We start from the raw sequence: 92437 nt of genomic DNA on the forward strand, positions 1-92437 counted from the left end.
CGGCCGCCGCCCGGGAGTCGGTCTGTGGGGGGGGGGCCGCCGCCGCGGGAGGACAGAAGCAGGGCCGCCCGGGGGGGGGGGGGGGCCGCGTGGCTGGGGGGCCCCCCCGGGCCGCCCGCGCCTATCTGCGGGGCCCGGCGGGCCCCCGGGGGGGGGGGGGCGCGGGGTGCGGGGGGTGGGCGGGGGGCGCGGGCGGGGCCGCCGCGGCGGCCGGGAGGGGGGCGGCCGGGGCCGCGAGGAGCGCGGCGAGTGCCAGCGCGGCGGCTGTTCTTCGGCGCGGGGAGCCGGTCACGGGTGTCTGCCTTTCGGGGGCGGGACATCGGACGTGCGGGGGCGGGACGTCGGGCTTTCGCGGCGCGACGTCGGAGGCGGTGGAGTGGGGCGGGGTGCGCTGCGGATCCGTGCGGTGCGGGAGGAGGGCTCAGCCGCGCCAGGCGTCGTCGAGCGCGACCTTGCCGCCCGCCGGGACGGTGGCGGTGCGGTTGGCCCCGCTCTCCCAGGTGACCGCGCCGGCGCCGTCCTTGCGCAGGTACTTGTAGGCGAACGTCGTTCCGGCGGGGAGCGTGACCTCGCGCTTCCAGACGGGGTAGGCCGCGGGGTCGAGCCTGAGCGCGGCGGCGGGGTTCCAGTCGCCCAGCTCGGCGCGGTCACCGGTGACGTAGACGTCCTGGCCGGGCACGGTGGTGGCGCGGACGGCGAAGGACGCCCCGGCGGCGGTGCTCGTACCGCAGTCGCGGGCCCCGGCGTGCACGGCGAGGGCCGTGTTCGCGGCGAGCGTGGCGGTCAGCTGTCCCGAGCCGTCGACGGTGACCGGGCGTCCGCTCTGCACGTCGCAGTACGTACCGCCGGGCAGGCCCGTGCGGAAGGTGCGGGTGAGCGGCGCGCCCTCGTGGTTGACGGCGACGAACGCCTTGTCGCCCCGGCCGAAGGCGATCGCGTTGGCGCCGTTGTCCCACCAGTCGGTGACGGGCTGTCCGTGGGCGGTGTTGCGCCAGGCGACCATGGAGGCGATCTCGGGCCAGGCGTGCTGGCACTTCCACCCGTCGCCGTAACAGGCGTTCACCTTGCCGTCGTTGGGCGGTCCCGCGTCCTGGTCGGTGAACTCGTAGCCGGAGTGCACGTCGGGCGCGCCGTAGGGCCAGGCGAGCATGAAGACGTGCGCCAGGGTGTAGTTCGCGCCGTCGCGGTAGGTGAGGGTGCCGCCCAGGCCGCGCTCGGTGTCGTGGTTGGTGACGAAGACGCCCGCCTTGGCGCTGGGCAGGTACCCCCAGCCCTCGCCGAAGTTCTTCAGGTAGGCGAGCTTCTCGGAGGTGAAGACCCGCTTGAGGTCGCGGGCGTAGGTGAACTCCTGGACGTCACCGGTGCCGTAGTACTGGCCCGGCTGCACGGCCTCGCCGGGCGAGCCGATCGTCTCCTGCTTCCAGTACGCGTCCGGCCGGGTGAGCCGCGCCTTGATGTTCGCGAGGTCGGCCGGGTCGATGTGCTTGGCGGCGTCGATGCGGAAGCCGTCGACGCCGAGGGAGAGCAGGTCGTCGAGGTAGCCGGCGACGCGGCCGCGCACGTACTCCTCGCCGGTGTCCAGGTCGGGCAGCCGGACGAGTTCGCAGTGCTGGACGTCCCAGGCGTTGCGGTAGTCGCTGATGGTGCTGCGGCAGTCGTCCATGTCGGCGCCCGAGTACAGGCCCGGGTAGTCGTACTTCGCGTAGGTGCTGCCCCCGGTGCCGGTGCCGGAGCCGTTGGCCATGTGGTTGACCACCGCGTCGGCGACGACCTTGACGCCCGCCGCGTGGCAGGTGTCGACCATGTCCTTGAAGGCGGCCCGGTCACCGAGCCTGCTGGCGATCTTGTAGCTGACGGGCTGGTAGGCGGTCCACCAGGTGGGCCCCTGGATGCGCTCCTGGGGCGGGGACACCTGGACGTACCCGTATCCGGCGGGCCCCAGGGTGCGGGCGCACTCCCGGGCGACGGAGGAGAACTGCCACTCGAACATCACCGCGGTGACGTCCTTGGTGCCGGGCGGCCCGGCCTGGGCGGCGGGCGCGGCGAGGAACTGCGTGCCGGTCGCGGCGGCGAGGGCGAGCGCCGCCACCAGGGGCCTTCTGCGTCGTTGCGTACGGCCTTGCACGGGGGCCTCCAGCGTGGGAGAGGGGGGCGGGTGCGGGGCGCCGTGCCGCGGGGAGGCTGCGCGGCGCCCCGCACCCGTGGGGACGTCAGGCCGTCCACCACACGGTGGTGTCGGCGGGCAGCAGGTCGGGGTCGGTGAGCGGAGCACTGGACAGCAGTACGGTGCCGGGCGCGGGCAGCCGCACCGGCGCCCCGGTCGTGTTCGCGGCGCACACGAAGCCGCCGCGCCGGAAGGCCAGGACGCCCTCGGGCGCCGCCAGCCACTCGACGGCGTCACCCGCCCCGAGCCACGGGCTGTCCCGGCGCACCGCCAGGGCGCCGCGGTACAGCTCCAGGGTGGAGGCGGGGTCGCCGGTCTGCGCCTCGACGCTCAGCCCCGCCCACTCGGCGGGCTGCGGGAGCCAGCTGCCGCCGGACCCGAACCCGTACGAACTGCCGTTCCTGGTCCAGGGGATGGGGACCCGGCAGCCGTCGCGCAGCCCGTCCTGGCCGTCGCCGCGGAAGAACGCCGGGTCCTGGCGGACCTCGTCGGGCAGCCCGGTGACCTCGGGCAGTCCGAGCTCCTCGCCCTGGTAGACGTAGACCGAACCGGGCAGGGCCAGCATCAGGAGCGCGGCGGCGCGGGCCCGGGCGAGCGAGCCGAAGCGGGTGCGGTGGCGCACCACGTCGTGGTTGGACAGCACCCAGGTGGTGGGCGCGCCGACCGGGCGCATCGCGTCGAGGGAGTCGTCGATCGCGGCGCGCAGCGCGCCGGCGTCCCAGCCGGTGCCCAGGTAGTGGAAGTTGAACGCCTGGTGCAGCTCGTCGGGGCGCAGGTACAGGGCGGTGCGCTCGGCGCTGGGGGTCCAGGCCTCGGCGACGCCGATGCGCTCGCCCGCGTACTCGTCGAGGATGGCGCGCCAGGAGCGGTAGATCTCGTGGACGCCGTCCTGGTCGAAGAACGGCAGGACCTGGTTGCCGAGCAGCTTCAGCTGCTCGCTGTGGCCGAGGTCGGGCAGGCCGTCGGCCTTGACCAGGCCGTGCGCGACGTCGATGCGGAAGCCGTCGACGCCCAGGTCGAGCCAGAAGCGCAGGATGGAGCGGAACTCGTCGTGGACGGCGGGGTGTTCCCAGTTGAAGTCGGGCTGCTGGGGCGCGAAGAGGTGCAGGTACCACTCGCCGTCGGGGACGCGGGTCCAGGCGGGGCCGCCGAAGACCGACTCCCAGTCGTTGGGCGGCAGTTCGCCGTCCGTGCCGCGCCCGGGGCGGAAGTGGAAGCGGGCGCGCAGCGGGCTGCCGGGGCCCTCGCGCAGCGCCTGGCGGAACCAGTCGTGCTGGTCTGAGCAGTGGTTGGGGACCACGTCGGTGATGACCCGCAGGCCCAGCGCGTGCGCGTCGCGGATCAGGGCGTCGGCGTCGTGCAGGGTGCCGAACATCGGGTCGATGGTGCGGTAGTCGGCGACGTCGTACCCGGCGTCGGCCTGCGGCGAGGCGTAGAACGGCGAGAGCCAGACGGCGTCGACGCCGAGGTCGCGCAGGTGCGGCAGGCGGGCCCGGACGCCTTCGAGGTCGCCCATGCCGTCGCCGTCGGCGTCGGCGAAGCTGCGCGGATAGACCTGGTAGATCACCGCGTCGCGCCACCATCCGGTGCGGCCGGCCGGTCCTTCGGCGGCGGCGTCGTGGGTGGCCGGGTCGGCGAGGTGCTGAGTCATGTCTCCCCTGGCGGGTCATGGGCCTGGCGGGTCGTGGGCCTGGCCGGTCATGGGGTGGGGACGGGTCCCGGTCGTGCCGGGACCCGCCTGCGTCACGCGGTGCGGATGCGGGGGCCGTACGAGCGGCGGGGCGGCCCGGTCCTCAGGACTTGGTGGCGCCCGCGGTCAGGCCGGACACCAGGTGGCGCTGGACGAACGCGAAGACGACGGCGGCGGGCGCGGCGATGAGCACGGCGGCCGCGGTCAGCGAACCCCAGTCGCTGGTGTACTGGTTGACGAAGGTCTGGAGGCCGCCCGCGAGGGTGAGGTTCTCCTCGCCCGTCATGAAGGCGGAGGCGTACGCGACCTCGGCCCAGCCGGTGATGAAGCTGTAGAACGCGGTGACCGCGAGGCCGGGCTTGGCGAGCGGCAGGACGAGCCGCCAGAAGGTGCCGAAGGGGTTGAGCCCGTCGACGCGGCCCGCCTCGTCGATCTCGACGGGGATGCCGTCGAAGTAGCCCTTCATCATCCAGGCGCAGAACGGCACCGAGACGGTCAGGTAGGTGAGGACCAGGCCGAGCGGCTGGTTGAGCAGGCCCAGGGTCGCCAGCAGGTTGTACAGCGGGACGATGAGCACCGCGACCGGGAACATCTGGGTGATCAGCAGCAGCCACATCAGCGGCCGCATCCCGGGGAACCGGAAGCGGCTCACCGCGTAGCCGGTGGTCGCCGAGACGAGCACGCCGATCACGGTGGTGAGGCACACCACCAGCAGGGAGTTGCCCAGCCAGGAGAGGAACGCGGTGTCGTTGAGGACGTGCCCGTAGTTGCCCAGGGTGAACCGCTCCACCAGGGAGGTGGTGAACGCCTCGGTCTTCGGCTTGAACGACGTCACCAGCAGCCACAGCGGCGGGAACACCGCCACCACCACGGCCAGGAGCAGCGTGGCGTGCAGGGCGACGGACGCGCCGGGCGAGCGCTCGCCGCGGGCGCGGACCTTGCGGGGCCGGCCCGGTCCGCGGGACGCCTCGCGGGACGTGTCGGGGGTCGCGTCGGTCACCAGACGTCTCCCTGCTTGCGGAGGGCGCGGCGGTAGACCACCGCGAAGGCGGACAGGAGCAGCAGGATCAGCACGCCCCAGGCGGCGGAGCCCGCGAAGTCGCGGGGGCTGACGACGAAGGACAGCTTGTACGCGTACGTCACCAGGATCTCGGTGGCGTCGCCGGGTCCGCCCCGGGTCAGCAGGAAGATCACCGGGAACATGTTGAACGTCCAGATGGCGCTGAGCAGGACGACGGTGGAGCTGACGCCGCGCAGGCCGGGCAGGGTGATGTGGCGGAACCGCTGCCAGGGGGTGGCGCCGTCCATCTCCGCGGCCTCGTACAGCTCCCCGGCGATCGACTGGAGCCCGCCGAGCAGGGCGACCATCATGAACGGCACGCCCAGCCACACGTTGACGGCGATCACCGAGACCTTCGCCCAGGTCGGGTCGTTCAGCCAGGCGACCGAGTCGAAACCGCCCCCGGCAAGGAGCTTGTTGAACAGCCCGGAGCGCTCGTTGAACAGCAGCCGCCAGGTGAAGACGGAGACGAAGGCGGGCACCGCCCAGGGCAGGATCAGCGCCATCCGGTAGAAGCCCCGGCCGCGGACCTTCCGGTTGAGCAGGGTGGCAAGGGCCAGGCCCAGGACGAAGGAGAGGGCGACGCAGGAGACGGTCCACACCACGGTCCAGCCGAGCCGGTCCCAGAAGACGGTGTCCTTCAGGATCGCGGTGTAGTTGTCGAGGCCGACGAAGTCGTAGGTCGCGGGGATGTGGTTGACGCCGATGGTGCGCTCGACGTTCGCCTCGTTGGCGTCGGTGAGCGACAGGTACAGGCCGCGCGCCAGCGGGTAGCCGATGATCACCCCGATCACGGCGACCACCGGAGCGACCATGCTCCAGGCGTACCAGTGGGTGGTCAGCGAGCGGCGCAGTGCGCCGGTCCGCTTCCCGGTGCCCCGGCCCCGGCCGCGGGCGCTCCTCGCGCTCGCGGCCGCCACCGACGACCGGCCGGTCTCGACAGCCATGGGTCGGTCAGCCCCTTCCGTCACGTACTGGGTGTGTTGCGTACTGCCGCTGGTGCGGCTGGTGCGGGTGGTCCTGCCGCGCGGCTACTTGTAGTCCTTGAGCAGCTTGCGGTAGCCGTCGGCGGTCGCGGAGGCGGCCTTGTCCGGGGCGGTCTTGCCGGTCAGGACGTTGGCCATCTGCAGCCGGATCGGCTCGAAGAGGGAGTTGCCCTGGGGGATCCAGGGGCGCTCGACGGCCTTGTCGACGGCGGGCTTGAAGAACTTCACCATCTCGTTGCCCGCCACCGACGGCACCGCGTAGACGGAGGTGCGGGTGGGCAGCAGGCTGAGCTTCTCGGTGGTCTGCTGCTGCACCTGCGCGGAGCTCATGTACTTGGCGAACTCGTAGGAGGCGTTGAGGTTCTTGGACCCGGCGTACACGGAGAGGTTCCAGCCGCCCTGCGGGGAGCCCTGCTTGACGCTGCCGGCCGGGACGGGCGCGATGCCCAGGTTGGCGGGGTCCTTGAACTCGGCTCCGGCGCGGGAGTCCGCGATGGCCCAGGGGCCGTTGAGCATCATGGCGACCTTGCCGGACTTGAACGCGTTCTGCATGTTGTTCCAGCCGTCGGCCGCGTCGGTGATCGCCGCCTTGGAGTCCACCAGGTCCTTGATGACGGAGTACGCCTTGACGCCCGCCTGGTCGCCGACGGTGATCTTCTTGTCCTTGGCGTCGACCATGTCGCCGCCCTCGCCGTACAGGAAGGACAGGAACCAGTACGGATCGTCGCCGCGCAGGTAGAGCCCGGTCTTCCCGGGGTCCTTGGCGCTGATCTTCGCCGAGGCGGCCTTCAGCTCGGTGATGCTCCTGGGCGGCTCGACGCCGGCGTCCTTGAGCATCTTCTTGTTGTAGAAGAGCGCCATGGTGTCGATGACCTGCGGGGTGGCGTAGGTCTTGCCGTCGTACTTGGTGCTGGCGGCGGCCTGCGGCAGCCAGTCCTTCTCGTTGTCGACGGCGCGGGTGCCGTCCAGCGGGGCGAGGTAGCCGAGGCTGGCGAAGTCGGCGACCCAGGCGACCTCGGTGCGCATCACGTCGGGGGCCCCGGAGTTGCCGCCCGCGGCGTTCTTGAACTTGGCGTTGGCCTCGCCGAAGGGCACGTTGACGTACGTGACCTTCACCTTCGGGTGGAGCTTGGTGAAGCCCTCGGCGAGCGCCTGGTAGGTGCCCTTCTCCGCCTCGTTGGAGGTGTCCCAGTAGGTGACGGTCCCCGACAGCTCCTTCGAGCCCTGGTCGTTGCCCGCCGTGCCGCCGTCGTCGCCGCCGCACGCCGCCGTTGTCATCGCCAGGGCCGCAACGAGAGCGGTGGCCGCTATGCCACGCCGCATGTGAACTCCTTCGAAGATGCCCGGGAGGCAGGGGCGTGTCGCCGAGGCCCCCGGGAGAGGACTCGGGGAGGGGCCGCCTGCCGGTCCGCTCCCTCGCGGCGCCGGGTTCGGGCAGGAACGTAACAGGGTTGAAATCTCGCCGAAAGACCTTGCGGCAAATTTCTGCAAGCTGACGGGATCGTTACCTCCGCGTATCCCGAGGATGGCCGATCCGCGGCCCGGTGGCACCTGGTGAATCGGCCATCTCTGGGGGCCTGCTGGGACCGCAAGGGACGGCAAGGGCTTTCGCAAGGACTTGCACGGCTGTTACCTTCGGGACGGCGGTTCGCCCGGACGGCCGCGCTCCCGCTTCCTCGTGATGGGCCCTCAGATGCGACCGGTACAGCCCCAGCCCACGACCGCGCGGCTCGCGGACATCGCCGCGCAGGCGGGGGTCAGCGAAGCGACGGTGAGCCGCGTCCTCAACGGGAAGCCCGGCGTCGCCGGCACGACCCGCGAGTCCGTGCTCGCCGCCCTCGACGTGCTCGGCTACGAGCGCCCGGTACGGCTGCGGCGGCGCGACAGCGCCGGCCTGGTGGGCCTGATCACCCCGGAGCTGGAGAACCCGATCTTCCCGGCGCTGGCCCAGGTCATCGGCCAGGCACTCACGCGCCAGGGCTACACCCCGGTCCTCGCCACCCAGACCCCCGGCGGCTCCACCGAGGACGAGCTCACCGAGATGCTGGTGGACCGCGGGGTGGCCGGGATCATCTTCGTGTCGGGCCTGCACGCGGACACCTCCGCCGACATGGGCCGCTACGAGCGGCTGGGCGCCCGGGGCGTCCCGTACGTCCTGGTCAACGGCTTCTCCCCGAAGGTGCGCGCGCCGTTCGTCTCCCCCGACGACCGGGCCGCGATGCGGCTCGCGGTCACGCACCTCACCGCGCTGGGCCACACCCGGATCGGCCTCGCGGTGGGCCCCAGGCGCTTCGTGCCGGTGCTGCGCAAGATCGAGGGCTTCCAGGTGGCGGTGCGCGAGAGCCTGGGGCTGACGGCGGCGGAGTCGGAGGAGCTGGTCCAGCACTCCCTCTACACCCTGGAGGGCGGGCAGGCCGCGGCGGGCGCCCTGGTCGACCGGGGCTGCACGGCCGTGGTGTGCGCGAGCGACATGATGGCGCTGGGCGCGATCCGGGCCGTGCGCCAGCGGGAGCTGGAGGTCCCCCGCGACGTGTCGGTGGTGGGCTTCGACGACTCGACGCTGATCGCCTTCACGGACCCGCCCCTGACCACCATCCGCCAGCCCGTCCAGGCCATGGGCCAGGCCGCGGTCCGCGCGCTCCTCGAGGAGGTCGGCGGGACCCCGGCGCCCCCGAGCGAGTTCGTGTTCATGCCGGAGCTGGTGGTCCGGGGGTCGACGGCCGCGGGTCCGGGGGTACGGGGCTGAAGACCGGCCCGGACGTACGGGGGTACGGGGCTGAGGACCCGGGGGTACGGGGGTACGGGGCAGGACCCGGCTTCTACGCCCCCAGCGCCCGCCTGCCCTCCGCCGCCTGCGCGTCCGCCCGGTGGCGGGACGCGGCCGCCTGCGCCGCCTCGCCCAGCGCGTCCGCGAGGCGGGCCCTGGCCAGCCAGTTGTACGGGCAGTTGGGACGCAGGGCGATCCGCTCGCTGAGCAGGGTGCGGGCCAGGTCGGTGCGCGGGGTCCGCAGCGCCGCCTCCACCAGGGTCTTCTGCACGGCGTCGCGCTGGGCGTGGCTGCCGCCGAAGAACGCGAGGCGGTGACGGACGGGCAGCAGCAGGTCCACCACGTCCTCGTACCGCCCGGTCCCGTACGCGATCAGTGCCCGGCACACCGGCAGCCCGACCTCGGCCGTCATCGCGCGGTTGGAAGCCGCCGGGTCGGCCCCGTCCTCCAGCCAGCGGCTCCGCGCCGCCACCAGCCGCTCCGCCTCCGCGATCCGCCCCGCGCCCACGTACGCCATCACCGCGTGCGCGTCGTTGAACGCGTAGTGCGGCCCGTCCGCCCGCTCCGCCCACTCCCCCGCGAGCCGCTCCCAGCGCGCCGCCAGCCCGGTGTCCGCCCGCCCCGCGAGCAGCAGGCGCCACAACAGCGCCGAGGCGTCGAGGAGTTGCATGGCGAGACCGGGCGCGCCCGCCGGGTGGACCGCCGCGTCGTACACGTCCAGGACCCGGGCGGTGTCGCCCGCCTCCAGGGCGAACAGCGCGTAGTGCCACCAGTTGTGCACGGTCAGGAAGTTGCCGCTCGCCCAGTCGCCGGTGCGGGCGTCCAGGAAGCGCACCCCCTCGGCGAACCGGCCGCGCATCTCGTGGCTGTGGGCCACCGCGTGCACGCCCCACACGTCGCGCGGGTTGCGCGCGAGCGCGTCCAGGCCCGCCTCCTCGGCCTGCTCGTAGTGCCCGGACTCCTCCAGGCCGAAGGCGTACATGCCGCGCAGCGCGCCGTACTGGGGGTCGGCCGGGTCCCAGGCGTCCAGGGCGCCGCCCACCCGGTCGCGCAGCCGGGCCGCGTCGCCGGTCAGGAAGTCGATCTGGTGCCCGGCGGCCAGGGCGAGCACGTCACGGGGCCAGGCCACGGTGAGCTCGCCGAGGAGCCGCCCGGCACCGAACAGGTCGCCTTCCAGGCCCGCTTGAGCGGCCGTCAGGTGGGCGCGCTCACGGGCCGTGAAGCCGCTCTCGTCGAGACCGGCGCGGTACGCGGCGAAGGACTCCCGCGCCGCCGCCGTGTCCTTCTCCTCCGTGGCCAGGACCGCCAGGTGGGCGGCGAGGCAGTGGGCGAGGGGCGAGGCCGGTGCGGCGGCGAGCGCATCGGCGGCCCGGTCGGCCACCGCGGGCCGGAAGAACAGCAGGTCGTCCAGGGCCTGTTCGTAGTGGGCCGCGGCCTCCGGGCCGGTGTCGCTCATGCGGTGCTGGTGCCGGTCCACGGTCATCGTCGCTCCCCAACGGCCAAGTTCACTGCGGCGCCCTGGTCAACGACCATACGAGGAACGGGAAGCGGGTGTCAGGCCCGCACCCCGGCCGCCCTCGTGAGCGCCAGGTCCGCGAGCGCGCGCGGCGCCCCCGCCTGGCCCCTGATGCCCGGGAACGCGTTGACGTCGACGACGAGCGGGGCGCCGTCGGCGGTGGCGATGACGTCGACCCCGTACACCTCCAGGGCGAACACCTCGCCCACCCGCAGCAGCAGTGCGGACCAGCCGGGCGGGAGGTCCTCGGTGGCGAGCGGGACGTCCTCCCCCTTGCCGCCGGGGGCGAGTTCGGAGCGGCGGCGGGCGGCGAAGACCCGGCCCGCGACGACCCACAGCTTGTGGTCCCAGCCGTCGTTGGGGGCGAACTCCTGCACCACGACCGGTTCGTCCGGCCACCGGGCCGCCGACCCGGCCAGCGCCGCGCCGTCCTCGGCCAGGGCGACCAGGTCGCCGCGGCGGCTGTACCGGCTCTTGAGGACCAGCGGACGCCCGCCCCAGGGCCGCCGCGCAAGCCGGGCGGGCGTGGTGACGGCGAGCGTGGGCGCGTACGGGATGCCGGCGCCGCGCGCCAGGTCGGCCAGGGCCACCCGGTCCTGGCAGCGGGCGGTGGCGGAGGCGGAGTTGACGACGGGCGCGCCGCGCCGCTCCAGCTCCCGGGCGAGCGCGAGCCCGCGCGGCGTACGGGACTTGAGGAGGTACACGTCGCAGGTGCGGGCGGGCGCGGGCGCGTCCGGCCGCAGCCAGCGCACCTCGTGCCCGGCCCCCGTCAGCAGCCGGGCGGTGTCGGCGAGCAGCGGGTGGTCCGGGTCGGGGGTCACCACGCCGACCACGGCCGCTCCCGGGTGGGTGCCGCTCACACCGCCTCCGCCCGGACCATGCCGCTGTCGTGGCGGGCCAGTTCGAGGACGGCGGCGGCGACCCGGGCGGGCGCGTCGGGGACCTGGCGGAAGCTGGGGAAGTCGTTGACGTCCACCACGACCGGCCCGTCCGGGCCGAGCAGCACGTCGAACCCGTACAGGTCCAGGCCGTAGACGGTGCCGACCTGGGCGGCGAGCGCGGCGACCTCGGCGGGGAGCGGGACGCGGCGCTCGGTGACGGCGTGGCCGGGGTGGAGCGGGGAGCCGCGCTCGGTGGCGTAGTAGTCGCCCGCCACGCAGTAGACCTTGAGGTCGACGCCGGAGTTGGGGACGTACGGCTGGGCGATGAGGAGGCCCTCTCCGGCCAGCAGGGGCGTCATCGCGGCGAGCCGGTCCGGGGACGGCACCAGGTGCACGGCGCGTCCCGCGCTGCCGTCGGCGGGCTTGACGACCAGCGGGTAGTCGGACTCCGGTACCGCGGCGAGGAGTTCGGGGCGGGCCGCCGCGTAGGTCGGGGGCACGGGCAGGCCGCGGGTGCGCCCGATGGCGGCGGCGAGGGCCTTGTCGCGCACGCCGCGTATGGAGCGCGCGTCGTTGACGGTGCGCAGGCCGACGGCCGCGGCGGCTTCGAGGAGGGTGAGGCCGGGCCCGCCGGAGACGGTCTTGAGGACCCAGGCGTCGTGGCTGCCGGTGCGGACCGCCTCGTCGACGCGGAGCAGGGCGGCGCCGGGGCGCAGCACGTCGACGCGGTGGCCCCACTCGGTCAGCTTGCGGATCACCTCGACCGGCATGCCGTCGTTGCGGTAGCGCTCTTCCAGCAGGAAGCAGAGCCTCATCGGTTGTCCCCGTAACCCCCGGACGTCCGCCGTTCCCGTCCGGCGAGCTGTGATGTCACAGCATGTCACGAACTCTGCCGGGGACCGCTTCCCGCCCCCGCGCGACGACCGGCGACGGCACCGGCGCGACGGCCCGCTCCGCGAGCGGGTCGGTCTCCCGGGCGCGGTAGCGGGGCGGGACGAGGACCTGGGCCCACAGCGGGACGCGCGGGCGGTAGCGCGGCATCAGGAGCAGCGCGAGCCCCAGGGCACTGCACAGCGCGATCGACGAGAGCAGCCACACGGACGTGGAGTTGACCGAGTAGGCGAGCGTGCCGAAGCCGAGCAGGGCGGACCAGAAGTACATGATCAGGACGGCGCGGCTGTGGGTGTGGCCGATGTCCAGGAGCCGGTGGTGCAGGTGGCCGCGGTCGGCGGCGAAGGGCGACTGGCCGCGCCAGGTGCGCCGGGCGACGGCCATGACGAGGTCGGCGACGGGCAGGGCGAGCGCGGCGAGGGGCAGCAGCAGCGGGATGTAGACGGGCACCATGGCGTGCACGGCGTCGCGTTCGGTGCCGAACAGCTTGAGCGCGTCGGGGTCGACCTGGCCGGTCACCGAGATCGCTCCGGCGGCCATGACCAGGCCGAGCAGCAGGGCCCCGGAGTCGCCCATGAAGATCCGCGCGGGGTGCAGGTTGTGCGGCAGGAAGCCGGCGCACATGCCGATCAGGAGCGCGGCGAACAGGGTGGCGGGGGCGGCGTCCTCCAGGCCGTGGCCGACCCACATGCGGTAGGCGTGCAGGAAGAACGCGGCGGCGGCGATGGCGGTGGTGCCCGCGGCGAGTCCGTCCAGGCCGTCGACGAAGTTGACGGCGTTGATCGTGGTGACGACCACGACGACGGTGAGCAGGGTGCCGGCCCACTCGGGGAGGGTGACGGTGCCGACGCCGGGCACGGGCAGCCACAGGACGCGCAGCCCCAGGTAGACCATGGCGCCCGCGGCGATCATCTGCCCGCCGAGCTTGACGAACGCGTCGAGTTCGAACTTGTCGTCCAGGACTCCGATCAGCCAGATCAGCGCGGCGCCCACGAGCAGGGCGCGGGGCTGCTCGCCCGCGAAGACCACGCGCAGGTTGGCGAGGTGGCCGGCGACCAGCAGCCCGGCGCACAGCCCGAGGAACATGGCCATGCCGCCGAGCCGCGGCGTCGGCTCGCGGTGGACGTCACGGGCGCGGATCTGCGGCATGGCGCCGACGGCGATGGCGAACTTGCGCACCGGTCCGGTGGTCAGGAAGGTGACCGCGGCCGTGACGATCAGCGTGAGCAGGAAGTCCCGCACGGCAGGCGCCTACTGGGCGGTGAGGGTCGTCTCGTGGCGGGCCAGGTAGTCGTCGCCGTCGGCCGCGTCGGGGCCGTACAGCGAGACCTTGACCTCGGCGGTGTCGCCGGGGTGGAAGGGCTCGAAGCCGGGCGGGAACTCGGTGACCCTCAACTCGGCGGTCTGCTCGGTGCCGTCGCAGACGGGCGGGGCGTCGTGCACGCCGAGGGTCTGCTGGGCGACGTGGCCGTGGCCGACGGCGACGGCCCAGATCTCGGTGGCGGTGCCGGGGGCGCAGCTGTAGGCGATCCGGAAGGTGTTGGCGGGCTGGGCGAGGAACGCGTCCGTACGGATCGACGGGGCGTCGGACGCCTTGCCGGCCGGGGCGCCGGCCGCGAGGGCCGGGGTGGCGGTGGCCGCGCAGGCGGCGGTGAGGAGGAGGGCTGCGGTGGAGCGGCGTATCCGGATCATGTCCGGACCCTACACAACGCGCCCTGGCGGTGGACATGTTCGCGTATACGGAACGGCCGTTCTGCACGGCTTGAAAAAAGCTTTGCCGTTGGCCGGATCCATGCGTGCGGCGGCGCCCCGCACTCCGTGCGCACCGCGCGGAACGGCACCTTCATGGTTGCCTCGGGCAATGGAATCACCAAGTCGCGGCCGGATTCATGTAGGCACCACTGATCACCCCGTTAACGCCCCGTTGACCCGCCCCGCCTCCGTGTCACACGCTCGTCATATAGATGCCGTGTACAACCTTTTTGGAGGGCGTGTATGTGCGGAATCACCGGATGGGTCTCCTACGACCGCGATCTGAGGGGATCGGCCGAGGCCCTGGACGCGATGACCGAGACGATGGCCTGCCGCGGCCCCGACGACCGCGGCACCTGGATCGGGGGCCCGGCCGCGCTCGGCCACCGCAGGCTCGCCATCATCGACCTGCCCGGCGGCCGCCAGCCGATGACCGCCGACACCCCCGAGGGCCCGGTGGTGATCGTCTACTCCGGTGAGACGTACAACTTCACCGAACTGCGCCGCGAACTGACCGGCCGCGGCCACCGGTTCACCACCGAGTCCGACACCGAGGTCGTGCTGCGCGGCTACCTGGAGTGGGGCGAGGCGCTGCCCGAGCGCCTCAACGGCATGTACGCCTTCGCCGTCTGGGACGGCCGCCAGGACAAGCTCGTCATGGTCCGCGACCGGATGGGCATCAAGCCGTTCTACTACTACGAGACGCCCGACGGCGTGCTGTTCGGCTCCGAGCCCAAGGCGATCCTCGCCAACCCGCTGGCCCGCACCCGCGTCACCCTCGACGGGCTGCGCGAGCTGTTCACCATGGTGAAGACCCCCGGGCACGCCTTCTGGGACGGGATGAACGAGGTCGAGCCCAGCACGGTCGTCACGCTGACCCGCAACGGCCTGCGCACCCGCGCCTACTGGACCCTGGAGACCCGCCCGCACACCGACGACCGCGACACCACCATCGCCCGCGTCCGCGAACTGCTCGACGACATCGTGCGGCGCCAGCTCGTCTCCGACGTCCCGCGCTGCACCCTCCTCTCCGGCGGCCTGGACTCCTCCGCCATGACCGCCATCGCCGCCCGCCAGCTCGGCGAACGCGGTGAGCGGGTGCGCAGCTTCGCCGTCGACTTCGCCGGCCAGGCCGAGAACTTCGTCGCCGACGAACTGCGCGGCACCCCCGACACCCCCTTCGTCCACGACGTCGCGGAGCTCGCGGGCACCGACCACCGCGACATCGTCCTCGACTCCCAGGCCCTCGCCGACCCCGAGGTGCGCGCCCGGGTCATCCGCGCCCGCGACATACCCGCCGGCTTCGGCGACATGGACGCCTCGCTCTACCTGCTCTTCCGCGCCATCCGCGAACACTCCACCGTCGCCCTGTCCGGCGAGTCCGCCGACGAGGTGTTCGGCGGCTACCTGCAGTTCTTCGACGAGGAGGCGCGCCGGGCCGAGATGTTCCCCTGGCTGGTGCGGATGGCCTCGCACTTCGGCGACGACACGGACGTGCTGCGCGCCGACGTGCGAGCCGACCTGAACCTCGACGCGTACGTGCGCGACGGTTACGCGCAGGCCGTCAAGGGCGTGCACCGGCTGGACGGCGAGAGCGACTTCGAGTACCGCATGCGCACCATCTCCCACCTGCACCTCACCCGCTTCGTGCGCATCCTGCTCGACCGCAAGGACCGCGCCAGCATGGCCGTCGGCCTGGAGGTCCGCGTGCCGTTCTGCGACCACCGCCTGGTGGAGTACGTCTACAACGCGCCCTGGGCGCTGAAGTCCTTCGACGGCCGCGAGAAGAGCCTGCTGCGCGAGGCCACCCGGGACGTCCTGCCGCGCTCCGTCTACGACCGGGTCAAGAGCCCCTACCCGTCCACGCAGGACCCCGGCTACGCGCTCGCCCTCCAGGAGAACGTCAAGGACCTGCTCGCCCGGCCCTCGCACCGCGTCTTCGACCTCCTGGACCGCGACCGCGTCAAGCGCGCGGCCCACCGCGACGCCCAGATCACCCAGGCGTCCCGGCGCGGCCTGGAGCGCACCCTGGACCTCGCCCTGTGGCTGGACCTGTACGACCCGGAGATCGTCCTCGGCTGACCCGGGCCCGTCCGGGCATAGGCTCGCGCCGACAGTCGCGAACCGAGGAGGAACCGATGTCCCAGGACGACACCGGCGTCGTGGTCAGCCCCACCGACTGGGTCGCGCGGCAGGCGCGCACCTACGAGGAGTCCGGCGGCACCGAGGGCACCACCATCAACGGCGTGCCCTGCCTGCTGCTCGACTACCGGGGCCGGCGCACCGGCCAGTGGCGCCGCACCGTGCTGATCTACGGGCGCGACGGCGACGACTACCTGATCGTCGCCTCCAAGGGCGGCTCCGACACCCACCCGCTGTGGTACCTCAACCTGGAAGACGACCCGCAGGTGCGGCTGCGCGTGGAGACGGAGCGCTTCGAGGCGCGCGCCGAGACGCTCTCCGCCGAGGACAAGGCCCGGGTGTGGCCGGGCCTGGTGGAGCTGTTCCCGCAGTACGCGGAGTACCAGGGCAAGACCGAGCGGGACATCCCGGTGGTGCGGCTGGTGCGCACGAAGGGGTGAGTACGGGCGTACGGCAGGCGAAGTGAGGCGGCGGGTCCCCGGCGGGGGCCCGCCGCCTTCCGCCGTCACCGGCTTCCGTGTGTGCACCGTTTCGCTGCGGGGTTTCGCTGCGCGAACGATGCAAGTTGTACGGACCCGAGGTCCCCACCCAGCCTGGACCGATCCTTTCCGTACGAGGAGCAGCGCACATGAAGAAGACCGCGATCGCCCTGTTCACCGGGGACCTGCGGCTGCACGACCACCCTCCGCTGCGGGCCGCGATCGCGGCGGGCGACCGGGTGGTGCCCCTCTTCGTCGACGACGACCGGGTACGGGCCGCGGGCTTCGACGCCCCCAACCGGCGGGCCTTCCTCGCGGACTGCCTCGCCGACCTGGACGCGGGGCTGCGCGCGCGGGGCGGCCGGCTGGTGCTGCGGCGCGGCGACCTGGTGGAGCAGGTGTGCCGGGTGGCCGCCGAGGCCGAGGCGGCCGAGGTTCACCTGGCGGCCGGCCCGACCGCGTTCGCGCACGCCCGCGAGGACCGGCTGCGCCGGGCCCTGGAGGCGGACGGGCGGCGGCTCGTGGTGCACGACGCGGTGGTGACGGCCGTGCCGCCGGGAGCGGTGACCCCGGCGGGCTCGGACCACTTCGCGGTGTTCACGCCGTACCACCGCCGCTGGGCCGATCACCCGCTGCGCGAGGTCCTCGCGGCGCCGCGCTCGGTGCGCGTGCCGGAGGGCGTGGAGTCGGCGGACCTGCCGCGCCGCGCGGACGTCGGCGGCACCTCGGAGGGGCTCGCGAAGGGCGGCGAGGAGGAGGGCCGCAAGCGGTTCACGGCGTGGCTGCGCGGGGGCATCGCCGACTACGAGGCGCTGCACGACGACATGGCGGGCGACGCCACCTCCCGGCTCTCCCCGCACCTGCACTTCGGGACGCTCTCCCCCACCGAGCTGATCCACCGCGCGACCCGCACCGGCGGGCCGGGCGAGGAGGCGTTCGTACGGCAGCTGTGCTGGCGGGAGTTCCACCAGCAGGTGCTGGCGGCGCGGCCGGGCGCCGCGAGCGCCGACTACCGTACGAAGAACGACCGCTGGCGCTCCGAGCGTTCGGCGAAGGACGACGTCGAGGCCTGGCGGGAGGGACGCACGGGCTACCCGGTCGTCGACGCGGGGATGCGCCAGCTCCGGCACGAGGGCTGGATGCACAACAGGGCCCGCCTGCTCACGGCGAGCTTCCTGGCCAAGACGCTGTACGTGGACTGGCGCGTGGGGGCCCGCCACTTCCTGGACCTGCTGGTGGACGGGGACGTGGCCAACAACCAGCTGAACTGGCAGTGGATGGCGGGCACGGGCACCGACAGCCGCCCGAACCGGGTGCTGAACCCGGTGACACAGGCGAAGCGGTACGACCCGGAGGGCGCGTACGTCAGGCGCTGGGTGCCGGAACTGGCGGACGTGGAGGCGAAGTTCGTCCACGAACCGTGGAAGCTGAAGGACCGGGACCGGTCGGGCATCGACTACCCGGACCCATTGATCGACCTGCCGGACGGGCTGGCGCGCTTCAAGGCGGCGAGGGGCGCGGCTTAGGGACGTCCTCGGAGCAGTTCCTCCATCACGGAGACGGAGAGCGCGGGGTTGGCGGAGGCGGCTTCCGCGACTTCGGGGTCGGGGTCGTTGAGCAGCTGTTCCAGGATTTCGCGCGGGAGGCCGGGACGGCCGGCCACCACGGCGCGGGCCCGCTCGTCGCCGCCTTCGACGCAGCGCCACAGGGTCGCGGCGGTGGCACGGGGGTGCCGCGCGATCTCGCGGAGGGCCTTGCGCACGGGGGGCTGCTGGCGGGCCAGCTCGTCGAGGAGGGCCGGGGGCGCGTGGAGGTTGGCGGCGACGCGGGCGACGACGTGCACCCCGAACCGCCGCACCATGGCGTGCAGTTGGGATGGACTCAGGCCCGGGTGCGAGGCGATGGACTTGACGACCTTGGCGTCGGGGTCGGCAGCGAGGACGTCGCGTACGCCGGGGGGCAGGTCGCGCCGCAGGGCGACGAGCATCCGGGCGCCGGGCTCCGCCGCCCGCGCCAGCTCCTCGACCTCGGCCGGGGAAGCGGTCGCGACCCTGGGCAGCGGCCCGGTGGGGCCGATCCTGACGGACCCGGCGAGGCGGACGAACAGATCAAACGGGACGCGGGGGTTGTGGGCCAGCCTGCGCCGCACGTCGTGCCCATCGTCGTCGGCGAGGACGCACATCACGGCTTCGCCGATCGCGGGGTTCTCGGCGAGGTCGCCCCGGACGCCGGGGACGGGGTCGCGGGCGAGGCGTTCGTACGCCTCGGGGGGCAGGTCGGTGCGGGGGGCGAGGGCCCAGCGGAGCAATATCGAGGGATGGTCCACGAACGGCAGGAGGGCGTCTGCGGGGGTGGCCGGGTTGTCGAGGGCGGCCCGCTGGATGTCGTGGACGGTGGACTCGTGGGTGCCGTCGCAGGAGTCGCCCGGGCGCAGGACGCAGTCGGTGCGCGCATGGTAGGGACCGTGTACGAAGGGGACCTCCTCCTGGTCGCAGACCCGACAGCGGAGGGCCGGGGGCAGCCCGTCACCGCTGAGGAGGGCGGCGAGGAGGTGCGGGGGCGTGACCCGGTTACCGGCGACCGCGCTGCGGACCCCGGCGTGCGGATGGGCGGCGAGGCGGCCGAGGAGCGCGGGATCGCTGGTCCAGGTCGCGAGCTCGGCGACGACCTGGGGATCGGCGTCGGTGGCAAGGGCCTCCACCACGTCACCCGGCAGCCCCGCACAGGCGGCGAGCCGCTCCCAACACCGACGACGCGCCAGCAGCAGCCGCGCCCACGCGGGCGGCCCGGGGCGCTCACTGAGCCAGGCGAGGGCGACGTCGGGCTGGGCGCGGGGGTCGATGTCGTCGCGGTCCAGCTTCCCTTCGTACGCGAGCCGTACGGCGCTGCCCTCGTCACGGGCGGCCAGGGCGCGGACCTGCGCAGGGCGCAGGTCGCCGCGCCCGGCGAGGGCGTGGGCGATGTCCTGGTCGGCGACCGAGATGAGCCGGTCGATGAGCGCGGCGGGCAGGGAGGGATTGGCGGCGAGCCCGAGCAGGAGGTGGTCCACGAAGGGAATGGTGCCTGTTGGGGGGCCAGATGGCGCGCGATTTTCGGCGTCAGCAGGCGCGCGACTGGCACTGCGCGAGGGCTGGCGGCTCTCGCGCGCCCGCCTTACGGTCAGCCGTGGACGCCGCGCGGGTGTGGGGAGTCGATGAAGAGATGTTGTGGCCCCGGACGGTGAAGGACCGGATCAAGTCCGGTGACGACAGGGAACTCGTCCACAGCTACCCCTACCGCTCCGCCTGTCCCTCGACCGTCTGGACCGGGCTCGTCGAGTCGGCGGGCGCCGAGATCTACCTCGGCGGCTACACGAACTACTTCTTCTGGACCCAGGTCCCCCGCTTCGCGGACACGATCCGCCGCAAGGCCGAGGCGGGGTGCCGCGTGCGGTTCCTGGTGGGTGATCCCGACGGCGAAGTCACCCGGCAGCGCGAGGTCGTCGAGGACGTCGCCCTGACCGTCTCCACGCGCATCCGCATCACGCTGGAGCACCTCGAACGGCTGGGGGCGGTCGACGGCGTCGAGACGCGCGTCTCCGATCCTTCGGACGCCGCCAGTCACGTCGGCCTGTCCGTGTTCCGGTTCGACGACGACGCCCTCGTCACCCCGCACCTGGCCCGGCTCGTCGGGCACGATTCGCCGCTGCTGCACCTGCGGCGCCACGGCGTCGGCGGCATGTTCGACCGGTTCGCCGCGCACGGCGAGGAGTTGTGGGGGCGGGCCGCCGTCCGGCTCGGGTGACACACCCCGGCGCGGCTGCCTTCCCGCTCTGCTGACGCACCCCGCGCCAAGTGGCGCACCAGAACCGTGCGCAAGTGGCCCAGCAACCGGCCGCCTTCGCTCCCTACGCTCGGTCCATGGCGACGAACGAGCAGACCACAGCGGGCAACGACCCAGCACACACCGACGAGTTGACCGTGTTGCAGACCGCCACCCCGCCCGACATCCCCGACGGCGTCGACGTCACCACCGTCCTCCTCCAGTTCCCTCCCGGTCACCCCGGCAACCCCCCGCACCGCCACCCCGGCCCCGTCTTCGGCTACATGCTGGAGGGCGAGATGCTGTTCGAGGTCGAAGGGCAGGCCCCGTACGTCGTCCGGGCCGGGGACGCGTTCTGGGAGCCCGGCAGGGACGTCATCCACTACCAGGCCCTCAACGTCTCCCCCGACTCCTGGTGCCGCTTCGTCGTCACCATGGTCTGTCCGCCCGGTGCGCCCCTGCTCACGCCCGTGGACGACGACGAGCTCGCCCGGCGGCGGCACCTGCGCGTCCCCGGGGACGCCTCGATCTGACGGAGCAGATGGGCAGACGGGGCGGGGTCACAGCTCCCCGAACGACCCGTGCCTCCCCGCCCCCGCCGCGAACCGCGCCGCGCCCTCCAGACTCTCCGACAAAACCGCCTGGCCGTAGGCCAGTTCAGCGGACATCGCCGCCTCCTCCGACAGGCCCGCCTGGGCGCGTACCGACGCCCGGTCACCCCGGAGGCACGCCTGCGGGAAGCGGGCGATCTCCGCCGCCAGGGCCTCCGCCTCCGCCCGCGCGCGGCCCGGCGGGACCAGGCGGTTCGCCAGGCCCATCTCGTACGCCTCCCGGGCTGGCACCGGGCGGCCCGTCAGGATCAGGTCCATGGCCCGGCTCTCCCCGATCAGGCGGGGCAGCCGCACCGTCCCGCCGTCGATCAGCGGCACCCCCCAGCGGCGGCAGAACACGCCGAACACCGCGTCCTCCTCCGCCACCCGCAGGTCGCACCAGAGCGCCAGTTCCAGGCCGCCCGCCACCGCGTGCCCCGCGACCGCCGCGATCACCGGCTTGCTGAGCGCGAGCCGCGTCGGGCCCATCGGGCCGTCCCCGTCCGGGGCGACCCGGTTGCCGCGCTCCGTACCCACCGCCTTCAGGTCGGCGCCCGCGCAGAACGTGCCGCCCTCGCCCCACAGCACCGCCACCCGCGCCTCGTCGTCCTCCTCGAACCTGCGGAAGGCCAGGGCCAGTTCAGCGGCCGTGGGGCCGTCCACCGCGTTGCGCGCCTCCGGGCGCGACAGGACGACCGTGGTGACGTGGCCCTCGCGCTCGACCCGTACGGACACGGCGGCTCCCTCCTGCTGTCGGCCTGCTGTCAGCCCAGCTCCAGGCTGGTGACGCCGAAGATACCCGCCAGTTCGACCTGCGGCGCGGGTCCCGTGTACATCCGGGCCGCCTCGAAGACCGGCTTCAGGCCGAGCGCACCGGCCAGTTCCGGTGCGGCCGGGTTGGCGTCCGGGGCGTCGAAGGCCACCGGCGTGCCCGGCGCCCGCGCGGCCAGGGCCCGCACCAGCAGGGCCGCCGTGGCCGGGTCCTCGGCGTAGAGCGGCCCGATCCGGGACGCGCCGCTGCACAGCCGGATCACCCCGAGGCCGACCACCCGCCCGTCCCGCAGCGCCGCGAGCGCGGGGCGCCCGGGCAGTCCGGTCCAGGCCGCGAGGAAGGCGTCGCGGTCCTCGGGGAAGAACCGCCGGTCGTAGGCGGCGACCTCCTCGAAGGGCAGCGACCCCGCGTCCACCACGTCCACGCCGTCGACCACGGCGGGGCCCGCCGTCGGCACCCCCTCGAAGCGGACGTTGTTCCAGGCCCGCCGGAACCCGGACCTGCGGTAGTTGTCCTGCTGCTCCACGACCCCGTCCAGGCCGACCAGACGGCCCTCCAGGTGCTCCATGGCGCGCCGCCAGAGCCGGATCCCGTACCCCTTGCCCCGGTGCTCGGGCCGGACGAGGTAGAAGCCGAGGAAGCCGAAGGACGCGCCGTAGCGGATCGCGGAGACGCAGCCGACGCTCTCGCCGTCGAGGCGGCCCACGAAGAAGCCGCGCGGGTCGGCGACGGCGAACGCCCGCACGTCGCTCTCCCCCGGGTTCCAGCCCTCCTCGTCGGACCAGGTCCGGAAGAGGCGCATGTCGTGCGCCCCCGCGTTGACGATCTCGAACTCTGCCATGGGACGGCGGTTCCCTTCCTCGCGCGTGCGGTACGTCCCGGATCGTGCCCACGCCGCCGCCGTGGGCAACCTCCCGTCCGGCCCCGGCGACGGGCTTGCCCGGCGCCACCGCGCCCGGTAGGAAAGATCGCATGACCGGTCTCGGTGTGGTGTTCCGTCCCCAACTCCCTCCCGAGCGGCTGCGGGAGGTCGCCCGCGCCGCCGACGGCGCGGGCCTCGACCAGCTGTGGCTGTGGGAGGACTGCTTCCTGGAGAGCGGCGTCGCGACCGCCTCCGCCGCCCTCGCCTGGACCGAGCGGCTGCGCGTCGGCGTCGGACTGCTCCCGGTCCCGCTGCGCAACGTGGCGCTGACCGCGATGGAGGCGGCCACGCTGCACCGGCTGTTCCCCGGACGGGTCCTGCTCGGCGTCGGGCACGGGGTGCAGGACTGGATGGGCCAGGTCGGCGCGCGCGTGGAGTCCCCGCTCACGCTGCTGCGCGAACACCTGGACGCCCTGCGGCAGTTGCTGGCCGGGGAACGCGTCAGCACGCGGGGGCGGTACGTGCACCTGGACGGCGTCGCGCTCGACTGGCCGCCGACCGCGCCCGCTCCGGTGTACGCCGGTGCGGTCGGGCCGCGTTCGCTGCGGCTGACCGGCGAGGCGGCGGACGGGACGATCTTCGACGCGCGCCTGTCACCCCGACTACTGCGCGAGGGGGTCGCCTTGGTACGGGAAGGACGCGCGGCCGCCGGACGGGGCGGCCCGCACGAGGTGATCGCCTACCTGGCCGCGGCGACCGGCCCCGACGCGGCGGGACGGCTGCGCGCCGAGCTGGAGTCGTCGGGCCTCGCGGACGTCCCGGGCCTGGGCGTGGCGGGCGACGCGAAGGCGGTCGCCGAGGGCGTGCGACGCCTTGCGGAGGCGGGCGCGGACACGGTGGTGCTCCAGCCGACGGCGGACGACCCGGACCCGGAGGGGTTCGTACGCTTCGCGGCGGAGGAGGTGCGGGGGCTACTCGCTTAGGGGCGTTCACCCACCAGATGCCCATCATCTGGTTCCCGCACGCCGCCGGGCCCTCAGCCTCACCGCCACACCGGCGGCGCACCCACCCCGCCATGACTTGCACAGAAAACCATTGACTCCGACCACGAACAGCGAATTAAGGAGAACTTCACCCAGTTCTCGCTGTAGAGGTATGGATGTCGACCATTGAAAGGCTGCACTCTTTCGCCCGGCGCGCCACCGGGGCGCGCCGAGACCCAGCTGGCGAGGGCGGGCGATGACACCGATCAGTCGTAGAGGGTTCGTGGCGCTGGGCGCGGGCGTGGCGGCGGGCGCCGTGCTGCCGGCCGGCGCGGTGGCAGCGCCGTCGGCGGCGGGCCGCGCCGCCGCGGTCGCGACCGGCACGATCAAGGACGTCAAGCACGTCGTGGTCCTGATGCAGGAGAACCGCAGCTTCGACCACTACTTCGGCCGCCTCAAGGGCGTCCGCGGCTTCGCCGACCGCAGCGGCATCCAGCTGTCGGGCGGGCAGCCGGTGTTCAACCAGCCGAGCGGGACCGGCCGGCAGTACCCCTGGCGGCTCTCCGACACCCCGGCCGCCGGGGGCGTCGACGGGGAGACCATCGCCCAGTGCAACGGCGACCTGCCGCACAGCTGGTCCTCGCAGCACTCGGCGTGGAACAAGGGCCGGATGGACCACTGGGTGTCCGGCGTCGGCAACGTCCGCACGCTCGGCTACCTGGACCGTGCCTCCATCCCGTTCCACTACGCGCTCGCCGACAACTACACGATCTGCGACGCCTACTTCTGCTCCACGCTCAGCGCCACCGGACCCAACCGCACCTTCCTGTGGAGCGGCAAGATCGACGGCTCCAGCTACGACGGCGGTGACGAGTCCGGGCTCACCTGGGAGACGTACGCCGAGGCCCTGCAGCGCGCCGGGGTGAGCTGGCGGGTCTACCAGAACGCCCAGGACAACTACGGCGACAACGGCCTGGCGTACTTCAAGAAGTTCACCGACGCCAAGCCGGGCAACCCGCTGTACGACCGGGGCATGGCGTCGGTGCCGAGGGCCACCGGGTCCACGCCCGACGACATCGCCGCCGCGATCCGGGCGGACGTGCTGGCGGGGACGCTGCCCCAGGTGTCGTGGGTGGTGGCCAACCAGGCGTTCTCCGAGCACCCGTACGCCCCGCCCGGCGACGGCGCGCACTTCGTGGACCTGGTGTACCGGGCGCTGGCCGCCGACCCCGACGTCTTCGACTCGACGGTGCTGTTCCTCAACTACGACGAGAACGACGGCTTCTTCGACCACGTGCCGCCTCCCGCGCCGCCCGCGGGCACGGCGGGCGAGTTCCTGAACGGGGCGCCGGTCGGGCTCGGCTTCCGGGTGCCGATGCTGGTCATGTCTCCCTGGACGCGGGGAGGTTGGGTCTCTTCCGAGGTCTTCGACCACACCTCCGTACTGCGCTTCCTGGAGACCTGGACCGCCGCCCTGGGCACCCCCGCCGCGTGTCCGAACATCAGCGCCTGGCGGCGCAGGGTGACCGGCGACCTGACGGGCGTCTTCGACTTCGCCCGCCCGGTGTACGGGGTGCCGGCCGGGCTGCCCGCCACCAAGGTCATCGGCTACTCCACCTGCGGCCCGCTGCCCAACCCCGCCCCGCAGAACAACGCGCTGCCCGCCCAGGAGCCCGGCACCCGCCCCGCGCGCGCCCTGCCCTACCAGCCCAACGGCAACCTGGACCGGCTGGAGTTCGGGGCCGCCGGGAAGGTCCTGGCCTGGTTCTCGATGGCCAACCAGGGGGCGCCGGCCACCAGCGCCGCGCACTTCTCCCTGCACCCCAATGCCTACCGGGCCACCGAGCCGTGGCAGTACACGGTCGACCCGGGCGGCACGGCGACGGACTTCTTCAACATCGGCACCGGCAACGGCGCGGGGAAGTACGACTTCACCATGACCGGCCCCAACCGCTTCCTGCGCCGCTTCGCCGGCGACGCGACCAAGGCGGGCCGGTACGCGGAGGTCGCGGCGCGCTACGCGACGGCCGCCGACACCGGGAAGCAGGCCCTGTTCCTGAAGTTCACCAACACCTCCACGGCCGCCGTCACCTTCACGGTCCGTTCCGCCAACTACCGCACCGACGGCCCCTGGACGTACACGGTCGACCCGGGCGGCTCCGCCGAGGACCACTTCAACGTGGTGGCGTACACCGACGGCTGGTACGACTTCACGGTGACGGTGGGCTCCGACACCACCTGGTCGCGCCGCTACACCGGCCACGTCGAGACCGGGGCCCCCTCGGTCAGCGGCTGACCCGGCCGCCGTACCGACCCGTCCGCCGTGAGGCCCGTCACCCGTCCGCCGTAAAACCCGTTGCGCCCCGCGTCGGCGGGTTGCTGTACTCGGAGCGCAACGGGTAGTCCACGCGAGGAGAAGCAATGCGAGCTGCGTCCATGTCCACTTCGCAGGCCATGACCATCCAGTCATCGAAGGACATGACGTACCTTGGGCACGACTTCCCCCGCGCGGGCGCCGCGCGTACTGAACCTGGGCATCCTGGCGCACATCGACGCCGGTAAGACCAGCCTGACCGAGCGGCTGCTGTACGCGGCCGGTGTCATCGACGAGATCGGCAGCGTCGACGACGGCAGCACCCGCACCGACTCCCTGGAGCTGGAGCGCCGGCGCGGGATCACCATCAAGTCCGCGGTCGTGTCGTTCCCGCTGGGCGGCACCACCGTCAACCTCATCGACACCCCCGGCCACCCCGACTTCATCGCCGAGGTGGAGCGGGTCCTCGGCGTGCTCGACGGCGCCGTCCTGGTGGTCTCGGCGGTGGAGGGCGTACAGGCGCAGACCCGCGTCCTGATGCGCACCCTGCGCCGTCTCGCCATCCCGACGCTGCTGTTCGTCAACAAGGTGGACCGCCGGGGCGCCGACCCCCGGCGGGTCCTCGCGGAGATCCGCGCCCGGCTGACGCCCGATGCGGTCGCCCTGGGCGCGGTGCGCGGGGCCGGGACGCCCGGCGCCGCCGTCACGGCGTACGGCGCGGACGACCCGGGCTTCACCGACGGGCTGGCGCAGGTGCTGGCCGAGCACGACGAGGAGGTCCTGGCGGCGTACGTGGAGGGCGCGGCCCCGCCCGCGTACCCCCTGCTGCGCGCGCGGCTGGCCGCCCTGACGGGACGGAGCCGGGTGCACCCGGTGCTCTTCGGCTCGGCGATCACGGGTGCGGGCCTCGCCGAACTGGGCGCGGGCATCGAGGAGTTGCTGCCCGCCGCGACCGGTGACCCGGACGGCGCGGTGTCGGGGACCGTGTTCAAGGTGGAGCGCGGGCCGGCCGGGGAGAAGGTCGCGTACGTGCGGCTGTTCTCCGGCACCGTGGCCACCCGTGACGTCGTGGCGCTGCGGGACGGCGCGGAGGGCAAGGTCACGGGCCTGTCGGTCTTCGAGGACGGCGCCTCGGTGCGCCGCCCGAGCGTGGAGGCGGGGCGCATCGCCCGGGTGTGGGGCCTCGGTGACGTACGGATCGGCGATCCGGTGGGCGAGCGCGCCCTGGTGACGGAACGTCATCACTTCGCGCCGCCGACACTGGAGACCGTCGTCGAGCCGGAGCGGCCCGGGGACCGCGCCGCCCTGCACCTGGCCCTCACCCAACTGGCCGAGCAGGACCCGCTGATCGGGCTGCGGCACGACCCGGTGCGCGGCGAGGTCTCTGTGTCGCTGTACGGCGAGGTGCAGAAGGAGGTCGTCCAGGCCACGCTGGCCGAGGAGTTCGGCGTCGAGGTGACCTTTCGGGAGACCACCACGATCTGCGTGGAGCAGGTCACCGGGTCCGGTGAAGCGGTGGAGTTCATCGACAAGGACCCCAATCCGTTCCTCGCGACGGTCGGCCTGCGGGTGGAGCCCGCGCCGGACGGCGCGGGCGTGGACTTCCGGCTCGGCGTCGAACTGGGCGCCATGCCGTACGCGTTCTTCCGCGCGGTGGAGGAGACGGTCCGCGAGACGCTGGGGCAGGGCCTGCGCGGCTGGCGGGTGCCGGACTGCGTGGTGACGATGACGCACAGCGGGTACTGGCCGCGCCAGAGCCACGCGCACGCGGTGTTCGACAAGTCGATGTCGAGCACGGCGGGCGACTTCCGGCTGCTCACCCCGCTGGTGCTGACCGAGGCGCTGCGCCGGGCGGGCACCCGGGTCCTGGAGCCGGTGCACCGCTTCCGCCTGGAGCTGCCGCCGGACGCCCTGAGCCCGGTGCTCTCCGCGCTGGCCCGGCTGCGTGCGGTGCCGGAGGCGCCGGAGCAGCGCGGTGGGGCGTACGTCCTGGAGGGCGAGGTCCCGGCGGCGCGGGTGCACGAGCTGACGCAGGTCCTGCCGGGCCTGACGCGCGGCGAGGGCGTGGTGGAGTCGCGGTTCGCCCGGTACGGGCCGGTGGCGGGAGCGCCGCCGAGCCGCTCGCGCACCGACGACGACCCGCTGCACCGCAAGGAGTACCTGCTGCGGGTGGTGCGCCGGGTCTGAGGCGCCCTGCCGGTCCGCGATTGGCCCACTGGACCGGCGTACGAATGGCCTATGGTCCCGGGCCACGGCGTCCCTAGGTTGAGGGGGTGAACAAGACCTCCGCGCTCCTGCCGCCGTCCGGTCCGCCCCGGGTCCTCGCCGTCGCCCAGTTCGTCAACTCCCTGGGCGACGGGGCCTATTACGCCACGTCCGCGCTCTACTTCACGACCGTCGTCGGCCTCGCCCCGGCCCGGGTCGGGCTCGCCCTCACCCTGGCCTGGGCCGTCGGCTCGGTCGCCGGGGTGCCGCTCGGGCGGGCCGCCGACCGGCGCGGGCCGCGCGGCACGGCCGTGCTGCTCGCCCTGGCCACGGCCTCGGCGGTCGCCGCGTTCCTGGTGGTGCGCGGCTTCTGGCCGTTCCTGGCCGCCGCCTGCGCGTACGCCACCGCCCAGTCGGGGCTCTCGGCCGCGCGCCGGGCGCTGCTGGCCGGCCTGGTGCCGCCGGCCGCGCGCACCGGGCTGCTCGCGCACCTGCAGTCCACGCTGAACGCGGGCCTCGCCCTGGGCGCGGGGGCGGGCGGCCTGGCGCTGTACGCGGGCAGCCGCGCGGGGTTCCTGGCGGTGTTCGCCCTGGACGCGGTGGCGTTCCTGGTGTGCGCGCTGATCCTCGCGGCGCTGCCGCGGGTGGTTCCCCCGGCGGCGCCGGCCGGTCCGCGGCGGCGGGCTGCGGTGCTGCGCGACCGGCCATACGTGGCGGTGACCCTGCTCAACGCGGTGCTGCTGCTGCGCCTGCCGCTGCTCAGCCTGGGCGTGCCGCTGTGGATCGCCGAGCGGACCGAGGCGCCGCAGTGGCTGGCCTCGGCGCTGTTCGTGCTCAACACCGTGGGCGTCACCGCGTTCCAGGTGCGGGCGGCGCGGGGCGTGCGGTCGCTGGGGACGGCGGCCCGCGCGGTGCGCCGCTCGGGGGTCGTGCTGTTCGCCTCGTGCGCGGTCAGCGCGCTGTCGGCGGTGGCCGGTTCGCCGTGGTGGGCGGCGGGCGCCCTGGTGGCGGGCGGGGTGCTGTTCGTGGCGGGCGAGATGCTGCACTCGGCCGGGTCCTGGCAGATCGGCTTCGACCTGGCCCCGGCCGGGCGCACCGGCGAGTACCAGGGCTTCTTCGGCACGGGGGTGGCGGTGGCGCGCACGCTGGGGCCGCTGCTGCTCACGGCGCTGCTGGTCGGCTGGGGCGTGCCGGGGTGGCTGCTGCTCGGCGCGCTGTTCGTCGCGGCGTCGTGGGCGACGGGCCCGGTGGTGCGGTGGGCGGCGGCTTCGCGACGGACACCCGTGCACTGTCAACCGAAGGTTGACACCCCTGAGGTGTCAACTTACGGTTGACACATGACGCACTCCGACGAGAACGCCACCCCGAAGCCCGTTCAGGTCCCGGTTCGCCTCGACGACCTGATCGAGGCCATCAAGAAGGTCCACCACGACGAGCTCGACCAGCTGACGGACGCCGTCCTCGCGGCTGACCACCTGGGCGAACTCGCCGACCACCTCATCGGCCACTTCGTCGACCAGGCCCGCCGCTCCGGCGCCTCCTGGACCGACATCGGCAAGAGCATGGGCGTCACCCGGCAGGCCGCGCAGAAGCGCTTCGTGGCCAAGGACCCGGGCGAGGGCGCCGGCATGGACGCGAGCGCCGGCTTCTCCCGCTACACCCCGCGCGCCCGCAGCGTCGTCGTGGTCTCCCAGGAGGAGGCCCGGGCGGCGGGCAACAACGAGATCGGCACCGCGCACCTCGTGCTCGGCCTGGTGCACGAACGCGAGGGCCTGGCCGGCCTGGCCCTCGCCCAGCAGGGCGTCGACCTGGACGCGCTGCGCGACACGGTCGTCCGGGGGCTCCCCGCGGCGGCCGAGGAGCTGCCCGCGCTCATCCCCTTCGACGCCGGCTCCAAGAAGGTCCTGGAGCTGACGTTCCGCGAGGCGCTGCGCCTGGGCCACAACTACGTCGGCACCGAGCACGTCCTGCTGGCACTCCTCGAACACGAGGACGGCAAGGGCGTGCTGGGCGGGCTCGGCGTGGAGAAGGCGGCCGTCGAGGCCTTCGTCACCGAGGCGCTCGCCGTGTACCAGAGCGGCGGGAAGGCCGCCGAGTAGTCCGTGGGGCGGTAGAAACGCAGAGGGTGCGCCACCGCCCGTCCGCGGTGGCGCACCCTCTTTCCCGGGGAGACCCCGGGCCGCTCCCGGGGGAGGAACCCCGGGAACCCTGCCGCCACGGGCCCGGGCGAGGGCCCGTGACGTACCCCGCTGGACCGGCGGCCGGTGGCCGGTGGCCGGAGTGGCGACCGGACCGGCGACCGGTGGCCGGACCGGAGGCCGGTCCTGCGCGGCTAGACCGGCGACGCGATCAGGAAGTCGGCCGGGTCCACGCCGCCCTCCTTGGTGTCGTCGTTGGCGAAGACGAACGACTCGATCGGGATGCCCCGCTCGTCGCTCAGCGCCGCCACCAGCTCCTGCACGACCACCGTCTCCAGGACCACCCGCACCGCCGGGGCGCACGCGGGCAGCCGCACCACCGCGAGGTCCTCGCCCGGCGCCACCTCGCCCGTGGTGACCAGCAGCGTCTGGTGCCCCGCGCCCGCCAGCGAGCGGGCCAGCTCCACCTCGCGCCCGTCGCCGAACACCACGTGCAGCGTGCCGCCCGCGGACTCCATCTCGCCGTGCAGGTAGGTGCGGGTCACCGACGCGGTGGCCGGCATCCGCACCACCTCGCGCAGCAGCAGCGCGCCCTCCTCGGCGGAGGCCCGCGAGGCCCCCGAGGCGACGACGTCGGCGGACGTGCAGCGGGCGACCCGGGCCCGCAGCCCCTCGATCACGCCCGCGGCCCCGGCCCGTACGACGGACACCCGCCCGGCGATGCCGTCCCACGGGTCGTCCGCCCGGCCCGCGATGGCCCCGGCGATCAGGTCGAGGGCGACGACGGTACCGGTGAAGCCGTTCGTCGAGGCGTACGAGTCGGGCTCGTTGCCCAGGTCGACGCGGAGGTCGGCGAGGTCGCCCAGCGGCGAGGGCGTGACGTTGAGGACGGCGAGCGTGGGGACCGGGCCCGCCGCCTTGAAGGCGGCGATCGTCTCCGAGCTGCGCCCGCCCTGCGAGACGCCGACCAGCAGGTCGGTCTCGAAGCCGCGGGTGCCGTCCTCGATCTCGTCGGCGAGCACGCGCTGGGTGACCACGCCCTCGGCGCGCAGCGTGGCGACGGGCACGGCGAGCGCCGCGTAGGAGGCGCCGATGCCGGTGAACAGCGGGCGCTCGGCGCCGGTCAGCCGCTCCAGGCCCGCCTGGGCGAGGCGCTCGCGGACATGGGCGACGACGCGCTCCAGCGCCTGCGGCTGGGTGGCCTGGCCCTCGACGAAGGTGATGCGCGATGCGGACATGGTGGGGTCCTTTTCCTTTCGGCGTACGGGGGTTCGTACGGGGACGTGGAGGGGGTGACGGGTCGCGCGGGGCCGCGCGTCAGGCGTCCGGGGTACCGGTGGGTGCTCCCGCGGCCCGAGGCTCCGGGACACCGGCCGCGGCGCCCCGCGCCCCGGACGCGGCGTCCGCCACGGCGGTCGGCTCGCTGTCGGCGGTGTCCGGGGCGTCCTTCGCCTCCGGCTGCTCCACCGGCTCCCGGCCCGGGGTGGGCAGGTTGAACTTGACGATGGCGAACCGGAAGAGCGTGTAGTAGATCGCCGCGAAGGCCAGGCCGATCGGGATGAGCAGCAGCGGCTTGGTCGCGATCCCGAAGTTGACGACGTAGTCGATGGCGCCGGAGGAGAAGCCGAAGCCGTCGCGGATGCCGAGCGCGTAGCAGACGGCCATCGAGATGCCGAACAGCACCGCGTGGATGGCGTACAGCACCGGCGCGACGAACATGAAGCTGAACTCGATGGGCTCGGTGACGCCGGTGACGAACGAGGTCAGCGCGACCGAGATCATCATGCCGCGGATCATGGTGCGGTTCTCGGGGCGCGCGGTGTGGGCGATCGCCAGGGCCGCGGCGGGCAGCGCGAACATGTAGATCGGGAAGCCGCCGGTCATGAACTGCCCGGCCGAGGGGTCGCCGGCCAGGAAGCGGGCGATGTCGCCGTGGACCTCGGCGCCGGTGTGCGGGTTGACGAAGGAGCCGGCCTCGAACCACGGGTAGACCGAGAAGAAGTGGTGCATGCCGATCGGGATCAGGGCGCGCACGACCAGGCCGAACAGGCCCGCGCCCCAGGCGCCGGTGCCGATGAGCCACTCGCCGAAGTGGAAGAACCAGTTGCCCACGGTGGGCCAGACGACGCCGAAGACGATTCCGGCGACGACGCCCGCGAAGGCGCTCAGGATGGGCACCAGGCGGCGCCCGCCGAAGAAGCCCAGCCACTCGGGGAGCTTGGTGCGGCTGAAGCGCTGGTAGAGCAGTGCCACGATCAGGCCCATCACGATGCCGCCGAGGACCTTGGCGTCCAGCGGTTCGCCGTCGGGGCCCTTGGGGAAGGCGGGGCTGGCGAGCACGGCCTTGAAGACCAGGTAGCCGACGGCGGCGGCGAGCGCGGTGGAGCCGTCCGCCTTGCGGGCGAAGCCGATGGCGACGCCGATCGCGAAGAGCAGCGGCAGGTTGTCGAAGACCGTCTGGCCGCCCGCCGCGAGGACGATGCCCAGCTTGCGGACGATCTCGGGGAAGGCCTCGCGCCCGAGGAGGTCCTGGCCGCCGAGGCGCACCAGGATCGCCGCCGCGGGCAGCACGGCGACCGGCAGCATCAGGCTGCGGCCGATGCGCTGGAGCACCGACATCACACCGCCCTGGCCGCCCGCGCCGCGCTTCTTCTTCGAAGCCGTGGCCGTACTCATCCTCGTTCCTCCATCGCACTGAGGGGTCGTGGCGTCCGAGCGCCACGGCCCCGATGGTATGCAGTGGTATGCATTTGGTCAATTGTGGTCTTAGGTGGCCCGCGAAGTGGACTACCGACAGCGCCCACACGCCACCACCAGGGCGCTCCAGCGCACACCAGTGCCCGTTTCGCAGCGGTAATGAGTGGTAGTAAGTGGTATGCTCCAGGCTCACCACGGGAGGATTCCGCATGCGTACGAAGAGCTCCGATCCGCTGTGGGCCCAGACCGCCGACCGGATCGCCGACGACATCGCGCAGGGACGCCTCTCCCCCGGCGGCAAGCTGCCTCCGGAGCGCGAACTGTGCACCCAGCTCGACGTCTCGCGCGTCACCCTGCGCAAGGCGCTGGCGCACCTCGTCGAACGCGGCGTGGTCACCGCCTCGCACGGCCGTGGCTGGTTCGTCGCCGAGGCCGCCTCCGCCCGCGAGTGGCCGCACGACCTGGAGTCGTTCACCGCCACCGCGCGCCGCAAGCACATGCGGCCCAGCTCCCTGGTCCTGCTGCGCGAGGTCGCGCCCGCGCCGCTGGACGACGCCGAGCGCCTGGACGTACCGGCCGGCACACCGCTGCTGCGCCTGGAGCGCGTGCGCCTGCTCAACGACGTGCGCATCGCCGTCGACCGCACCGTCCTGCCCGCGGACCTGGCCCCCGGCCTGGCCGACGTCGACTTCGCCGTCGCCTCGCTCTTCGGGGAGCTGCGCGAGCGCGGCGTCGAGCTGGACCGCTCCGAGGCCACCATCGAGGCGCGCGTCGCCGACCCGCTGCTCGCCGGACACCTGAGCATCGAGACGGGCGCGCCCGTGCTGCTGCTCGACCAGACCATCTACACCCGCGACCAGCGCCCCGCGCTGCTGTCGACGGTCGAGTACAGCGGCGAGCGGTACCGGCTGCGCACGACGCTGCCCACACACTGACACGCGCGGCGCCCGCCCCGGCCCGCCGATGGACCCGGCGGCCGGGGGCTTCCGCCTCTGGCCGGGCGCCCTCCACACCGACGTCCGGAACACCGCGCTCCGGAGGCGGGGCGCCGGGCGCCCGATACTCGGGTGACCGCGCCCCCGCGCCTCGCTAGGGTCGGTTCGTCCGGATCATGCGTCCGAATCACGCCCGCGGACGCCCGGACGGGAGCGACCGCCGGCCGCGGACCACGGGGAGGAACCTCCATGACCACGCTCGCGCTGCCCCTGGCGACCGACCGCCTCACGCTGCGGCTCTTCACCACCGACGACGCCGATGACCTGTACGCGTACCAGTCCCTGCCCGACGTGGCCCGCTACCTGTACCGCCCGCCGCTCGACCGCGAGGAGTGCGCGCGGACCCTGGAGCGGCGCGCGGCCGGGGTGGCGTGGACGGAGAACGGCGACAGCCTGGCGCTCGCCGTGTGCCGGACCGGGGAGCCCGGGGTCCTCGGCGAGGTCTCGCTCAAGCTCGCGGACGCCCGGGCCCGGCAGGTGGAGGCCGGCTGGACGTTCCACCCGGACGCGGGCGGGCGCGGGTACGCCACCGAGGCGGCACGGGCCGTCGTCTCGCTGGCCTTCGACGCGCTCGGCGCGCACCGCGTGTTCGCCCGGCTCGACGTGCTCAACACGGGCTCCGTCGGGGTGTGCGAGCGCCTGGGCATGCGCCGCGAGGCACATCTGGTCGAGAACGACCTGGACGGGGAGCGCTGGGGCAGCGAGTACGTGTACGCGACGCTCGCCCACGAGTGGAAGCGCTGAACCCAACTCCCCTGCCTGGCAAAGGAGTTGCCGCGCCCGCGATGAACGGGAGCGGTCGTGGGCGCCGTGCCCTACGCTGAGCCGGTGGACCTCACCAGCGCGGCCCGGATCCCGCTCGGCGCCCGTCAGGACGGACCGCACGCCGAGGCGGCGCGGATGCGCGCGGCGGGGCCGGTCGTCGCCGTGGAACTGCCCGGCGGCGTCCCCGCCTGGCTCGTCACCCGCCACGACGTGGGGATGCGGGTCCTGTCCGACCCGGGGTTCGTCAAGTCACCGCTCGCCTGGGGCGCCTGGCGGCGCGGCGAGGTACCCGCCGACTGGCCGCTGCTGCCGTTCCTCACCGTCGCCAACATGACCACGGCCACCGGGGCCGACCACCGCAGGCTGCGCCGCCCGGTGGCCCGCGCCCTCACCCCCGCGCGCGTCGAGGCCCTCGCCCCGCACGTGGACCGCATCGCCCATGAACTCCTGGACGAGGTGGCCGCGTCGGGGCCGGACGAGTCGTTCGACCTGCGCGCCCGCTTCGCCCACCCGCTGCCGGTGCGGATCGTCTGCGAACTGCTCGGCGTGCCAGGCGAACAGGTGCCCCTCCTGGGCGAGTTGTGCGACCAGCTCTTCGGCGCACCGGCCGCCCCCGACGAAGCACCCCGGGTCCACCGGGCGCTGCGGGACGCGCTGGCGCGACTCGCCGACCACAAGCGCCGCTTCCCCGCCGACGACCTGACCACCGCGCTGGTAACCCTGCACGACGAGAACGGGGACGAGTACGGAGACGGGCCCGGGGACGGGGACGACCCTGCGACGGGCCGTCTGACGGAGAGTGAACTCGTCGACACCCTGCTGCTGTTGATCGTGGCCGGGCACGAGACCACCGTCAATCTGCTGGGCAACGCAGTCCGGGCGCTCCTGGCCCACCCCGAGCAGCTCGCCCTGCTGCGCACGGGCGGCGCGCCGTGGTCGAGCGCCGTCGAGGAGACCCTGCGCTGGGACCCGCCGGTCGCCAACTTCCCCTTCCGATACGCCGTGTACGACGTGGAGCTGGCAGGGACACTGGTGCGCGAGGGCGACCCGCTGGTCCTGTCGTACATCTCCTTCGGACGCGATCCCGAGATCTACGGAGAAGGCGCGGACCGCTTCGACGTCCGCCGCCCCGTCACCCGTCAACTCGCCTTCGGCCACGGCCTGCACTACTGCGTGGGCGCGACGCTGGCCCGCCTGGAGGGGCAGGTCGCGCTGCGGGCCCTGTTCACCCGCTTCCCGCGCCTGGCGCCGGACCCCGCGGCCCCGGCGCCCGCACCGCCGCCGTCCCTGGTCTTCAACCCGCCGGGCGAGATCCCGGTGGTACGAGGATAGGACGCGCCAGGCCCCTACGGCCTTACGGCTTGCGCGCCACGCCCGCGTACAGCGGGATGGGCAGGTCCTCGGCGAAGACGTGCTCGTCGCCCAGCTCGGCGTGCCACTCGGGCAGCGTCACCAGGCCGGGCGCGACCAGTTCGAGACCGTCGAAGAAGCGGGTGACCTCGGCCTTCGTGCGCGGCGCCAGGGTGACTCCCCCGGCCTTGTACATCTCCACGCCGCGCTGCGTGGAGACCGGGTCGAAGTCGCCGGTGAGCTGGGAGAGGACCAGGTGGCTGCCGGAGGGCAGGGCGTCGACGAGCCGGGCGACGAGTTCGTACGCGCCGTCCTCGTCGCCCACGAAGTGCAGCAGCGCGACCAGCGACAGGGCGATGGGGCGGTCGAAGTCCAGGACGGAGGCGGCCTGTTCGACGATCCGCTCCGGCTCGCGCACATCGGCCTGCACGTAGTGCGTGGCACCCTCGGGGGTGCTGCGCAGCAGGGCCTCGGCGTGGGTGAGGACGATCGGGTCGTTGTCGGTGTAGACGACGCGGGCGTCCGGCGCGACGGACTGGGCGATCTGGTGCAGGTTGGGCTCGGTGGGGATGCCGGTGCCGATGTCGAGGAACTGGCGGACGCCGGCCGTCCCGGCCAGCCAGCGGGTGACCCGGTGCATGAACGCGCGGTTGCTCCGCGCGACCTGCTGGGCGCGCCCGTCCAACGACAGGATCTGGCGGCCGAGTTCCTCGTCGACGGGGTAGTTGTCCTTGCCGCCCAGGTACCAGTCGTACACGCGCGCGGGGTGCGGCTTGCTCGTGTCGATCCGCGAGCTGCGCGGCCCGGTCCCGGTCATGCGTACATCCCCTTCGGCTGGTGTGCGCCGCGCGCCCTGATCGCCGCGGGCCCCGGGTGATCCTCGCCCACGCCGGGTGCCGGAGGCAAGCAAGGGGCCCGGGGAAGGACGACGGACCCGGGGAAGCGCGAGGGACCCTGGAGGACGCGGGACCCGTGGAAGGACGCGGGGCCGAGGAAGTGCGGGCCCGTGGAAGGTCGCGGCCCGAGGAAGTGCGGGCCCGGGGCGCCGCGGTCAGTGGAAGGCGCGGCGGTAGGCCCGGGGGCTGACCCCGGTGACCCGCTTGAAGCGGTCGCGGAAGGCGGTGGGCGAGCCGAACCCGGCCTGGGCGGCGATGCGTTCCACGGAGTGCTCGGTGGTCTCCAGGAGGTACTGGGCCCTGCGCACCCTGGCCCGGTGCAGCCACTGCAGCGGCGTGGTGCCGGTCTGCTCGCGAAAGCGCCGCAGCAGGGTGCGCGGGCTGGTACCGGCGCGGGCGGCGATCTCGTCGAGGGTGAGGTCGCGGCCCGCGTTGTCCTCCATCCAGCGCAGGACCGGCTCCAGGGCGGAGCCCTGCGGGCTCGGCGGCTGGTCGTGCACGATGAACTGCGCCTGCCCGCCCTCGCGTTCGAGCGGCATCACGGAGAGCCGGGCGGCGTGCGCCGCGACGGCGGAGCCGTGGTCGCGGCGGATCATGTGCAGGCACAGGTCGAGCCCGGCGGCCGCCCCGGCGGAGGTCAGGACCTGCCCGTTGTCGACGTAGAGGACGTCCGCGTCCACCTCGACGGCCGGGTAGCGCTCGGCGAGGTGGGGCGCGGCCAGCCAGTGGGTGGTGGCCCGCAGCCCGTCGAGGAGGCCGGCCGCGGCCAGGGTGAACGTGCCGACGCAGATGGACGCGATCCGGGTCCCGGCCGCGGCGGCCGACCGCAGGGCGTCCAGCACCTCGGGCGCGGGCGGCGACTGCTCGTCGGAGGCCGTGCCGGGCACCACGATGGTGTCGGCGTCGGCGAGCGCGTCGAGCCCGTGGGGCGCCTCGATGGTGAAGGCCCCGGCGGACACCCGGCGCCCGGCCGCGCAGACGCGCACCCGGTAGGCGGCCCGCCCGTCGGGCAGCACGCACATCCCGAAGGCCTGGAGCGGGGTGGACAGGTCGAACGGGATCACGTCGTCCAGGGCGAGGATCGCGACGGTGTGCATGGCGCCAATGTAGTGGGGCGCGGGGCGGCGTGCGAGGCGGTACGGAACCCGTCCTGGCAGGTGGGAGCGGTGAAAGGCGCGCCCCTGGCGGCTGGCGGTAATCCGTTGAAGTACGTCACTATCGCCACTGGTCCCGGGCGCGCACCCCGCTTACGGTCGGTGACCATGACCAAGCTCCTGCTCTCGATCCACGTCCTGGCCGCCATCCTCACGGTCGGCCCGGTCGCCGTGGCGGCCAGCATGTTCCCGCCCGCCCTGCGCCGCGCCCGCGCCGAAGGGGGCGTGGGTCCGGCGACGGAGGGCGGGGGCCTGACGGCGGAGGGCCTGGCGGCCGGAAGCGGCGACGCGCGGTCGACGCTGCTGGTGCTGCACCGCGTCTGCCGGGTCTACGCGGTCGTCGGCGTGGCGGTCCCGGTGTTCGGGTTCGCGACCGGCCTGCACATGGGGGTGCTCGGCGACGCGTGGCTGATCGCGTCGATCGTGCTGACGCTGCTGGCCGCGGTGGTCCTGGGCGCGCTGGTGCTGCCGCGCCAGGAGCTGGCGGTGGCGGATCCGGGGGCCGCGGCGGCCGAACGGCTGGCGCCGCGGCTCGCGATGTTCACGGGGGTGTTCAACCTGCTGTGGGCGGCGGTGACGGTGCTGATGATCGTACGACCGGGGTCGACGACGGGCGCCTGAACCGCCCCGCTCCCGGGCCTCGGGGCTGGTGGCGCAGGGGTGACGGACCGACCGGGTGTCAGGGCGGCATCAGGGCAAGCAGCGCCGGCCCCCGACATCAGGGCCGGTAGCGCAGGGGGTGCTCCTCCGGCACCTCGACGACGGCGATGCGGATGCCGTCCGGGTCCTCGATCCACATCTCGACCAGCCCCCACGGCTCCTGCCGGGGCTCCCGCAGGACGGTGACGCCCCGGGCGGTGAACTCCTCGTGCGCGGCGCGCACGTCGGCGACCTGGAGCCAGAGCTGGGTGACGGCGGACGCGGAGCCGTCGGAGCGCCCGGCGACCTCCAGGAACCCGCCGCCGAGGAAGTAGACGGTGCCGCGCTCGGGCCCGGTGCCGAACTCCCGGTAGACGGCGAGCCCGAGGGCGTCGCCGTAGAAGGCGCGGGAGCGCTCGGGGTCACGGGGCCGGATCAGGACGCGGCTGCTGAGTACGTGGACCATGCCCCGGAGCGTACGGCGTGCCCGGCCGGGGCGTACGGCGTGTCACGACCGTTGACCGATTGGTCCAGACCTTCTACGTTGCGCATCGTCGGCCCACGCGGCACGCCCGGCGCGTCGGCGGCACTGGTTCTGCGCGGCCCTGTTCCATCCCCCGGCCCCCACAGGGAGAACCAATGAACGAGCGCACGGGAAGACCCACCGGAAGACCCACCAGAAGGCCCGCTGGAAGACCCACCGGAAAGCTCGCCTCAAGAATCACCTCGAGACTCACCTCAATACCCACTGCAAGACTCGCTGGAAGCCCCACCGGCAAGAGCTCCGACCGCACCACCACACCCCCACGGCGACGCCCCCACCTCCTCGCCCTGCTCGCGGCCCTGCTCCTGCCCCTGGCCGCGCTCACGGCCCTCGCCCCCACCCCGGCCCAGGCCGCGCCCAACGCCCTGACGGCCGCGTTCTCCACGCAGGACAACGGCTCCTGGTGGAAGGGGACGTACGTCGTACGCAACACCACCTCCGCCGCCGTCACCGGCTGGACCCTGGAGTTCGACCTGCCCGCCGGGGTCACCGTCAGCGGGCACTACAACGGCGACGCGACCGTCAACGGCCGCCACGTCACCGTGAAGAACGCCTACTACAACGCCACCGTCCCGGCGGGCGGCACCACCGAGCCCTACAGCTACTGGTTCGTCGCCTCCGGCCCGCTGGGCACCCCCACCGGCTGCACCGTCAACGGCGACAAGTGCGACGGCACCCCCGACGTGCCGCCCTCGGCGCCCGGGAAGCCGGCCGCCACCGCCGTCACCGCCCGCACGGTGTCGCTGACCTGGACCGCCGCGAGCCCGGGCGACCACCCGGTCGCCTCCTACGACGTGCTCAACGGGAGCGGCGCCGTGGTCGCCGGCAGCACGACCACCTCGGCCACCGTGACGGGCCTGACCCCCGCGACCGCGTACAGCTTCTCCGTACGCGCCAAGGACACCCGCGGCACCACCGGCCCGGCCGGGCCCGCGCTCGCCGTGACCACCGTCGACCCGGCGGGCGACCCCGTCCCGCCGACCGCGCCCGCCGACCTGCGCTCCACGGCGAAGAGTTCCACGAGCGTGAGCCTGGCCTGGGGCGCCGCCACCGACAACCAGGGCGTGGTCGCCTACGACGTGTACCGCGACGGCGCGCTCGCCAGGACCGTCCCGGCGAGCGCGACGACCGCCGTCGTCGACGGCCTGTCCCCCGCCACCACGTACGCGTTCACCGTCAGGGCCAGGGACGCCGCCGACAACACCTCGCCCGCCTCCAACTCCCTCTCCGTCACCACCGACGACCTGGTCGGCGCCGGGAAGTACCTCAAGGCCGGCTACTTCGCGCAGTGGGGCATCTACGGCCGCCAGTACTTCATCAAGAACCTCGACACCTCGGGCGCCGCCGCCAAGCTCGACGTCGTCAACTACGCCTTCGAGAACATCGACCCGAAGAACCTCACCTGCCAGGCAGGGGTCACCAAGGGCGTCAGCGGCAACCCGCAGGACCCCGACGAGGGCACCGGCGCGGGCGACGCGGACGCCGACTACGCGCGGCCCTTCTCGGCCGCCCAGTCCGTCGACGGGGTCGCCGACGACGGCTGGGGCAAGCTGCGCGGCAACTTCAACCAGATCAAGAAGCTCAAGGCCAAGTACCCCAAACTGAAGTTCGTCGTGTCCATCGGCGGCTGGACGTACTCCAAGTTCTTCTCCGACGCCGCCGCCACCGACGCCTCCCGCAAGAAGTTCGTCTCCTCCTGCATCGACGTGTGGATCAAGGGCAACCTGCCCGCCTACAACGGCGCGGGCGGCCCCGGCACCGGCGCGGGCGTCTTCGACGGCATCGACATCGACTGGGAGTGGCCGGGCGCCGAGGGCCACCCCGGCAACCACTACGCCACGGCCGACAAGGCCAACCTCACCGCCCTGCTCGCCGAGTTCCGCAAACAGCTCGACGAACTGGGCGGACCGCACCGCCTGCTGACCGCCTTCACCCCCGCCGACCCCGCGAAGATCGCCGCGGGCTGGGACCTCACGAAGATCTTCTCCTCGCTGGACTACGCGATGGTGCAGGGGTACGACTTCCACGGCGCGGGCAGCGACAACTCCTGGGAGCCCAAGCGCACCGGCCACGGCTCCAGCCTCTACACCGACGCCCAGGACCCGTACTCCTTCCACTTCAGCATCGACGCGGCCGTCCGGGCCTACCTCGACGCGGGCGTCAACCCGCGCAAGATCACGGTGGGCTTCCCCTTCTACGGGCGCGGCTGGAAGAGCGTCGCCGACGGTGGCGCGCACGGCGAGTGGCAGGACGCCGACGGCGCCGCCCCCGGCCAGTTCCCCGAGGAGGCCGGCACCCGCGGCTACGCCAACCTCCTGGCGAACGTGCCCGGCATGACCGTCTACCACGACGAGCAGTCCGTCTCCACCTACGGCTACACCGGCGCCGGCGGCCAGTGGTGGACGTTCGACGACCCGTGGTCGATCGGGAAGAAGACCCCGTACGTCAAGAACCGCAACCTGCTGGGCGCGTTCGTCTGGGAGATGTCCGGCGACACCCCGGGCGGCACCCTGATGGGAGCACTCGACTCCGGCCTGAAGTAACCGACACCCCCACGGGCACGCCAAGGGGCGCGGGGCCGCCGGCCGGAACCACCGGCGACCCCGCGCCCCGTCCGTACGCCTTACTCGTACGCGCTACTTGGACACCCCGCCCGCTCCCTACTCGATCCCCCACCAGGCCGCCGCGCCCAGCAGCGTCAGCGCCAGGCAGGTCCCGAGGTTGATCCACTTGTAGGCGAGGAAGACGGCCGCGAACTCGCGGATGGTCGCGCTGGGCCAGAAGTACGCGGCCGTCGGCGCGCCCACCACCTGCCCGTCCACGCCCGCCCGGCGCGACATCAACGCCGCCCGGAAGGCGTGGTAGTTGTTCGTGACCACCACGCACGCCGCCCCGGGCCGCTCCCGCTCCATGATGTCCCGGCTGAACGCCAGGTTCTCCTCCGTCGTACGGGACCGGTCCTCGCGCAGCACCCGGTCGGCCGGGAAGCCGCGCGCCGTCAGGTAGTCCGCCATCGCGTGCGACTCCGGGAGCAGTTCGTCCGGCCCCTGCCCGCCCGAGGTGATCAGCACCGGTTCGTTGCCGCGCACCGCGAGCTTCTCGAACACCTGGCGCCCCCGGTCCAGCCTGCTGGCGAGCAGCGGCGGCACCTTCGAGCCCCCGGACAGGCCGGAGCCGAGCACCACCACGAAGTCCGCGTCGCGCCGGATGCGGAGCCTGCCGTACAGGAACGCGTACCCGACGAAGCAGAGGAAGAGGAACGACACGTACCCGACGACCAGGAGCGTGGTGCCCGCCACGATCGTCAGGGCCCGCGAGTGCACGCTCAGCGCGGCCACCAGCAGCGCCACCACCCCGAAGATGCCAAGACCGGCGAGGCCCGACAGCAGGTTGGCGGGCCGGCGGCCCTCCTTGCGGACCATCTTCACGCCGTTGGCCACCAGGAAGCCGGCGAGCACCAGCACGCCGAGCGCGAGCAGAACGAGCACCGCCACGACCACCCAGGTGCCCAGGCCGAAGGGCGTGTGGGCGACCACGTCACCGACCGCGGCCAGGGCCACGAAGACGGCGGCGAGGCCCAGGTACACGGCGTTGCTGAAACGGCGGCGGTCCCGAAGTGCCCCGATGGCGAAGAGCACCAGGAAGAAGGCCGCGAGGGCGTAGGCGAGCATGACCGCATCGTAGGCAGGGGCGGAGGACGTCATGGCACGCGCCGGTCGCGGGGGAAGGGCGGGACGACCGTGCCCGTTCCGGCGGTACGGCTCAGACCGCACCGCCGTCGGTCACCACGGGGGCGCTGTCCGGGGCGCTGTCCGAGGCAGGGGCGGGAGCCACCGCCGTCGCAGGAGTGGTGTCCGTCGCAGGGGCGGTTGTCGCCGTCGCAGGGGCGGTTGCCACCGCCTCGAACGTCACGTCCGCCGCCCGCGCCACGACCTCCGCCCGGTCGCCCAGCGCCCATTCGGCGACCCGCGACACCGTGCGGGCCGGGACGAGCGGCGCGATCCCCTCGGCGGCGGGCACGTCGTACGTCCCGTGCGCGTCGTGCGGCACGACCACCCGGTAGTCCAGGCGCAACGCGGTGCGGGCCGTCGCCGACACGCACATCTCCGACATCACGCCGCACACCGCGAGGGCGCCCACCCCGGCGTCGTCGAGCAGGGAGCGCAGCCGGGTGCCCGCGAAGCCGTCGTCCTCCTCCTTGCGCACCACGTGCTCGCGCGCCCCCTCGCGCACCGGAAGGTGCAGCTCCCAGCCGGGCGTACCCGTCTCGTCGTCGGCGCCCTCGGGCCCGTCGTTCTGCAGGTGCACGACGAACGCTCCTGCGGCACGCGCGCGTTGGAGCAGGTCGCGCGCGTGCGCCACGAGCTCCTCGGCGTGCGGCACGGCGCCCTCGCCGTGGACGAAGGCGGACTGGAGGTCGACGAGGAGGAGGGCCTGGACGGGTGCGGCGGGCGCGGTGCTTGAGGTCACGCGGGCATCATGCCGAACGGATCGCACGGTGATCAATTCATTAGCGCCGGGCACCGGGGGGCGACCATCGGCCACCAACAGCCCGGATGGGCGGCCGACTTGTCACCCCGACCCCGCGGCCCACGCCTCAGACCGTGCCGTGCCTCAGACCGCCCTGGCCCCAGACCGCCCTGGCCTCAGACCGTGCCGAAGAGGTTGGCGAGCCCCCGCTCCACGTCCGGTCCGAGGTCCTCTCCGCCGGAGGGCACGGCGGTGTACGAGCGGCGCAGGAAGCGGCGGAGCCGGGAGCTGTCGAACTGGATGACGGCGACGCCCTGCGGGGAGTGCAGCTCCAGGACGGTCTGCGCGCGGCCGCACGGCCACAGGTGCACGTCACCGTCCCCGACGGAAGCGCGCAGCCCGGCGTCGAGCAGTTCGCGGGAGAAGGACCAGGTGACGGGGCGGCCGTCGAGGGAGACCTCGGCGGGGAAGACGAACGTGACGGCCAGCGGGTCGCCGGTGTCGTAGCGGAGCACGGCGATGATCTCCGTCGCCCACTCCTCGGCCGTGACGAGGCGGGCTCTGATCTGCTGTTCGACGGTGAGGGACGTGATGGACACGGTCGGCTCCTCTGCTCGCGCTTGCGCCTACACCCGTATGACCCGGAGGGAGACGTCCCCATTACGGCGTTTCGCGAGGGATCGGTGTGACCTGTGTCACCATCGCGCCACAGGTCGGACATTCTCTACCTAGGCTGCGTAAATCGCCCGGCCCGCCGCAGTGGCCGCCGATCGCACCCCGGCTCGCCCGCGACCGGTGGGTCCCCCGCGACGCACCGCCGCGCACGGGCCCGAACCCTGGGACGGGAGAGTTCTCCATGCCCGACGGCCCCGCCGCCGCACCTGCCTCCGCCAGCGCCTACGCGCGCGTGTACGAGGAACACCACCCCCGGCTCGTCGCGTACGCGCGCTCCCTCACCGGCGACCCCTGGCTCGCCGAGGACCTGGCCGCCGAGGCCCACTTCCGCGTCTGGCGCCGCCTCTCCGCCGGGCACGCCGTCGACGACGTACCCGCCTATCTGACGACCACCGTCCGCAACCTCGCCACCACCGTGGGCACCACCAACCGCGAGACGCCCCGCGAGCCCACGGCCACCTGGCCGGACGCGCCGCCCGTCCACGCGGGGACGGGCAGCGACACCGACCCCGGCGGCCGGATCGCCTCGGTCGACCTCCTCGCGCGCGTCCTGGGCCAGCTGCCCGAGCGCTGGGTGAAGGCGCTGTGGCTGGCCGAGGCCGAGGACCGGCCGCTGGAGGAAGTGGGCCGGGGCATAGGCACCGGCCGGGGCGCCACGGCGGTGCTGCTGCACCGCGCCCGCGAGGGGATGCGCCAGGCGTTCCTGCGCGCCCACCCGGGGCAGCCGGAGGACCCGGCGTGCGCCGCGCACTGGGACCGGATGCCCGCGCACGTACGGGGAGAGGACTCGGCCCGGCAGTCCCGTTCGCTGCTCGGCCACCTCGACGACTGCGCGGACTGCCGGGCCCGCCTGGCCCTGCTCACCCGCGCCAACCACCGCCTGCCCGCCCTCACGGGCCCGGCGCTGCTGGTCCTGGCCCTGGGCGGCACGGCGAAGTACCTGACGGCGGTGGCGGGCGGCGCGGGCGCGGCGGCCACGGGCGCGACCGGGCACGGGGGCGGGGCGGTGCGCCACCTGCTCACCGGCGCCGCGAAGGCCCCGGCGGTCCTGGCGGGCACGGTGGCGACCTCGGTCACGGCGGCCGCGGTGGCGGCGGGCCTGGTCCTGGCGGGCGGCGGGGGTGGCGCCGGTGGGGGTGACGGCGGTGGCGGCCGAGTCGGCGGTACGGCAACGCCGCCGGCCACCTCACAGAGCGCGCCCGCCGTGCGCGCGGAGGAAGCGGAGGGGACGGGCGACGGGACGGGGACTGGGGCGGGCCCGGCGTCGGCGGGGACTTCCGGAGACGTACGGGAATCGGCACCGGCGCCCGTACGGGATGCGACTCAGGAGCAGGCAGAGGCCGTAGGAGCACCCGTACGGGAAGCGCCGCAGGAGGCGCCCGCGGGGCAACCGACTCCGCCGGAGCGAGTGGATCTGCCGAAGCCACGGGACCCGTCGGAGGAACCGAGGTCCGAAGCCACGCCCGCCCCCGACCCGAGCCCGGAGACGACAAGCCCCACCCCGGTCGAACCGTCGAAGCCGACGGAACCGGTGAAGCCGGAGAGGCCGGAGAGGCCTGCGGACCAGGTCGACCCTTCTCCGGCAACTCCCCCGCCCACCGAACCGACCGAACCGACCGCCCCCACCACACCGGTCACCCCGGTGACCCCAGTGACCCCACTCGAACCCCCAACCCCGGACCCGGACCCCACCCCGGATCCAGTCCCCACCCCCGACCCGGACCCTGCACCCCCCACCACAGCCCCCGACCCGGATCCTGACCCTGACCCCGACCCCGACCCAGGCCCCCAACCCCCCACCTGCCGGCCCTGGTTCGGCCCGATCTACATCTGCGGCTGAGGGCGCTACTGCTCCCGGCCGACGCCCGCGAGGGTCTCCCAGAACATCGACTCGTACGTACCGAGGAGGCTTTGGTAACGCGGGGCCGCCTCCGTGACCCGCCCCCGCGCCACCCCGGCCTCCAGCGCCGAACGCGTCAGCCGCTCCAGTTCCGGTGCGGGCCGCCCGAAGAAGTCGAAGAAGGCGACGTACTCCACGCCGCCCGAGGAACGCCGGGCGAGGTGCCGGAAGGAGGTGCGGTCGGCGGGGATGACGTGGCGCTGTTCCATGGCGAGGGCGGCGAGCGCGGCGAGCGGCGCGCGTCCCTCGGCGATCGCGGTCACGAGGGGGTTCGTCATCCGACCGAGCCTAGCGAGGGCGGCCGGGCGGCGTGGAGAACACGGAGCCCCGACTGGACGGGGGATTCCAGCCGGGGCCGTTCGTGAGGGCCGGGGGATCGTCACCGACGGCCACATATGTATGAACGGTAAACCATTCGCCAGCGTTCCCTCACATCCGGAAGAACCGGTGTGAGTCACCTCACCCACCGCGCCGGATCCGGTCGGCTGCGGCCTCTCAGGGCTTGTAGACCTTGCCGGGCTCGGCCTTTCCGGGGGCGAGCAGCTGGGGCACGGTCACGAAGGTGAAGCCGCGCGCCTTGAGCTCGGCGATGATCCCGGGGACGGCGGGGACGGTGCCGTCGTAGATGTCGTGGAGCAGGATGATGCCGTCCGGCTTCGCCTGGTCCAGGACGCGCTTCTTGATGAGCGCGGAGTCGGTGGTGGAGTAGTCCTTCGCCGTGACGCTCCACAGGACCTGGGCGAGGCCGAGCTCACGGCTGACCTCGGAGACCGTGTCGTTGGTACGCCCCTGGGGCGGACGCATCAGCGTCGGGCGACGGCCGGTGAGCTTCTCGACCGCGTCCTGGGTGCGGGACAGCTCGGTGCGTATCTCGTCGCGGTCCAGGTCGGTGAGTATCCCGTGGGTCCAGGTGTGGTTGGCAAGTTCGTGCCCTTCGGCGGCGATGCGGCGGACCACCTGCGGGTAGCGCACAACGTGGTTCTTGCCGAGGAGGAAGAACGTCGCCGGCACCTTCTCCTTCTTGAGGGTGTCCAGCAGCTGCGGGGTGTCCTTTCCCGGCCCCGCGTCGAAGGTCAGCGCGATGCACTTGGCCTTGCGGCAGTCGACGGGGCCGACGTCCGCGTTCTTGGCCTGCGTGGTCGCCGCGGCACGCGCGTCCTCGGGGCTGACGCGGTCGCTGGAGCAGCCGCTCAGCGCGACACCGAGGGTGAGCGCCGCCACGACGGAGAGGACCGGCATCCGGCGACGCGCACGCCCACCGGGGAGGACCTTCGGGGCATGGCGGAGCTTCCAGGGCATGGGTGATTCCTGACTTTCGGGGGGCAGCACTTTCTATACACAGGCACTCTACATGCGGTGTATACATGCAGTGCATACACCCGGTGCATACACCGCGTGCAGAGCTCCCGAAAGCGAACCGCCCGAGCCGAAGCCCGGGCGGAACAAGGGCCAGAACCCTCGCTGACCTGCGACTCCCTACCTACCCGGGGTCGCGCCCACTCGCAGCCATCAGGCCTCGTCGAAGACGAGGTCCTCGGGCGGCCGGGTCAGACGTACGGTCTGCTCCTCCACCTCGACGAGCGTGTCCAGATGGGTGACCTGCCCCCGGGACACCACGAGCACCCGGTCGGGACGCTGGGCCAGGAACGCCCGGAAGCCGGCCAGCGACGGATCCCCCGCCCCCAGCGCCAGGTAGTCGGCGAGGCGCCGGAACAGCTTCGGCAGCAGCACCATGCCCTCGGTCAGCGAAGCCAGGCCGTCGATCTTCGCGCCGGACGTCGTCGTGTCCACCGGCCACAGCCCGAACCCGGTCGCCCGCGCCTCCTCGACCGCCGTCGTCAAGGTGTCCCGCAGGTCGTAGTAGAGCTTGGTGTAGTACGTGGGGTAGGCGAGGCCCGCCGCCAGCTGGTGGTGGTTGGCGGTCTGCCGCAGCAGGTCGGACCCGACCCGCACCTGCGTACCGCTGGCCCCGGGCGCCCCGCCCCGCCCGACGATGGCGACGCAACGGCCGTGGACGTCGGCGCCGCGGGTCAGGATGAAACCGGGCGCGGCGGACGGCTCGGAGGCGGTGATGGTCCCGTTCCTGTCGCGCTCGAGGCGCGAGAAGCCGAGCCAGTCCAGGAGTTCGGCGGCAGCGGCGTCGGCGAACGGCGGAGGCTGGTGCAGCTCCGCGCCGTGCGGCGGCCGGTAGTGGGTCTCCAGCGTGTCGATGCCGTCGAGCCGCAGCTGCGCGCCCCCCGTACTGTTGCGCCGCACCCGGTGCGGCCCCGGGACCAGGTCCCACTCGGCCGGAACGAGGGGCTGGAACCGTACGGAGTCACCGTCCGGGCGGGCACCCACGACCCGGTACACGCCCTCGATCAGCAGCATCGGCATGGCGGCCCTCCAGCGGGGCCCGGTCGGACGGTCCCCGGACGGGGAACACGGCGTCAGACGTCCGCGGCACCGCGCCCCTTAGCATCGTGCGCTCACCGGCGTCTGAACAGCCCCACGACGAGAAGCCGTTGCGGAGGCACCCGATCGGCACGAACCTGACGGAACCTGATCCAGTCTAACGAAGAACGACCGTACGAGCACGGGGAGGCTCCGGCGCGTGCGGCTCGGCGGAAGGTGCGGGAGGGTTCGGGGGCCGTGGTGTGACGCGTGCCCACCGCGGTGGGCGGGGCGCCACGGTGCTCTAGTCGGTTGACGCGTCCTCGCCGTCCGCGCCCGTGGGGGTGTGGGCGGCGAGGACCGTGTCGATCGTGTCGGCTTCGGTGGCGGCCTTGTCGGGGCGGTGGCGTACGACGCGCGCGAAGCGGAGCGTGACGCCGGCGGGGTAGCGGGGTGAGCGCTGGAGCCCGTCGTAGGCGATCTCGACCACGAGTTCGGGACGGACCCGGACAGTGAACCCGTCCTCCTCGACGGCCAGTTCGCGCAGGTGGTCGGTCTGCCAGCGGAGCATCTCGTCGGTGAGGCCCTTGAAGGTCTTGCCGAGCATCACGTACGTGCCGTCGTCGGCGCGCGCCGCGAGGTGGAGGTTGGAAAGGAGGCCGGTGCGCCGGCCGTGGCCCCATTCGGCGGCGGTGATGACCAGGTCGAGTGTGTGGACGGGCTTGACCTTGAGCCAGGAGCGGCCTCGGCGTCCTGCGGTGTAGGCGGCGTCGAGGGCTTTGACGAGTACGCCTTCGTGGCCGCGGGCGAGGGTGTCGGTGAAGAACGCTTCGGCTGCGGCGAGTTGGTCGGTGGAGGCGGGGTCGTCGATGACGGTGCGGCGCACGCGCTGGGCTTCGGGGACGATGCGGGCGAGCGCGGCGTGGCGTTGGTCGGTGGGGTGGTCGAGGAGTACGTCTCCGTCGGCGGCGAGGACGTCGAAGTAGACGGGTGAGAGGGGGAGGGTGGCGCGAGCGGTTTCGATGTCGAGGCGGGAGCCGACCCGGGAGGCGATGTCCTGGAAGGGGACGGGCCTTCCGGTGGGGTCGAGGGCGATGACTTCCCCGTCGAGGATGAGCTGGTCCCCTGCCAGTTGGCGTGCGAGGGCGGTGACTTCGGGGAGGCGGTCGGTGATGTCGTCGAGCGAGCGGGTGTAGACGCGTACGTCATCGCCGTCGCGGTGCACCTGGATGCGGATGCCGTCGAGCTTCTCTTCGACGCAGCAGGCGGTGGCGAGGGTGGCCGCGGCCTCGGTGACGCTCTTGGCCGTGTGGGCGAGCATCGGCTGTACGGGGTGGCCGACGCGCATCCGGAAGCCGGTGAGTGCGCTGGGGCCTTCGGCGAGGAGGGCTTGGGCTACTTCCGGGAGGGAGCCGTGGAGCATGACGGCGCGTCGGACGTCGGTGGCGGGGGTCTTGGTCGCCCGGGCGACGCCTTCGAGTGCGACGGCGTCGAGGGCGCCCTGACGGACTTCGCCGGTGAGGAGCCGGATGAGGAACTGTTGTTCTTCGGCGGTGGCGGCGGCCATGAGCGTGTGGACGAGCCGCTTGCGTTCGGCTTGGGCTCCGGTGCCGTTGACGGCGGCGAGTGCGGTGAGGGTGGCGTCGGTGTCGGCGATGGTGAGGGTGGGCTGGTCTGCTGGGGGTGGCGGGTTCTTGAGGGTGCTCCAGCCGATGCCGATGCGGCCTTGCGGGAGGCGGCCGGCGAGGTAGGCGATGGCGAGTGGGGCCTCGTCGGGTGCGGCCTCCGCGAAGAGTTCGGCGAGTGCGGTGATCTTGCCGGTGCGGGCAGGGGTGGTCGCGACGTGGCGCGAGACGTCGGCGAGGCGGGCCAGCAGCATGTGGCCATGGTGCCGGGTGCGGGTCGGTGGCGCATGCGGGGAACGGTGGTGGCGGGTCGGTTCGCGTGACGAGGCGTCCTTGGGCCGTGGCGTGATCGTTCGCGCGGCGGGGCGCCTGGTCGCTATGTGGCTGTTGCCGGGGTGAAGAGGCGGTCGAGGTGCTGGTTCATGAGCTCCAGGGCGCGTTCGGGTGTGTGGACGTCGAGGAGGGTGTACGCGGTGAGGCCGTCGGCGAGGCTGATGAGGAGCATGGCTTCCGCTTCGGGGTCGCGCGTGGTGTCGATGGCGTGGCGTTGTTGCGCGGTGCGGATCTGGTCGGCGAAGAAGGCCGCCAGACGGGGGATGCCTTCCTGAGCGTCGGTGCGCATGCGGGGGTCGTGGATGGCGCGGGCGAAGTAGGCGGCGGAGACGAGGGCGCCGGTGCGGCTCTTGTCGTCGATGGGGAGCATGCCGGTGAGGCAGGCGCGGAGGATGTCCTGCGGAGTGGGTGGGTGGCCGCCGGTGGCGGCGAGCTCTTCGATGCTGGTGCGGATGCGGGTGTCGGCGAGGGCGTTGATGTGCCTGAGGGCGAAGAGCAGCATGTCGTCCTTGGTACGGAAGTAGTGCTGCAGGCGCCCCAGGGAGATGTCGGCCTCGGCGGCGACGTCGCGGAGGCTGACGTCGTCGAGTCCCCGGGTCGACGCGATGCGCCAGAGGGCGTGGGCGATCTGCTGTCGGCGTTCTTCGTGGTCGACCTTTTTGGGCACCGCTGACCTCACTTTCTTTTGCAAGTCACTTGTACCGTTGTAACGTATCGCTATCCAATACAGTTGACTTGAAAAGCGGTGACCCTCACATGCCCCTGCCCACCGCCCCCCTTCCTCGGCTACGCGACCCCCGCCACCGCGTGGATCCACGTGCCCGTCGCTGGTGGTCCGCCCAAGCGTTCCTGACCGTCAGCGGCCCCCTGTTGCTGGCCGCCCTCGCCCTGCTCCTGTCCTCCGTCCTCTTCTTCCCCGGGGCCCTGCCGTGGCTGGCCCCACTGATCGCCCTCACACTCATCGCGCCCGCCCTGACCTACCAGCTCCTGATGCCGCGCCGCCGTTACGCCGTCCACGCCTGGGAACTGGGCCAGGACTCGGTCTACGCCTCCGGCGGCTGGTTCTGGCACAAGCGCCGCATCGCACCCCTCTCCCGGGTCCAGACCGTGGACACGGTGCGCGGCCCGGTGCAGCGCCGCTTCGGACTGGCCACCCTCACCGTCACCACCGCGTCCACCGCCGGCAACATCAAGATCTCGGGCCTGTCGGACGCCACCGCCGAGGCACTGTCCCGCCTGATCGGCGAGGCGGCTCAGACCGTCCCGGGAGACGCCGTATGAGCACTCCTTCCTCCTCGCGCGCCTCACGCCAGGGCGCGACGACCTCACCCTGGCGGCGTACCGCCGCCCGGACACTGCTGGTGCACTGCTCCTGGCTCCTTCCGCCACTCGCGTCGGTAGCGCTCACCGCCCTGGCCGGCAGCGGGCGGATCGGCACCCGAGCCTGGATCACCCTCGGCGGCATCGTCCTCGCGTTCGCCGCCATCGGGGCGATCGGCCTGGCCCGCTGGAACCGGACCACCTACCGGATCGCCGATGGCGCCCTGCACCTGCGCACCGGCGTGTTCAGCACCCGTCGGCGCACCCTGCCCCTGGAGCGCATACGCACCGTCGATCTGACCGCTCCCCTGCCGCACCGGCTGCTCGGCCTGACCGTGCTGCGAGCCGGCGCCGCCGAGTCCGCCGAGATCACCCTCAACGCCCTGCGGCTCCATGACGCCCAGCTGCTGCGCCAGCGGCTGCTGGCATGCGCCGGGCGGGCCCCGGGCCCTGCCCACGACGGCACGCTCGCGCGCATCGACTGGCGTTGGCTGCGGTACGCGCCCCTGACGTTCTGGGTCATCGGCGGCGTGGGAGTCGCCATGGGCACGGTGTACCGGATCCTCGACGGGCTCGGTATCGAACTGTGGCGGGCCGGCTTCGTCCGCGATGCCTTCGACCGGTTCGGGACAGCGGCGTTGTGGCTGACCGTCCCGGCGCTCCTGCTCACCGTACTGGCCGTGGGCGCTCTGGGCTCGCTGGCGTTGTACGTGGAGAACTGGTGGGGCCTGCGGACCGAGTGGCGCGACGCCCACACCCTCTCGGTACGGCGCGGGCTGCTCACCACCCGCTCGGTCACCATCGAACGTGCCCGACTGCGTGGCTCGGTGCTGCGGGAGCCGATGCTCCTGCGAGCGGGCGGCGGGGCCATGGTCCAGGCCGTCGCCGGCGGGCTGGGCGACGAGGAGGAGGCCCGCAGCCGTGGCGCTCTGCTTCCTCCCGCACCGCGCGGTGACGCCGTACGGGTCGCGGCGGGCGCGCTGCGCGGTGATCCCGCCCTGTTCGACGGGCCCGGACTGGCGCGTCACCCCCGCGCCGCACTGTGGCGCCGGGTACAGCGCGGGTTGTCGTGGGCCGTGCTGCCTCCTGTCGTGGCGCTGGTCGGTCTCGGCGTGACGCTGGCGCCGCTCCTCCTGGTGGTGGCCGCGGTCTACGCGCCCGTGGCGTCGCTCCTGGTGTGCGGGCTGGCGCATGACGCGTACCGCACACTGGGCCATGGGCTGCGCGCAGAGCATCTGGTGGTGCGTTCGGGCACGTTCAGCCGGGACACTCTCGTACTGCAGTGCTCCGCGGTGGCCGCCTGGTCGTTCACCACGTCCCCGTTCGCCCGGCGCAACGGGCTGGTGACGTTGACGGCGGCAGTCGCGGCGGGCGAGCACGCCTACCGCATCCCTGACATGGCGGCGGAGCAAGCGGTCGGGTTCGCGGCCGCGGCCGCTCCCGGGATCATCGACGAGTACGTGTACGCACCGCACCAGGCGGCCCGTTCCCTGGCGTAGGAACCGCGAGCACCAGCCCACGGCACGGCGCGCGGCAAGGGTCACGCCATGAGCCGCACCGGACAGGGCCAGTCGCAGGCTTCCCATCGTTCACTCAACTCCCCTACTGTTCGCTCGATTTGGGCTCCTGGCGGGCCCGCCCGACGAGGACAGGGGACCCATGAGGAAGCTTTCGCGTACCGCCGTGACGGCCATCGCGGCCGGACTGTTCGCCTTCGCCCAGGCCCCCGGAGCGGCCGTGGCCGCGGATCCCGGGGCGCTCGCCTACTCCTCGGCGACCTGGGTGGGTGTGCACAACGCCTACGAGAAGGCGAAGTTCCCGTACTTCGCCGACGCTCTGGACTCCGGCGCGGGCATGCTGGAACTGGACGTGTGGACCAATGTGTTCGGCCGCTCGTGGCGGGTCTCGCACAGCAACCCCCTGGGCAACGACAACAACTGTGTGAACGCGGCGAACGCGGGCGAGCTGCGCGCCAAGTCCCGCAACCAGGACCTGGGCGGGTGCCTCGCCGACATCAGGGCCTGGCACGACGCGAACCCCGGGCACCGCCCGATCCTCCTCAAGCTGGAACTCAAGGACGGCTTCCAGGCGAAGACCGGACGCGGGCCCGCCGCCCTCGACGCCCTGCTCAACACCCGTCTGGGCGACGCTCTGTTCCGGCCGGCCGACCTGGCGGGCAGTCACTCGGACCTGGACACCGCCGTGCGGTCCGCCGGCTGGCCCGCCCGCTCGGCACTGGCCGGGAAGTTCGTCGTCGAACTCATTCCGGGGACGGTCGAGGAGGGCAATCCGGTCGACACCCTGTGGACGGACCGCGAGTACGCCACGCATCTGCGGGACTCGGCGGCCGCCGGACGACTGCGGGACACTGCGGCCTTCCCCGCCGTCCACAACGCCCAGGCCGGCGATCCGCGCACCCGCTACTCCGATGCGAGCATCCGTCCCTGGTTCGTCGTCTTCGACGGAGACGCGAGCGCGTACGCGGGTGGGTCGATCGACACGGACTGGTACGACCGTCAGCACTACCTGGTCGTGATGACCGACGCGCACAACGTCGCGCCCGCCATCGACGGCACCAGGCCGACCGAGGCGCAGGCCCGGGAGCGGGTCAGCCTGCTGGCCGGGAAGCACGCCAGCGTGGTCTCCGCCGACTGGTACCCGCTGCCCCCCGTACTGGCCTCGGTCGTCCCCCGGGGCAGTGCCGCGCTCAGGCCCTGACCTGTTCGGGCGGTGGCGCCTCCTCACGGTGTGCCGCCACCGCCCTGCGGCGCAGTCCCAGCCGGGCAAGCCATCCCTTGCGCGGGCGCCGACCGGAGGGCCGTCGGCCGTCGTCTGCGTACCCACGGCCGTGATCCCGCTCCGGGGCGACCGTGGCGGAGTGCGACCCCGGGTTCAGCCGTCGTCGGACAGGTACGCAGGAGTCGGCGCCGTCCGCGTTCGCTTCGGTCATGACGCGGGGGACGGGCATCCAGCTCGCCGCGTGTGTCGTGCCCAGCGGGAAGGGGCGACCGACCGCCAGGCCTGGCCCCAGGGGCAGGCCGGAGGGGCCGGACTCGAGGAGTTCACGGGTACGGCCGTCCCTCAGCATTCCGGTCAGGCTCGCCCGGTACCACTCCGCTTCCTCCGGGTCCTGCACCAGGACGAGGCGTTCGGTGATGTCCCGGGCCTTGGGCGAGTCCGGCCTGCGGCACAGCGGTCCGGGGCGCAGGGCGTCGAGCCGATTGCGCTCGCGCGGGTCGGGCACGAGGTCGGCGATGTCGTCGGGGTCCAGGAACAGGGTGACGGCGGCCGCGCTCTGCCAGGGGTCCTCGGAGGCTCGGAGCAGGAGGCCGAGGCGCCGGGCCCGCCAGTTGCGCGGCCTCCGGTCCTGGCCGAGGGCGAGGTCGCGGCGCGTCTCCTCGGGGAGCCTGCCCTTGAGGAGTTCGGGGCGGGCCGCGGCGAACTCGCGGAGTTCCCCGGCGAGGTAGAGCCAGACCACGGCCCGGTAGCGGTTGAGGTAGAAGCTGGTGGGGCTGAAGAGCCCGGCTTTGGCGAGGGCGGTGAAGCGGACCGGCGTGGCGCCGATGAGGGCGGCCGCCTCGGCCGTGCCGACGGCGCGGACCCGTTCCCTCAGCGCGTCGGGGAAGTCGGGGGCGGCGCGCAGCCGGTCGAGCTCCTGGCGGCTGACTCTGGGGCGCCCCCCTCTTTCCCCGGGTACGGTGCGCACGTGGCCCAGCTGGACCGCGAGGTCGAACTCGCTCCGCTTGAGGGCCAGTTCTTGCGCCGCGCGCCCGAGAATTACGCTGCGTTGGGGCGCGGGCATGGAACTCCTCGCGCCAAGTGGTTGCTGGGCATGCTTGACCGTCATGTCGGCCTCCCCCGTGAGGTTCGAATACTCTCGGTGACGACCGTAGCTCGATGCCGTGTTCGACCGACAGGCCTGTGGACAACTTGGCGATTACTGGCCATTTCGGGCTTCGGCGGGGCCGGACCCGTCGCGCCGTGGTCCGCCCCACCCTGCTCCGCGGCCCATCCTCACCCGCGTCCCGAGCCCGTTCTCATCCCCGTCCCGTGGGTGCCCACACCCCCGCCCCACAGGTGCCACCGGCCGCGCCGGGGCGCCCGGCCCGCTAGAAGTCCGGCGTCGCGCGGCCCGGCTGCCGCGCGGCCACACCGAGGTGCTCGCCCACCCGGTTGACCAGCAGAGTCATCTCGTACGCGACCTGCCCGACGTCGGCGTCGGCGGCGCTGAGCACGCAGAGGCAGCTGCCCTCGCCGGCGGCGGTCACGAAGAGCATCGCCTCGTCGAACTCGACCATGGTCTGGCGGGGCTTGCCTGCCCCGAAGTGGCGCCCGGACCCGCGGGCCAGGCTGTGCAGGCCGGAGGAGACCGCGGCGAGGTGCTCCGCGTCCTCCCTGGCGAGGCCGGTGCTCGAGCCGGTGACCAGCCCGTCGTTGGACAGGACCAGGGCGTGCCGTATGTGCTCGACCCGCTGGGTCAGGTCGTCCAGGAGCCAGTCAAGTCCCTTGTCGAAGGCCATGCTCGTTCCTCCCCGTTCGTGCGGGTCCCCGTCCCCCCGCGTTCCCCGTGCTCCCGTAAGCCTTACGCACTGACGTGGACAGGGCAAGGAGTCCTTCCGGCGGCGGTTCCGCTTCGCGCCGCGGGCGGGCTGCGCGCAGGATGGGGGCATGGCGAAAATGACCGAGGAACAGTGGCGCGCGTTCGTCTCCGAAGGAACCCGCACCGGGAAGCTGGCGACGGTACGGGAGGACGGCCGGCCCCACGTGGTGCCGATCTGGTTCGTGCTGGACGGGGACGCTTTCGTGTTCAACACCGGCAAGGGCACGGTGAAGGGACGCAATCTGGCCCGGGACGGGCGGGTGGCCCTGTGCGTGGACGATGACCGGCCGCCTTTCGCGTTCGTGACCCTGCAGGGGCGTGCGGAGCTGATCGAGGACCTGGACGAGGTACGGCGCTGGGCGGCGCGTATCGGTGGCCGGTACATGGGTGAGGACCGTGCGGAGGAGTTCGGCGCGCGCAACGGCGTGCCCGGCGAGCTTCTCGTACGGGTACGCATCGAGAAGGTGCTGGCGGAGGCGGGCGTTTCCGACTGACCTTCCGTTTGGCGCGCTCGGCTTCGGGGCGGTCTCCGGGTAGGGGGACCGCCCCGCGCGGGCCGGTGGGTGCAGTTCAGCTCACGGAGTCCAGCAGGCGTGCGGTGTGGATCCGTCCGGCGTACTCGACCAGTCGGATGAGGACCTCCTTGCCGGAGTCGCGGTCACGCGCGTCGCACAGGACGACGGGGGTGCCGCGGTCCAGGTCGAGCGCGCGGGACACCTCGTGGGCGCCGTAGGTGCGGGCGCCGGGGAAGCAGTTGACGGCGACGACGAACGGGATGCGCCGGTGCTCGAAGTAGTCGACGGCGGGAAAGCAGTCCTCCAGGCGGCGGGTGTCGGCAAGGACGACGGCACCGAGCGCGCCGTGGGAGAGCTCGTCCCACAGGAACCAGAAGCGGTCCTGTCCGGGGGTGCCGAACAGGTACAGGGCGAGGCCGGAGCGGATGGTGATGCGGCCGAAGTCCATGGCGACGGTCGTGGTGGTCTTCTGGTCGACTCCCCCGAGGTCGTCCACCGTCTGTCCGGCTTCGCTGAGCAGTTCCTCGGTGCGCAGGGGGCGTATCTCGCTGACGGAGCCCACGAGTGTGGTCTTGCCGACGCCGAACCCTCCGGCGACCAGGATCTTCAAGGCGAGCGAGGAGGAGTCGCCGTCGTCCGCGTCGGTGTCGTCATAGCGCTCGGAGTCCATCGATGACTTCCCTCAGGATCTTCTCGTCGGGTAGCTGTGCGGGCGGTACGGGTCGGCTCACGCGGACGTGGCCACTCTCCAGGAGATCGCCGAGCAGCACGCGTACGACTCCGACGGGCAGGTCGGCGTCGGCTGCGAGTTCGGCCAGGGACTGGGTCTCGGCGCGGCACAGGGCGAGCAGGGCCCGGTGTTCGGGGCCGAGCAGCGCTTCCGCGGCGTCGTCGGGGCCGCTGTCGTCGACGGCGACGAGTGCGATGAGGTCGAACCGGACGTTGCTGGGACCGGGTCTGGTACGTCCGCCGGTCACCGCGTAGGGGCGTACGAGCGGGCCGGCTTCGGCGTCGTACCAGCGGCTGCCCGGAGGGACGGGTTCGTGCTCCGCGGGAGCGCTCGCGGGCGGGGGTTCGGGCGGGCGGGCCGGTTCGGATGCGTACGCGGGCGCGGGCGGGTCCGTCTGCGGTGGTGAGGCGACGGGTGCACGGTCAGGGGCTGGCTGGCGGCCGGGAGCCGGATCGGGTGCGAGGGCCGTCCGGGGTGCGGCTTGCGGCGCAGAGGTGCGGGCTATGTCGGTTTCGAGCGTGTCGTTCATTGGTGTGCCCCCGGTCAGCCGGCTTGGGGCGGGGTGGTGGCGCGCGGCGCGGTGCCCAGGTGTTCGCCGACCTGGCGCACCAGGCGCGCCATCTCGTAGGCGATGAGGCCGATGTCGGCGTGAGCGGAGCTGAGGACGGCGAGGCAGGAGCCGTCTCCGGCGGCCGCGACGAACAGGAATCCGTCGTCCATCTCGACCATGGTCTGGCGGACTCCTCCGGCCCGGAAGTGGCGTCCGGCGCCCTTGGCGAGGCTGTGGAAGCCGGAGGCGACGGCGGCGAGGTGTTCGGCGTCCTCACGGGTGAGGTCGTGGGAGGCGCCGACGGGGAGCCCGTCGCCGGACAGGACGACCGCGTGGCGTACCTCGCCGTTGCGTACGACGAGGTCGTCCAGGAGCCAGTCGAGCTCACGGGCGCGGTGGTGGTGGGCGAAGCGGCTCGCGTGTTCGATCATCTGGGTTCTCCTTCGGTGCGTGCGGCTTCGGGTTTCCCGGTCTTCGTGCCGCCGCCGCGCTTCCAGCCGGCGCGGTAGGCGGCCATGCGCTCCCTGACCTCTTCGGGTGTGCGCTCGTCGGGTGTGTCGCCGGAGGGTCCTTCAGGGGTTTCGGGGGCGGGTGCCTCGCGCAGCTGGGGGACGAGGCTGGCCTGGCGGACCCTGCGGGGCAGTGCGGCCGTGTCTCCGGTGGCGTCCACGCGTGCGGTGGCCGTGCGCGGTCCACGGACCACGGCCGTGTCGACGGCCGTCTGACGGCTTTCGGTGGTGGTGCGAACGGCACGGGTGTGGGGACGCAGGGTGGTGACGGGGGCGGGCGGAGCGTCGTCGTCCTCCGTCTCCGGTTCCGGCTTGGCGCGGGGCTCGGGGCGTGCTTGCGGGTTCGGCCGCGAGGCGGACTTGGTGGGCAGGGAGCTGACCTGGGGGATGTCGTTCTCTGCGGGAGCGTCGTCGTTGTGGGCGGCCTCTCGCGGGGGCGTGGTGACCTGCGAGGGCTGCGCCGGGTGGTGCAGGAGTTCGGTCGGCAGCAGGACGACGGCGGTGGTTCCTCCGTACGGGGAGGTCCGCAGCTGGACCTTGATGGCATGGCGGGCGGAGAGGCGGCTGACGACGAACAGGCCGAGCCGGTCGCTGTCTGACAGGTCGAGCGCTTCGGACTGTTCGATGCGCTGGTTGGCTTCGGCGAGTGCGTCCTTGCCCATGCCGAGGCCCCGGTCCTCGACTTCCAGGACGTACCCGTTGCCCACGGGTTCGCCGCTGACGCGGACCTTGGTGTGGGGTGGTGAGAACTGTGCGGCGTTCTCGACGAGTTCGGCGAGCAGGTGGGTGAGGTCGGCGACGGCGGCGCCGATGACGGACGCTTCGGCGAGCTGGCGTACTTCCACGCGCGCGTAGTCCTCGACTTCGGAGACGGCGGCGCGCACGACGGTGGTGAGCGGGACGGGCAGGCGCCAGGCACGTCCGGGGGCGGCGCCGGACAGGATGATCAGGCTCTCGGCGTGGCGTCGCATGCGGGTGGTGAGGTGGTCGAGGCGGAAGAGGTCACCCAGTTCGCCCGGGTCGTCGGCGCGGCGTTCCATGCTGTCCAGCAGGGTGAGCTGGCGGTGGACGAGGACCTGGCTGCGGCGGGCCAGGTTGACGAAGACGCCGGAGATTCCGCTGGCGAGTTCCGCACGTTCGGCGGCGGCGCCGAGCGCGGCCCGGTGGACGGTGGCGAGGGCTTCGCCGACCTGGGCGATCTCGTCGCGTGCGGGAGGTCCTGGTGGTGCCTCGGCCCGGATGTCGATGTCCTCCCCGGCGCGCAGCCGCCGCATGGCGTGCGGGAGTTTGCGGCGGGCGATCTCCAGGGCGGTGTTGCGCAGGGTGACGAGTTCGACGACGAGGCCGCGTCCGATGCGTACGGAGATGACGAGCGAGGCGATGACGGCGGCGGCGCCGAGCAGGACGGCGGCTCCGGCGGTGCTGAGGACGCCACCGAGGGGGTCGTCGGTGGGGGTGCGGGCGTCGTGGCTGAGGGAGGCGAGGTCCTTGCGGACGGCGTCGTGGGCGGCGTCCCAGGTGGTCGCCGGGACGGCTTCGGCCGCGCGCCGGCCGGCGGCAGCGGCGGTGACGGCGTCCTCGGCCGCGGCCAGTTGGCCGTAGGTGGTGCGGCGGGTGAGCTGTTGCCAGGCGGTGCGCTGGGCGGCGGGCAGGTCGGGCCCGGCGGTGTCGGTGAGGGCGCGGCGGGTGGCGGCGGCGCCGGTGAACTGGCGCTGGTGGGCCGCGCTGAGGTCACGGGTGAGCTGGGCGGTGGTGAGCAGGGTGTCCTCGCGGGCGAGCATCTCGGTGGCGCGGGCCAGTTCGAGGAGCACGCGCGCGTGGGCACCGCTCTGCGGGTCGGTGGTCGTGGTCAGGGCTCCGTCGACGGCGAGTGCGGTCTCGATGGCGTCGGTGTACCGGGCGTAGACGGTGTCCCAGGGGGCGGTCCGGTCGAGGACGGCGGTGCGGACGGCGGCCAGGGCCGTGGTCTGTTCGGCGAGCCGGCGGATGCGGGTGGCGGCGTCCTTGGGCAGCCCTCCGGCGTCGGCGATGGTGTGGCTGCCGTCCAGGCGCAGGGCGGCCAGGGCGGTGTCGGTGTCGCGTGCGAGCTGTTCGGCTTCGGCGGCGTGCGCACTGTCCGGGGCGGCGGCCTGCCGGGTGGCGGCGCGGCGTTCGGCCTGCAGGGCGCCGATGACGGCGGTGACGGGCCTGCGGACCTGTGTGTCGAGGCGGTGGGCTTCACGCAGCCGGGCGACGTCCTGGGCGGTGGTGACGGTGGCGAAGCCCCACAGGGCGAGCAGGGAGACGACGGGAACCATAAGCAACGAGATGATCTTGGCTCGTACGGTGCGGGGGCGCAGCTGGTGCACGGGGGCGGGCGGGACTTCGTGGGCGGCGCCGAGGGGCGCCTGGGGTATGGGGTGTTCGTCGGCGGGTGGACCGGCGTGGGCGCGTCTGCCGCGCACGGCGGAGGCCTGGGGGGTGTCGGTGCGCGGGGCGGGCGTGTCGGTGTGCGCCGTGGCCTCGGTGGGGTCCGGGGACGAGGGTGGGCCTGGGCCGTCGGTGTTGCGGGGTGTGGGCATGGCCTCCTCGTTCCGGGCGGATCTGGCGACGGTGGCGGGTGCGGGGCAGTGCCGGCCCCTGGGGCGGAGTGGCGGTGGGCGGTCAGGCGGCCGGTTCGGGTGTGGCGGCGGGTCGGCCGCGTACGGGCGCGGGACGGGTGTCCTCCTCGGACCGGCGCGACGCAGGGGTCTCGTCGGGCGCCGGGGTACCGCGTTCGTGTGCGGTCGGCGTCAGGGCGACGAACGCTGCGGTCAGGAACAGGTAGGAGCCGAGGCCGACGGCCAGCGGGAAGATGAACTGCATGGCCGTGGCTCCCGGCAGTGCGGCGGCGGACGGGGTGACGTCGACGCGGACGGCGAACATGCCGGTGTAGTGCATGCTGCTGACGGCGGCCCCCATGACGAGTGAGGCGACGGTGACCGCGGCGGGGGTCTTGATGTGCAGGGCGGCCCACAGGGCCGCGGTGGCGGCGAGCACCGCGATGGCGACGGAGAGGGCGACCAGGGCGGGGCCGTAGTGCACGGTGCCGTGCAGGCGCAGGGCGGCCATGCCGAGGTAGTGCATGCTGGCGATGCCGAGTCCGGTGATCAGGCCGCCCAGCGCGAGCGCACGCGTGCGGTGTGCGCCGCGGCCGACGGCGAAGAGGCCGATCCCGACGACCGTGACGTCGACGGCGAGGCTGAGGAGGGTCAGCGGTACGTCGAAGCGGACCGGGGTGCCGTTGACGCCGAAGCCGAGCATGGCGACGAAGTGCATGGTCCAGATGCCGGTGCCGAGGGCGGAGGCGGCGGTCAGCAGCCAGTTGCGGCGCGAACGGCCTTCGGCCGCCAGCGCGCGTACGGTGCAGCGCAGTCCGAGGGCTGCGCCGACGCACGCCATGGCGTACGACAGTACGGGGGTCAGCCAGCCGAAGGCTGCGTGGTCCAGGTGTCCCATGCCTCAGGGACGCTAGACCCGCAGGGGGCGCACACCGGGAGCACGTTTCGAAAGCTGATGGAATATGACGTCGATATGTTCCCCACCGACCGCCTGGCGCTCGGTCGTGCGCGCTGCGCGGCCGGTCCGCGGCGTCTTCTGGTGGGGCACGATGTCCGCATGAACGACGACCACACACACGTGCAGGAGTTCTTCGGCGCCCGTGCGGCGGCGTGGGACGCGAAGTTCCCCGACGACGGACCCGCCTTCGCGGCGGCGGTCGCGGATCTGGGCCTGCGCCATGGCGACACGGTGCTGGACGCGGGGTGCGGCACGGGCAGGGCCCTGCCGCCGCTCCGGGAGGCCGTGGGGCGCTGGGGCACGGTCGTGGGGGCCGACCTGACGCCGCAGATGCTGCGCGCCGCCGTCGACGCCGGACGGGGCGGGAGCGGCTCACTGCTGCTGACGGACGTGGGCCGGCTGCCGCTGCGCACGGCGTGCCTGGACGCCGTGTTCGGCGCGGGGCTGATCTCCCACCTGCCGGATCCTTCGGAGAACCTGCGTGAGCTGGCGCGTGTCGTGCGCCCGGGTGGACGGCTGGCGCTGTTCCATCCGATCGGCCGGGTCGCGCTGGCCGCCCGGCAGGGACGGCAGGTCACGGACGGCGATCTGCGGGCCGAGCGGAACCTGCGCCCGCTGCTGGAGGGTTCGGGCTGGCACCTGGTGTCGTACGCGGACGAGGACGCCCGCTTCCTGGCCCTGGCGGTGCGGGGGGACGTCTGACGGCGGCGTCCGGCTCGCGTCCGGAGCCGCTTCCCGCGAGTCACCCGGCGTTCGCCGCTGCGGCCCCCTTCTGTCCACCCTGGCCGAACCTTACGTTGGAGGGACGGGGCCGGAAGGCCCGCGGCGGGCGCCGCGTACCGGGGAAAGGTGGACCGGGTGTTCAGCAGACTGCAAAGGCTCCTGGGGCGCGAGGGCGACGGCACTGTGACGCCGCCCGAGCGTCCGGTACGGCGCCACAACGTGTTCGAGGCAGCGGCCGACTACGTGACCGCGCTGGCCGACGACGACCAGCAGCGCGCCGACGAGGCGGCCGGGTGGGTCTCGCCCGACGCGCTGTCGTTCGGGGTGAGCGAGCTGGCCTGCCGGGCCGTCATCGCACTCGCCCGCGAGAGGGACGAGTCCCCCCAGACCGTCACCCGGAGCCTCCTGGGCCTGCCCGCCGCCTGACGCCGGCGCCCGTGGCGCCCTCCTGGAACGGGGCTCTGGATCCGGACATGCCGGTCAGGCTGGGACAGGGCCTGGTTCCGGGCGTCCGTATTTCGTCAGGCCGACCCTCGACGCGCGGGTTACCCACTGGTTAGGGTGCGCCGACGAGTGACCGGATGGGGAGGATGCCGTGGCCGGTACGGAGGACGCCGAAGGCGCCGCTGACGACGCGCTGTACGTGTTGACGGCCGTACTGCTGACGCCCGCACAGTTCCCCAGCGTGCTGGGCGACGACTACCCCGAGGCCTGCGCGGCGCTCGGCCTGGAACCGTACGCACAGGGCTACGGCCTGGTGCTCGGTCAGGACGGCACGGGCGCCCGCTGGACGGTCGTGGTGGACGACGTGTCCCTGGTCGCGGTCGCGATCGCCTCCTGGGACTGCGGCATGGAGTACGACCTGTCGCCTGACGAGAACTCGGTGGTGTCGGCGCTGCCGGGCTGGCCGCTGGCCGTGGCGACCCGTGCGCCGGAGCTGCCCGAGCCGCACGACCCCGAGCCGGAGGAGGACGACCGGGCCCCGCTCACACCGCCCGACACGCACGCGTGGGGCCCGGCGCAGCGTCGGCTGGGCGCCGACGAGGTGGCGCAGCAGTGGACCGCCTGGCGTGAACAGGTGGGCGGTCACGAGCCCGTGGAAGGCGCGGAAGCACCGGCCACCGCGCGCGCTGATGACGCACCGAGCGGCGAGGACCAGGGGCCCGACGAGGCGGAGGTCCCGGTCGACGAGGGCGCGGGGGCACCCGGGCCGGGGAAGCACGAGGGCGTGCTGCGGGTACTGCGCCAGCTGCGGCTGTACGCGCTGACGCCGCCGCCGACCGGCCGGGTGCGTTCGAGCTTCGCCTCCGGCGGGGCGCGGATGCTGCGCGCGGACGGGCCGGGCTGGTCGCTGGTGGCACGGACCGACGACATGGCGTTCGTGCTGCTGGACGACGAGCCTGGCGAGGTCTTGCCCGTGGGGCGCGGGCCGGAACTGCCCGGCCTGCTGGAGGCGCTGGACCAGATAGCCGTACGGCCCTCCTGAACAGCTGGGCGTCCCGTCCACCGGAGGCCGTCACGCGTGCCGTGCCGTGCGCCCCATCCGCTCCGCGGGCGGTGACGTGGTCAACGCCCGCGCACTGTCTTGGCCGTACTTGCTGTCCTGGCTGTCCTCACGGGCACGGAAAACACGGCCGTGCCCCGGGTTGCCCCGGGGCACGCCGGTTCCTCAGACGCGCTCCAGGGGCCGGTGGGGGCCCTGAGGGAGTTCGGCCTCGATCGGGTCCCCGGGCTGGATCACGCCGCCCTCGCGGACCACGCCCATGATCCCGGCCTTGCGGACCACGGCGCCGTCGGCGTCGCGGCCGACGACCTGCTTGAGCAGTCCCTGCTGGAAGGTGTTGATCTGCGGGCAGGGGTTGCGCAGCCCGGTGACCTCGACGACGGCGCTCTCCCCGATGCGCAGCAGGGTGCCGGCGGGCAGGCCGAGCAGGTCGATGCCGTTGGTGGTGATGTTCTCGCCGAGGTCGCCGGGGCGGACCGCGAAGCCCGCCCCGGCGACCTCGGCGAACAGTTCCTGGTGGATGAGGTGGACCTGGCGCAGATTGGGCTGGGTGGGGTCCTGCGCGACCCGTGAGCGGTGCTTGACCGTGACGCCCGCGTGGACGTCCCCTTCGACGCCGAGTCCTGCGAGCAGCGTGATGCTGTCGCGGTTCGGCTTGGTGAACGAGTACTCGCTGTTGCTGCTGACCGTGGTGACCGTCGCGCGCATGGCGTGCCGCTCCCCCCTTGAGTTCTTCGTACAGGTGAGGTGTCCCGTACGCGCCCTGAACGCCGCCGACCCTAGCGGTGCAGGTCAGGGCGGGAGGGAGCGGGGCCGGTGGTCAGCGGCCGAGCTCCTTGCGGCTGACCCTGCGCAGCCGCTTGCGCTGGCTGGGATCCAGCGCCAGGTAGGCCACGGCGGGTACGCCGAGCAGTACGAGCAGCGACATCCAGAAACCGATCAGCGGGATGAGGAGCAGGCCGACGGCCACTCCCCCGATCACGATCTTCGTTCTTGTCGTCATCTTCGACGCCTCCTTCACGGCCACGGGCCGCGCTCCTTGTCCAGGGAACGCCCCGCCGGGCCCGGCGGTTCCCCGTGACGGGGCCGGGAACGACGGGCGGGGCATCCCGCTCACGCCTCACGCAGCGGCTCGCCGACCTCGCGCAGGTGGCCGAGGGCCTGCCGGTAGGAGTCGACCAGGCCGGTCTCCGTGTACGGCAGTCCCAGGGCCTGGCAGTGGGCGCGGACGGCCGGCTGGGCCAGGCGCAGGTGGGGGCGGGGCATGCTGGGGAAGAGGTGGTGCTCGATCTGGTAGTTCAGGCCGCCCAGGAACCAGTCGGTCAGGGCGCCGCAACGGACGTTGCGGGAGGTGAGGACCTGGCGGCGCAGGTGGCCCCAGTTCTCGCCGTCGGGGTCGGGCATTTCCATGCCCTTGTGGTTGGGGGCGAAGGCCATGCCCAGGTGCAGGCCGAGCAGCATCTGGTGCAGCAGGGCGAAGACGACGGCGTGGGCGAGTGGCATCGTGGCGAGCAGCAGGGTCGCGTAACCGGTGACGTGGGCGAGCAGCAGGCCGCCTTCGACCACGCGCGCGGAGGGGGTGCGGCGCGGGCCGTCCTTGGCGAACAGGGCCTGGAATCCGTACACCTTCAGGGCGAGCGCTTCCAGGGTGGTCAGCGGGAAGAACAGCCAGGCCTGGTGGCGGGTGAGCCAGCCGCGCAGCCCGGTGCGCCCGGCGGCCTGCCGCTGGGTGAAGACGAGGACGTCGGCGGCGACGTCGGGGTCCTTGTCGACGTGGTTGGGGTTGGCGTGGTGACGGTCGTGCTTGTGATTCCACCAGGCGGCGTCCATGCCGAGCAGCAGGTTCGCGTGGACGAGCTGGACGAGACGGCCAGTGCGGCGGTCGGCGCTGATCTGCGAGTGGCCGGCGTCGTGGCCGATGAAGGCCGCGCGAGCGCAGAACACGGACAGCGGCACGGCCAGCAGCAGCGCCCACCAGGACGAGCCCCACAGGACGAGTCCGGTGGCGGTGGCCGCCAGGGCCAGGAGGTTGACGGTGATGGTGCGGGCGTACCAGCCCCTGCGTCGCTCCAGGAGGCCCTGCTCCTTGATCAGACGCAGCAGGGGGCTGAACTCGCTGCCGGTTCTGCGTGCGGGGGCAGGGGCGTTCGCGGGCTGGGGTGCGGTCAGCGTGGCGGTGGGCATGACGAACTCCGGTCCGTGGGCGTGCGGGACGGCTGCGGCGTCGCGGGCCGTGTCGCGCGTGGGGCGGCGGGCCGGCTGCGGCTGCTCTGACCTGAGCAAACGTACGGATCAGCAGGGTGTGGCAGCCATGGCGCCAACACCCCGAACCCACAGGGGGGTTGCCCCCGGCGCCGGGGGTGGTGCCAGCCCCACCCCCGGCCAAGTCGTGATGCGGATCACCCTTGGAGCGCATCCATTGCGGACCGGCGCGGGGTATCCTCGGCCGCTCACTCGGTAGTCAAATTTGAGGAATGCGTCATCGCCGTGTCCAGGCCTCTCGCGCCCACGCCCTCTCAGCTCTCCGAACTCGCCCGTTGTTCCGCCGTCTTCCTGCCCTCCGACCCGCCCCGCACGAGCGGCATCGCCCTCTGGCACCCCGACGGCACCCCTCCGCCCGCCTGCCCCGGCGGACACACCGACGACCTCACCCTCGCCGCCGACGACGCCCTGCCCCACCCCGTAAGAGCCCTGATCCTGCCCGTACGCACCGCCCTGCCCCTGCTCACCCGCCTCCACGCACGCGGTGACGCCTCCCCCGCCACCGCCTTCTGGGCAGCCGCCACCCTCCTCGCCCTGCGCTGCGTGGCCGACGGCCGGCTCCTGCCCGGCCTCACCGCCTCCGACCACGACGCCTGGCGCGTCGGACCTCTCACCGCCGACGCGCTGGACGACGTACGCACCCTGGCCGCGTCCATGCCCCCCGACGCCCACAGCGCGCCCCTGGACCCCGCGGCGCGGCCCCTGCTGCTACCCGAACCCGACCAGCTGCTGCGCGCCTACCTCGACGCCGTCGCGGACACCCTGGCGCGCACCCCGGCCGCGCCCCTCGTCACCGGCTCCCCCGCGTTCGCCGACGACACCCCGCAGTACCTGCCCCACCAGCGCGCCTGGGCCACGGACGTCGCCGCCGGACATGACGCCGGAGTCCGTCTTTCCCTGCGCGTGGAGGTCGAAGGGCTCGACGACCCCGCACAGGACACGCCCCGCTTCCGCGCCGTCCTCCAGATGCACGGCGCCGCCGATCCCTCCCTGGTCGCCGACGCCGCCGACGTCTGGGCCGGGACAGCGGCCACCACCCGCGCGTTCGGCCCGCGCGCCCGCCTGGACGCCCTCCTCGCCCTGCGCCGCGCCGCCCGCGCCTGGCCGCCGCTGGCCCCCCTGCTCTCCGCCGCCGTCCCCGACCTCATCGAGCTCGCCGACGAAGACGTCGCCGAGCTCCTCGGCGACGCCACGCGCGCGCTGGCCGCGACCGGCGTCGAAGTGCACTGGCCCCGACAGCTGGCACACACCCTCACCGCCCGCGCCGTCATCGGCCCTCCGTCCTCCGGCAACGACGACACCGGGTCCGCCCTGCCGTCCTTCCTGTCCGCCAACGCACTCCTCGCCTTCGACTGGCACTTCGCCGTCGGCGACCATGCGCTCACCCGCGCCGAACTCGGCGAACTCGCCGAAGCCGGACGCCCCCTGGTGCGGCTGCGCGACCAGTGGATCCTCGTCGACCCCGCCCGCGCCCAGCAGGCCCTGCGCCACCGCGGCCACAAGATCACCCCGGTCGACGCGCTCGGCGCCGCCCTGACCGGCAGCACCGACGTCGACGGCACCCGCGTCGACGTCACGGCCACCGGCTGGCTCGCCGCCCTGCGCGACCGCCTGTCCGACCCGGAAGGCGGCGAACAACCCATCGGCCCTCCCACGGGGCTGAACGCCACCCTGCGCGACTACCAGCTGCGCGGCCTGAACTGGCTGCACCGCATGACCTCCCTGGGCCTGGGCGCCTGCCTGGCCGACGACATGGGGCTGGGCAAAACCATCACCGTCATCGCCCTGCACCTGCACCGCCACACCGACCCCGACGCCGCGGGACCCACCCTGGTCGTCTGCCCCACCTCCCTGATGGGCAACTGGCAGCGCGAGATCGAGAAGTTCGCCCCGGGCACCCCGGTCCGCCGCTACCACGGCGGCACCCGCAGCCTCGAAGGCGCCACCGACGGCTTCGTCCTGACCACATACGGAACGATGCGCCTGGACGCCGAACGGCTCGCTGGCACCACCTGGGGCATGGTCGTCGCCGACGAAGCCCAGCACATCAAGAACCCCTACTCCGCGACCGCACGACAGCTGCGCACCCTCCGCACCCACGCGCGCGTGGCCCTCTCCGGCACCCCGGTGGAGAACAACCTCTCCGAACTGTGGGCCATCCTCGACTGGACCACACCCGGCCTCCTCGGCCGCCTGGGCACCTTCCGCACCCGCTACGCACGAGCCGTCGAAAGCGGCACCGACCCCTCCGCGGCCACCCGGCTCTCCGCCCTCGTCCGACCGTTCCTGCTGCGCCGCCGCAAGACGGACCCGGGCATCGCCCCCGAACTCCCACCCAAGACCGAGACCGACCGGACCGTCTCCCTCACCCCCGAACAGGCCGGACTGTACGAGGCCGTGGTCCGCGAGACCCTCGCGGCGATCTCCGAGAGCGACGGCATGGAACGGCGCGGCCTCGTCGTCAAACTCCTCACCGCCCTCAAGCAGATCTGCAACCACCCCGCCCAGTACCTCAAGGAGGAGCGCCCCCGCATCGCCGGACGCTCGGGAAAGCTGGAACTGCTGGACGAACTGCTCGACACAATCCTCGCCGAGGACACGGGCGTCCTCGTGTTCACGCAGTACGTGCAGATGGCCCGGCTGCTGGAAAAGCACCTGGCCGCCCGCGGCGTCCCCGCACAACTGCTGCACGGCGGAACACCCGTCGCCGCACGCGAAGCCATGGTCGAACGCTTCCAGCACGGACAGGTCCCCGTCTTCCTGCTCTCCCTCAAGGCCGCGGGAACCGGCCTGAACCTCACCCGTGCCGGCCACGTCGTGCACTACGACCGCTGGTGGAACCCCGCCGTCGAAGCGCAGGCCACCGACCGCGCCTACCGCATCGGACAGACGCAGCCCGTACAGGTGCACCGGCTCATCGCCGAAGGCACCGTCGAGGACCGCATCGCACAGATGCTGCTGCGCAAGAGCGAACTCGCCGACGCGGTCCTCGGATCCGGCGAGGCCGCACTCACCGAACTGACCGACGCCGAACTGACCGCACTCGTCGAACTGCGCGGAGGAACACGATGAACGCCACCGACGACTGGTACGACGACAGCACCCCGCGCTCCGCTGACGGCAACGCGCGCGCGGGCTCGCTCGAGCGGATCTTCGACGCGCTGCCGCCCGCCCAGGGCCGCGGCTTCGCCCGCACCTGGTGGGGGCAGGCCTGGCTCCAGGCACTCGAGGGCACCGCCCTGGACGGCCAGCAACTCAAGAACGGGCGCAAGCACGCGCGCGCGGGCGCGGTGGGCGCCGTCTCCGTACGCCCCGGCCGCATCACCGCCGTCGTACGCGACCGCGACGGCACCGCACAGCGCAGCGACGTCCTGCTGCGCGAGTTCGAGCCCGAGGAATGGGACCGGCTCCTGGACATGGCCGCGGAGCGCGCCGAGTACATCGCCGCGCTCCTGGACCGCGACATGCCCCCGCACCTGGTCGAGGACGCGGCGCAGGCGGGCATCGAGCTCCTGCCCGGCATCGGCGACCTGGAGCCGCACTGCGGCTGCGACGCCTGGGACCACTGCCACCACACGGCAGCCCTGTGCTACCAGGTCGCCCGCCTGCTGGACCAGGACCCGTTCGTCCTACTGCTGATGCGCGGCCGCGCGGAACGCGCCCTGCTCGACGAACTGCAGGTCCGCAGCGCGGCCCGCGCCGCCCTCCCCCACGGCCAGGAACCCTCCGGGCAGGCCGTTCCCCCAGGCGTGCGCGCGGACGAGGCGTTCGCGGCGCGCGACATCCTGCCGCCGCTGCCCGCGCCGCCCGCCCTGCCGCCCGGACCGGGCCAAGTCCCCTCACTGGACACCGAGACGGCCCCCGGGCCCGGACTGGATCCGGCGGCACTGGAGTTCCTGGCCGCCCGCGCCGCCGAAGCCGCCCACCGGATGCTCGCCGACGCCCTCGCGCCGGGGCACGCGGACAGTCCGCTGGAAACGGAGCCGACCGTGTCCCAGGACGCGGTACGGCTCGCGTACGGGCGGCCGGACCGGGACGCAAGGGAGCGGCTTGCCACCGGCACCGGACGGCGCACCGCCGACCTGGACACGGCGGTGGCCGCGTGGGAGTACGGCGGGGCAGCGGCCCTCGCCGTACTGGAGGAACAGTGGGAGCCCTCGCCCGAGGACCTGGCACGGGCGCGCACGGCACTGGAGACGGCCTGGGACGAGGGCGAGGACCCCCAGCTGCGGCGGGCGGGCCCGGCGCGCTGGACGGTGCCCCACGACGGCGTACAGCTCAGGCTCGGCCAGGACGGGCGCTGGTGGCCCTACCGCAAGGACCGCGGCCGCTGGGTGCCGTCCGGTCCAGCGGCCGCCGACCCGGCGACCGCGCTGGAACAGGGCAGGCGAGAGGAGTGAGGGGCGCCAGCCGGGGAGGCACCCGCATCGGCAGAGCCGCCGACGGCGCCCCTTGACGTGCCACGGGCCCGGGCATGACCGCCGGGCCCGACGGCGTGGGCCACGCACGCGTGCCCCCGTGCAACGCTCCTACAGCAGCGGCTCCTCCAGCTTCGTCCCCGCCGCCTTCGTCGACGAGGTCAGGCTGCACGTGACCGTGTCCAGGCCGGTCGCATAGCTGCGGCTGTACGGGTACTGGACGAAGAACGTCCAGAACGTGCCCTCGGGCTGCTCCACCGCCTTCGCCCGCAGCGGCTCCTCGCACAGGGCGGCCGCCTCGGCCCGCACCTCCGCGTCCGTGCTCAGCTCCCCGTCCAGTTCGACGACCGACACCGCCTCAGCGTCGTGCGGCTCCTCGCACGAGCGCTTCTCCGTGTAGCCCGGGGACTTCTTGTCCACGTCGAAGCAGTCGCCCTCGCGCAGGTGGTAGAAGGGCAATGCCGTCGGCGGGTCCGGTAACTCCGTGGGCAGCGCGGACGGCAGCTCCGAAGGAAGCTCCGTGGGCAGCCCCGAGGGCCATGCGGACGGCAGCGAGGTCGGCACCTCGCTCGGCAGACCGCTCGGCAGCGTGCTGGGCAACGCCGTCGGCAGGCTCGACGGCAGGCCCGGCGGAAGCGACAGCGACGGCTTGGGCGTCGCCGACGGCTTCCGGTCCGGCGTGCCCGAGCCACTGCGCGACACCACCAGGGCGACCCCGACGACGGCGAGGAGCAGCACACCGACCGCGAGCGCCACGTACGTCCCTCGACGTTCGGGACGCGTCGGAGGCCCCAGGCCAGTCGGGGACGGCGGCTCGGACGGAGGCGGCGGAACGGGCGGCACGGCCATGTCCCCCAAGGTCGCCCGGAATCCGGCGTCTCGCGACCGTTGTGAGCAAGTTGAGACCACTTGCCGAAGAACCGTGACATTCCCCCGCCACAGGAGACCCCGCCGGACCGTCAGCCTCTTCCTACGGCAGGCGCGGGGAATCTTGTCGGTTCCGCCCTCGGGCACGACGATGGGGGACGGCACCGATGTCGTTGCCGGGGAGGCCGAGTTGAGCGATCCATGGGTGGCTCTGGAAGCCGGAGCGGACCCCACCGAGCGGGCAGGACCGCTGCACCGGGCGTACGAAGCCTTCGCGAGCGCGGGCCGGGTGGAACGACCCGTGCGCCCCGTGGTCGCCGAATCCTGGCGGCGCTCCGCGCGCGCAGGAGTCAGCCCGGACGGGAACGCACCCGTGGAGCTGCCCGAGGACGAGATAGGCGCCTACCGCGAAGAGCACCCGCTGGCCGGCGCCATGCCCCTGCTGCGGGAACTGACCGGACCGTACGCCAAGGACGGCGAGCACCTGTTCGCCGTGTGCGACGCTCACGGCAGGCTGCTGTGGGTGGAAGGACACCCGAGCACCCTGCGCCGGGCGCGCGGCATGAACTTCGTGGAGGGCGCCCGCTGGTCCGAGGCCGTCGCCGGAACCAACGCGCCCGGTACGGCGATAGCACTGGACCGGCCGGTGCAGGTCTTCTCCGCCGAACACTTCCGCCGCCCCGTACAGAACTGGACCTGCGCGGCGGCGCCCATCCACGACCCCGCCACCGGACGGCTGCTCGGAGCCGTGGACATCACCGGCGGCGACGGCCTGGCCCACCCGCACAGCCTCGCGTTCGTCCACGCGGTCGCCCGCGCCGCCGAGACCCAACTCGCCCTGCTGGCACCCTCCCCGGCCACCGAGCGCATACGCCTGTCGGCACTCGGACGCGACGAGGCACTCCTGGACGTGCACGGCCGCAAAGTACGGCTCAGCCGACGCCACAGCGAGATCGTCACCGTGCTCGCCCACCACCCCGAGGGCATCAGCGGCGAAGCACTCCTGGTCGAACTGTACGAGGACGAACACGTCACCTCCGTCACCCTGCGCGCCGAACTGTCCCGACTGCGCCGCCTGCTGGGCGACGACGTCGTGCGATCGCGCCCGTACCGGCTGGCCGTCGCCGTGGACACCGACTTCGACACGGTGGCCCGACGGCTCGGATCGGGAGCCGTGACGGCCGCGGTCAGCGCGTACGCCGGCCCGCTGCTACCGGCCTCCCGAGCCCCCGGAGTCGTACGCCTGCGAGAACGACTGTCCGGACAGCTGCGAGCCGCACTCATCGCCCGCGCGGAACCAGGGCTGCTGTCCGACTGGGCCCACAGCCCGTGGGGCGAGGACGACCTGGCGGTGTGGCAGGCGCTCGCACGGGCCGTACCCCCCGGACAACGCCCACCGGTCACGGCACGACTGCGCGCACTGGACGCGGAACTGTCCCGCGGTGCAACGGGGTTGCAACGTCCCCGCCCCTAGCCTCGGCCGCGAGCGCCGTCCGACGGAGGACGGCGCTGTCCGAGGGAGGCCAGGCACATGCCCCGTTACGCAGCACCCGGCACGGACGGCGCGATCATGTCGTACGCGTCCCGCTACGACCACTGGATCGGCGGCGAGTACGTCGCCCCGGCCCGGGGCCAGTACTTCGAGAACCCCAGCCCCGTCAACGGCCGTCCCTTCACCGAGATCGCACGCGGCACCGCCGAGGACGTGGAACGCGCCCTGGACGCCGCGCACGCGGCCGCACCCGCGTGGGGCCGCATGGCCGCCGCGGAGCGCGCCAACGTCCTCAACAAGATCGCCGACCGTATGGAGAGCAAGCTCGAGGAACTCGCCGTCGCGGAGAGCTGGGAGAACGGCAAGCCGATCCGCGAGACCCTCAACGCGGACATCCCCCTGGCCATCGACCACTTCCGCTACTTCGCGGGCGCGCTGCGCGCCCAGGAGGGCACCCTCAGCGAACTCGACGACGACACCGTCGCCTACCACTTCCACGAGCCGCTGGGCGTGGTCGCACAGATCATCCCCTGGAACTTCCCCATCCTGATGGCCACCTGGAAGCTCGCCCCGGCACTCGCGGCCGGCAACGCGGTGGTCCTCAAGCCCGCCGAGCAGACCCCCGCGTCCGTGCACTACTGGATGGGCCTGATCGCGGAGTTCCTGCCGCCGGGCGTGGTCAACATCGTCAACGGCTTCGGCGCCGAGGCCGGAAAGCCACTGGCCTCCAGCGCACGGGTGGCCAAGGTCGCGTTCACCGGCGAGACCACGACGGGGCGGCTGATCATGCAGTACGCCTCCGAGAACATCAAACCCGTCACCCTGGAACTGGGCGGCAAGTCACCCAACATCTTCTTCGACGACGTGTGGGCGGCGGACGACGACTTCCGCGACAAGGCGCTGGAGGGCTTCACCATGTTCGCCCTCAACCAGGGCGAGGTGTGCACCTGTCCGTCGCGCGCACTGGTCCAGCGCGGGCACTACAGCGAGTTCATGGAAGCGGCCGTCGCCCGCACCGAAGCGATCAAGACGGGTCACCCGCTGGACACCGACACCATGATCGGCGCCCAGGCGTCCAACGACCAGCTCCAGAAGATCCTCTCCTACCTGGACATCGGCCAGCAGGAAGGCGCCAAGATACTCACCGGAGGGCAGCAGATCGAGCACGAGGGAGAGCTCGCCGGAGGGTTCTACGTCCAGCCGACCATCTTCGAGGGCGACAACCGCATGCGGATCTTCCAGGAGGAGATCTTCGGCCCCGTCGTCGCCGTGACGTCGTTCAACGACTTCGACGACGCGATCACCACGGCCAACGACACGCTGTACGGCCTCGGCGCGGGCGTCTGGACCCGCGACGGCAACACCGCCTACCGCGCGGGCCGCGCCATCCAGGCCGGACGGGTGTGGACGAACTGCTACCACGCCTACCCGGCCCACGCCGCATTCGGCGGCTACAAGCAGTCCGGCATCGGCCGCGAGAACCACCGCATGATGCTGGAGCACTACCAGCAGACGAAGAACCTGCTGGTCAGCTACTCCCCGAAGAAGCTGGGCTTCTTCTAGGAACGCGGGGTGAGGCACCTGAGGAGCGGTGTCCCTCAGGCGCCTCACCCATGGCCCTTTCCCTGCCCGAGAGCCAGGTCCGGCCCGCCCGAGGGCGACCGGATACAGTGCGCGAGACGGCACCCTGGTCCAGGAGGGGAAGCGTGACCGGCACCAGCAACACCCGACCCGCCGACAGTGAAGCGCAAGAGCCACGACAGAGCCGGCTGCGGCGCATCATGCGCTACATCCCTCTGGTCGCTCCCGTCCTGCTGTGGGCGGTGCCCTGCTGGGTACTCCTGTACGCCGGCCAGCAGTGGCCCCTGCCCGTCACCCTGACCGGCACCGCCCTGTTCGCCCTCGGACTCATCGGCATGCCCCTCGCGATGGCCCGCGGCCACGGACGGCACCAACAGGACCGGGCCGCCATCATCGGCGACACCCTCCTGGGCTCCAGCTGGGTCCTGTTCACCTGGTCCGTACTGCTCGGCACCCTCCTGCGGCTCGCCCTGACCCTGATCGGCGTCGCAGAGGGCCAGGACCGGGCCCGTATCGTCACCTGGGCCGTCCTCGGCGTGAGCGCCCTCCTGCTGGCCTGGGGGTACGTCGAGGCGCGCCGCGTCCCGCGCGTACGGCGGCTCGACGTACAGCTGCCCCGCCTGGGCGCCGGTCTGGACGGCCTGCGCGTCGCCCTCATCACCGACACGCACTACGGGCCGCTCGACCGCGCCCGCTGGTCTGCGCGCGTGTGCGAGACGGTGAACACCCTGGAGGCCGACCTGGTCTGCCACACCGGCGACATCGCGGACGGCACGGCCGAACGACGTCGCGCCCAGGCCGCCCCGCTCGCCACCGTACGAGCCAGCCGGGCCAAGGTGTACGTCACCGGGAACCACGAGTACTACAGCGAGGCCCAGGGCTGGGTCGACCTGATGGACGAGCTGGGCTGGGAACCGCTGCGCAACCGTCACCTGCTGCTCGAGCGCGGAGGCGACACCCTCGTGGTGGCCGGCGTGGACGACGTCACCGCCGAGTCCTCCGGCCTGGCCGGGCACGGCGCCCACCTCGACGGCGCACTGGACGGCGCGGATCCCGAACTGCCCGTCCTGCTCCTGGCCCACCAGCCCAAGTTCATCGACCAGGCCACGGCCGGCGGCGTCGACCTGCAGCTCTCCGGGCACACCCACGGCGGCCAGATCTGGCCCTTCCACCACCTGGTCCGCATCGACCAGCCCGTCCTCGCGGGCCTCAGCCGGCACGGCGCCCGCACCCAGCTCTACACCAGCCGAGGCACCGGCTTCTGGGGCCCGCCGTTCCGCGTCTTCGCACCGAGCGAGATCACCCTGCTCGTGCTCCGCTCCCCGCACGCGTCCACGCGCCCGTCCACGACGTCGTAACCGTCACGGCTGCGCGGGGTTCCGGCACCGCGCCGCACGGCGTCTCGTGGGCACCCTTGCTGGGTCACGTTATTTACTGGGAGCTTGCTGGTACATCACCGTCGCGAGAACGCCATGTCCCTCGCCGCGTCCAGCGCCGTCGCCACCGCGCCCATCAGGACCGCGTCCTCGCCCAGTTCGCCCGCGGAGATCTTCGGGCGCAGCGGTGTGAGCGTGCGCAGGGTGCTGCGCACGACGGGGAGCAGCAGGTCCGCGCTCTGCCCGACACCGCCGCCGAGGACGATCAGGTCCGGGTCGAGGACCGCGGCGGCGGACGCGACGATCAGCGCCAGGTGCTCGCCCTCCGCCTCCACCGCGCGCAGGGCGGCCGGGAGGCCTTCCCGGGCGGCGTCGAAGACGTCGGAGGCGGTGAGAGGGCCCGTCATGCCGTGCTCGCGCGCGGCCACGACGACGGCCTCCGCGGAGACCACGGACTCGGCGTCGGGGCGGGTGCGGCCGGGCCAGGGCAGGAAGCCGATCTCTCCGGCGCCGCCGTGGGCTCCGGTGAACAGTCGCCCCTCGTTGACCACGCCCATGCCCAGACCGGTGCCGATGAGCAGGTAGACGAAGAGCCGGCTGTCCGCGCCGGCACCGAAGGTGTACTCCCCCAGCGCGGCGAGGTTGGCGTCGTTGTGCAGGGCGATGGGCAGGCCGAGGGCCTCGCCGATGCTGTCGGCGAGGCCGGGGCGGCCCCAGCCGGGCAGGTTGCGCGCGTAGCGCACCCGGCGCTTGTCGGCGTCGTACACGCCCGGCGTGCCGATCACGGCGTGGGTAAGCCGGGCGGGGTCGATGCCGGATTCCTCGACGAGGCCGCGGGCCGTGTCGGCGACGAGGTCGGTGAGTACGCCGGAGGTGCGGGCCTCGTTGCGCACGGAGGAGCGGCCGACGACCTGGGCGTCGAGGTCGGCGAGGGCGACGCGGACCCAGCCCCGGCCGATGTCGATGCCCAGGGCGTATCCGGCGGTGGGGTCGGGGGCGTAGAGCACGGCGGAGCGCCCGCGTTCGGGCGAGTGGGTGCCGGCTTCCCGTACCAGACCGGCCTGTTCGAGGGCGGCGAGGGCACTGGAGACCGTGGGTTTGGATAGCCCGCTGTCACGGGCCAGTTGGGCGCGGGAGGCGGGGCCCGCGGTGCGCAGCCGTTCCAGGAGCAGCCGCTCGTTGGCGCTGCGCTGGCGTCGCGGATTCCAGGGCTGCTCCGCGCCCCCGTCAGTGCCGATCACGCGGGTCATTCTCGCACCAGGGGTGTCGACGGCCCTGCCGGGGCTGGGTCGTCCCGCTTGTCCAACACCGCGTCAAACCCTCTGACGAACCCTTGACGTCTATAAGTAAAGGTTCCTAACTTGATCCGCCGAAGGCCCTCACGACGTCCTGTCGGGCCTTCGCCGTACGGATCCCGTCCGCCTCGCCCACACCCGCCCCAGGGAGCCCCCTTATGTCCGGATCCCCGCCCCCCACAGGCGGTTTCGTCCGCCGGATCGGCCTGTTCCAGGCGACCGCGATCAACATGAGCCAGATGTGCGGCATCGGTCCGTTCGTGACGATCCCGCTGATGGTCGCCGCGTTCGGCGGGCCCCAGGCGATCATCGGGTTCGTCGCGGGCGCGGTGCTCGCGCTCGCGGACGGACTCATCTGGGCGGAACTGGGGGCGTCACTGCCGGGCTCCGGAGGGACGTACGTCTATCTGCGCCAGGCGTTCCAGTACCGCAGCGGCCGTCTCATGCCGTTCCTGTTCGTGTGGACGGCGATGCTGTTCATACCCCTGATCATGTCCACGGGCGTGGTCGGCTTCGTGCAGTACCTCGGTTACCTCGCGCCGGGGCTCGGACCGACGGCGGGCGACCTCATCGGGCTCGGCGTCATCGCGCTCGTCGTACTGCTGTTGTGGCGCGGCATCGCGCACATCGCGCGGATCACCACGGTGATGTGGGTGGTGATGATCGTCGCGGTGGCCCTGGTCATCCTCGCCGCCGTCACGCACTTCAGCCCCAACCGTGCCTTCGACTACCCCTCCGGAGCGTTCGACTTCGCGAGCACGGCCTTCTGGGCGGGCTTCGCGGGCGGCCTGACCATCGGCATCTACGACTACCTCGGCTACAACACGGCCGCCTACATGGGCGCGGAGATCAAGAACCCGGGCCGCACCCTGCCCCGTGCCATCGTCTGGTCGATCCTCGGCATCATGGCGATCTACCTGCTGCTGCAGATCGGCGCGCTGGGCGTGATCGACTGGAAGCGCATGCTCGACCCGCACGACATCGCCGCCACGTCGGTCGCCTCCGCCGTGCTGGAGGAGACCTGGGGCAAGGGCGCGGCACAGGTGGTGACGGTCCTCATCCTGATCACCGCGTTCGCGTCCGTCTTCACCGGGCTCCTCGGTGGTTCGCGCGTGCCGTACGACGCGGCGCGCGACCGGGTGTTCTTCCGCGCGTACGCGAAGATGCACCCGCGCCACCAGTTCCCGGTGCTCGGCCTGGCGACCATGGGTGTGATCACGGCCGTCGGGTTCCTCATCGGGCGGCACACGGACCTGGTGACCCTGATCCAGTTGCTGACCACCGTGATGGTGCTCGTGCAGGCGCTCGCCCAGATCGCGGCGGTGACCGTGCTGCGCAAGCGGCAGCCGGCGCTGCCGCGCCCCTACCGGATGTGGCTGTATCCGCTGCCGTCGGTCGTGGCGCTGGTCGGCTGGCTGGTGATCTACGGGTACGCCGACCGCAATGCGCCGGGCCGCCATCCCATCGAGTGGTCGCTGGGCTGGCTGGCGCTGGGCTGTGTCGCCTTCGTGCTGTGGGCCCGCTTCGAGAAGGTCTGGCCGTTCGGCCCGCGCGAGGTCCGCGAGGAGTACCTGGAGGCGGCGGAGAGGGAGCGGCCGGAGCCGGCCCGAGGGTGACGCATCCCTCCGTGCCCCAACTCTCGGCTCTTTGACGGTCACCCTTTTCTGGACAGGCGTCCATGTATGGTGGACACCTGTCCATGTTCCATGAGGGTTCTACGAGGGGTGACGACGCGCATGACGGCGGTCGCGACGGTGCTGGTGGCCTTGGTGGCCGCGCTGCACGCCTATTTCCTGGTGCTCGAGATGTTCCTGTGGCAACGGGCGCCGGGGCGCAAGCTCTCCGGGTTCGACGCGGAGATGGCCCGCGCCACCACCCCACTGGCCGCCAATCAGGGCCTGTACAAGGGCTTCCTGGCCGCCGGTCTCATCTGGGGCCTGCTGGCCGGGGATCCGGTGGGCTTCCCGGTGCGGGTGTTCTTCCTGTGCTGCGTGATCGTCGCGGGGGTGTACGGGGCGGCGACCGCCAACCGTCGCATCCTGTTCGCCCAGGCCCTGCCGGGCGCACTCGCCCTCGGTGCCGTCCTGCTGGCCGGGTGAGGGCGTGAGGCCCGCGGCGGAGGACCCGCGCACCGAGCGCACCCGGAGCAAGCTGCGCGAGGCCCTGCTCGCCGAGTGCGCGGACGGCGCGCTGGCCGAGGTCAGCGTCGCCGCGCTGGTCCGCAGGGCCGGCGTAGGCCGCGCCACCTTCTACACGCACTACGCCGACCTGGAGGCCCTGGCCGTCGACGCCTGCGCGGGGATCGTGCGCGAGGCCGTGGACGCCCTGCACGCCTGGCGGGGCCGACCGGACCCCGCCACGCCACCGCCCGCCCTGGTCGACTTCTTCTCGGGCCTCCCCCGGCACGGCGCGCTCTACCGCGAGTTGCTCCGGCCGGGAGGCGGCGGCCCGCTCGGCCTGGTCCTGCACCGGGACCTGCGCGAGCGCAGCCGCACCGAACGGGCGCTGGCGGGCGCGCCGGAACCGGATCTGGTCGCCTCGGCCGTGGCCGCCGCCTTCGCGGGCGTCTTCGCGGACTGGCTGCACGGCACCATCGAGGGCACCCCCGCGGAAGTCACCGGGCGGGTGTGGCGGCTGCTGATCGCGCTGCACGGCACCCCGCTGCCCTGAGCGGACCAGGCGGCAGCCGGAGACAGGTGGGCGGAACAGCGACTTGTTCAGCTGACTGCATCGAAGGACCAAGTCGCTAGGATGCACCCATGGCACACGTGACCGCGGCCGAGCGCCGCCCCCAGCTGATCAAGGCCGCCATCGCGCTCATGACCCGGGAGGGCGTGGCCGCGGGCAGCACCCGTGCCATCGCCGCGGAACTCGGCGTCGCCCAGGCCACCGTGCACTACACCTTCGGTACGAAGGAGGACCTGTACCGGGCGGTGATGGGGCAGTTGACGCACGACCTGGTCGCACAGGTGGAGGCAGCGGCTCCGACGGGTGCGGGGTTCGAGGAGACGATCGCGGCGCTGGGCACCGCACTGTGGCGCACGGTGCGCGAGCAGCCCGAGAGCCATCAGCTCCTCACCGAGCTGAACATGTTCGCGCTGCGCTCCCCCAAGCTGCAGGAGGCGATCGAAAGCCACTACCGCGAGGCGGGCGAGGTGACGGCGCGACTGATCCAGGCGGCCGCCACGCGCGCGGGGTACACACTGGCCGTCCCCGCCGAGACCGTGACGCGCCTGTTCCTCGCCGGCTTCGACGGGCTGATCCTGCAGCGTCTGTCGCTGCCGGACGACGCGGCCGAACTGCCCGCGCTGCGCGCCCTGGTGTCGAGTGTCGTGGCGCTGGCCGGGGGGAAGCTGGAGCTGGTGGAACTGCCCGCTCTGTGAGCGGGTGCGGGCCGAACGCGCCTTCCTGCATCGCAGGCGAGAGCTGTAACGGCCCCACTCCGTACGGCGAACACCGAAGTGGGGCCTGTCCGGACACCGCTGTACGGTGTCCGGCCAGGCCCCTTCCGGCGGTCCGGGCGGTCAGCCCGCCCAGACGTCCTCCACGTAGGTCCCCGACTCCGTCATGGCGGTCAGCCAGTCCTCGGCCACAGCCGCGTCCGCGCCCGTGCGCTCCCGGTAGACGGCCTTGAACGCGTCGCGGACCGCGGGTGCCATCCGCCGCCCGTCGCCGCACACGTACACCCGGCCTCCGGCTTCCAGGACGCGCCACACCTCGGCACTCTCTCGGGCGATGCGGTCCTGTACGTAGCGCACGCCTCCTTCGGGAGCCCGGGAGAACGCGGGCCGCATGCTGACCGCCCCCGCCTCCTGCGCCCGAGCGAACTCGTCCTGGTGCAGGTAGTCGACGTCGGGGTGGTCGCAGCCGAAGTAGCACAGCAGGGTGCCCGTGGAGCCGGTGTGCGCCCGGTCGAGGACGGCGCCCCGGAAGGGCGCCAGGCCCGTGCCGGCGCTCACCAGGATCACCGGCACCGTCTCGTCCTGGGGCAGACGGAAGGCGTCCGCGCACGGCAGTACGCGCGCGTGGACCACGTCTCCGGCTCGTACGGTCGCCAGGTAGTGGGAGCCGACCCCCTGGAACTCGCCCTCCCCCGCGCGGTGGGGTGCCGCGAGCAGCGAGACCATCAGCTCCACCTCGCGCGGAGCGGCCTGCGCGGAGGAGGAGATCGAGTAGTGGCGGGGGCGCAGGACCGGAAGGAGCTCCAGGAATCGCTCGAAGGGCAATTCACAGGCGCGGTAGCGCTCCAGGAGGTCCAGGACGCTCACTCGCGCGTCGGTGACCCGCTCGCGGAACGCGTCGCTGTCCGAGGCCGCGAGTGCGGCCAGCGGGACGCGCTCCGGAGGGCACGCCGTGTGGGCGGCGAGGAGTGCGACCTGGGCGGGCTCGGCGGGCTCCTGGAGTTCGACGAACTCCGTCAGCAGGGTGCGCAGGGTCAGTGGACGGTCCACGGGCAGGGCGGCGCGGCTGCGGCGGCGCGCGCTCAGCCGTACCGTGCGGTCCAGGTCGAGCCCGAAGCGGTCGGCGACCCGCCGCACCAGTTCCCGGGGGTTGCGCGGCAGGACGGCGAGGTGGTCGCCGGTGCGGTACGTGACTCCCTCGGGCAGCCGCAGCCTCAGGTAGCGCTTGGAGCGGCCCAGCGGGTGCTCCACGTCGACCAGTTCACGGGCTTCGACGACCTCCATGGGGCGGACGCCGTGGCGGGCCGCCAGGTCACCGGTGACGCGGTCGGGGGCGTCCTCCAGGACGTACAGGCCGTCCTCGCCACTGTCCGGTGCCTGCGTGTCGTCCGGGGCGCCGGACGTCGTCTCCCCCTCGCCGTACTGGTCGAGCAGTACGGTCCACAGGTCGGTGCTCCAGCGGTCGACGGCGGAGGCGAAGTCGCCGGAGGCGTCGGCCTCGGCACGCTCCAGTAGTGGCGTGGCCCCGGCGGCGCGCAGGCGCTCGTCGATCAGGGTGGGGACGCGCTGGTAGGTGGCGGCCCAGTTGCGGTCGCCGACGCCGAGGACGGCGTACCGCAGTCCGTCGAGCGAGCCGGGTCGCAGCTCGTCGAGCCGGGCGACGAACCGGGCGGCGTCGTCGGTGGGACGGCCGTTGTAGGAGGCGGCGGCGATGACCACCGGACCGTCGGCGTCGGTGAGACGGCCGGCCCAGTCGTCGAGCGGGGAGACCGCGGTGGTGAAGCCGTACTCGTCGCCCTCTGCGGCCAGGTCGTGGGCGATGCCCGTACAAGTGCCCAGGTTGGAGCCGTGCAGCAGGGTGAGGGAGGTCGTACGGGCGCGACGGCGCCCTCGGGTGTCCGGCGTCGGCGGTGTGACCGGGAGGGTGGGGCCCTGCGGCGCGGACGGGCGTCGTTCCGCGGAGGTGCGGCGGGCGAGTTGCAGGGTGAAGCCGTCGGGCTTGAGGGTGAGCGTCTGCTTGACCTTCAGTTCGTAGTCCGCGTGGTCGATCAGCCGGTAGCGGTGGACCAGGAGGCCGAGCAGCAGGGTGGCCTCGTGCAGGGCGAACTGCCGTCCGATGCAGGCCCGCTCTCCGCTGCCGAAGGGCTTGAAGAGGTGTACGGGGCGGGCTGCCTCGCGCTCCGGCGTGAAGCGCTCGGGGTCGAACAGCTCGACGTTCTCGCCCCAGGCAGGGTCGCGGTGCAGGGCGGGCGTCAGCACCATCAGCGTCTCTCCCTTGCGCACCTGGTGGGTGCCGCCGATGACGGTGTCCTCCAGGGGCTCCAGGGCGAAGGCGGGGGCGGTGGGCCACAGCCGCAGGCTCTCGTTGAGGACCTGGCGCAGATAGGTGAGCTTGCCGATGTCGCCGTAGGAGGGATCAGGGCTGTCGGTGTCGCCCCACAGTGCGTCCACTTCGGCCTGTGCGCGGGCCAGGACGGCGGGGTGCTTGGTGAGGTAGTGCAGGGCGAACGCCAGGGCACCGCTGGTGGTTTCGTGCCCGGCGATCAGGAAGGTGATCACCTGGTGGCGGATGTTGACGTCGTCCAGCGGCTCGCCGGTCGTGGTGTCGCGCGTGTGCAGCATGCGGCCGAGGAGGTCGTCGGTGCTGGTGTCACCGGAGGCCCTGCGGGCCCGGATGACCTCGTCGACGAGGTCGGTCATCAGCGCCGCGTCCTTGCGGAACTGTTCGGCGCGCTTCCAGCGGAAGAGTTCGGTACCGGGGATGGACTCTCCCTTGAGCTGCGTGTGGCCCAGGGCGCGGCCCATGGCGTCGACGAAGGGGTGGAGGTCGTCGCGGCCGAAGGAGCCGAAGTCGTAGTCGAAGCCGCACAGTCCGATGGTGTCGAAGGTGAGCCGGGTCATGTCGTCGGCCACGTCCACCGGCCCTGCCCCCACGGCCCTGTCCCACTTGCCGACCAGCGAACGGGCGACGCGCAGCATGGTGGCGTGGTAGCCGCGCATCGCACCGAGGGAGAACGCGGGCAGCAGGATGTCGTGGGCCTTCTGCCAGTTGGGCTCGTCCCGGTAGGCGGTGAACAGGCCGTCGCCGGCGATCTGACGGATCTCGACGAGGTCGGCGTGCACGTTCTTGCGGAAGCGCGTCTCGTCGCAGAGTTCGGCGACCAGGTCGAGCCCGCCGACGAGGACGGTCTCGGAGCCGAAGGCACGGACCCGGAAGACCGGGCCCAGTTCCTTCACCTCGTTCATCAGGTGGCGCAGCCCCTCGGCGCCGCTGGGGATGTCGAGGGCGTGGCCGATCAGGGGCAGCGCGGGGCGCTCGGGGATGGGGCGGATGCCGGTGCGGGGGCGGGAGTCGGTGGCGCGTGCGGGAGACGTGGGGGCGAGCGTCATGGGAATGCCTTTCGTTCCGTACCGGTCGGCCTCGGGGCCTGGAGCGCGTGTCGTGCAACCGCTGTCGACCATGAAGTTACATTCGACTTTGTCACCTGACAATGTCGTACGACTGTGTTGCATGACACGGTCAGTTCGCACAACCTCTTGGGTGAAGTGGGCGTCAGGGCCGGAGGGTTGGGTTCCGCTCCTGCGGGACGAGCACACCCCGACAGGGGGCCGCGATACGGTCGCCGCATGCCTGAAGCCCGGTTGACCACGCCCTCGTACCTCGTCCTCGGCATCATCGAAAAGCTCGGCGAGGCAAGTCCGTACGACGTGAAGGTCGAGGCGGCACGGACGGTCGCACCCTTCTGGTCGGTGCCGCACGCACAGGTGTACGCGCAGTGCGACCGGCTCCTGGAGGCCGGGCTGTTGTCCCAGGCACGCCAGGAGGGCGGGCGGAACCGGCGGTTGATGAGCCTCACCGAGGCGGGCCGCGAGGCGTTGCGGGGCTGGCTGGAGGACCCGGCGTTCGTGCCGGTCGAGGCGCGTGAACGGGGCATCCTGAAACTGTGGTTCGGGGCGCGCCCCGGCACCATCGCACCCGTTCAGCTGTCGGAGCACGAGCGCACGCTCACCGAGTACGAGGGCCTCGCCGAGAGCGTGGGAGAGCTGCTCACGCGCGGCCAGCGCGAGGCGCTCGAGTTCGGCATCCGGTACGAGCGGATGATGGTCGACTTCTGGCAGTGGGTGGAACACCGGGAGGACTGACTGCCGGTCGCCACGCGCGTGCGCCTCTCCGTCGCTACGCGCGCGTGGCCGGCAACCACCTTGCCCTCGCGCACCTGTTGACCCCGATGACGGCGGAGCCTTACGTTCTCGATAGTCCAGAAAGGACTATGGGGCGCTGAGTGCTGGGCCCCGACCGCCGAGCGGGGAGAAGACACCGTGAGCCGTCTCAGGGAGGTCGTCCACCGGGTCACCTGGGGGCGCGCCGCGATCGTCACGGTGGTGGCGGTGTGCGTCGGCTACGCGCCCGTCGCCATGACGGAACTATGGCCCTACGCGCGCCCGGGCGCGCCCGCGTTCGGCGAGTGGTTCCTCTCGAAGACGGTGTCCCCCGCATACGTGGCGGAGGCCCTCAAGACACGGATCGGGCCCTACGGGCGCAGCCTGGTGCCGATGATCGTGCACTCGGTGCTCGGCGGTGCGCTGATGCTGCTCGGACCGCTCCAACTGCTCTCGGCGGTACGACGACGGCCCCGACTGCACCGCTGGTCCGGCATCGCCTTCGCGGTGACCGTCTACGTCTCGATGGCGGGCGCGGGTACGTACCTGGCGCGCACCGCGCCCCAGGACGCCTTCAGCGGCTCCGCGTTCTGGATCATCCTCGCGACCATCCTGGTGGGGACGGTCCTGAGCGTGACGTTCGGCATTCTGGCCGCCGTGGGCCGCTTCCCCGGCCTGCACCAGCGGTGGATGCTGCTCTGCTACGGCTACTTGATGACGGCACCCCTGCTCCGCTTCGAGTGGGGCGGGCTGCCCCTGCTGATGCCCGGCCTGTCGATGGAGGACGTCAACCGGGTCGCGATCATGCACCTGGGGTCCGTCGTGGTGTTCGGCTCGCTGCTCGCCTCGCGCGCGTGGGACCGTCGGCGCGGACCTCGGACGATCGCGGAGGGTACGCGCACCTGGGCGCCCTGGCCCGTCCTCGCAGTGGCGCACGTGGTGGCCGCAGCGGCGCTCGCGTGGGTGGTCGGCGACCATCTGGAGCGTGGCGCCCAGGGGGTGCGCCTGCTCACGGCCTACCTGGTCCCCTACGCCGTCGCGTACGCCGTGATGGTGCTGCGGCTGCGCGGGGCGGGGCGCGAGGGCCGGACCTGGGCGCGCGAGGAGTGGGGGCTGCACCTCGCGTGCCTGTGCCTGGCGCCCGCGTTCTCCGTCGGTGCGGCGGTGCTGTTCGAACGGTCGATGGGGCTGGACCACGCGACGGCGGTGTCGGCCGGCGTGAGCATCGGCTGCGGGGTGCTGGCGTTCGCGGCGACGATCCTGGTGAGCCTGCGGGTGATGTACGAACGGGAGTTGGCGAAGCGGGCGCTCGCACCGACTGCCTCCGGCGTCGTCGAGTCGCCCTCTTCACACCCCGTACAGGCTTCACACCCCGTACAGGTTGAGGCTTCGACTCCGGCGGCGGCGCGGATCACGGACGGGGAGCCGGTACGGGGATGAACGGCGAGGCGGGAACGGCGAACGAGGCGGCGGTTCCGGCGACGGACGAACGGAGCCGGGCCGTGGACCCGGAGGATCGTGAGACGGGTGGCGACGTGACCGACGGGATGGCCGGTGCGCGGCACGGGTCCGCGGCAGCGGGCGTCGTGGAGCCCGGGCCGGGCGGGCGTCCGTTGAGCGTCGGGCTGACGATGCTGGCGGTCGTCGTGGCGGTGGTCAGCATGACCACCGGCGGGGCCATGGCCGTCTCCGGGCTCTTCGGGTACGCCTTCGGCCCCTGGCGGTCGCCCGAGGCTCTGAGCCCGGGGCTGATCGGGGCGGCGATGCTGGGCGTGGTGCCCGCGCTCTTCACGCTCGGCCGGGCACGGGCCTGGGAGGAGGCACGCACACTGGTGCTGCCGGTGGTCGTGGTGCTGGTCGGCACGTTCGCGGTGAGCCTGCTCAACGGCGGCGATCTCCACGTGGCCCGGGGCGGGTCGGTGGTCCTGGTGCTGTTCAGCATCGGCTGGGTCGGCGTGCTCGGTGTACTCGCGCTGTGTGCGGTGGTGACGCTGGCGCTCCAGTACGTCCGGCCCGCCGGGCCACCCGGCGCCCGGGTGGCACCACTGCCCGGGTGGACGAAGCCGTTCCTGGCGGTCCTGGGCGCGGGCTGGCTGGGTGCGGGCGCCGGCCTGCTGGGGATGCCCGGGTTCTGGGGGCAGTTCGTGCCGTGGTCGACGAGCCGCGCCGACGCGCAGGGCCTGGGGGTGTGGGCGCTGGCGATGGGCATCGGAGTTCTCGGCTCGCTCGCCGAGGACGACCTGGCACGCTCCCGGCCCGCGCTGCTGGCGGTGCCGGGGGTGGCCGCGGTGGCCGCAGTGGTACTCGCCGCGAACGCCTCGGCCGTGGACTGGGCGTCGGGTGGCGCCTTCTCCCTCGTGTCCCTGCTGGCCGGCCTGATGTCCACGGGCCTGATCGGGCGGTGGCTGCTGGCGCGGCAGGAAACGTCGAAATCGGCGGCGCCTGAAGCCGGTTCGGGTTCGGGCTCCGGGCCCGCGGCGCCCGGGAGCGAGTCCGGCTCGGGCTCCGGGCCCGTGGCACCAGGGGCCGGCTCCGGCTCCAGGCCCCTATAACGGGGACGGCCGAGTGGCACCACTCCCCCGTCTCCGGCGCCATGCGACTGCGGCAAAAAGCCGTCTGGCACCGGCGTGACCTTGACTTTCACGGGGTTGGCGCCACGAATGGCCAGTTGGCGCCATCCAGCCCCACCCCCCCTTGTCCTGGTGCCATCGTGATGCCATGCTGGCGTCATGGACCTCACGCCCTACGTCACCCAGCTCCGCAACGAACTCGCGGTCGCCGCGGACGCCGGAGGGGACGAAGCTCGCGCCCTGGCCGAGCGCCTCACGTCCCCCCTGGAGTCCGCCGTCAGGCTCACCCTGCTCAGTGCCCTGTCCAGCGCCATGGACGAGGTGACTCGCGAACTGGCTCCGGGGTCGGTGGACGTGAGGCTCCGCGGCCTGGACCCCGAGTTCGTGGTGACACCACCCCCCACTCACGGGCCCGACTCCATGCCGGGCACGGGAGCGGCGCCGGCCCCGTCACCAATGGCCCCGGCCGCCTCGCCCGACGGCGATGACGGGGGAACGGCCCGCATCAACTTCCGCCTGCCCGCCCACCTCAAAGCCCGCGTCGAGGACGCGGCCGGCCAGGAGGGCCTGTCGGTCAACGCCTGGCTGGTCCGAGCGGTGGCCGCAGCCCTGGAGCCGGGCGCACCCGCCCGCTCGACGGGCAACCGCTCCGCATGGAGCGGCCAGAGCTTCACCGGCTGGGTCCGCTGACCCGACCCGCCCCACCCCGCGTCCGGCCCTCATGACCGCCCTTGTCGCGGCGCCCACGACCGGCAAGGCCGTGGCCATGGCGACGGCCTTGTCGCGGCGCCCACGACCGGCAAGGCCGTGGCCATGGCGACGGTCGGGAAGTGATCTTCGAGAGGGGGTGTGTCCAGCGGATGCGGGGCAAGGAGGGTTCGAGCCGCCGGAGGGGCGGAGGAACGGTCTCAGGTGACCGTCGGGGGGCCGTGGCGACGGGGCACCCCGGCGGGGCTGGGTCGGGGCTCGTACTGGATACTCGCTCCTCGCCATCGGGCAACGCGTCGGCCGGCGGGCAGGGGCGTCATCACGCAGAGCAGTTCGGGGAGAGTCCACCATGACCGCGACCGGCGTCGAACCGGAGCAGCGCGCCCACCACGGTGCGTGGCGCGCCTGGCTCCTGGAGGGGCTGAGCGAGCAGACGGCCCGTCACCCCGGGCCGCACGGAACCACGTCGGCGGAGCACAAGGGCCACAGGTGGTGGCGGGTGATGTGCCTGACGGGCGTGGACTACTTCTCCACCCTCGGCTACCAGCCGGGCATCGCCGCCCTCGCCGCCGGGCTGCTCTCGCCGGTGGCGACACTGGTGCTGATCGGCCTCACCCTGCTGGGCGCGCTGCCCGTGTACCGGCGGGTCGCCAAGGAGTCGCCGCACGGCGAGGGGTCGATCGCGATGCTGGAGCGGCTGCTGCCGTGGTGGGCGGGGAAGGTGTTCGTCCTGGTGCTGCTGGGATTCGCGGCGACCGACTTCATCATCACCATCACGCTCTCCGCGGCGGACGCCACCGCGCACGCGGTGGAGAACCCGTTCGCGCCGCACTGGATGGAGGGCGGCAACGTCTGGATCACGCTGCTGCTCATAGCAGCGCTCGGCGCGGTGTTCCTGAAGGGGTTCCGCGAGGCGATAGGCGTGGCGGTGGTGCTGGTGGCCACGTACCTCTGCCTGAACGTGGTGGTGCTGGCAAGCGCCGCCTGGCACGTCGTCAGCGAGCCCAAGGTGATCGGCGACTGGACGGGGGCGATGACGGCCGAGCACTCCTCACCGCTGGCGATGGTCGCGGTGGCACTGCTGGTCTTCCCGAAGCTGGCGCTGGGCATGTCGGGGTTCGAGACGGGCGTGGCCGTGATGCCCCAGGTGCGGGGGGACTCCTCGGACACGTACGAGAACCCGGCCGGGCGGGTGCGAGACACGCGGAAGCTGCTCACCACCGCGGCCGTGATCATGAGCTGCTTCCTGGTGCTTTCGAGTCTCGCGACGACGATGCTGATACCCCAGGAGGCGTTCAAGAGCGGCGGGCCGGCGAACGGGCGGGCGCTGGCCTATCTGGCGCACCAGTACCTGGGTGAGGCCTTCGGGACGGTCTACGACGTGTCCACGATCTGCATCCTGTGGTTCGCGGGGGCTTCGGCGCTGGCAGGGTTGCTGAACCTGGTGCCGCGCTACCTGCCCCGGTACGGCATGGCGCCGGAGTGGGCGCGAGCGGTGCGGCCGCTGGTCCTGGTGTTCTTCGTGATCGCCGTGTCGATCACCCTGTGGTTCAACGCGGACGTGGACGCGCAGAGCGGTGCGTACGCGACCGGCGTACTGGTCCTGATGCTGTCCGCGGCGTTCGCCTCCACGGCGGCGGCACGGCGCAGCGGGCACCGGGGGGCCACCGTGGGGTTCGCCGTGGTCACGGCAGTGGTGGCGTACACACTGGTGACCAACGTGGTGGAGCGGCCGGACGGACTGAAGATCGCGCTGCTGTTCATCGTGGCGATCCTGCTGACGTCATTCGCCTCCCGGGTGCACCGGGCCTTCGAGTTGCGGGCCGCCGACGTCACGTTCGACGACACGGCGCTGCGGCTGGTCGACGCGGCGGCCGAGGCGGGGCCGCTGCGGATCATCGCCAACGAGCCGCAGGAGCACAGCACGCTGGAGTACCGGGTGAAGGAGTACAGCCAGCGGGAGGAGACGCACATACCCGAGGGCGGCCCGGTGCTGTTCCTGGAGGTGGTCATCAAGGACTCCTCCGACTTCACGACGGACCTGGAGGTGCACGGCGTCGAGAAGCACGGGGTGCGCATCCTGCGGGTGCGGGGAGCGGGAGTGCCCAACACGATCGCGGCGGTGCTGATGCAGCTGCGCGAGCGCACCGGGCAGGTGCCGCACGTGTACTTCAACTGGACAGAGGGACATCCGGTCAGCCATCTGCTGAGGTTCCTGGTGTTCGGCGACGGCGAGGTCGCGCCGGTCACCCGTGAGGTCCTGCGCCGCGCGGACTCCAATCCGAAGAGCAGGCCGAGGGTCCACGTGGGATGAGGGAGGGGGCGTGGGTTGAGGTAGCGGTCGGGGGCGTCCGCCGGGGCGCGTCCGAGGAGCGGACGTCCGCGAGCGCGCGCTGTCGTGCTCGTACCGGCGCTCCGGCCGCGACGCGCGCCGCTCGTGCGGGTGAGGGTCCGCCGGAGGGAGTTACGGGGGCGGCGGCCGGGTCTACCATGCGAAGCCGGGACCAGTGCCGTGCACACAATGCCGTGCACACAGACGACGCCGTCTGACCGGGCGGCGGGAATGAGCTGCCTTGAGCCCTCTCCTCGCGGAAGGCCAACTCGCCTTACAGCTCGACGAACTTGGGCTGAACGCGGGTGACGTGGTGCTCGTCCACACGTCGCTCAGGGCGGTCGGGCCGGTCGAGGGTGGAGGAGAGGCCGTGCTGCGGGCCCTGCGGTCCGTACTCGGGCCGGAGGGCACCGTCGTGGTCCCCACCTTCACCTCCGCCAACTCCGACACCTCGCCCGCCTACCGCGAGCGTGTGCAGGGGCTGAGTGCCGAGGAGGTGCGGCACGTACGGGACAGCATGCCGCCGTTCGACCCGGAGACCACGCCGTCGACACAGGTGGGGGTGTTTCCCGAGATCGTGCGCCGGGCGCCGGGGGCGCTGCGCAGTGCCCATCCGCAGACGTCGTTCGCCGCGCTCGGCCCGCACGCCGAGAAGATCCTCTCCGACCACCGCCCCGACTGCCACCTCGGCGAGGACTCCCCCCTGGCGCGGCTCTACGAACTACGGGCGCGCGTACTGCTCCTCGGTGCGGGCTTCCACCGCTGTACGGCCTTCCACCTGGGCGAGTACCGGGTGCAGAGCCCGCCGCGCCGCACGTACAGCTGCGTGATCCGGGAACGGGGGCGGCGGCGCTGGTGGTCGTACGAGGACGTGGACCTGAGCGACGAGGTCTTCGGGGAGGTCGGCGCGGACCTGGTGCGTGGGGTGACCGGGCGGAGCGTACGCAGCGGTACGGTCGGTGCGGCGCGGTGCCATCTGTTCGGCGTCGACGAAGCCGTCGACCACGCGAGGGACTGGTTCCCGCTGCACCGCTGAGCCCCGACCTCAGCCTGGCCTGGCCCCTGATCCGACCCGGTCCGGCCGCTTGCAACGGGGTCGCAACCTCGCGTGTGGTTCAACTGGCCCATGGCGAAGGACGACGTACCGCGCGTGGAGGTCACCGAGGCGGCAGCCGGGCTGTTGCGGCGGTTGACGGAGCTCCACGGTCCGCTGATGTTCCACCAGTCGGGCGGCTGCTGTGACGGCAGCGCCCCCATGTGTTACCAGGACGGGGAGTTCCGTACGGGCTCCTCCGACGTGTTGTTGGAGTCGCTCAGTGTGGAAGGGGTCGAGAAGCCCGTGCCGTTCTGGATGTCGGTGTCGCAGTACGAGGCGTGGAGCCACACCCGGCTGATCGTCGACGTCGTCGAGGGGCGCGGCAGCGGTTTCTCGCTGGAGGCGCCGGAGGGGGTTCGTTTCCTCATTCGTTCCCGTCTCGTCGGCACCTAGTGCCGCATCAGGCAACGTTCGCCCCAACATGGGGCTGATGAGTGGTTGTTGGTTGCCAGAATGGTGGGATGGCCGAGCGTGTGCGGGT

At 72.9% G+C, this 92437-nt stretch carries 79 protein-coding genes; 40 read left to right on the plus strand and 39 right to left on the minus strand.

The window, feature by feature from the left end:
• Positions 1–421 precede the first annotated feature (421 nt).
• The 5 genes from ABT160_RS22495 to ABT160_RS22515 form a co-directional block, all read right to left on the minus strand.
• On the minus strand, positions 422–2092 hold the full coding sequence (locus ABT160_RS22495) for a carbohydrate-binding module family 20 domain-containing protein (RefSeq protein WP_502984283.1): 1671 nt from the start codon (positions 2090–2092) through the stop codon (positions 422–424).
• Positions 2093–2210: 118 nt separating this feature from the next.
• Complete coding sequence (locus ABT160_RS22500) at positions 2211–3815, minus strand: glycoside hydrolase family 13 protein (RefSeq protein ID WP_351649515.1); 1605 nt, start codon at positions 3813–3815, stop codon at positions 2211–2213.
• A gap of 142 nt (positions 3816–3957) precedes the next feature.
• Positions 3958–4854, minus strand: coding sequence for a sugar ABC transporter permease (locus ABT160_RS22505; RefSeq protein ID WP_351649516.1), 897 nt, complete (start codon positions 4852–4854; stop codon positions 3958–3960).
• The gene (locus ABT160_RS22510) at positions 4851–5861 is read right to left on the minus strand and encodes a carbohydrate ABC transporter permease (RefSeq protein ID WP_351649517.1); all 1011 of its coding nucleotides are present in this window, start codon (positions 5859–5861) and stop codon (positions 4851–4853) included. Before ABT160_RS22510 ends, ABT160_RS22505 begins: the two co-directional genes overlap by 4 nt.
• An 84-nt stretch (positions 5862–5945) precedes the next feature.
• On the minus strand, positions 5946–7223 hold the full coding sequence (locus tag ABT160_RS22515) for an extracellular solute-binding protein (protein ID WP_351649518.1): 1278 nt from the start codon (positions 7221–7223) through the stop codon (positions 5946–5948).
• Positions 7224–7593: 370 nt separating this feature from the next.
• Here ABT160_RS22515 and ABT160_RS22520 point away from each other — a divergent pair, with 370 nt between their 5' ends.
• Positions 7594–8646: a LacI family DNA-binding transcriptional regulator gene (locus ABT160_RS22520; protein ID WP_351649519.1), complete on the plus strand. Its 1053-nt coding sequence runs from the start codon at positions 7594–7596 to the stop codon at positions 8644–8646.
• A 73-nt stretch (positions 8647–8719) separates the two neighbouring features.
• Here ABT160_RS22520 and ABT160_RS22525 read toward each other — a convergent pair whose 3' ends face one another.
• The 5 genes from ABT160_RS22525 to ABT160_RS22545 all read right to left on the minus strand — a co-directional run bounded on the left by ABT160_RS22525 (position 8720) and on the right by ABT160_RS22545 (position 13647).
• Positions 8720–10150: a tetratricopeptide repeat protein gene (locus ABT160_RS22525; protein ID WP_351649520.1), complete on the minus strand. Its 1431-nt coding sequence runs from the start codon at positions 10148–10150 to the stop codon at positions 8720–8722.
• Positions 10151–10221: 71 nt separating this feature from the next.
• Positions 10222–11043, minus strand: a complete 822-nt coding sequence (locus ABT160_RS22530) for an ATP-grasp domain-containing protein (protein ID WP_351649521.1) — start codon at positions 11041–11043, stop codon at positions 10222–10224.
• Positions 11040–11879, minus strand: a complete 840-nt coding sequence (locus ABT160_RS22535) for an ATP-grasp domain-containing protein (RefSeq protein ID WP_351649522.1) — start codon at positions 11877–11879, stop codon at positions 11040–11042. Before ABT160_RS22535 ends, ABT160_RS22530 begins: the two co-directional genes overlap by 4 nt.
• 55 nt (positions 11880–11934) lie before the next feature.
• A complete protein-coding gene (locus ABT160_RS22540; RefSeq protein WP_351649523.1) occupies positions 11935–13197 on the minus strand; it encodes an MraY family glycosyltransferase in 1263 nt (420 codons plus the stop codon).
• A 9-nt stretch (positions 13198–13206) separates the two neighbouring features.
• Entirely contained in the window at positions 13207–13647 is a 441-nt protein-coding gene (locus ABT160_RS22545; RefSeq protein ID WP_351649524.1) for a hypothetical protein, read from the minus strand.
• A 303-nt stretch (positions 13648–13950) separates the two neighbouring features.
• Between ABT160_RS22545 and asnB the strand changes: the two genes are divergently transcribed.
• The 3 genes from asnB to ABT160_RS22560 all read left to right on the plus strand — a co-directional run bounded on the left by asnB (position 13951) and on the right by ABT160_RS22560 (position 17854).
• Positions 13951–15789, plus strand: a complete 1839-nt coding sequence (gene asnB / locus ABT160_RS22550) for an asparagine synthase (glutamine-hydrolyzing) (RefSeq protein WP_351649525.1) — start codon at positions 13951–13953, stop codon at positions 15787–15789.
• Between the two features lie 56 nt (positions 15790–15845).
• Positions 15846–16289, plus strand: coding sequence for a nitroreductase family deazaflavin-dependent oxidoreductase (locus tag ABT160_RS22555; RefSeq protein ID WP_351649526.1), 444 nt, complete (start codon positions 15846–15848; stop codon positions 16287–16289).
• Positions 16290–16477: 188 nt separating this feature from the next.
• A complete protein-coding gene (locus tag ABT160_RS22560; RefSeq protein ID WP_351649527.1) occupies positions 16478–17854 on the plus strand; it encodes a cryptochrome/photolyase family protein in 1377 nt (458 codons plus the stop codon).
• On the opposite strand, the gene ABT160_RS22565 is transcribed toward ABT160_RS22560, so the two are convergent.
• Positions 17851–19377 carry a hypothetical protein gene (locus tag ABT160_RS22565; RefSeq protein ID WP_351649528.1) on the minus strand — a complete coding sequence of 509 codons (1527 nt, stop codon included), beginning with the start codon at positions 19375–19377 and terminating at the stop codon, positions 17851–17853. The two genes, ABT160_RS22560 and ABT160_RS22565, sit on opposite strands and share 4 nt — an antisense overlap.
• Before the next feature lie 152 nt (positions 19378–19529).
• Between ABT160_RS22565 and ABT160_RS22570 the strand changes: the two genes are divergently transcribed.
• Together ABT160_RS22570 and ABT160_RS22575 are read left to right on the plus strand one after the other, a co-directional pair.
• Positions 19530–20111 carry an XRE family transcriptional regulator gene (locus ABT160_RS22570; RefSeq protein WP_351649529.1) on the plus strand — a complete coding sequence of 194 codons (582 nt, stop codon included), beginning with the start codon at positions 19530–19532 and terminating at the stop codon, positions 20109–20111.
• 116 nt (positions 20112–20227) lie between these two features.
• Positions 20228–20662: a cupin domain-containing protein gene (locus tag ABT160_RS22575; RefSeq protein WP_351649530.1), complete on the plus strand. Its 435-nt coding sequence runs from the start codon at positions 20228–20230 to the stop codon at positions 20660–20662.
• Between the two features lie 27 nt (positions 20663–20689).
• Here ABT160_RS22575 and ABT160_RS22580 read toward each other — a convergent pair whose 3' ends face one another.
• Positions 20690–21454, minus strand: a complete 765-nt coding sequence (locus tag ABT160_RS22580; RefSeq protein ID WP_351649531.1) for a crotonase/enoyl-CoA hydratase family protein — start codon at positions 21452–21454, stop codon at positions 20690–20692.
• Positions 21455–21483: 29 nt separating this feature from the next.
• Positions 21484–22332 carry a GNAT family N-acetyltransferase gene (locus ABT160_RS22585; RefSeq protein ID WP_351649532.1) on the minus strand — a complete coding sequence of 283 codons (849 nt, stop codon included), beginning with the start codon at positions 22330–22332 and terminating at the stop codon, positions 21484–21486.
• A 131-nt stretch (positions 22333–22463) separates the two neighbouring features.
• Between ABT160_RS22585 and ABT160_RS22590 the strand changes: the two genes are divergently transcribed.
• From ABT160_RS22590 to ABT160_RS22610, 5 genes are all read left to right on the plus strand, one after another.
• On the plus strand, positions 22464–23336 hold the full coding sequence (locus tag ABT160_RS22590; protein ID WP_351649533.1) for an LLM class flavin-dependent oxidoreductase: 873 nt from the start codon (positions 22464–22466) through the stop codon (positions 23334–23336).
• Between the two features lie 256 nt (positions 23337–23592).
• On the plus strand, positions 23593–25632 hold the full coding sequence (locus ABT160_RS22595; RefSeq protein WP_351649534.1) for a phosphocholine-specific phospholipase C: 2040 nt from the start codon (positions 23593–23595) through the stop codon (positions 25630–25632).
• Positions 25633–25824: 192 nt separating this feature from the next.
• The gene (locus tag ABT160_RS22600; RefSeq protein WP_351649535.1) at positions 25825–27837 is read left to right on the plus strand and encodes a GTP-binding protein; all 2013 of its coding nucleotides are present in this window, start codon (positions 25825–25827) and stop codon (positions 27835–27837) included.
• Between the two features lie 86 nt (positions 27838–27923).
• The gene (locus tag ABT160_RS22605; protein WP_351649536.1) at positions 27924–29189 is read left to right on the plus strand and encodes an MFS transporter; all 1266 of its coding nucleotides are present in this window, start codon (positions 27924–27926) and stop codon (positions 29187–29189) included.
• A gap of 3 nt (positions 29190–29192) precedes the next feature.
• The gene (locus ABT160_RS22610) at positions 29193–29954 is read left to right on the plus strand and encodes a Clp protease N-terminal domain-containing protein (protein ID WP_351649537.1); all 762 of its coding nucleotides are present in this window, start codon (positions 29193–29195) and stop codon (positions 29952–29954) included.
• A gap of 233 nt (positions 29955–30187) precedes the next feature.
• On the opposite strand, the gene ABT160_RS22615 is transcribed toward ABT160_RS22610, so the two are convergent.
• Together ABT160_RS22615 and ABT160_RS22620 are read right to left on the minus strand one after the other, a co-directional pair.
• Complete coding sequence (locus ABT160_RS22615; RefSeq protein ID WP_351649538.1) at positions 30188–31231, minus strand: SIS domain-containing protein; 1044 nt, start codon at positions 31229–31231, stop codon at positions 30188–30190.
• A 79-nt stretch (positions 31232–31310) separates the two neighbouring features.
• Complete coding sequence (locus ABT160_RS22620) at positions 31311–32669, minus strand: PTS transporter subunit EIIC (protein WP_351649539.1); 1359 nt, start codon at positions 32667–32669, stop codon at positions 31311–31313.
• 230 nt (positions 32670–32899) lie between these two features.
• On the opposite strand from ABT160_RS22620, the gene ABT160_RS22625 reads away from it, so the two are divergent.
• The 3 genes from ABT160_RS22625 to ABT160_RS22635 all read left to right on the plus strand — a co-directional run bounded on the left by ABT160_RS22625 (position 32900) and on the right by ABT160_RS22635 (position 35782).
• On the plus strand, positions 32900–33625 hold the full coding sequence (locus ABT160_RS22625) for a GntR family transcriptional regulator (RefSeq protein ID WP_351649540.1): 726 nt from the start codon (positions 32900–32902) through the stop codon (positions 33623–33625).
• 249 nt (positions 33626–33874) lie between these two features.
• Positions 33875–34429 (plus strand): GNAT family N-acetyltransferase, encoded by a 555-nt coding sequence (locus ABT160_RS22630; protein ID WP_351649541.1) that lies wholly within the window; start codon positions 33875–33877, stop codon positions 34427–34429.
• Between the two features lie 84 nt (positions 34430–34513).
• Positions 34514–35782 carry a cytochrome P450 family protein gene (locus ABT160_RS22635; protein WP_351649542.1) on the plus strand — a complete coding sequence of 423 codons (1269 nt, stop codon included), beginning with the start codon at positions 34514–34516 and terminating at the stop codon, positions 35780–35782.
• Between the two features lie 22 nt (positions 35783–35804).
• Here ABT160_RS22635 and ABT160_RS22640 read toward each other — a convergent pair whose 3' ends face one another.
• Positions 35805–36617, minus strand: a complete 813-nt coding sequence (locus tag ABT160_RS22640) for an SAM-dependent methyltransferase (protein ID WP_351649543.1) — start codon at positions 36615–36617, stop codon at positions 35805–35807.
• A gap of 234 nt (positions 36618–36851) precedes the next feature.
• Positions 36852–37793 carry a GlxA family transcriptional regulator gene (locus ABT160_RS22645; protein ID WP_351649544.1) on the minus strand — a complete coding sequence of 314 codons (942 nt, stop codon included), beginning with the start codon at positions 37791–37793 and terminating at the stop codon, positions 36852–36854.
• A gap of 165 nt (positions 37794–37958) precedes the next feature.
• Here ABT160_RS22645 and ABT160_RS22650 point away from each other — a divergent pair, with 165 nt between their 5' ends.
• The gene (locus tag ABT160_RS22650) at positions 37959–38471 is read left to right on the plus strand and encodes a hypothetical protein (RefSeq protein WP_351649545.1); all 513 of its coding nucleotides are present in this window, start codon (positions 37959–37961) and stop codon (positions 38469–38471) included.
• A gap of 97 nt (positions 38472–38568) precedes the next feature.
• On the opposite strand, the gene ABT160_RS22655 is transcribed toward ABT160_RS22650, so the two are convergent.
• Positions 38569–38955, minus strand: coding sequence for a VOC family protein (locus tag ABT160_RS22655; RefSeq protein WP_351649546.1), 387 nt, complete (start codon positions 38953–38955; stop codon positions 38569–38571).
• A gap of 173 nt (positions 38956–39128) precedes the next feature.
• Between ABT160_RS22655 and ABT160_RS22660 the strand changes: the two genes are divergently transcribed.
• Positions 39129–41576 (plus strand): glycosyl hydrolase family 18 protein, encoded by a 2448-nt coding sequence (locus ABT160_RS22660; protein ID WP_351649547.1) that lies wholly within the window; start codon positions 39129–39131, stop codon positions 41574–41576.
• Positions 41577–41693: 117 nt separating this feature from the next.
• Here the strand turns inward: ABT160_RS22660 and ABT160_RS22665 are convergent, their stop codons facing one another.
• The 3 genes from ABT160_RS22665 to ABT160_RS22675 form a co-directional block, all read right to left on the minus strand.
• A complete protein-coding gene (locus ABT160_RS22665) occupies positions 41694–42704 on the minus strand; it encodes a YdcF family protein (protein ID WP_351649548.1) in 1011 nt (336 codons plus the stop codon).
• Positions 42705–42795: 91 nt separating this feature from the next.
• Positions 42796–43503: an isochorismatase family protein gene (locus tag ABT160_RS22670; RefSeq protein ID WP_351649549.1), complete on the minus strand. Its 708-nt coding sequence runs from the start codon at positions 43501–43503 to the stop codon at positions 42796–42798.
• Between the two features lie 176 nt (positions 43504–43679).
• Positions 43680–44102: an SsgA family sporulation/cell division regulator gene (locus ABT160_RS22675; protein WP_351649550.1), complete on the minus strand. Its 423-nt coding sequence runs from the start codon at positions 44100–44102 to the stop codon at positions 43680–43682.
• A 257-nt stretch (positions 44103–44359) separates the two neighbouring features.
• Here ABT160_RS22675 and ABT160_RS22680 point away from each other — a divergent pair, with 257 nt between their 5' ends.
• Complete coding sequence (locus tag ABT160_RS22680; protein ID WP_351649551.1) at positions 44360–46018, plus strand: sigma factor; 1659 nt, start codon at positions 44360–44362, stop codon at positions 46016–46018.
• Between the two features lie 5 nt (positions 46019–46023).
• On the opposite strand, the gene ABT160_RS22685 is transcribed toward ABT160_RS22680, so the two are convergent.
• From ABT160_RS22685 to ABT160_RS22705, 5 genes are all read right to left on the minus strand, one after another.
• A complete protein-coding gene (locus ABT160_RS22685; protein ID WP_351649552.1) occupies positions 46024–46356 on the minus strand; it encodes a hypothetical protein in 333 nt (110 codons plus the stop codon).
• A 217-nt stretch (positions 46357–46573) separates the two neighbouring features.
• Positions 46574–47317 (minus strand): polysaccharide deacetylase family protein, encoded by a 744-nt coding sequence (locus tag ABT160_RS22690; RefSeq protein WP_351649593.1) that lies wholly within the window; start codon positions 47315–47317, stop codon positions 46574–46576.
• 270 nt (positions 47318–47587) lie between these two features.
• A complete protein-coding gene (locus ABT160_RS22695; protein WP_351649553.1) occupies positions 47588–48454 on the minus strand; it encodes a nuclease in 867 nt (288 codons plus the stop codon).
• Between the two features lie 301 nt (positions 48455–48755).
• Complete coding sequence (locus tag ABT160_RS22700) at positions 48756–50330, minus strand: ATP-dependent DNA ligase (protein WP_351649554.1); 1575 nt, start codon at positions 50328–50330, stop codon at positions 48756–48758.
• Positions 50331–50452: 122 nt separating this feature from the next.
• Positions 50453–51076, minus strand: coding sequence for a TetR/AcrR family transcriptional regulator (locus ABT160_RS22705; RefSeq protein WP_351649555.1), 624 nt, complete (start codon positions 51074–51076; stop codon positions 50453–50455).
• Positions 51077–51165: 89 nt separating this feature from the next.
• On the opposite strand from ABT160_RS22705, the gene ABT160_RS22710 reads away from it, so the two are divergent.
• The 3 genes from ABT160_RS22710 (at position 51166) to ABT160_RS22720 (ending at position 54447) form a co-directional block, all read left to right on the plus strand.
• Positions 51166–51690, plus strand: a complete 525-nt coding sequence (locus ABT160_RS22710) for a PH domain-containing protein (RefSeq protein WP_351649556.1) — start codon at positions 51166–51168, stop codon at positions 51688–51690.
• On the plus strand, positions 51687–53228 hold the full coding sequence (locus ABT160_RS22715; RefSeq protein ID WP_351649557.1) for a PH domain-containing protein: 1542 nt from the start codon (positions 51687–51689) through the stop codon (positions 53226–53228). The genes ABT160_RS22710 and ABT160_RS22715 overlap by 4 nt, the downstream gene beginning before the upstream one ends.
• Positions 53229–53388: 160 nt before the next feature.
• Positions 53389–54447, plus strand: coding sequence for a phosphatidylinositol-specific phospholipase C domain-containing protein (locus ABT160_RS22720; protein ID WP_351649558.1), 1059 nt, complete (start codon positions 53389–53391; stop codon positions 54445–54447).
• Here ABT160_RS22720 and ABT160_RS22725 read toward each other — a convergent pair.
• Positions 54437–55531, minus strand: a complete 1095-nt coding sequence (locus tag ABT160_RS22725) for a DUF6397 family protein (RefSeq protein WP_351649559.1) — start codon at positions 55529–55531, stop codon at positions 54437–54439. The genes ABT160_RS22720 and ABT160_RS22725 overlap by 11 nt on opposite strands.
• Positions 55532–55838: 307 nt before the next feature.
• Positions 55839–56249: a roadblock/LC7 domain-containing protein gene (locus ABT160_RS22730; RefSeq protein ID WP_351649560.1), complete on the minus strand. Its 411-nt coding sequence runs from the start codon at positions 56247–56249 to the stop codon at positions 55839–55841.
• A 148-nt stretch (positions 56250–56397) separates the two neighbouring features.
• Between ABT160_RS22730 and ABT160_RS22735 the strand changes: the two genes are divergently transcribed.
• The gene (locus ABT160_RS22735) at positions 56398–56823 is read left to right on the plus strand and encodes a PPOX class F420-dependent oxidoreductase (protein ID WP_351649561.1); all 426 of its coding nucleotides are present in this window, start codon (positions 56398–56400) and stop codon (positions 56821–56823) included.
• Between the two features lie 76 nt (positions 56824–56899).
• Here ABT160_RS22735 and ABT160_RS22740 read toward each other — a convergent pair whose 3' ends face one another.
• From ABT160_RS22740 to ABT160_RS22760, 5 genes are all read right to left on the minus strand, one after another.
• Entirely contained in the window at positions 56900–57514 is a 615-nt protein-coding gene (locus tag ABT160_RS22740; protein ID WP_351649562.1) for a GTP-binding protein, read from the minus strand.
• Positions 57495–57821 carry a DUF742 domain-containing protein gene (locus tag ABT160_RS22745; protein ID WP_351649563.1) on the minus strand — a complete coding sequence of 109 codons (327 nt, stop codon included), beginning with the start codon at positions 57819–57821 and terminating at the stop codon, positions 57495–57497. The genes ABT160_RS22740 and ABT160_RS22745 overlap by 20 nt, the downstream gene beginning before the upstream one ends.
• 296 nt (positions 57822–58117) lie before the next feature.
• Positions 58118–58555, minus strand: coding sequence for a roadblock/LC7 domain-containing protein (locus tag ABT160_RS22750; protein WP_351649564.1), 438 nt, complete (start codon positions 58553–58555; stop codon positions 58118–58120).
• Positions 58552–61194 (minus strand): sensor histidine kinase, encoded by a 2643-nt coding sequence (locus ABT160_RS22755; protein ID WP_351649565.1) that lies wholly within the window; start codon positions 61192–61194, stop codon positions 58552–58554. The genes ABT160_RS22750 and ABT160_RS22755 overlap by 4 nt, the downstream gene beginning before the upstream one ends.
• An 82-nt stretch (positions 61195–61276) precedes the next feature.
• Positions 61277–62110 carry an MHYT domain-containing protein gene (locus ABT160_RS22760; protein WP_351649566.1) on the minus strand — a complete coding sequence of 278 codons (834 nt, stop codon included), beginning with the start codon at positions 62108–62110 and terminating at the stop codon, positions 61277–61279.
• Positions 62111–62269: 159 nt separating this feature from the next.
• Between ABT160_RS22760 and ABT160_RS22765 the strand changes: the two genes are divergently transcribed.
• The 3 genes from ABT160_RS22765 (at position 62270) to ABT160_RS22775 (ending at position 64379) form a co-directional block, all read left to right on the plus strand.
• Positions 62270–62872 (plus strand): class I SAM-dependent methyltransferase, encoded by a 603-nt coding sequence (locus ABT160_RS22765; protein ID WP_351649567.1) that lies wholly within the window; start codon positions 62270–62272, stop codon positions 62870–62872.
• 156 nt (positions 62873–63028) lie between these two features.
• Positions 63029–63319: a hypothetical protein gene (locus ABT160_RS22770; RefSeq protein WP_351649568.1), complete on the plus strand. Its 291-nt coding sequence runs from the start codon at positions 63029–63031 to the stop codon at positions 63317–63319.
• A 169-nt stretch (positions 63320–63488) separates the two neighbouring features.
• Positions 63489–64379, plus strand: a complete 891-nt coding sequence (locus tag ABT160_RS22775; RefSeq protein ID WP_351649569.1) for a hypothetical protein — start codon at positions 63489–63491, stop codon at positions 64377–64379.
• Positions 64380–64562: 183 nt separating this feature from the next.
• Here ABT160_RS22775 and ABT160_RS22780 read toward each other — a convergent pair whose 3' ends face one another.
• The 3 genes from ABT160_RS22780 to ABT160_RS22790 form a co-directional block, all read right to left on the minus strand.
• On the minus strand, positions 64563–65105 hold the full coding sequence (locus ABT160_RS22780; RefSeq protein WP_351649570.1) for an MOSC domain-containing protein: 543 nt from the start codon (positions 65103–65105) through the stop codon (positions 64563–64565).
• A 112-nt stretch (positions 65106–65217) separates the two neighbouring features.
• Positions 65218–65400, minus strand: a complete 183-nt coding sequence (locus tag ABT160_RS22785) for a tail-anchor membrane protein (protein WP_351649571.1) — start codon at positions 65398–65400, stop codon at positions 65218–65220.
• Between the two features lie 110 nt (positions 65401–65510).
• Positions 65511–66581, minus strand: coding sequence for a fatty acid desaturase family protein (locus tag ABT160_RS22790; protein WP_351649572.1), 1071 nt, complete (start codon positions 66579–66581; stop codon positions 65511–65513).
• Positions 66582–66884: 303 nt separating this feature from the next.
• On the opposite strand from ABT160_RS22790, the gene ABT160_RS22795 reads away from it, so the two are divergent.
• Together ABT160_RS22795 and ABT160_RS22800 are read left to right on the plus strand one after the other, a co-directional pair.
• Entirely contained in the window at positions 66885–69731 is a 2847-nt protein-coding gene (locus ABT160_RS22795; RefSeq protein WP_351649573.1) for an SCO1167/SCO6262 family helicase, read from the plus strand.
• On the plus strand, positions 69728–71059 hold the full coding sequence (locus ABT160_RS22800; RefSeq protein WP_351649574.1) for an SWIM zinc finger family protein: 1332 nt from the start codon (positions 69728–69730) through the stop codon (positions 71057–71059). Before ABT160_RS22795 ends, ABT160_RS22800 begins: the two co-directional genes overlap by 4 nt.
• Before the next feature lie 129 nt (positions 71060–71188).
• On the opposite strand, the gene ABT160_RS22805 is transcribed toward ABT160_RS22800, so the two are convergent.
• Positions 71189–71833, minus strand: coding sequence for a hypothetical protein (locus tag ABT160_RS22805; RefSeq protein WP_351649575.1), 645 nt, complete (start codon positions 71831–71833; stop codon positions 71189–71191).
• Positions 71834–72134: 301 nt separating this feature from the next.
• Here ABT160_RS22805 and ABT160_RS22810 point away from each other — a divergent pair, with 301 nt between their 5' ends.
• The 3 genes from ABT160_RS22810 (at position 72135) to ABT160_RS22820 (ending at position 76375) form a co-directional block, all read left to right on the plus strand.
• Positions 72135–73418 carry a helix-turn-helix domain-containing protein gene (locus ABT160_RS22810; RefSeq protein ID WP_351649576.1) on the plus strand — a complete coding sequence of 428 codons (1284 nt, stop codon included), beginning with the start codon at positions 72135–72137 and terminating at the stop codon, positions 73416–73418.
• Positions 73419–73475: 57 nt separating this feature from the next.
• Positions 73476–74999, plus strand: a complete 1524-nt coding sequence (exaC, locus tag ABT160_RS22815; RefSeq protein ID WP_351649577.1) for an acetaldehyde dehydrogenase ExaC — start codon at positions 73476–73478, stop codon at positions 74997–74999.
• A 143-nt stretch (positions 75000–75142) separates the two neighbouring features.
• Positions 75143–76375 carry a metallophosphoesterase gene (locus ABT160_RS22820; RefSeq protein WP_351649578.1) on the plus strand — a complete coding sequence of 411 codons (1233 nt, stop codon included), beginning with the start codon at positions 75143–75145 and terminating at the stop codon, positions 76373–76375.
• A gap of 95 nt (positions 76376–76470) precedes the next feature.
• On the opposite strand, the gene ABT160_RS22825 is transcribed toward ABT160_RS22820, so the two are convergent.
• On the minus strand, positions 76471–77634 hold the full coding sequence (locus ABT160_RS22825; RefSeq protein WP_351649579.1) for an ROK family transcriptional regulator: 1164 nt from the start codon (positions 77632–77634) through the stop codon (positions 76471–76473).
• 212 nt (positions 77635–77846) lie between these two features.
• Between ABT160_RS22825 and ABT160_RS22830 the strand changes: the two genes are divergently transcribed.
• The 4 genes from ABT160_RS22830 to ABT160_RS22845 all read left to right on the plus strand — a co-directional run bounded on the left by ABT160_RS22830 (position 77847) and on the right by ABT160_RS22845 (position 81071).
• Positions 77847–79304, plus strand: a complete 1458-nt coding sequence (locus tag ABT160_RS22830; RefSeq protein ID WP_351649580.1) for an APC family permease — start codon at positions 77847–77849, stop codon at positions 79302–79304.
• A 120-nt stretch (positions 79305–79424) separates the two neighbouring features.
• Entirely contained in the window at positions 79425–79787 is a 363-nt protein-coding gene (locus tag ABT160_RS22835; RefSeq protein ID WP_351649581.1) for a DUF1304 domain-containing protein, read from the plus strand.
• 4 nt (positions 79788–79791) lie between these two features.
• A complete protein-coding gene (locus ABT160_RS22840; protein WP_351649582.1) occupies positions 79792–80358 on the plus strand; it encodes a TetR/AcrR family transcriptional regulator in 567 nt (188 codons plus the stop codon).
• Positions 80359–80447: 89 nt separating this feature from the next.
• Positions 80448–81071: a TetR/AcrR family transcriptional regulator gene (locus tag ABT160_RS22845; protein ID WP_351649583.1), complete on the plus strand. Its 624-nt coding sequence runs from the start codon at positions 80448–80450 to the stop codon at positions 81069–81071.
• Positions 81072–81212: 141 nt separating this feature from the next.
• On the opposite strand, the gene ABT160_RS22850 is transcribed toward ABT160_RS22845, so the two are convergent.
• On the minus strand, positions 81213–84479 hold the full coding sequence (locus ABT160_RS22850; protein ID WP_351649584.1) for a bifunctional cytochrome P450/NADPH--P450 reductase: 3267 nt from the start codon (positions 84477–84479) through the stop codon (positions 81213–81215).
• Between the two features lie 237 nt (positions 84480–84716).
• Here ABT160_RS22850 and ABT160_RS22855 point away from each other — a divergent pair, with 237 nt between their 5' ends.
• The 7 genes from ABT160_RS22855 to ABT160_RS22885 all read left to right on the plus strand — a co-directional run bounded on the left by ABT160_RS22855 (position 84717) and on the right by ABT160_RS22885 (position 92349).
• Complete coding sequence (locus tag ABT160_RS22855) at positions 84717–85232, plus strand: PadR family transcriptional regulator (RefSeq protein WP_351649585.1); 516 nt, start codon at positions 84717–84719, stop codon at positions 85230–85232.
• A gap of 177 nt (positions 85233–85409) precedes the next feature.
• Positions 85410–86690: a DUF2306 domain-containing protein gene (locus ABT160_RS22860; RefSeq protein ID WP_351649586.1), complete on the plus strand. Its 1281-nt coding sequence runs from the start codon at positions 85410–85412 to the stop codon at positions 86688–86690.
• A gap of 62 nt (positions 86691–86752) precedes the next feature.
• Complete coding sequence (locus ABT160_RS22865) at positions 86753–87802, plus strand: hypothetical protein (protein WP_351649587.1); 1050 nt, start codon at positions 86753–86755, stop codon at positions 87800–87802.
• Between the two features lie 177 nt (positions 87803–87979).
• The gene (locus tag ABT160_RS22870; RefSeq protein WP_351649588.1) at positions 87980–88510 is read left to right on the plus strand and encodes a hypothetical protein; all 531 of its coding nucleotides are present in this window, start codon (positions 87980–87982) and stop codon (positions 88508–88510) included.
• A 367-nt stretch (positions 88511–88877) separates the two neighbouring features.
• A complete protein-coding gene (locus tag ABT160_RS22875; protein ID WP_351649589.1) occupies positions 88878–90842 on the plus strand; it encodes an APC family permease in 1965 nt (654 codons plus the stop codon).
• Between the two features lie 259 nt (positions 90843–91101).
• Complete coding sequence (locus ABT160_RS22880; protein WP_351649590.1) at positions 91102–91896, plus strand: AAC(3) family N-acetyltransferase; 795 nt, start codon at positions 91102–91104, stop codon at positions 91894–91896.
• A gap of 90 nt (positions 91897–91986) precedes the next feature.
• Positions 91987–92349 (plus strand): DUF779 domain-containing protein, encoded by a 363-nt coding sequence (locus ABT160_RS22885; protein ID WP_351649591.1) that lies wholly within the window; start codon positions 91987–91989, stop codon positions 92347–92349.
• The last annotated feature ends 88 nt before the right edge of the window (positions 92350–92437 follow it).

Source organism: Streptomyces sp. NPDC001941 (genome assembly GCF_040296945.1).
GTDB lineage: Bacteria > Actinomycetota > Actinomycetes > Streptomycetales > Streptomycetaceae > Streptomyces.

What these genes read in the sequence shown, in the direction of transcription:
- ABT160_RS22750 (WP_351649564.1), bottom strand. Translation starts at nt 58,555, where the DNA reads ATGATCGAACACGCGAGCCGCTTCGCCCACCACCACCGCGCCCGTGAG.
- ABT160_RS22665 (WP_351649548.1), bottom strand. Translation starts at nt 42,704, where the DNA reads ATGCTCGCCTACGCCCTCGCGGCCTTCTTCCTGGTGCTCTTCGCCATC.
- ABT160_RS22500 (WP_351649515.1), bottom strand. Translation starts at nt 3,815, where the DNA reads ATGACTCAGCACCTCGCCGACCCGGCCACCCACGACGCCGCCGCCGAA.
- ABT160_RS22755 (WP_351649565.1), bottom strand. Translation starts at nt 61,194, where the DNA reads ATGCCCACACCCCGCAACACCGACGGCCCAGGCCCACCCTCGTCCCCG.
- ABT160_RS22695 (WP_351649553.1), bottom strand. Translation starts at nt 48,454, where the DNA reads ATGCCGATGCTGCTGATCGAGGGCGTGTACCGGGTCGTGGGTGCCCGC.
- ABT160_RS22685 (WP_351649552.1), bottom strand. Translation starts at nt 46,356, where the DNA reads ATGACGAACCCCCTCGTGACCGCGATCGCCGAGGGACGCGCGCCGCTC.
- ABT160_RS22855 (WP_351649585.1), top strand. Translation starts at nt 84,717, where the DNA reads ATGCCTGAAGCCCGGTTGACCACGCCCTCGTACCTCGTCCTCGGCATC.
- ABT160_RS22555 (WP_351649526.1), top strand. Translation starts at nt 15,846, where the DNA reads ATGTCCCAGGACGACACCGGCGTCGTGGTCAGCCCCACCGACTGGGTC.
- ABT160_RS22645 (WP_351649544.1), bottom strand. Translation starts at nt 37,793, where the DNA reads ATGCACACCGTCGCGATCCTCGCCCTGGACGACGTGATCCCGTTCGAC.
- ABT160_RS22625 (WP_351649540.1), top strand. Translation starts at nt 32,900, where the DNA reads ATGCGTACGAAGAGCTCCGATCCGCTGTGGGCCCAGACCGCCGACCGG.
- ABT160_RS22655 (WP_351649546.1), bottom strand. Translation starts at nt 38,955, where the DNA reads ATGGTCCACGTACTCAGCAGCCGCGTCCTGATCCGGCCCCGTGACCCC.
- ABT160_RS22515 (WP_351649518.1), bottom strand. Translation starts at nt 7,223, where the DNA reads ATGCGGCGTGGCATAGCGGCCACCGCTCTCGTTGCGGCCCTGGCGATG.
- ABT160_RS22730 (WP_351649560.1), bottom strand. Translation starts at nt 56,249, where the DNA reads ATGGCCTTCGACAAGGGACTTGACTGGCTCCTGGACGACCTGACCCAG.
- ABT160_RS22875 (WP_351649589.1), top strand. Translation starts at nt 88,878, where the DNA reads ATGACCGCGACCGGCGTCGAACCGGAGCAGCGCGCCCACCACGGTGCG.
- asnB (WP_351649525.1), top strand. Translation starts at nt 13,951, where the DNA reads ATGTGCGGAATCACCGGATGGGTCTCCTACGACCGCGATCTGAGGGGA.
- ABT160_RS22715 (WP_351649557.1), top strand. Translation starts at nt 51,687, where the DNA reads ATGAGCACTCCTTCCTCCTCGCGCGCCTCACGCCAGGGCGCGACGACC.
- ABT160_RS22590 (WP_351649533.1), top strand. Translation starts at nt 22,464, where the DNA reads ATGACCGGTCTCGGTGTGGTGTTCCGTCCCCAACTCCCTCCCGAGCGG.
- ABT160_RS22585 (WP_351649532.1), bottom strand. Translation starts at nt 22,332, where the DNA reads ATGGCAGAGTTCGAGATCGTCAACGCGGGGGCGCACGACATGCGCCTC.
- ABT160_RS22620 (WP_351649539.1), bottom strand. Translation starts at nt 32,669, where the DNA reads ATGAGTACGGCCACGGCTTCGAAGAAGAAGCGCGGCGCGGGCGGCCAG.
- ABT160_RS22525 (WP_351649520.1), bottom strand. Translation starts at nt 10,150, where the DNA reads ATGACCGTGGACCGGCACCAGCACCGCATGAGCGACACCGGCCCGGAG.
- ABT160_RS22610 (WP_351649537.1), top strand. Translation starts at nt 29,193, where the DNA reads ATGACGCACTCCGACGAGAACGCCACCCCGAAGCCCGTTCAGGTCCCG.
- ABT160_RS22650 (WP_351649545.1), top strand. Translation starts at nt 37,959, where the DNA reads ATGACCAAGCTCCTGCTCTCGATCCACGTCCTGGCCGCCATCCTCACG.
- ABT160_RS22785 (WP_351649571.1), bottom strand. Translation starts at nt 65,400, where the DNA reads ATGACGACAAGAACGAAGATCGTGATCGGGGGAGTGGCCGTCGGCCTG.
- ABT160_RS22560 (WP_351649527.1), top strand. Translation starts at nt 16,478, where the DNA reads ATGAAGAAGACCGCGATCGCCCTGTTCACCGGGGACCTGCGGCTGCAC.
- ABT160_RS22870 (WP_351649588.1), top strand. Translation starts at nt 87,980, where the DNA reads ATGGACCTCACGCCCTACGTCACCCAGCTCCGCAACGAACTCGCGGTC.
- ABT160_RS22710 (WP_351649556.1), top strand. Translation starts at nt 51,166, where the DNA reads ATGCCCCTGCCCACCGCCCCCCTTCCTCGGCTACGCGACCCCCGCCAC.
- ABT160_RS22615 (WP_351649538.1), bottom strand. Translation starts at nt 31,231, where the DNA reads ATGTCCGCATCGCGCATCACCTTCGTCGAGGGCCAGGCCACCCAGCCG.
- exaC (WP_351649577.1), top strand. Translation starts at nt 73,476, where the DNA reads ATGCCCCGTTACGCAGCACCCGGCACGGACGGCGCGATCATGTCGTAC.
- ABT160_RS22845 (WP_351649583.1), top strand. Translation starts at nt 80,448, where the DNA reads ATGGCACACGTGACCGCGGCCGAGCGCCGCCCCCAGCTGATCAAGGCC.
- ABT160_RS22885 (WP_351649591.1), top strand. Translation starts at nt 91,987, where the DNA reads ATGGCGAAGGACGACGTACCGCGCGTGGAGGTCACCGAGGCGGCAGCC.
- ABT160_RS22545 (WP_351649524.1), bottom strand. Translation starts at nt 13,647, where the DNA reads ATGATCCGGATACGCCGCTCCACCGCAGCCCTCCTCCTCACCGCCGCC.
- ABT160_RS22830 (WP_351649580.1), top strand. Translation starts at nt 77,847, where the DNA reads ATGTCCGGATCCCCGCCCCCCACAGGCGGTTTCGTCCGCCGGATCGGC.
- ABT160_RS22760 (WP_351649566.1), bottom strand. Translation starts at nt 62,110, where the DNA reads ATGGGACACCTGGACCACGCAGCCTTCGGCTGGCTGACCCCCGTACTG.
- ABT160_RS22510 (WP_351649517.1), bottom strand. Translation starts at nt 5,861, where the DNA reads ATGGCTGTCGAGACCGGCCGGTCGTCGGTGGCGGCCGCGAGCGCGAGG.
- ABT160_RS22660 (WP_351649547.1), top strand. Translation starts at nt 39,129, where the DNA reads ATGAACGAGCGCACGGGAAGACCCACCGGAAGACCCACCAGAAGGCCC.
- ABT160_RS22595 (WP_351649534.1), top strand. Translation starts at nt 23,593, where the DNA reads ATGACACCGATCAGTCGTAGAGGGTTCGTGGCGCTGGGCGCGGGCGTG.
- ABT160_RS22735 (WP_351649561.1), top strand. Translation starts at nt 56,398, where the DNA reads ATGGCGAAAATGACCGAGGAACAGTGGCGCGCGTTCGTCTCCGAAGGA.
- ABT160_RS22790 (WP_351649572.1), bottom strand. Translation starts at nt 66,581, where the DNA reads ATGCCCACCGCCACGCTGACCGCACCCCAGCCCGCGAACGCCCCTGCC.
- ABT160_RS22575 (WP_351649530.1), top strand. Translation starts at nt 20,228, where the DNA reads ATGGCGACGAACGAGCAGACCACAGCGGGCAACGACCCAGCACACACC.
- ABT160_RS22640 (WP_351649543.1), bottom strand. Translation starts at nt 36,617, where the DNA reads ATGACCGGGACCGGGCCGCGCAGCTCGCGGATCGACACGAGCAAGCCG.
- ABT160_RS22800 (WP_351649574.1), top strand. Translation starts at nt 69,728, where the DNA reads ATGAACGCCACCGACGACTGGTACGACGACAGCACCCCGCGCTCCGCT.
- ABT160_RS22780 (WP_351649570.1), bottom strand. Translation starts at nt 65,105, where the DNA reads ATGCGCGCGACGGTCACCACGGTCAGCAGCAACAGCGAGTACTCGTTC.
- ABT160_RS22740 (WP_351649562.1), bottom strand. Translation starts at nt 57,514, where the DNA reads ATGGACTCCGAGCGCTATGACGACACCGACGCGGACGACGGCGACTCC.
- ABT160_RS22570 (WP_351649529.1), top strand. Translation starts at nt 19,530, where the DNA reads ATGTTGTGGCCCCGGACGGTGAAGGACCGGATCAAGTCCGGTGACGAC.
- ABT160_RS22725 (WP_351649559.1), bottom strand. Translation starts at nt 55,531, where the DNA reads ATGCCCGCGCCCCAACGCAGCGTAATTCTCGGGCGCGCGGCGCAAGAA.
- ABT160_RS22835 (WP_351649581.1), top strand. Translation starts at nt 79,425, where the DNA reads ATGACGGCGGTCGCGACGGTGCTGGTGGCCTTGGTGGCCGCGCTGCAC.
- ABT160_RS22535 (WP_351649522.1), bottom strand. Translation starts at nt 11,879, where the DNA reads ATGAGGCTCTGCTTCCTGCTGGAAGAGCGCTACCGCAACGACGGCATG.
- ABT160_RS22630 (WP_351649541.1), top strand. Translation starts at nt 33,875, where the DNA reads ATGACCACGCTCGCGCTGCCCCTGGCGACCGACCGCCTCACGCTGCGG.
- ABT160_RS22850 (WP_351649584.1), bottom strand. Translation starts at nt 84,479, where the DNA reads ATGACGCTCGCCCCCACGTCTCCCGCACGCGCCACCGACTCCCGCCCC.
- ABT160_RS22520 (WP_351649519.1), top strand. Translation starts at nt 7,594, where the DNA reads ATGCGACCGGTACAGCCCCAGCCCACGACCGCGCGGCTCGCGGACATC.
- ABT160_RS22765 (WP_351649567.1), top strand. Translation starts at nt 62,270, where the DNA reads ATGAACGACGACCACACACACGTGCAGGAGTTCTTCGGCGCCCGTGCG.
- ABT160_RS22690 (WP_351649593.1), bottom strand. Translation starts at nt 47,317, where the DNA reads ATGCCGGTCCTCTCCGTCGTGGCGGCGCTCACCCTCGGTGTCGCGCTG.
- ABT160_RS22720 (WP_351649558.1), top strand. Translation starts at nt 53,389, where the DNA reads ATGAGGAAGCTTTCGCGTACCGCCGTGACGGCCATCGCGGCCGGACTG.
- ABT160_RS22700 (WP_351649554.1), bottom strand. Translation starts at nt 50,330, where the DNA reads ATGCTGCTGGCCCGCCTCGCCGACGTCTCGCGCCACGTCGCGACCACC.
- ABT160_RS22680 (WP_351649551.1), top strand. Translation starts at nt 44,360, where the DNA reads ATGCCCGACGGCCCCGCCGCCGCACCTGCCTCCGCCAGCGCCTACGCG.